This is a genomic window from Sphingobium sp. FG58 (genome assembly GCF_057809055.1).
This window is the reverse complement of record NZ_JBMDJF010000009.1, coordinates 57,672-154,031: the sequence shown is the minus strand read 5'-3', so window position 1 is coordinate 154,031 and position 96,360 is coordinate 57,672. Positions and strand designations below refer to the sequence as shown.

The window sequence follows — 96,360 nt, the reverse complement described above, 5'->3', positions numbered from 1 at the left end:
TTTTAGACGCCGATCACCCCGCTAACGGGGTCCTTTTTGCACGCCGATCCACAGCTGCCGCTCGATCGCATCCGGGTGCCATTTGCCCATCTCGTTGAGCAGGGTACTCGCCATGGCCCGAAACCCGTGAGATGTCATCTCATCGCTACCATAGCCCAAGCGTCGCAAGGCGACATTGGGTGTATTCTCACACATTGGCCGCACCGAAGTATGGAATGCTGGAAAAAGAAATTCTCCGCTGTTCTTCAGGGTTCGAAGCTTTTGAAGCAGGTCCATTACCTGGCGCGACAACGGGACGACATGGGCTTGGCCCATCTTCATTTTTGCGGCTGGGATACGCCATACAGCAGCGCCGAAATCAATTTCCGCACTCTGCCTTCCGCAACTCTCCGGGGCGCAGAAAGACATGGGGGGCGAGCTGCAACGCGATCCTGGTCTCGATACGGCCGCTGTAGCTATCAATTGCACGCAACAGTTCCCCGACCTTTATCGGATCAAGCACTGCGGCATGATGCTTAACCTTGGGCGCTATCAACGCTCCTCGCAATATATCAGCGGGGTTATGCTGGGCGCGGAGCGTGGAACCGCATAACGAAATATGCGCCCCGAAAAAGCCCTCAGACGGTGTGCGGTCTCGTGATGCCCTTTTCGCTCGAGCCGCTTCAACGCGGCAAGCAATTCGTGAGCTGTAACAGCTGCTACCGGGCGTCGACCAACATAGGGTTCTAAAAGATCGCGAAACCAGCGTGCCTTCTTGAGTATCGCCGGGGATTTTCCCTCCAGTTCCATCTTCCTGATGTATTCGTCAGCTACCACTGTAAAGGTAGTCGCGGCAGCAATTTCGGCTTGCAGCTTCGCCTGGGCTTTAACGGCAACCGGATCGATGCCGCCCAACAGTAACTCGCGCGCTTATTCCAACTTCTCCCGCGCCTCCTTGAGGCCGACGGCAGGATAGTGGCCCAGCGTGATCTTCTTCTCCACGCCATGGCACCGAAACTTAACTCGCCATATCAGCGACCCAGACGGCTGTACGGCGAGATACAGCCCTTTACCGTCAGCTACCTCATAAGCCTTTTCCCGCGGTTTGAGCGCCTTGATCTGCACGACGGTGAGCATTGGGGGCCTCTATCCATAATGACCGTTGCCCCCCAGATTCGAGCCCCCAAATCATCCGGATGAGGACGAATTGGGGTGGACGACGCCGGAAACCCGATGCGTCATTATACCAGTATTTCCCGGGTTTTTCGAGGATTTTCAGCCCCCTAACCGGGGTGATCCTGGTGCCGCTTACAGGACTCGAACCTGTGACCCCCGCATTACGAATGCGATGCTCTACCAACTGAGCTAAAGCGGCGTTGCGGCGGGCAGATAACAGTGGTTGGGCCGAAGGACAAGCGGGCAATTGCATTGTCGGGCGGGTCTTTTTGCTGGCAGCGCGGCGGACGGGGCGTTGATCGCCACCATCTTTACGGCAAATTTACCATCCGGTGCCACTGTCGAGTCCCAAAGAGGTAGAATTTTGCCTGAAATAGGGACCGACCGGATGGACACTCTGCGGGGGCATGACGTCGCCAACGACCAGGACGACTTCGATTATGCCGAGGATGCGGCGATCGACGCACCGTTGACGGTGGTGTCGGACGAGCGACGGATGCAGGTGCGCGCCTATAATTATTGGGCGTCGCTGCTGGGTGACCGCGCACTGCCATCGATCGAGGATCTGTCGCCCGACCAGTTGGAGGATTTCGGCCCGCACAGCGTGTTGCTGGATTTTTCCACCGGCCTCGACAATCCGGCCATCGTCTATCTGGGCACCGCCTTGCGGCAGGAGTGCGAGATTGAAGGCAACATCAGCTACATCAACGATGTACCCGCACGGTCGCTGCTGTCGCGGCTGACCGACCATTATCTCCAGATCGTCGCCAATGCCGCACCGATCGGCTTTGAGGCAGAATTCGTCAACCAGCGCGACGCAGAGATATTGTATCGCGGCATATTGATGCCCTTTTCGTCCGATGACGAGACGATCGATTTCGTGTTCGGCGTGATCAACTGGAAGGAACTGGCGAGCCGCGACGAGCGGCAGGCGCTGGAAATGGAAGTCAGCGCGGCGCTCGCCAACGCCATGCCGGGGCGCAGCGATGCGCCGGTATGGGCCGATGGTCCGGCGGGCGGCGAGACAGTCGATCCCGCGCCCCAGCCCCTGCCCACGCCCGTCGCTTCGTTCGACGAGGAACCGCTGGACCTGTCCGGCATGGAAAGCCCGACCGAGGACGCCCCGCTGGCCGACTGGCTGGCGCTGGCGCGCGATGGCGCGGATCAGGTCCGCACCAGCGAGGCGCGCAGTCATGCCGCGCTCTATCGCGCGATTGGCCTGGCCTATGATTTCGCGCTGGTGGCGCAGGCCCGGCCAGACGACTATGCCGAACTGCTGGCCGATTGCGGCATCAAGGTGCAGGCGCGCAGCCCGATGACCGCGATCATCAAGCTGGTTTTCGGCGCGGCCTATGACAAGACCCGGATCACCGAATATGCGACCGCGCTCGACCATGGCTGGGCATTGGGCCTGGGCGTGGGCATGTTGGCGGACCATCTGTCCAACTATGCCGGTGGACTCAAGGCGCTGGTGCGCGACGAGCGGGCGTTGCGCCGGGCTGAAGCCCCGCCGCGCCCGGACAAGCGCGAGAGCGCGCGCAGCGCTATGAAGGCCGCCGCCGCGATCGATCCGCAGGCACTGGCCACCGATGCGGACGGGCTGGCGATCGTCGTCGCCCGGCGCGAGGCGGACGGGACTGTGGTGCTGGTCGCAGCCCTGCCCGAAGGGTCGGAACTGGCGCAAAGGGTGATCCTGGCCGCTGCACGCTAGGGCCAATCGACATTCAGCCCTGACGGCCTGCAAATGGCGGTTTTCCGAGCTTCCGGTGCTCACCTACTTTTAGTAGGCTGCGCTCCAGGTCACGGAAAACCACCATTTTCGGCACGTCATCATCTGAATGTCGATCGGCCCTAGGTCAGCGCGGCGCTTGACGCGCTGAAATTTCCGCCCGCGGCGCACCACTGTGCCGCTGCCCCGTTCGATTTTGCAGCGCACCAAATATCCGCTTGCGTCGAAACGCGAATCGACGGATAGTCTGTGTCGGCGCGATGACGTGCCTTATGGGTGTTCCTTCCGACGGGGGAACGGGACGCCTCTCATGAAACAGCAAAGCCGCTGTCCAGCTTTTCGCACATGCGAAGGTCTGGCCTGCGGCTTTTTTTCGTTTTGGCGTCGGGCGTTGCGATCAACCCGCCTGCCCCGCCGAACCGCTTTCACCATCATCATATTTTTTCGAAGGGGGCTTCGCCATGGATAACAAGACCGACAAGAACAGCACGCCAAACCGGCGGCAGGTGATTCGCAGCGCAGGCACCGCCGCGCTGTTCACCGCCGTGCATCAGGCCTTTCCAAGCGGCGCTTTTGCCGCTGGCGCCGGGCCAGAGGTGAAGGGGGCCAAGCTCGGCTTCATCGCACTGACCGACTGCGCGCCGCTGATCGTCGCCAAGGAACTGGGCCTATTCGCCAAGCATGGGATGCCCGACGTGGTCGTCGCCAAACAGGCCAGCTGGGGCGCGACCCGCGACAATCTGGTGCTGGGATCGAGCAGTGGCGGCATCGATGGCGCGCATATCCTGAGCCCCATGCCCTATTTCATGTCGCTGGGGATCAATTCCAAGCAGACCGCGATGAGCATCCTGGCGCGGCTGAACGTCAATGGTCAGGGCATTTCGGTGTCGAAGGAGTATCTGGCGGCAAAGGCGGGGCTGAACGCCGCGTCGATGAAGGGCGTGATCGAGCAGCGCAAGGGCGCAGGCAAGAAGATCACCATGGCCATGACCTTTCCGGGTGGCACCCATGACCTGTGGCTGCGCTACTGGCTGGCGGCGGGCGGGATCAACCCCGATGTCGACGTCGACCTGATCACCGTGCCGCCGCCGCAGATGGTCGCGAACATGAAGGCCGACACGATGGACGCATTCTGCGTCGGCGAACCGTGGAACGACCAGCTGGTCGCGCAGCAGCTGGGCTATACCGCGGTATCGACCGGGCAGATGTGGATGAACCATCCCGAAAAATGCTTTGCGATGCGGTCCGACTGGATCGCGCAAAATCCGCGTGCAGCCGTGGCGATCACCGCCGCCGTGCTGGAGGCGCAGCGCTGGGCCGACAATCCGGCCAATATTTCGCGGCTGGCGATGATGGTGTCGGGCCGCGATTATCTGAAATGCCCGGTCAGCGACATTGCCGACCGTTTGCAGGGCAATTTCACCATGGGCGACGGGCGCAAATATCCCAATGCGCCGTTCAAGATGAAATTCTTTAGCGGCTATGCCTCCTTCCCCTACAAGAGCCACGACCTGTGGTTCCTCACGGAAAACCAGCGCTGGGGCAAGCTGCCCGCCAACCTCAACACCAGCGCGATCATCGCCAAGGTCAACCGGGCGGACATCTGGCGCAAGGCCGCGGGCGTGCTGGGCGGCAAGGGTCCGGCCAGCGACAGCCGGGGCGTCGAGAAATTCTTCGACGGCAAGACGTTCGATCCCGCCAATCCCAAAGCCTATCTGGCCAGCCTGAAAATCAAGAAGATCTAGGTGCAGGCGCAAAACCGGAGTGTCATCATGTCCTCTCTTTCCACTCTCAAGGTCGTTCCGTTGAGGCGGGACGACCCACAGGCCGCCGCCGTGGTGGCGACGCCTGCACCGGTCGAGGCGGTTGTCGCGCCGGTCGTGCCACAAGCCGCCCCGATCGCAGGACTGGCGCAGCTCTGGCTGGACCACGGGCGCAGTGTCGCTGCGTCTGTCCTGCCGACGATGTTGATGATCATCACGCTGCTGTTCGTGTGGCAGCTGAGTTGCAGCGCGCCCGACGCCAGCTTCCCCAGCCCGATGAAGGTGTGGGAAGAGAGCCATGAGGTGATCGTCCACCCGTTCAAGGGCGTATCGCTGGACTTCACCGGCCTGCATATCGACGATCAGGGCGATGTCGGTATTGCCGCGCATATCCTGACCAGCCTGTCGCGGGTCATGATCGGCTATGGCATGGCGGCGGTCGCGGGCATCGCGCTGGGCGTGCTGATCGGGCAAAGCCCCTTCGCCTATCGCGCGCTCGATCCGCTGTTTCAGGTATTGCGCACCGTGCCGCCGCTGGCCTGGCTGCCGATCAGCCTGGCGATCTTCCAGAATGCCGGGCCATCGGCGCTGTTCCTGATCTTCATCACCGCGATCTGGCCGATCATCCTGAACACCGCGTCGGGCATTCAGCAAATCCCGCTGGCCTATCGCAACGTTGCCAAGGTGCTGGGGCTGAACCCGGTGGAATATTTCCTGCGCATCATGCTGCCCGCCACCGTGCCGCCGATGTTCACCGGGCTTCGCATCGGCATCGGCATGAGCTGGCTGGCGATCGTGGCGGCCGAAATGGTGCAGGGCGGCACCGGCGTCGGCTTCTTCATCTGGGACAGCTATAACAGCTCGCTCCTGACCGACACGATCGTCGCCTTGCTGTGGATCGGCATGGTCGGCTTCACACTCGACCGCATCGTCGCCGCCATTGGCCGCGTCGTCGCCCGATCGAACTGAAAGGACCGGTTCCATGAAACAGAGAAGCTATCTGGCGATCGAGGATGTCACGGTCGAATTTCCGACCAAACAGGGTCCGTTTTGCGCGCTCCAGTCGATCGACCTGTCGGTCGAACGCGGCGAATTCGTGGCGCTGATCGGCCATTCGGGCTGCGGCAAGTCCACCCTGCTCAATGTCGTGGCGGGACTGGTCAAGCCCAGCCGGGGCGTCTTGTTCCTGGACGGCGACGTCATCAGCGGCCCCGGCCCTGACCGCGCCGTGGTGTTTCAGGACCATTCGCTGCTCCCCTGGTTGACGGTCGAGGAGAATGTCCGGCTCGCTGTCGACAAGACCGCCGGGGACAAGAGCAAGGCGGAGCGGCGCGACTGGGTGCTGCACAATCTGGAACTGGTGCAGATGGCCCATGCCGCGCGCAAGCGGCCGGGCGAATTGTCGGGCGGCATGAAGCAGCGCGTCGGCATTGCCCGCGCCATCGCGATGAAGCCGCGCATCTTGCTGATGGACGAACCCTTCGGCGCGCTCGACGCGCTGACGCGGGCGGCGTTGCAGGACGTGGTGATGGAGTTGCAGGCGACGCTCAACAACACCGTGCTGATGATCACCCATGATGTCGATGAAGCGGTGCTGCTGGCCGATCGCGTCGTCATGATGACCAACGGCCCGGCCGCGCGCATTGGCGAGGATCATGCGGTGGCCATGACCCGTCCGCGCGATCGTCTGAAAGCGCTCGACATGGCCGAATATGCCGCCGCCCGTCATGCGGTGGTGCATTTCCTGCACGAACGCTATCGCAACCCGACGGTCGGCCGCGCGGCCTGATCCATCCGGCATGAAAGGGCGCGGCGATAACCGGCCGCGCCCTTTTGGCCGGAATTGCCGCATATCCCCCCTTGCCACCACCGGCAAAGCGCGCCAATCAGCGGCGCAACGGGGATAAAGAGGATAGCGGGCCAATGAGCTATTATGACGTGTTGATCGTGGGCGCGGGCCATGCGGGGGCGCAAGCGGCGATTTCCCTGCGCCAGTCGGGCTTTGAAGGTTCGGTCGCGATGATCGGCGACGAGAAAGACCCGCCCTATGAGCGTCCGCCACTGTCCAAGGAATATTTCGCGGGCGACAAAAGTTTCGACCGCATCCTGATCCGCCCCGCCACCTTCTGGGGTGAGCGCAATGTCGATATGCTGCTTGGCCGTCGCGTGAAGAGCGTCGATGCGGTCGGCAAATTCGTAACCGCAGGGGACGAGGAAATCGGCTATGGCAAGCTGATCTGGTGTACCGGCGGCAACCCCCGGATGCTGACCTGCAATGGCGCAGACGCCGCCAATGTCCACGCCGTGCGCCGCCGCGAGGATGTCGATGCGATGATGGCGAAGATCGACAGCATCAACCATGTGACCATCATCGGCGGCGGCTATATCGGGCTGGAGGCGGCAGCCGTCCTCTCCAAATTCGGCAAAAAGGTCGTGTTGCTCGAAGCACTCGACCGGGTGCTGGCGCGGGTCGCGGGTGAGGAATTGTCGCGCTTCTACGAAGCAGAGCATCGCGCCCATGGCGTGGACCTGCGCACCGGGGCGCGGATGGATTGCATCGAAGTCACCGATGGCAAGGCGACTGCCGTGCTGATGCAGGATGGCGAGCGGATCGCCACCGACATGGTGATTGTGGGCATCGGCATCATCCCCGAAACCGGCCCGTTGATCGCCGCCGGGGCTGCGGGTGGCAATGGCGTGGACGTGGACGAATATTGCCGCACCAGCCTGCCCGACATCTATGCCGTGGGCGATTGCGCCGCGCATGCCAACCGTTTTGCCGGTGGCGCGCAGATGCGGGTGGAATCGGTGCAGAACGCCAATGACCAGGCCAAGACCGCCGTGGCGCATATCATGGGCAAGGAAGAGGCCTATGATGCGGTGCCATGGTTCTGGTCGAACCAATATGATCTGAAGCTCCAGACCGTCGGTCTTTCGACCGGCTATGATCAGGCGATCCTGCGCGGCGACCCGGCGGCGCGCAGCTTTTCGGTGGTCTATCTGAAGGGCGGCAAGGTCATCGCGCTCGATTGCGTCAATATGGTCAAGGACTATGTCCAGGGCCGCGCCCATGTGCTGGCGGGCGCCGCGCTGGATCAGGCGCAGCTGGCGGATGCCAGTGTGCCTTTGAAGGAAGTCGGGCTGGCTTAATCCTCCCCTGCAAGGGGAGGTGGCTGGCTGCAGGCCAGATGGAGGGGGATATGCCACAAGCGCAGCGCTGGTGGCATATCCCCCTCCACCATCGGCTACGCCGACGGTCCCCCTCCCCTTGCAGGGGAGGAATACCCCTACCCCCGAAAACTGGCCTTCATCGCCAGTTCCCACGGGCCACCGCGATAATGCCAGGCGGCCAGCCCTGCTATGACGAACGGGCGGGGCTGAAAATCCGCCCGCAAAGTTTCCGCCAGCGCCTTGGCCTCCGCGGGCTTCACCTTGTTCTGCACCGTGACATGCAGGCGTGGCCGGGCTTGATCCTGCGGCGTTAAAAGCCCGGTAAAGGCATCGGCCAGTTCATCGCGCATCGCTGCCAGTTCCGGGCTGTCGATCCGGTAGGCGACCCCCTGCCCCAGCAGCATGACGTCGCTCAACCGCGCTGCCGGCGCACGGCCCCGGCACAGCGCCTTGATCCGGTCCCCCACCTCTCCCAGCGCAGAGGGCGGCAGGTGGTGGAACAGGGTGATGTGCGCGGACAGCATATTACGCTCCGGCGGGAAATGCGCGCGGCGCAGTCCATCCGCCCAGGCAAAGTCCGCCGCGCCCATCAAGGCGCTGACGATAATCGGGGCGCTCACCCGGCAGGATGCGCCTTCAGCCATTCCAGCACGGGTTCTGGCATCGATTCGCCATAGGGATCTTCATCTTCGCCAATATCGTTGATCCCCGGTTCCTCGAACCAGCCGACAATCTTGCCGTCGTCCACGACCATCGCATAGCGCCAGCTGCGGTCGCCAAAGCCCAGGTGATTTTTCTTGATCAGCATCCCCATGCGACGGGTAAAATCGCCCGACCCGTCCGGCAGCAGCTTGACCTTCTGCAACCCCAGTTGCTTGCCCCACTGAAACATGACGAAGGCGTCGTTGACCGACACGCAATAGACATCGTCCACGCCCAACGCCTTGAAATCATCATAAGTGCGCTCATACGCCGGGCATTGTTCGGTCGAACAGGTCGGGGTGAAAGCGCCGGGCAGCGAAAACACCACCACCCGCTTGCCCGCGAACAGATCGCCCGTCTGCACATCCTGCCAGCGAAACGGGTTCGGCCCCTCTACGCTCTCGTCGCGCACGCGCGTTTTGAGGATCACATTTGGTACGGATCGTCCCAGCATGGCTCATATCCCTTGTTCGTCTCGCCGCTTCCGCGCGGCCTGCAACAGGTATATGATCGGTCAACGGCGGCCCTGCAACGGGACACGTCATAAAGGGAGGGGATTGGATCATGAATACACCACGATATTTCACCATCATCGCCATCATCCTGCTGCTGTGGAACCTGATGGGGCTGGCCGCCTTCGTCATGCAATATACAGCCGATCTGACGGAGTTGGCCAAGACCGATCCGACGACGGCGCAGGCCTTTGCCGCCATGCCGACATGGGTATGGATCGCCTATGCCATTGCTGTTGGCGCAGGGACGCTGGGGGCGATCGCGCTGCTGATGAAGAAGGCCGCCGCCGCCAGCCTGTTTCTGATGTCCCTCGTCGCGGTCATCGTGCAGTTCGGTTATACCTTCCTTGGCACCGATCTGCTGGCGGTGAAGGGACCGTCGGTGTTCGCTTTCCCCGCCTTCATCGCGGTGATGGCCATCGTCCAGCTGCTCTACGCCCGCAATCTGGTGGGTAAGGGCGTGCTGAGTTAATCCACACGCCAGCGCGTGGAGCCGGAGGGAAAGGAACTGGATCATGCCGACACCGCGTTCTTTTTGGACCGTTGGTCTCGCCGCGCTGGCGTGGAACCTGCTGGGCGACATGTCCTTTGCCGCGCAATATGCGATGGACATGGACGAACTGGCCAGAACCTCGCCCGATATGGCGCGGGTCTATGGCCAGATGCCCGGCTGGGTGTGGCTGGTGTTCGCGGTCGCCGTGGGTGCCGGGACGCTGGGGGCGGTGTTGCTGCTGTTGAAGAAAGCGCTGGCGGTGCCGGTCTATGCGCTGTCGCTGGCGGCGATCATCCTGCTGTTCGCACAGAATTTCCTGGCGACCGACATGCTGGCGGTGGAGGGATGGGACGCAGTGCTGGTGCCTGCGCTGATCTTTGTCGCTGGGGTTGCGCAACTGCTCTATGCGCAAGCGATGAAGGCCAGAGGGCTGCTAGCCTAAAAAACCGACGTCATCCCGGACTTGATCCGGGATCCAGAGCAGCCCGCACTGCCCTATGACGCTCTGGATCCTGACGTTCGTCAGGATGACGGCGGCTTTATAGCTCACCCCTTGATCGCCTGATCTCGAACCATTTGCGCACATTTTCATTATGCTGCTGGTAGGTGTCGGCGAAGATATGCCCGCCCTTGCCGTCCGCGACGAAATAGAGCGCCTTGGTCTGGGCCGGGTGCAACACGGCGGCGATCGACAGGCGGCCCGGATTAGCGATCGGCCCCTTGGGCAGACCGACCATCGCATAGGTGTTATAGTCGTTGACCGCCGCGATTTCCGATTTGCGGATGCGGCGGCCCAGCGGCTTGCCGCGCGTGATCGGGTAGATGATCGTGGGATCGGCCTGGAGCATCATGTTGGTGCGCAGCCGGTTGCTATAGACGCCCGCGACCATCTGCCGTTCGGATGGCAGCGCCGTTTCCTTTTCGACGATGCTGGCCAGGATGATCGCCTCTCGCGGGCTTTTGGCGACCGTGTTGGGCGCGCGTTCGGCCCATAGCTTGGCCAGTTCCTTGTCCATCGCCGCCTGCATCCGCGCCAGCACCGCCGCGCGGCGCTCGCCCTTGTCGAAGGCATAGCTGTCGGGCAGCACGCTGCCTTCCTCCGGCACCTTGATGTCGCCGGTCAGCTGATCGTTGGCCATCAGCCGCTCATGCACCAGGATCGACGGCATCCCTTCGGGAATGGTGATCAGGCGGGTAAGCGTCTTGCCGCCTTGCAGGATCGACAGAATATCGCTGTTGCTGGCACCGGCGGGAATGACGAACTCGCCCGCCTTGATCGACGTGCCGCCGCCAAATATCTTCGCCCGCGTCAGGAAAGCGTCGGCGGACAGCACCGCACCCGACCGCTTGAGCAGCACCGCGGCATCCGACAGCGTCGCCCCGTCCGGCACGACGATGCTGATATCCTGCTTCGCCGGGCCTTGCTCGGTCCAGCCTGCCACGAAGCGAAAAGCGATGAAGGCCGCAACGGCCAGGCCGACAGCCAAGATGATACAGCCGAATTTTTGCATGGGATTTGCGCCGGATCGTCTCGCCATCATCACAACTGCCCGACCAGAGAAATGCTATATGCAATCCTCCCCTTCAAGGGGAGGTGGATGGCCGAAGGCCAGACGGAGGGGTGTCCCGCTATCGTGAGGGCGACACCCCTCCGTCAGCACTTCGTGCTGCCACCTCCCCTTGCAGGGGAGGATTTTACTTCTTCAAAGCGCCTTCATGATCAGCGAGGCGTTGGTGCCGCCAAAGCCGAACGAGTTGTTCAGCACCGCGCGCACCTTGCGCTGCTTGGCGACATGGGGGACCAAGTCGACGCCCTTGCAGCTTTCGCTCGGCTCATCCAGGTTCAGCGTCGGCGGCACGATGCTGTCACGCATGGCCAGGATGCAGAAGATGCTTTCCACCGCGCCCGCGCCACCCAGCAAATGGCCGATCGCCGACTTGGTCGAACTCATCGACATGGCGCTGATCTGGTCGCCGAACAGGCGACGGACCGCGCCCAGCTCCAGCTCGTCGCCCAGCGGGGTCGATGTGCCATGGGCGTTCACATAGTCGATATCTTCAAGGCTGAGGCCCGATTTCTTGAGCGCCATCGCCATCGAGCGGAACGCGCCGGAGCCTTCGGGATGCGGGGCGGTGACGTGATAGGCGTCGCCCGACAGGCCGTAACCCAGAACTTCGGCATAGATTTTCGCGCCGCGCGCCTTGGCCCGCTCATATTCTTCCAGCACGACCACACCTGCGCCCTCGCCCATGACGAAACCGTCGCGGTTGACGTCATAGGGGCGGCTGGCGCGGGTCGGATCGTCGTTGAAGCCGGTGCTGAGCGCGCGCGCCTGCGAGAAGCCGGCAATGCCGATCGGGCAGATCGCGCTTTCCGCGCCGCCTGCCAGCATGACGTCGGCATCGTCCATCGCGATCATCCGCGCCGCGTCGCCGATCGAATGGGCGCCGGTCGAGCAGGCGGTGACGACGGCATGGTTAGGACCCATCAGGCCATATTTGATGCTGACCTGACCGGAAATCAGGTTGATCAGGCGGCCATGGACGAAGTGCGGGCTGACCCGGCTTGGTCCCTTGGTCGCCAGCACCAGCGATTCGCTTTCGATGCCCGGCAGGCCGCCAATACCCGACCCGATCGAGCAACCGGCGCGCAGCCGTTCTTCCTCGCTCATGTTGAGCAGGCCCGCATCCTTGAGCGCTTCGCTCGCCGCCGCGATTCCGAACACGATGAACAGGTCGACCTGGCGCTGGACCTTGTGATCCACCTCCAGATTGGCGTCGAAGCCATACTCATGATCCTTGGGCTTCACTTCGCACGCGATGCGGCACTTATAGTCGGTGGGGTCGAACCGGGTGATCGTCGCCGCGCCGGATTTGGACGCAATGATGTTCTTCCAGGTGGTTTCGACATCTCCGCCCAGCGGGGTCACCATGCCAAGACCGGTTACGACGACACGACGCATATGCTAGCTCCGAAATTCCTTGTTGGCGCCTGGCCGTTCCCTTAGCCGCTTGTGCGACAGTTGTGAACGGCGCGCCAGATACGAAAAGGCTCCCCACACCCCGGAATCACCGGACAGGAGGAGCCGTTTCTCTCAACGCATTACCGGCCCGCCGCCCATGGGGCAGGCCGCAATACGCCTTACTGCTTGCTGTCGATATAGTCGATCGCATCCTTGACGGTGCCGATCTTCTCAGCCGCATCGTCAGGGATTTCGACGCCGAATTCTTCCTCGAACGCCATCACCAGCTCAACGATGTCGAGGCTGTCAGCGCCCAGATCGTCGATGAAGCTGGCATCCTCGGTCACCTTTTCGGCTTCAACGCCCAGATGCTCGACGACGATTTTCTTTACGCGATCCGCGGTCTCACTCATGAGTGGTCCTTCTTGACTGGTATCGTTGGTGGGTCTGAATAACTGTTAAGGCAGCCCTAGTGCCAAGCGCCGATACAGGCAAGAGGCAAGGCCGCCAAGCCCCCACATTCGCGCCAGGCAATGATTCCGCAACAAAATAGCGCCAATCGGGGCATGGCAACGCTTCATTTACCAAAATTTCAGCGGCTTGTGCGAGGGATTAGGGCATGATCATGCCGCCAGCCACCGACCGCTTCATTACCCGTGCGCGCGTCCGGCTGACCGCGATGCTGGTTCTGGCGGCGACGATCATCGGCCTTTGCACGCTATTTGCCACCGCCCATGGTACGGTGGATTCGCTGGGGCGACCGCTCGGCACCGATTTTTCCAACGTCTGGACCGCAGGACACATGGCCGATCAGGGCCGTGCGCCCGAAGCATGGGACTGGCCGACCCAGCACGCGGTGCAAAAACAGGTCCATCATAATGACGCCATCCCTTTCTACGGCTGGCATTATCCCCCGCCCTTCCTGATCATCGCCACGCTGCTGGCGCAGTTTCCCTATGTCGTGGCGCTGCTGATCTGGCAGGGGCTGAGCCTGACTTTATGCCTGACGCTGGTGTGGCGCATCCTGCCCGATGATAGCGACGCGATGCTGGTGGCGCTGGGCGCGCCAGTAGTGCTGGTGTGCCTGGGCCATGGCCAGAACGCCTTTCTGACCGCCAGCCTGCTGGGCGCGGGGATGCTGCTGCTGGACCGGCGGCCATGGGTCGCGGGGATGCTGCTAGGCGCTCTGGTCTATAAGCCGCAATTTGCCGTGCTGATCCCGGTGCTGATCCTGGCGCGGGGCAATATGCGCGCTTTCCTGTCGGCGGGGCTGACCGTGACGGCGCTGTGCCTGCTGACGCTCGTGATCTGGGGCTGGCCGGTGTGGCAGGCCTTCATCGAGTCCCTGCCGCTGACCCGCCATATCATCATAGAGGCGGGCGCGACGGGGTGGGAAAAGATTCAAAGCCCCTTCGCCGCCATCCGCCAATGGGGTGGCTCGATTCCCGCCGCCTATGCAGTACAGGCGATCGTTTCTGCCCTCGCCATCGCAGCGGCAGCGCTGGTGGCACGGCGCGGGTCGATGGCGGTGCGCGGCGCGGCGGCCCTGAGCGCGGCTCTGCTCTGCACGCCCTATGTGCTGGACTATGATTTCGTCCTGCTGGGCGTCGCCATCGCTTTCATCGCCGCAGACATGGCGGCACGCGGCACGCTGCGCTGGGAGCGGACATGGCTGGCCTATGCGTGGATCGCACCGCTGTTTGGCCGGGCCGTATCGGAATGGACGCTGATCCCGGTCGACCTGATCGCCGCCATCGCCGTGCTGGCGCTGGCGACCCGGCGCGCCATCCTGCTGGACGGCGCGTTCGCTGGCGTCAAATCATGGCCATTCCGCCGTTCACGTGAAGAGTTTGTCCATTAACGTAGCCCGCCTCACGGCTAGCCAGATAGACGACCGCCGCGCCGATATCATCGCCATCGCCCAGATCGCCTGCCGGGATTTTCTGGAGGATCGCGCCCTTTTGCGCGTCATTGAGCGCGTCGGTCATCGCTGAGCGGATGAAGCCGGGCGCGACGCAATTGACGGTGATGCCACGGCTGGCGAGTTCCTGGCCCAGCGACTTGGACATGCCGATAATGCCCGCCTTCGACGCGCAATAGTTGGACTGGCCCGGATTACCGGTGACGCCGACCACCGACGTGATCGAGATGATGCGGCCAAAGCGCGCCTTCATCATCGGCTTGGCCGCCGCGCGGCACAGGCGGAACGCCGCCTCCAGATTGATCGCGATCACGCTCGACCATTCCTCATCCTTCATCCGCAGGATGAGGTTATCGCGGGTGACACCGGCATTGTTGACCAGGATGTCGATCTTCCCCAGCGCTTCCACCGCCTGCGGCACCAGCGCATCGACCGATGCCGGATCGCTCAGGTTACAGACGATCGTCTTATGATCCCCGCCCAGTTCCGCCGCAAACGCCTTGAGCTTATCCTCATTGCTGCCCGAAAGCGCGAGCCTCGCCCCCTGCGCCGCCAGCGCCTTGGCAATGGAAGAGCCAATCCCCCCCGAAGCGCCAGTCACCAGCGCGTTCATGCCTGTCAGATCAAACATCCCATTACTCCCTTAAATCTGTTCGCGCAGAGGACGCAGAGTCCAAGTGGTTGTTTACAAGGCGGCGTATGCCTTCCTTCATTGTCTCTCCGCCAAAATTCAGGATCAATCCTACCGATTGCCGCGTCAGGCGCAGATAGGTCAGCAATTGTTTGGCATGAACTTTCTGAAGCTGATCAACCGACTTTATTTCTATGACCAGACGGTCATCGATCATGACATCTACGCGAAATGCAGCCTCAAATGTTAGACCGTCAAGCTCAATATTGATCGGCTTTTGCCGATCAACCTTATACCCCATATGTGCCAGCTTGCCTGCAAGCACCGTCTCATAAACACTTTCCAGCAAACCTGGCCCCAGATCCCGATGGATAGCCATGGCGACCCCAATGACATCCCGCGTGATATCATCGATCGGCTTCATCGTTCCTCCGCGTCCTCTGCGCCTCTGCGCGAAAAATTTACACTGCCTCCAGTGCAGCTTCGATATCGACCAAATCCCCTCCGCGTCTCCGCGTGAACAAAAATCGAGCCGCACCATATTGCACCGCTACGCCGTTCAGTCTCCCTTGAATGTCGGCGGGCGGCGGTCGAAGAAGGCGTTGATGGCCTCGTCATGGTCCGCCGTCGCATGGGCCAGCGCCTGCATTGCGCCTGCCATTTCCAATATCTGTGAAAGCTCCGCCGTCTGCGCCGCGCGTAGCAGTCGCTTGGTCATGCGGGTCGCGTGGGGCGGGTTGGCGGCTATGGCTTCGGCCTGCTTACGCGCCGCCGCCATCAGTTCGTCATCCGCCACCACATCGCTCACCAGACCGATGCGCAGCGCCTCGGCGGCATCGATCGTCTCGCCGGTCAGCGACAATTGCGCGGCCTTGGAAAAGCCGACAATGCGCGGCAGCAGCCATGCCCCGCCATCGCCCGATACCAGCCCCAGTTTCACAAAACTTTCGGCAAAGCGCGCCGACTGGCCCGCAATCCGCACATCGCACATGCAGGTCAGGTCCATCCCCGCGCCGATCGCCGGGCCATTGACCGCCGCGATCACCGGCAGTTCGATCGCCTGGAACAGGAGCGGCAGGCGCTGGATGCCCGCGCGGTAATTGCGCCGCGTCTGCGCGGGCAGTCCGGCGCGCAGCCCGCCAGCGTCCGGGCGCATCGCGTTCAGGTCACCGCCCGACGAAAAGGCGCTGCCCGCGCCGGTCAGGATCGCGACATGGATCGAGATATCGCGCTCGGCCGCCTCGAACACATCGCACAGCGCATCGACCATCGCCGGGTCCGAAATCGGGTTGCGCCGGTCGGGCTGGTTCAGCGTGACCGTCAGCACCGGCCCGTCGCGCTGGGTGAGAACCGCGCTCATAGCGATCCCAGCGCCGCCTCGATATCGTCCATCGTCACGACGCTGCGCACCGTCGCGTCGGGCGCGATCCGCTTGACCATCGGCCCCAGCACCTTGCCGCCCAGCTCGACGAAATCGGTCACGCCCGCCTCCCACATGGCGGCAACGGATTCGCGCCAGCGCACCCGGCCCGTCACCTGCTCGACCAGCCGCGCACGAATGTCGTTCGGGTCGGCGATCGGCGCGGCCAGCACATTGGCATAGACCGGCAGCAGGGGGGCATTGATCACCGCATCGGCCAGCGCCAGCGCCATGGCGTCAGCAGCGGGCTGCATCAGCGGACAGTGGAAGGGCGCGGACACCGGCAGCAACACGCCACGCTTGATGCCATGATCCTTGACCATCGCCACGGCCCGCTCGATCGCGCCGCGATGGCCGGAAATGACGACCTGGCTTGGGTCATTGTCATTGGCGACGGTGCAGACCTCACCCTCCGCCGCCGCATCGGCCAGCGCCTGCGCCTTCTCTATATCCGCGCCCAGCAGCGCCGCCATCGCGCCCTCGCCCACCGGCACCGCAGCCTGCATCGCCTGCCCGCGCAGCTTGAGCAGCCGCGCCGTCGTGCCAAGGTCGAACGCTTCGGCGGCGCACAATGCGCTATATTCGCCCAGGCTATGGCCCGCGACATAATCGCCCTTGTCGCTCAGCGAAAAACCGCCTTCGCGCTGCATCACCCGCAGCGTCGCAATGGCATTGGCCATGATCGCGGGCTGGGCATTTTCGGTCAGGGTCAGGTCGCTCTCCGGCCCTTCGATCATGATGCGGAACAAATTTTGTTTCAGCGCGTCATCGACTTCCTGAAACAGCTCACGCGCGGCGGGACTGGCATCGGCCAGCGCCTTGCCCATGCCCACCGACTGGCTGCCCTGCCCCGGAAATAGAAAAGCCCGCATTCGTCATCCCCTGACCCAAGCGCTACAAAAAGCGCGTAATTTCAATGGTGTTACACTTTGAGACATAAATGGCATTGAGGCATACACATGTCTGCGGCAGGCAGGCATCCGACACCCTGCCCCCTTTGCCGGGGGACTGAATGACGGCCCCTTTAACGATGACGGAGTGCAAGGAAAAGGTGCGATATCGCATTGTCTGGATGACGGGATCGGCGCTTGCCCTCTCCGCCTGCGCAGCGGGGCCGGACTATCGCGCGCCGCAACCTGCCGCGCTCGGCATCCCCGCCGCCTATGATCAGGGCAGCGGCGCACCCGTCAGCGACGCGGAACTTGCCCAATGGTGGACGCGCCTTAACGATCCCGCTCTGTCCGCGCTGATCGACACCGCCGTGACCGCCAATCTTGACATTGTCCAGGCGCAGGCGCGATTGCGGCAGGCGCGGGAATCGCTGGCGCAGGCCAATGCGTCCTTCCTGCCCCAACTCAGCGGATCGGGCAGCGGCGGCAAAAATTACCGCAGCCAGGCGGGCGGCACCCGTGTCGACAATAATGGCAATGTCATCAGCACGGGCGCGAGCAACTGGTCGAGCAGCTATTCGGCAAACGCGAACGCCAGTTGGCAGATCGACCTGTTCGGCGAATTGTCGCGCAGCGCCGAAGCGGCACGCGCGGACCTTGCCGCGTCGGGCTATGATCTGGCGACAGTGCGGATGACGATCATCTCCGAACTCGTCACCAACTATGTCCAGGCGCGGCTGGCGCAGGAACAACTGCGTGTCGCCCGCGACAGTCGGCAGGTGCAGCAGGATAATTATGACATTGCCCGTTGGCGGTTGCAGGCGGGCCTCGTCTCCTCGCTCGACGAGCAGCAGGCGCGCGCGCAACTGGCCCAGACCAGCGCATCGATCCCGCAGATCGAGGCCAGCCTGCGTGGCAGCCTCAACCGCATCGCCGTGCTGACCGGGCAGGCGCCGGGCGCGGCGACCCGTGCGCTCGAAACCCCCTCCCCCATTCCCACCGCTGCGATCGACATCGCCACCGGCATCCCCGCCGACACGCTGCGCCAGCGGCCCGACGTGCGCCGCGCCGAACGCAACCTCGCCGCCGCCACCGCGCGGATCGGCGTGGCGCAGGCCCAGCTTTATCCCTCGCTTGGCATCAGCGGCAATATCGGCACCACGTCCAACGCCTTCAAAGACCTGTTCAGCCTGATCACTGGCGGCGTGTTCGCCAATGTCGCGCAGACCATCTTCGACGGTGGCCGCCTCGCCTCGCAAGTTCGCGCGCAAAAGGCCGCAACCGATGGCGCATTTGCGGCCTATAAGCAAAGCGTGCTGGGCGCGCTGGAAGATGTCGAGAACGCCATGGCATCGCTCACCAGCGCCCGCCTGCGCAAGGCGGAGTTCGCGACGGCCTATGATGCGTCGAACAATGCCGCGATCCTGGCGCGCAGCCAGTATCAGGCGGGCCTGACCGACTTCCAGACGCTGTCCAGCAGCGAATCCACCCTTTTGAACGCGCGCAACAGCCTGGCTGGCGCGCGGTCGGACGAAATCCTTGCCCTCGCCCAGCTCTACAATGCGCTGGGCGGCGGCTGGCAGAGCATGGAAAGTCGCCCCGAATGAGCAATGACACCACCACCGATCCGGCGCTGGACGCATTTCTGGGGGCAAAGCCTGCCAAGCCATGGCGCAAATGGGCGGTGCGCGGCGCGATCGGCGTCGGGCTGCTGCTGCTCGTCCTGCTCGTCAGCCGTTGTTTCGCGGACGAGGATCAGCCCAATTATGCGACCCGCGAGGTCCGCAAGGGCGACCTGACGGTCAGCGTATCGGCCACCGGTAATTTGAAGCCCGTCAATCAGGTCGATGTCGGGTCCGAACAGTCGGGCAAGATCACCGCCGTCTATGTCGATGTGAACGACCGCGTGGTGAAGGGCCAGCGGCTGGCCGAACTCGACACAAGGCGGCTGGTCGACACGGTGAACCAGAACCGCGCGCAGGTCTCCGCCTCGCAGGCGCAGGTCGCACAGGCACAGGCGCAGGTTGCGCTCGCCAAGGCGACGCTCGACCGGCAGCTTAACGTGTTCCAACTGTCTGGCGGCAAGGTGCCTGCCAAGACCGAGATCGATTCGGCCCGCGCCAATTATGAAGGCGCGGTTGCCACGCTGCGGTCGGCGCAGGCGCAGGTAGACGTGTCCCGCGCGCAGCTGTCATCGGCCCAGACCAACCTGACGATCGCGCAGATCGTGTCGCCCGTGAACGGCGTCGTCCTGTCGCGCGATATCGAGCCGGGCCAGACCGTCGCGGCATCGCTCAACGCCCCGGTCCTCTTCACCCTGGCCGAAGATCTGACCCAGATGGAGGTCGAGGTCTCGGTGGACGAGGCCGATGTCGGACAGGTCAAGGAAGGCCAGAGCGCCACCTTCGCCGTCGACGCCTTCCCCGGCCGCAGCTTCCCGGCCAGGGTCACGCGGGTCAATGTCGGCTCTAACAGCGCCAGCACATCCTCTTCTTCCACGACCAGCACCACCAGCAGCTCGTCCGGCACCGTGGTCGCCTATACCGCCGTGCTGACCGTCAATAATGGTGATGAAACCCTGCGCCCCGGCATGACCGCGACGGCGGACATCGTGACCCAGGAATTGCGCGACGTGCTGCTCGTCCCCAACGCCGCGCTGCGTTTCAAGCCCAGCGCGGGTGCGGCCCAAGGTGGCGGCATCACCAGCACGCTGATGCCCCGCCGCCGTGGCAATCGCGCCGCCCGCGAAGTCAGCTTTGGCGCGGGCAGCAGCCAGACCGTCTATGTCGTGGGGGAAGACGGCAAGCCCAAGGCGATCCAGGTCGTCGTCGGCGCCAGCGACGGATCGCGCACGGTCATCACCGGCGGCGACCTGAAGCCGGGAATGCGGGTCATCACCGGGCAATTGGCGGCGGGCCAGGAGCCGCCAGCCGAGGATCAGACCCGCAATGGCGCAGACCAGCGCGCCCCGCGCAAGAACAGCGCGCCGCGCAACCCGGCGACCGACGGCACGCCCGCAACCGTGGGGAAGCTTGGCAATTCGGGTGACGCCCCGCCCCAAACTGCTCCTGTGACGGCCAAGCCCTGACCGCCATGAGTGCCGACCCCATCATAACCCTGCGCGGCGTCACCAAAGTCTATGGCAGCGGCGCGACTGAATTTCAGGCCTTGAAGGGCATTGACCTCGACATTGCGCAGGGCGATTTCGTCGCGGTGATGGGGCCGTCCGGCTCCGGCAAATCGACCACGATGAACATTCTTGGCTGCCTCGACGTGCCGTCGGCAGGCGAGTTCCTCTTCAAGGGGCATCATGTCGAAACGCTGGACCGCGACCAGCGCGCGCTGCTGCGCCGTCGTTATCTGGGCTTCGTGTTCCAAGGCTTCAATCTGCTGTCGCGCACCAGCGCGCTGGAGAATGTCGAGCTGCCCCTGCTCTATCGCGGCGAGGACAAGCAGACCCGTTATGACATGGGCATGGCAGCGCTCGACAAGGTGGGCCTTAAACAATGGTGGGACCATACCCCCGCCGAACTGTCCGGCGGCCAGCAACAGCGCGTCGCCATCGCCCGCGCCATCGTCACCAGCCCGGACGTGCTGCTGGCCGACGAACCGACCGGCAACCTCGATTCGGAACGCTCGATCGAGATCATGGAATTGCTGACCGACCTCAACAGGAATAGCGGCATCACCGTGCTGATGGTGACCCACGAACCCGACATGGCGGCGTTCGCGCGGACGATCGTGCATTTTCGCGACGGGCTGGTCGAGCGGATCGAAAAGGGGCTGGCGGGGTGAAGGATATGCAAGCGCAAACCTTCTCCCCTTGGGGGAGAAGGATACGGAGCCTTGGTGAGCGAAGCGAACTTAGGCCCAGTTGGAAGAGGGGAACGCGCCCCATCGACGGCGCGCGTCCCCCGCTCCAAGCTATGCTAGCCAGCAAGCTGGCAAGCGCCGCTATCCTCTCCCCCAAGGGGCGAGGAGACTTAAGATGCTAGGCACCACCATCATCCTCGCCTTCCGGGCGATCAACCGGCACAAGCTGCGCAGTTTCCTGACGACGCTGGGTATCATCATCGGCGTCGCGGCTGTCGTCACCATGGTCACGCTGGGCAATGGTGCCACCGCAGCGGTGCGCGAACAGATCAGCTCGCTGGGGGCCAATGTGCTGCAATTGCGCCCCGGTCAGGGCTTTGGCCGTGGCGGCGGGGGGCCGCGTCCGCCCGATTTCAAACCGGCGGACCTGACCGCGATCGAAAACCAGCTGACCGGCGTGCGCGCCGTCGCGCCCATGGCCCAGTCTACCGGCACCGCCATTTACGAAGGCAATAACTGGTCAACCACCGTCTATGGCACCACCGCCGCCTATTTCGAGGTGCAAAGCTGGAAGGTGACCAGCGGCCGGCTGTTCATGCCCGAAGAGGAAGAGGCCGGTCGCCCGGTCTGCATCATCGGCAATACGGTGCGCACAAACCTGTTTCAGGGCGGCGACCCGATCGGCCAGCGGATGCGGATCAAGGGCGTATCCTGTCAGGTGATCGGCGCGCTGGCGACGCGCGGCCAGGGCGGCTTTGGCGATCAGGACGATGTCGTCGTCATGCCGATCAAATTCGTCCAGCGCCGCTTCACCGGCAATCGCGATATCAGCCAGATCATGATTGCGGTGGACGACGCCTATGACACGTCGACCGTGCAGCAAAGCCTGGAAGAGCTGATGCGCGAACGCCGGCAGATCAAAGCCGGGGGCGAAGATAATTTCAACGTGTTCGATACCAAGCAGATCAGCGACACGCTGACCGGCACCACCACCATCCTGACCCAGATCGTCGGTGCGGTCGCGGCCATATCCCTGCTGGTTGGCGGCATCGGCATCATGAATATCATGCTGGTGTCGGTGACAGAACGCACGCGCGAGATCGGCATACGCCTCGCCATCGGCGCGGTCGCGGGCGAAGTGTTGATGCAATTTCTGGTCGAGGCGATCGTGCTGTCCTGCCTGGGCGGGGTGATCGGCCTGCTGATCGCCCTCGTCGCCTCCTGGGCCATAGCCCCGCTGATGCAGGTGCCTTTCATCTTCGACCTGAAGGTCAATCTGATCGCCTTCGTCTTTTCCGCCGTCATCGGTGTCGTGTTCGGCTATTTCCCCGCCCGCCGCGCCGCCGCGCTCAACCCCATCGACGCGCTGCGCCACGAATAATATGAAGGCGTGATGATTGTAATTCATCTCCCCTCTCCCCCGACCCCTTCCTTGCGGGGAGGGGTCGGGGGAGAGGGGAGCGAGGCATTGCACATGACTTTTCGTTATCCCTCCAACGTCATGCTGAACTCGTTTCAGCATCCATCATGCCCCAAAAGCCGCGGTTTGAGACGAGAAATGGATCCTGAGCCGCTAGGCCAGCGCAGCTAAATAAATTCAGGATGACGATCAGGGAGGGGACAGTTTCATATGCGATGGCCCTGCCTGCAAGGGGAGGATGATCTTTACCCGGCAACCCGCTTTCCTGAACAGCCATTCATCTTAAATCTCAATCTGTTACAATTTCTGACACTCTTTGTCCTTTCCCGACACATGGCTGCGACAAGCACCGCCTATCTCTGTTCTCGACGCCGCAGAGGGCGCCCGAAACACGGCAAAGGAGCAAGACATGTTCAAGAAAATCCTCATGGCGCTGGCCACCACGACCCTGGTCGCCAGCCCGATCATCAGCAGCCAGGCGCAGGCACAAGGCTATGGCCAACAGCACCGTCAGGAACAGACCCGCACGGTCGTCAAGCAGAAGCCAAACGGCCGCACTGTGGTCAAGCAAAAGACCGTCGTTCGCAAGGATGTGCGCAACAACCGCTATGCCGCGTCGAACCACCGCTGGGCCAAGGGCCAGCGTTTCGACCGTCGCCAGGCGACCAACTATCGGGTCATCAACAATTATCGCGGCTATCGCCTGAACGCCCCGCCGCGCGGCTATCAGTGGGTCCAGTCGGGTAATGACGCGGTGCTAATCGCCATCACCAGCGGCATCATCGGCGCAGTCATCGGCGGCGCGATCCGTTAAAACCATCCCATCTGCATGATGCCCCAGGGAACTCTCCTCCCCTGGGGCATTTTTGCGTGTCCGTGCGTCTGATACAGGTTAAATACCCGATATTAAGGGATTGTCCTGCAAAAGTCCCAAGCCGGGGGGCGCATCGGGAACGACCATGTCACTGCATCAGATCATGTATATCAGCTCCGTCACCGGGACGGTCACGCCACAGGAGTGCGCCGCGATCGCGCGCGCGTCCGCGATCAGCAATCGCCGCGACGACGTCACTGGCCTGCTGCTGTTCAACTCCCGCCGCTTCCTCCAGGTGCTGGAAGGGCCAAGGGAGGCGGTCGAGCGCATCTTTGCCCGCATCCATGGCGACAGCCGCCATCGCGCCGTGGTCAAACTGCGCGAGGGTGCGATCGACCGCCGCGAATTCGGCCAATGGGCAATGGCCTATGACGATCCGCTCCGCCCGTCCGACAATCTGAAGGATGTGGTCGCTGCCTTGCTGGCCAGCGCCGGTCCGTCGACCCGCGCCCATTTCATGGGATCGGCGGAGTTGCACCGCCCCGCGGCCTGATCCGCGCTACACCAGCCCGGTCAGATAATAGACCGCGATCACGATGAACACCGTCACCGTCTTGATCAAAGTCAGCGCGAAAATATCTTTATAGGCCTGCCGATGGGTCAGGCCGGTCACCGCCAACAGGGTGATGACCGCGCCATTATGCGGCAGGCTGTCCATGCCGCCCGACGCCATCGATGCGACCCGGTGCAGCACCTCGCGCGATATGCCCGCCGCGTCGCCCGCCGCGATGAACTGGTCCGCCATCGCCGCCAGCGCGATCGACAGGCCGCCGGACGCCGACCCGGTGATCCCGGCCAGCGATGTGACGGTAATCGCTTCATTGACCAGCGGATCGGGTATCGCGCGCAGCGCTTCCTTGACGATCAGGAAGCCGGGCAACGCCGCGATCACTGCGCCAAAACCATATTCGACCGCCGTGTTCATGCCCGCCAGCAACGCGCCGCCAACCGCCGCCTTCGATCCTTCGGCAAAGCGTTTCGCCACGGTCCGGTATGCGAACGCCAATATCGTCGCGATGCCCAGCAGCAGCGCGCCCTCAACCGCCCACAGCGCCGACACCTGCGCCACCTTGACCTCGACCGGCTCGGCCATGCCGACCAGCGACAGAGTGACGACATCGCCGCTCACCCAGCGCGGGATCGCCATCGTCAGCAGCAGATTGCCCACGCCCACCACCAGCAAGGGCAACAGCGCGACCAGCGGATGCACCTTTGCCGCATCATCCACAGGCTCCGGCTCGTTCACCAGCGCTTCCGGCGCGCCATAACCCTCTCCCGCCGCCATCATCGCGCGCCGCCGCCAGCCCAGATAGGCCAGCCCCATCGCCGCAATACAGGCGGAGCCGATCAGCCCCAGTACCGGCGCGGCCCAGGCGGTGGTGCCGAAAAAGCTGGTCGGTATGATATTCTGGATCTGCGGCGTGCCAGGCAGCGCGTCCATGGTGAAAGTGATCGCCCCCAGCCCGATCGTCGCTGGCACCAGCCGTTTGGGAATGTCGGCACGGCGGAACATCTCGGCGGCGAAGGGATAGACGGCGAACACCGCAACGAACACCGACACCCCGCCATAGGTCAGCAGCGCGGTGACCGCCATGATCGCCGGGATTGCCCGCCCTGCGCCCACAATGCCGATCACCGCCGTCACGATCGCGCGGGAAAAGCCGGAAATCTCGACCAGTTTGCCGAACAAAGCACCCAGCAGGAACACGGGGAAATAGAGTTTGAGGAAGCTGCCGACCTTTTCCATGAACAGCCCGGAAAAAGCGGCCGGAACAGCGGCAGGATCAGTCAGCAACACCGCCAGCATCGCCAGCAACGGCGCCATGATGATGACGCTCATGCCCCGATAGGCGGCGATCATCAGCAGGATCAGGGATAGTGCTGCAATGCCGACTGCCATTTTTCATTCTCTCCGCGCCCGCACACCCACCCCGTTCGTCCTGAGTAGCAGCTGAGCTTGTCGAAGTGGCGTATCGAAGGATAGGAGCCAAGCCAACCCTTCGATACGAGGCTTCGACTTTACCTTTGGTGAAGTTTATCCTGAGCGCCTGCCGCAGGCGGGCAGTCGAAGGGCTCAGCCTCTACTCAGGGCGAACGGATGGTGTTTGTTGCCCACCACCCTTGCCTTTCCCCCGCCTTTCCCCCATAGGCGCGCCTTCGCATCGGGCCAGAGGTGACTCGGCACGCCTGCGGAGCATGGTAGACGACAGCCGGAGGGGCGTTCCACATGGGGTGGGCGTCAGCAATCGGCCAACAGAGAAGGTATAATCATGGCTCTTTACGAGCATGTGTTCCTTGCGCGCCAGGATCTGGCACAGGCGCAGGTGGACGCCCTGGCGGAAAACGCCACCAAGATCGTGGAAGAAAACAACGGCAAGGTGACCAAGGTCGAGACCTGGGGCCTGCGTTCGCTCGCCTACAAGATCGCCAAGAACCGCAAGGCGCACTATGTGATGCTGAACATCGACGCCCCCGGCGGCGTGATCGCGGAACTGGAGCGCCAGACCCAGATCAACGAGGACATCATCCGCTACATGACCGTCAAGGTCGATGAGCTGGAAGCTGGCCAGTCGGTCATGATGCGCAAGCAGGACCGCCCCGACCGTGGCGATCGCGGCCCCCGTGGTGACCGCGGCGATCGTGGTCCGCGCGAAGATCGCGGCGACCGTGGTGATCGTGGCCCGCGCCGCGACGAAATCGCTGGCGAATAAGGAGACATAGATCATGGCACGCCCATTTTTCCGCCGCCGCAAGAGCTGCCCCTTCGCCGCCAAGGATGCGCCGAAGATCGATTATAAGGATGTCCGTCTGCTTCAGGGCTTCGTGTCCGAACGCGGCAAGATCGTCCCCAGCCGCATCACCGCCGTTTCTGCCAAGAAGCAGCGCGAACTGTCGCAGGCGATCAAGCGCGCCCGTCATCTGGGCCTGCTGCCCTACATCGTGAAGTAAGGGAGTAAGCCCCATGGAAATCATTCTGCTCGAACGTATCGAGAAGCTCGGCGCCATTGGCGACATCGTGACCGTCAAGGACGGCTACGCCCGTAACTTCCTGCTGCCGAACAAGAAGGCGCTGCGCTCCAACAACGCCAATAAAAAGGTGTTCGAGGCCAATCGCGCCAAGATCGAGGCCGACAACGCCGCTCGCCGTTCGGATGCCGAAGCGGCCGCCGACAGCGTCAATGGCACGCAGATCGTCCTGATCCGCCAGTCGTCCAACGCTGGTGCGCTCTATGGTTCGGTCGCGGTTCGCGACATCATCGAAGCGCTGCAGGCGCAGGGCGTCACCATCGTCACCAAGGCGATGGTCGTTCTGGAACGCCCGATCAAGACGCTCGGCGTGTTCGACGTCAAGGTCGCGCTGCACCCCGAAGTCGCCGTCACCATCAAGGTGAACGTGGCTCGCTCGCCTGAAGAGGCCGAACTGCAAAGCCAGGGCGTCGACGTCATGGCCGACCTGTTCGAAAAGGACGAAGCCGGCTTCACCGAAGACTATGATCCCAACGCAGAACCCGGCGATCTCGCCGCGTTCACCGAAGAAGCCCCGGCCGAAGAGGCCTGAGCTTTTCCGTCAGGACCAAACAGAAAAGCCGCCCCGCAACGGGCGGCTTTTTTGTTGGGGCATGTCCGTCGCAGACCGGATATTGGCGCTATGACCGAAGTCCATCCTCCCCTTGTAGGGGCGGGAAATTGCATATGACTTTTCGTTATCCCCCAACGTCATCCTGAATTTATTTCAGGATCCATCGTACCCCAAAAACCGTGGCTGGAGACGAGAAATGGATGCTGAAACAAGTTCAGCATGACGATGAAGGAGGGGCTGTCCATATACGATTCCCCTTGCCTTGCAGGGAGGACTTTTGATGCCGGATTTACAGCCGCCCTACTCCGCCTCTTCAATCTCCGCGCCCGGCCCGTTCTTCAGCACGGATTCGATCGCATTTTTCGCGCCCGCCTTGCTGCTATAGCCTTCGGTCCAGAAAATCGTTTCGCTATTATATTTGAACTTGGCGACAAACTCGCCGGCCTTGTTCTTCTCGATCACGAACTTGTGCGCCATCTCATGCCTCCAGACTCGTTACATCAGCGAAACCGGGTCGGAGAATAAGCAGCAGCAGCGATCCCCGCAACGCTTTCCGGCAGCGCCTCGCCCCGCACCAGAGCAGCCGCCAGCAGCGCGGCGGCGGGGGCGGTCTGGATGCCGAAACCGCCCTGCCCGGCAAACCAGAAGAAGCCCGGTGCGTCAGGATCGAACCCGTACACCGGCGCACGATCCGGCGCGAAGCTGCGCAAACCGGCCCACTTATGCTCGACCCTCGCGATCGGCCAGTCGACCGCTTCCTCGAACCGCGCAATCGCTTCCGCCACCGCCAATTCTTCGGGCGCAGCGTCGCACGGGGGGGATGGCGCCTCGTCATGCGGGGTCAGCCAGATGCGGCCCTGCCCCTCCGGCTTGAAATAGAATTGCCCGGCCAGGTCCATGATCAACGGCAGGTCGGCCGACGGCATGGACGGCACGCGCAATTGCACAACCGTGCGCCGCAGCGGCGTCATGCCGATCGGTGCAACGCCACAGGCGCGCGCGACATCGTCCGCCCATGCCCCCGCAGCATTGACCAGCACAGCGCACGCGATGCCCCCGACCGGCGTCTCGACCCGCCAGCCGCCGCCCTCTGCCCGCGCGGCGCTCAACTGTGTCGCCAGCCGCACCTCGCCGCCGCGCCGCCGGAATTGGCGCAGATAGGCCTGATGCAGTGCCGCCACGTCGATGTCCTGACAGCTCGCCTCCATGACGCCAATGGTCCAGTCCGGCCGCAACCCCGGCACCAGTGCGGCGGGATCGACCGGCTCCAGCACCACCTTGCCCGCAAATTCCGCCATCAGCGCATCGCGATGCCCCTCATCCCCCGCCCGGCCGATATGCAGCGTGCCGCGCGGCGACAGGAAACTGCCGTCATGAAAATCGGGGTCCGGCGCGCTCAGCAACGGCCCTGAAGCGGTGGTCAAAGGCTGCACCACAGCGCCGCCATAGCTTTCCTCCCAGAAAGCCACGGAGCGTCCGGTGGCGTGATAGCCAGCGCGATCCTCCATTTCCAGCAACACGACCCGCGCATCGGCCGCCAGCTCCGCGCCCAGGCTGGCCCCAGCAATGCCGCCCCCGACGATAACAATATCAGCGTGGCTCACGCCGCCACCTCATCCAGAAAAGTGTCGATCCGGGCGAGCGCATCCAGCCGGACAGGATCCAGTTCGCGCAATATCTCATGCGCAGCCTCCTGCCCGTAAATATGCAATCGTGCGCCCGGAATCCGCGCGGCGACACGGCGGATTGCGGGGGTGGACACCAGCTGGTCCGCGCCGGTCGCCAATATCAGCAACGGCACGGCGATGCGCGCCAGTGCATCATCCTGCGCCAAGGCCCGCGTCGATTCCAGCGCCTGACTGACCCAGGTCCAGCTTGGCGGTCCCAGCGCGATGTCCCGGCTATGATCACGCCACCATAGTTCGTCGGCATAGCGATCCGGGTCGTGAGTCAGCCGCTTCTGCCGCATCCGCCGCTGCCGTTCCGACCCTTCCTTCTGCGTCCAGGCCTGCCGTTCGCCCCGGCCCAGACACAGCATCGCGCGCGCCAGCACCACCGCAAACCAGCGCGGCAGGGGCGCGCTATGCACGTCCAGCATCGGCGCGACCGTCACGGCGGCGTCCGGCGACGGCATCCCTTCGGCCAGCGCGCGCAGCAGCAAATGCCCGCCCATGCTGTGCGCCACCATCACATAGGGTCCGCTCCCTTCCGCGCGCCAGTCCGCCGCCAGCGCGTTAAGGTCCGCAATCCAGTCGGCAAAATCCCCGATATGCCCGGTCATCGGATCATCGGTCAGCCGCCCCGACCCGCCCTGCCCGCGCCAGTCGAACGTCGTGACCGCCCATCCGCGCTCGGCCCAATGATGGATCACCTCCAGATATTTTTCGATCATGTCGCCGCGCCCGCCCAGCACCAGCATCCGGCCGCGCGTCCCGTCGCCCAGTTGATAGCGCCGAATTTGCGAGCCGTCGGGTGCCGTCCAATAGTCCAGCCGCCCACCCATCGGCCAGGCGCGGCGGTCGAACAGCGGTGCGTTGAAAAGCGGCGAATCCATGCGGGTCATGGTTACGGTTTGGTAAGCCATGGCAACGCTTTTCTGCGCCTTTCCGGGCCTGTTTGAAAAAGTTTGAAAGTCATGGCTTCTTTGCCTCCCATTTGAGCATCGCCGCCTTGCCCAGCTTTTTCTGCGATCGGCCCTTGGCATAATGCTCGATCATCCGGAGCGACTGGCCGCTGATAGCAGCCGTTTCGGCAATACTGCACTCCGATTCGAGAAGCATGATGACCGCGTTCTTGCGCAGGCCATGCGGCACAACGTCGATGCCAAGTTCAGAGCAGACGGCTTGGATGGCCAGCCTGATACGATTGTTCTTTCCTTCGCCAGGCGCGCCGGGGATGATGGTTGAGAGGCTGCGTGGATGCCGCGCCAACTCCTTCGCCAGATCCGCATGGATCGGAATCGTCAACACCTTGCCGGTCTTGCGCTGGGTCACGACGATCGATCCGTCCTGAATGTCACGCCACTTCATGGCTGCCACATCGCCGATTCGCTGTGCCGTGAAATAGAGCAGGTGGACAGACAGGCGGACCAGTTCATCCTTGGAGGCCAGCGCCGCCTGTAGCGCCTCATCTGGCCAAGGCTCATGCTCCCCGGTATCCATCGGAGCGATGTCGGCAAACGGATCATTGGTGACATGCCCCCGGCGTCTCGCCCATGCATAAGCCGCTCCGCCCGCGCGCTGCACCATATTGGCAGCGCCGGGACGATCAGCCATCTTATCGAGCAGCAGGACGATATCCTTGCGCTCGACCAGTTGCGCCGGTGCGGTGCCGAGCTGATCCGAAAGAACGCCTTGATACAGGCGATAGAGGCGCTGCGTCGATGTCGCCGTTTTGGCGAACTTGTCGCTCGCCTGATACAGGTCGATCATCTTGGCCAGCGTCAATTGCTGGGTCAGGTTCGCGCGCCGGGACCTGTGGCCAAGCATGGCGGCATAGGTGGCATGGAACGAACGGTCAGTCGGGGCGGGCAGTCTGCTCCACACCTTTTTGCCAGCGTCATCGGTCTGGCCGGTATCGAAATAATAGTAGAAGCGGCCCTTCGCCTTGGTCCGCTTCACATATTTGATGATCTTATCCATTGCCATACAGCTTCGTGTCCTTGCGCCAGTCATCGCTGGCAGCCTCACCGGTCAGGCGCTCCAGATGCGCATCGATCTGCGCACGACTCCAGCGCGGGCCATTGCCAAGCACGACAGGCGGCGGCAAGCGGCCAGCGTTGATTTCACGCTCCAGATCGGCGGCGGACAGTTCGAGGTAGGCGCATACGGACGCCCTCTTGAGCATCCGGGGCCATTGTGGAACGTGAACCCCCATCACCACCCCTCCCCAACAGCAGCGCCGATCATGGCGCGGTAAATCTGGCCCCCATCACCGCCGAACGCTTCGCATTGTTGCCCCGCCTCGATCATTTCCGGCGTCGCGGTTTTGAGGGCGGATAGGACGGCGCGGGCCAAATCTGCGGACACAGATCGGATATGCTTCCAACCGCCGCCGTCAGCCCAAAGCTCTATTTTCTCCAAGCCGCCAAGCTCCAAGGCATTCTCAATCTCTGCCGCAATCTCTTCAAGCTTCGTCATCCCTGCGGCTCCTTGTGCTGGAGGGCGGCGGTAGTGACGTATCCAGCCTTGCGAAGTTGCTCACGTTCCGGCTTTCCGTCATATGATCCGCGCATCTCACCGCCATGGAAATACCGGAACCATTCCTTGATAGCGGCGTCAGCAACCCCCAAAGCCTCCCGAAGCCGCGCGATCTCGTCGGCTGCTTGGGTGTTTGCTCGGAGAAGGCGATAAACATCTGGAAGATTCGGAAGGGCGTGATTGCTCTCGATCCCGAACTTCTCAGCCTGCTTGATAGCGCAGGGGCCGCAACGAGCCGTATCGCCGTATTCCCAACATGCGCCGGGCGTCGGGCAAATCCCTTCTACATCATCGCGCCAGAGTAGGCGTTGCGGGTCGGACAAGGTGCGACGTTCGCGATCAGCCAAATCACACCCACGATCATCCTCCATCGTTGAGGCGATGGCGCGGAGGGCGGCGGCGGTTAGGGCTAGGGCTGGTGTAGCAGCGTCAGAAAAAAGACCGGGGCCGTCATGAAGGTAGCAAGCAGCCACAGCACTTCCATCCCCTTTATCCGAAAAACCGCACGACGCGCCTTTTGGAACCAACGTCATCGCGGCGTCTAGGGATGCGGTGTAGGCGGGCGCATCCCGAAGGCTGACACCACTAAAGCCGACCACCTCATAGTTTCCCGGCCTCGCACCGTGCGAGATCATCACCTTTCGGGCGCGCGTAACGTCGCGAGCATCATCTAAGTGATCCCATCCGCCGTAAAACAGGGCGATTGCAATCTCAGCATCAATCTCCCGATCTGGCCCCTCCAGCTTTTCGCAGCGATCAGCCAGCCCCAAAATCTCACCCTTGTTCATGGTCGTTGTCCCTTCGATCACACGGCACCACGCGCGCTAAGTCCGAACGGCAATCCTCACACCCGCACTCATCGCCCTGCGCCTGCACGGGCTTGCGCGGGCGGAGCGGGATGATGATGGCGGTCATGGGATCGGCTTCCATGCTTCGGGTTGTGCGCTAGGCAGGCCGTTGGCATTGCTCGACCAGCAAGCCCCATCGCTCCAGCATTTTGGGTAATCTTGCCCCACCGCCTGCCATTGGTCGCACGGCACTTCATCCTCGCTGAGCGAGGCGCGCCTGCGCAGGATGGCCCGGAAAGCCTTTGTCCGACCCTCGACGCGGACAAATACCTCCTGATCGTAAGTCGCAGTCTCGATCGGCTGCCATTCACTCCCAGACATGCCCACCTCCCTTGCCAAAAGCCCGCACAGTGGTAGCCGTGCCGACCCGTTGACGAACGCGCCGGTCAGGCAGGACGATAGGCTGAGCCTTGTCGCTGCGGACGTGCAGCGCGTTCCAGCAGGCGCGGTCGCGGGTCATGATGCTGTCTCGACCAAGAGCGGGGCCGGTCTGTCGCTGATCTCAACCCCATAGACTGCCATGCCAATCAATTCGAGCATGTCAGGTGGAGCAAGAAGCGCGCCCACAACGCGACTGCCGATCGCAGACGTGTCCCCTCCCAGCTTGTGGAGCATGTCGAAAAGCCTGACGGTATCAACCTCAAACGTCACGGTTCTGGTTGTCATCGAATTTCCGGCCCCGTTTATTAGACTGACAGGCCGTCCCTGTGGAATTTCTCCCCGACCTATCCGCCTTGCAGCGCCGCCCGGTCGGGGGTGTGGCGGGGGTTAGGCTGGTGGCTTGTCAACTTGGGCATGGAACGCCGCGAAATACGCGCGCTCTGCTCGGCTCTCCGTTATTGCAGCCAATATGTCCTCTTCCGCAAAGGCCGCGATCACCTCTTTCAGAGATGTAGTGAGCGTGTGCGTGGGTAGATTTTCGCTGAAATATGGCTTGCCGCCAGCGACGCGATAATCGTTCAGATAGACGCACCGCTTGCCGACAATAGAAACCTCCACCAGCTTCTCACCAACAGGGCTTGCAGGCTTGCTGGAAAACAGAAGGTTCGGGTCTGCCTTGACGGCAGCCTTGGTCGGCACACTCACGACACGCCCTCCCCAACCTTCGCCCGCTTCTCCGCCCGATACTCCCGGTCGGCCTTCTTGCGGTCGCGCCACTTTTGGGCGTCGGGGCGGAGGGTGGCGAGTTCGGCGGCAACGCGCTGATGGCCTTTGCGCGATTCCTCGTAGGCCATTTCGGCGGTGCGAACATCGGCACGCAGGCCAGCGACCTCTCTGCCCAACCGGCGATTTTCGCTGGTCATGCTTTCGGCCATCGCTGTCTTGTTTGCCTTCGCGACCTCGATCTGTCGCCGCAATTCAGCCACCACCGCCTCATGCGCCCGCACCGTCATCAGTCCTAAAAACGACATGGCAATTCCTCCTTATGCTGCTGTGATAGGTTGCGGATCAAAACGGGACTTCATCGTCTAGATCGTTGTCGAAATTGGATTGTGAGGTGGCCGTGTTGGTCCGCGCGCCAGACTGACCGCCGCCCCATGTGTCATCCGACTGGCGGGATTGGTTGCTGGAGCGCTGGCTGTCGCTTGGTGGGCCGTCCAGCATCGTCAGCACAGCGCCAGGCCCGCTCAGCACAACCTCGGTCGAGTAGCGGTCATTGCCGCTCTGGTCCTGCCATTTACGGGTGCGGAGTTGGCCTTCGAGATAGACCTTGCTGCCCTTGCGCAGGAACCGTTCGGCGACGCCGGCCAAGCCTTCCGACTGGATCGAAACGCTGTGCCATTCGGTGCGCTCCTTCTTCTCGCCGGTCGTGCGATCCTTCCAGCTTTCGGACGTGGCGACGCGCAGGTTGCAGATTTTGCCGCCGTTCTGGAAGGATTTGACCTCCGGGTCCGCGCCGAGATTGCCGACCAGAATGCATTTGTTGACTGACCCGCTCATGCCTTGCCGCCCAGCTCAGTCTTGCGAACCCCGGCGTGAACATGCAGTTCATCGCCATCCTCTTCGCTCAGTTCCTTGCAAAGCTCGTCCAGCTTGGCGTTGACGTCGATGACGGTTTCGCAGGCGTCGATGATCGTCATCGCCTGTTCCAGCGTCAGGATTTCGCCCATGTCGCTGTCGGCGCGGCCTTCAAGGACTTCGCCGGTGGTCTGGTCGTGATCGCTGCCCTGAATTTGATGCTCCAGCGCGTCCAGTCGAGAAACCGGCTGCGCGGTAACAGCCTGCACCGCTTCCCCGTCATAGCGGACGCTTAGCGTCTCATCGCGGGCGAACACTTCTTCAAGGTCGGTGGACATGGGCAGCCACTTGGACAGGCGGCGGAACACGGTTTTCCGCGCCATTTCGCCCCACCACTGGACCCATGGGCCATACTGATTATCCTTGGACTTGCTGACCGCACGGACCTTCTCAATGTCCTCCAGGCTCATCACTTCGATGTAGCGCGACCCATCGGCCAGAACCGCGACCGCATAAGCGCCGATCGCCTTCCCGCGCGGCTTGTCGAGCGGCGGCGGGACATGCTTGATTTCATCGTCAAAGCCGTAGTTGATCGAGAACTCATCATGTTCGTGAACGACGCGGGCGCTGACCTTGGACACATCACCGGACTGGCGAACCTTCTTGAGCAGCCCTGCCATCATAGGCATGGCCTGAACCTTCGCGTCCCATCCGCCGCTCTTGTTCTTCGTCTTGAAGATCACCAGCGCGGCCTCTCGACCATCGGGCAGCAAGCCATCCTGCGCCAAACGGACGATCGCGCCGAAAAGGCTCTTGCGGTCGGCGTCGGCCAGCTCAGGCGTGTTCTGGATCGCCGTCATGGCGACGCGGCTGAACTTCTCGACCGTGACATGGGCGGGCAGCGCTGCCCGAAACTCAGGGGCCAGCGTCATGATGTTCTGCCGGATCACTTCGACCGGGCTGGCGCGGCGTTCAGCCAATTGGGTAGCCATTATGCTTTCTCCGTGATGTTGAATCGCCGGTAGGATTTCCGGCCTTTGATGATGTCGCCAATCATGTCGGCGGTGATTTCGCGATCGGGTGTCGCCTTCACGGTCGGGCATTTGACTGTCATGCCGTCCAGAAGCGCCGTTCCAGCGTCTCCCAGCTTCTCCATGATCTCGGCCTGTGCTGCGTCCGCCTGCGCCTTGCCCTGCTTCTCCAGAGCCTTGCCGGTCAGCCATCGTGCTGCCGCGTCCTGCGCCAGATTGTTGGTGCGAAGGTCGATCACGTCATCCGTGGCGTTCGGGTAAAGCGCGTTGATCGTGCCGCCATCCCGGCTGTAATCCGGCCTTGGCGGCTTCCCGGCCACGATGGACTGCCAGAAGGCCGCGACCCGGCTTTCCACATCGGCAAAGATCACGGGCCGGAACTGATATTCGAACCGGCGCAATTCGTTGCCGCCAACCAGAACGATCACGTCGCCCCATTCGCAGCCTGCCAGCCCGGCATAGGTCATCACCTGCAAAAGGTAATTCGTCGGCGGTTCGTCGCCCCATCCCTTCGCGACCAGCCAGTCAGCCGTCTTGACCTCAAGGATGCCACGCCCGCGACGGGGGCACATGGCGATCTGGTCTGGATGCCCGCCAAGGCCTTTGCCATTGTCCAGCCGCTTGGGCGTCTCCAGCTTCTGATAGCCGTAGCGTTCACAGGCCGCGTCGATGATGACCGGCTCCAGGCGGACTCCCCATTCAATTCTCTCGTTGCCGCCAAATTCAGGCGACGCGACATTGCCAGCCTTGCGGTGCCACAGCTCAAACTCTGTCAGCCAAGGATGGCAGCCGAACAGCGCAGCCACTTCCGACGCGCCCACCACGGACGAACGGAAAGCGTCATCGCCATCCCCCGCCACGATCTGAGAAACCGCGTTCACAGCATCGCCCTCCAGATAATATCCGTGTCGATCCCGGCGCGGGAAAGTGCGGCCATCATGTTGGTCTTGGCAGCAACAGCCTCCGCCTCAAGACGCAGGCGCTCGTCGTTCCCGAACGAATGGTTGCGGACTGCGACTTCCGCCTCACATGCCAGGCGCATGGCCTTCACGGCTGCGTAGGACGGGCTTTCGATTGCGGTAGCCATCTTAACCTCCAACACTCGGACACAGCATCATCACTGCGTAAAAAATCACGGTCCCGGCGACGGCAAAGAGCGCCATCTGAAACGGGGTATGGGGGATGCACTCGCGCGGTTCGTCCGGGGTGCGGGGTGGGAGGATTATGCGGGTCATTTGAAGCGCCCCCGCCAGATGAAGGTGCAAATACCTGCCAACAGGAACAGGTTAAGCGCCGACCGAGCCGGTGAGAAATCGCTACCGCTATTCAAAACGACCTCGCCGCAAAGCGCCCAAATGATCGTCATGACGCACAGCGAAATCGCACCAAAGTTATAGATGAAGCGTTCCATCACTTCGCTTCCCCCGTCGCGGCGGCGATGGCTTTGCGATACTCGCTCAACCTCACCACCGCCTTGACTGACGGATATCCTTTGAACGACCAGCGCTTGGCGCGCGGCATCCATTTCGCATCCGAGCCTGTCAGCAAAAGTTGCGGATCATCGCCTTCACCTATGACTTCGACCGCATAGACCATCTGCGTTTTTGACCATCCGCCAGCCTTTCGAGCAGCGATGTCGAGCGCGTTTCCAAACGGCCCAGGAGTATGCCCCGCCATCACGCCACCACCCGCATAATCGACCGCCGATAAGCCACGCGGACCTCAGCAGCGTCGCGCGCCAGATCCACAGCTTCACAGGCGCTCGCCACGTTCGGCCCAAAACCGTTGTGACCCCATTTGCCGCAGTAGTGCTTGGCGATCGAAGGGGATGCCAGCACGGCGTCCAGATCGTTGATTGCCGCGCGCCGGATGCAGCTAAGCCGGTCAAACAGACCGTCATGTCGGCTCTGCGACAGCTTCGGCCCGCGCACCCGCAGATGACGCAGCGCCGCGTCGATGCGGGCGATGTGGCCGTTCAGCAGGTCTTGCGCGCGGATGCTGGCGCTCGCGAAATTGTGGTGCGCGGCGGTCATTGGCCGGTTGCCTTGGCGATGGCTGCCTCAAGAGCAGCCTGGCATTCCCGCGCCTCCTTCAAGACCGGAATTCCGACAAAGAAATTCAGCGCCTTTTCGGCAGCCTCAAGCAAATCAGGGCTGGCCACGATCAGGTGGGCGTTGGCAATCTGCTCAGCTACGTTCTCGTCGCCCAGATCATTTACGCACGCAATGTCCCAAACACCCTTCACCCCAAATCGAGTGCATGGCCAAGCTGGCCGGCCAATGATCCTCAGAGAGTCGCCGGGATCTGATTCAATGCTCTCCACCGACCACGGTCCCGGCGTATGCTTCAATTCGGTGGCCATGCTCACCTCCTCACAAAAACTAATCTCAGCGTCGCCCTGCCCGCGTGGAGCAGGGCAAGGGGAGGTTAGGCGGTGGTGGATTTTGCGGCTTCGGCTTCGGCCATGTGTTTCATGTCGGCCAGCGCATCGCCATTTTGCGCATAGAAGCTAGGGAACCGATCAAGCGTTGGGTCGCTGGCAAGATAGATCAATGTCGCAGCGGCGGCGGTTCCAATGCGGTCCTCAAGAGCCTTGCCCTCGTCACCCGCCAGCACAACCACCCAGCCCGCGCGGCAGTGCGTGGTCCCGCAATATCCGTTTTGGTGCCACGAACCCATGTCTAGCGCACCCTCGCCGGATGCTGCCTCGTAAACCTTTTGGTGGATGTTTTCGATTTTAGGGGCACCGCTCAGGTCGGCACCGCTCAGGACGGCATCGCGCAGGTCGGCACCGCGCAGGACGGCACCGCTCAGGTCGACACCGCTCAGGTCGGCACCGCGCAGGTCGGCACCGCTCAGGTCGGCACCGCTCAGGTCGGCATCGCGCAGGTCGGCACCGCTCAGGTCGGCACCGCTCAGGTCGGCATCGCGCAGGACGGCACCGCGCAGGTCGGCACCGCTCAGGACGGCATCGCTCTTATGCGCCCAACGAACTGCCAGCCCGATCTTTACGCCAATCGTCGCGTCAGGTGCGCAGGTAATTTCAGCCGTGAACTGGACTTTGTTCGTCCAGCGGTTGCGCACCTCAAACTGTTCCGCGTTCTCGTTCGCCATGCTCTCATCCTCCATTGCCGGGTTTGGCTGGTGTTTGTGAGAGATGTATATATACGCATGCGGATAAGTGCAAGCATCATTTTATGCGTTAGCGTATTTTTATGCGATCGGCCATTTGCCGCCGTGAGGCAGTTACCCACAGCTATTTTGAGCGCCCGCCTTGATTGTTGTTCTAGTTATGTTCCTAATCAGCAAACCGATTCGGGGGTGCTTTGATGCGACTGGTCTACCAAGCAATGTGTTTTGAGAACCCGGTCGGCCCGTGGCGTTCAGAGATGAAGAAGGCGCGGAACGACCTCATCGCGCGCGATCTCGGCACACGCGATGAACACGGGAGGTTCTTCATCATCGTGCCGGGATCAATCCGCAGCGCGATCGTCTATAATCAGGCTAGGGCGGCTTGATCCGGTCGCATGGCAATCCAGATGACGCGGCCTAAAATCTCATAGTCCCGATCAGCAACCGGGATGGGCTGGTGTTCCGGGTTGGTTGAGCATGGCACAAGACGCGCAGGCTTTTCCAGGTATTGCTTGAACGTGACTTCGCCATCCCCGTTTCGGACCACATAAAGCCAGCGTTCGTATAGGTCGCGCTCAGTGGGGTCGATGATGATGGTGGCCCCCTCCCGCGCAATCTTGTTCATGGAATCACCCACGACCTTTAAGGCATAAGCTTCCGTAGGAACGCTTGGGTCAGGCGATGGCATATAGTTGCGCGTGGTGCGGACGGCCTCACGCCAACTGCCTGCCGGGACATCGCCAAGGATCGGGATGTTGGTCGCAGGGACGGGATGCACTGCTGAAACGTCACTGCCCGCCAAAAAGCCCATGACAGTTTCGCCAACCATGTCGGCGAGTTGGGCGAGCGCTGGAGGATCGGGCATCGCACCGCTTTCCCATCTCGACACCGACGCCTGCTTGACGCCGAACCTTTTGGCAAAGTCGCCCTGCGTTTCACCGAGCGATTGCCTGATCTGGCGAATCCGAACTGAGAGGGGCTTTTCCATGTCGCCCGCGTAATACGCGAGCGCATGTTTTCCTAACTCGCGAGCGGATAAATCACTTGTGCTATTTATCCGCATGCGTATATATACGGGACATGGAACAGCACACCCCCCTCTCGCAGCGTCGGAAGGCTCTTGGCCTGTCTCAGGCGCAGCTTGCCGATATGCTTGGCCTCACTCAAGCGACGATCTCGCGCAATGAGAAAGCCGCCATCCCTGACCGCCGCTTTGTGCTGGCGCTGGAGGCTATCGAAGGTCGCGCAGCCGCTCTCCCCGCCCGCGCCCGCGAAACCGGAAGTGCGGCGGTATGAGCAAGTCCGCGCCATCCTCCCCCGACCAATTGGCGGCCCGCGACCGCACGATGCTGGCGATCATGACCAATCATGTCGGCAAGGTTTTGCCAAGCGCGCGCAATATGGCTGCCATGATGGGATGCACCAAGGCGCAGTCCGATCACGCGATGCGCCGGTTGCGCAAGTCTGGTGCGGTCGAATTGTCCGGCAATGGTCCAAGCCGCGTCTATCACATTGTCGGCATCGGCAGCACGTTGCCCGAATATCCGGGCAAGGAAGTAGCGGCCTATGTCGAGCGCGCGCCAGAGCTTGAGCCGGTGCGGGTGTTCAATTTCGCCTGCCCTCGGTGCGGCGTTCGGAATTGCCTGCGTCATAGCCCCGCCCCACTGATCACGCGCGCTGCTGCCGCGATGGTGCTGGTATGACCCTCCCCCAAATCGCCCTCCTCATCCTCGCTCTGCAACTCCCGTTCGGCTGTCTGGTCGGGCGGTGGATGGAGGGGCGGTAGGTGCGCTACATCGACGTATGCAGCGACATTTCCGCACCCACAGCCGCATGGAAGCCGCTCGGATGGCAGGCGCTTTGCTATGCCGAAATCGATGTCGCGCCCCGTGCTGTGCTGGCCCACCATTATCCCGATGTCCCGCTGGTCGGAGACTTCACCCAGATCCAAGGGACCGAATATGGACCAGTTGACCTTCTTGTCGGAGGCACCCCCTGCCAATCGTTCAGCATCGCCGGCCTTAGAGGCGGACTGGATGATGAGCGTGGCAACCTGGCGCTCGAATATCTCCGCCTTGCTGATCGCGCACGGCCCCGATGGCTGGTATGGGAGAACGTCCCCGGCGTCCTGTCGTCTGGCGGAGGACGGGACTTTGGAGCCATCCTCGGAGGGCTGGCAGAACTCGGGTATGGGTTCGCCTACCGCATTCTCGACGCTCAGCACTTCGGAGTTCCGCAGCGGCGCCGTCGCGTCTTCGTTGTCGGATATCTTGGAGACTGGCGACGTGCCGCTGCGGTTCTTTTTGAGCGCCACGGCCTGTCGGGGCATCCTGCGCCGCGCAGAGAAAAGGGGCAAAACGCTCCCACCATCCCTAGCCGCAGCACTGGAGGCGGTGGCCTTGGCACCGACTTCGACTGTGATGGAGGGCTGATCCAGCACATCGCGGACGTTGCTGGCACTCTTCCCGCTGGCGGAAACCGCACTGGCGGCGATCGCCAGCCAGGCATGGGGCAGGAAACTGCCGACACGATGCTGATAAGCGCAACGGTGTCGTCCAAGTGGGCCAAGGGGTCCGGCGGGCCGTCCGGCGGGCCGTCCGGCGATGAATGCCAAAACCTGCTCGCGGTTCCGACCGCCTACGCGATCCAAGAGCGCGCCGTCTCCGAAAACCTCGACGCTGGACCGCAGGGGAAGGGCTTTCAGGCCGATGTCGGATATACGCTGGAGGCGCGCAATAAGGTTCAGGCTGTCGCTTTCGATCTGCGGAATGGCACTGCCGACGAAACCGCGATGTCTGTTCAGGCGGGTGGCATGGGTGACGATCGCGGCCTTTGCCCGAACGCTATCCCCCACACGCTTGCGCGCTCCGCCGTCCGCCGCCTGACCCCGCGCGAGTGCGAACGCCTCCAGGGCTTCCCCGACGACTTCACGCTGGTTCCATATCGCAACCGCATGATGGCCGATGGTCCGCGCTACAAGATGCTCGGAAATTCCATGGCTGTCCCGGTGATGCGCTGGATCGGCGAGCGAATGGCCCGCGTCGATGCGCTCCAGCTTGCGGCAGAGGCAGCCTGAATGAGCGACATGGCAACACTCCAGCGGCTTGGGCAGGAATTTGAGCGGCCTCGCGCTGCGGTTGGCGGGTTTCCTTACGCCGGCCATCGCACTGTCGCTGAGATCGACGCCGCCAGCCTCACCCCCAACACCCCCATCCGCCCCGGCTCTGGCAGCGCTTCTCGCGGGGTTGGGGTGGGTGAGGATGTTTCTCTCGATCATGGAAAGCATATCTAGCCATGCCGCATCGTGAAATCTCATCTCGCAGTTGCGAAATCGCGCAGGCTGTCGAAGCTGGCCAGATGGCGATGTTTCGCCTGGCCGACCGTGACCATGGGCTGAGCCTGAAAATCATCGGGCTGGACAGCGGTATCCCACATGGGACGTTGCGTTCCTACGCTGCTGGCACCGCTATGCCGGTCTCTGCTCTGCTTAAGCTGGCCGCAGTCATCCCGGCGCACCTCATCAATCTAATGCTGGACCCCGGTGGCAAGGTGCTGGCCGACGCTGAGCCGGACGAAACTGATCTTGATGACGCGGTGATCGCGGCGCTGGAAATGACGCTCAAATGGGCGAAGGCGCGGCATCCCAATAGCCCGTCTGGCGTGGCTATCGACCACACGGAACGGCCTGCGATCGAGTTGGCTGCGGCGGCTGTTACTGGCGCTGCTGGGAAGGTGGCATCATGACACCCGCCCCCACCACGCAATCAGCGCTGGACGAGGCCGGGCGGAAGGCGAGGCGGGCAAAGCGGCTCTCTCCCAAGCAGCAGGAATTGGCCGACGCTTTTGACGACGCACTGGCGGAGACTGGCAGCGTCCGTGAAGCCGCCACGATCTGCGGCATGGCGCTGCCCGCTGCCGAGGTGCGGTTTACCCGGATGCGCAAGAAAATGGGGTGGCAGGCACAATGACCGCCAACAATTACAAGCACTGGACCTCCGACCGCGACGACCAGTTGATGGAAGGTATCGCCAGCGGACTGTCCATCGAGAACAGCGGCAAGCGTCTGGGCCTGACCAAGGGTTCCGCGATCGGGCGCTTCAACCGGCTTAAGCAGCAGATGGGGTGGCAGGCGCGATGAGTGATGTTCTCACCCTGCGCCCATACCAGACGGCATTACTCGACGGCGCGCGGCAGGCGTTCCGCGAACGCAAGCGGGCGGTCTTGCTCCAGCTCCCCACGGGCGGCGGCAAGACTATATCCGGATCACAGATGATCGCCGGGTCGAGCGCCAAGGGCAATATCTGCTGGTGGCTTGCGCATCGTCGCGAACTGATTGGCCAGACGTCAAAGACCTTTTCCGCGATGGGCATACAGCATGGCGTCATCGCAGGCGGCAATTCAACCGATCCTCATAAGCGGGTGCAGATTGGCAGCATCCAAACTGTCGCGCGTCGGCTTGAGGATCTTACCCCGCCCGATCTGATCATCTTTGACGAGTGCCATCATCTTGGCGCGGCTCAATGGCAGAAGATTTTTGACGCCTTCCCCAATGCCAAAATCATTGGCCTGACCGCCACACCATGGCGTCTGGATGGCAAGGGTTTGGGCGCATGGTTTCAGGACATGATCAACGGGCCTTCGGTCGCCGAATTGATCGAAGAGGGCAGCCTTTCGCGCTACCGGCTATTCGCCCCTACCCAGGTCGACACCAGCGCGATCAAAATGCAGGCTGGCGATTACAAGCGTGACGATCTCGCGGCGACGATGGACAAGCCCTCCATCACCGGCGACGCGGTGCAGCACTATTCCAAACTGTGCCGGGGAAAGCGCGCGGTCGCCTTCGCGGTCAATGTCGAGCACAGTCAACATATCGCAGCGCAGTTTAATGCCAACGGAATCCGCGCCGAGCATGTCGACGGCACGATGGATATTGGGAGCCGCGACGGGGCGATCCAGCGCTTCATCGCCGGCGAAACTCTGGTCCTGACAAATTGCGAATTGTTCGGAGAGGGCTTCGACGTTCCGGCGATCGAGGCCGTCATTCTGCTGCGCCCGACAAAAAGCCTTTCACTGCACCTGCAACAGGTCGGCCGCGCCCTTCGCCCTTCGCCCGGCAAGACGGAGGCAATCATCCTGGATCATGCAGGCAACAGCCTCATTCATGGCCTGCCCGATGACGATCGGGAATGGACGCTGGCCGATCGCGAGAAGCGCAGGAAGGGTGAAAGCGCCAGCGTTGCGATCAAGACCTGCATGGAGTGCTTCCATGTCTACCGCCCTGCGCCTGCCTGCCCTGCGTGCGGTCACACGGCGGAGGCGAAGGGGCGTGAGATCGAGCATGTCGACGGCGTGCTGGAAGAGGTCGACCCCGCAGTCCTGCGTGCTGCCCGCAAGCAAGAGGAACGGCGAGCGCAATCGCTGGACGACCTGATCCAGCTGGGCAAACAGCGCGGGTATAAGAACCCGACCGTCTGGGCCAGCAAATTCCATGCGGCCCGCCAGTCGGCGCGCGCCAGGTATCAGCCGGCCTATGGGAGGCAATACGGATGACGTGGTCGCCGCAGCAGGACCGCGCTATCGCGGATGTCAAAGCATGGATGGCTGACCCTAAGGGCAAACAGGTGTTTCGGCTGTTCGGCTATGCCGGAACCGGAAAGACCACGCTCGCAAAAGAGATGGCGGCGTCAGTCAAAGGCACTGTGTTGTTCGCCACCTTCACCGGCAAAGCGTCACTGGTTCTGCGGTCCAAGGGCTGCGAAGGCGCGTCCACGATTCACTCGCTGATCTACAAGGTCGAGGTCAACGAACGCACCGGCGAAGCGTCGTTCAACATCAACCGCGATAGCGACCTCGCCGACGCGAAGCTGCTGATCATAGACGAAGTGTCGATGGTTGGCGCTGAATTGGCGCGCGACCTTCTCAGCTTCGGCAAGCGCATCCTTGTGCTTGGCGACCCTGCTCAGCTTCCACCGGTGAAGGATGAAGGCTTTTTCATCAATGCCGCGCCCGACGTGATGCTTACTGAGGTTCACCGGCAGGCACGCGATAATCCGATCATTCAGATGAGTATGCAAATTCGCGAAGGCGGGCGATTGGAGCCGGGAGAATATGGTTCAAGCCGTGTTATCCGTTGCGCCAGTTTTGGGCAAGATGGGCTGCGACAAGCAGTTCTAGATTCCGATCAGTTAATCTGCGGCCTCAATCGCACACGCACCGCCTATAATCGCCGCATTCGGGCTTTGAAGGGCTTGGCTGGCGAGGCTGAACATTGGCACCCTTCAGTTGGTGATCGCCTCATCTGCCTGAAGAACAAGCGCGACCGCAGCCTGTTCAATGGGTCGATGTGGGATGCTAAGATCGTGGGCGACAAGTTCCGCTGTTTCAGCATTGAGGTCGCGTCGCTGGACGAAGACCGCGATCCGCTGACAGTCGATGTGCCTGAGGAGTTCTTCAACGGTTCCGAACACAAACTCGATTGGCGCGAGCGCAAGCAGTATGACGAGTTCACATTCGGGTGGGCGATAACATGCCACAAATCGCAGGGTAGCCAGTGGCAAGACGTGATCATCTTCGACGAAAGTGGCGCGTTCCGCGATAGCCGTGCCAACTGGCTATACACCGCCGTGACGCGCGCCGCCGAGAAAGTGACGGTGATCGTATGAACGCCGCCCACACCGATCTTGTCCGCAATATCCTTTTGGAACTCAGCCCGTTGGGTCTGTGCTGGTCAAACGATACGGTTGGCCTTGCCTATGACCGCAACGGTCGACCGTTCAAGGCTGGTCTCACCGGCTCAAGCGATATTCTCGCCTGCATCAAAGGCCGGTTCGTCGGGATCGAATGCAAGACCGGAAAGGGTAGCCTGTCGACACCACAGCGCCGATTCCGTGATGCTGTCGCCAAGGCTGGCGGCATATTCATCGAAGCGCGCTCCGTCGACCAAGTTTTCGATACCCTCAAGTCGGAGGGCTTGGTGTGAGACAGCGCGACGTCATCAACCTGGACGATCCTGGGCAGCCGTTCCGCGATTTTACCGCGGCCTTTTCGCGCGAGATAGTCGGCTCCTATGTCGACCTTGGCAACCTGAAGGAAGCCGCTGATTTCCAGCGCGACATGATCGACACGCTCGAAGTCATGGCCCCCGATGGCATCGCGAAGGACTGGCGCAAGGCTGTCCGCAGTCAGAAGCGCAACCCGGCTGGCGCGACCCAGTGGAAAGCCCGCGCGCTCAATCTGGACGCCAATGATCCGCATATGGCGATCGCGATGGCCTGCTTTGCCCCGATGAAGCGTGACGATGGATGGGCGCTGGCTGTCCCCTTGCCGCTCCCCTGCCCGATGGGGCCAAAATTTGCCGAGCCTGAGGAAATTATCTTGATCAACACAACCACAGGCGCGGCGACCACCTACAGCAGCGATGGCAACATTCTCATTCCGTCTGCATCCTATGGCCGATTCGCTGTTATGGCGGACGCAAAGGCATGGGCGCGCGAGATCGCAACCCATATCGTGGAATGGTTCTATCGCTGCGATCTTGCCAGGCGTGAGGCGAATATCGGACCGGCGTGGGGTGGCTACCCTCCGTCCGCGTTGGCGATCGGTGATATTGGCAAGATCCGCTGGCCGGACGTCGACGCAATCACCGCACGCAATGGCGTCGACGCAGCCGCACTGAAAAAGGCGATTTTCCGTCAGGCCCGGATTACCCGCGTCGAAAGCCCGATGCAGATTGCGAGGGCGGCATGATGAGCAATGTCATCGATCTGAACGCCTGGAGGCATAATCTCCAGATGGGCGACCGCGGCCCAAAGAAAAACATGACGAACCTGATGGTTCATCTGCGCAACTTGCCGGGCCTTGGCAAAGCGATCCGCCTCAACATGATGACTGGCGTGGTCGAATGGCGCGGGCAGCCGGTCAGCGATACCGACTATGTCGACATTCAGATGATCGTGGAGCAGGCGAATTATCAGCCCGCCAAGCAAGACATCCCGATCGCGGTCCAACGCCTCGCGGAGGACAATGGATACCATCCGGTTCGCGACTATCTAGATGGCTTGAAATGGGACCGGACACCCCGCCTTGACCGGTTCCTGCATATCCTTTTCGGCACCCCCGACACAGATTACGAGCGCACAGTCGGCGTTAAGTGGATGATCGGCGCTGTTGCCCGCGTCTATGAGCCGGGCTGTAAAATGGACAATATGCTTGTCCTTGAAGGCCCGCAGAATTTGGGCAAGTCGACCGCCCTCGCCGCGCTTTTTGGTCGACCATATTTTACTGAGATGGTCAACGAACTGCGCGACCACAAGCGGTTCATGGAGCAGATCACCGGCAAGTGGGTGGTGGAATTTGCCGAATTGTCCGCAATCCGCCGCGCGGACGTCGAGTTGGTCAAAGCGGTCATCTCCATGCAGGTCGACCGCGCCCGCCTGTCCTATGGTCGAAACCCGGTTGAAGTGCCTCGCCAGTGCGTTCTGGCGGCATCTGTGAACCCAAAGCATGACAGCGGCTATCTGACCGATCCCACCGGCAACCGGCGCTTCTGGCCTGTCCGCTGCACAAAGATCGATATGCCGCGGCTTGTAAGAAAGCGGGACCAGCTTTGGGCCGAGGCAGTCGAACGCTACCGTAATGGCGAGCAATGGTGGCTCGATGATGCCCAGGTGCAGCAGGCCGGGGATGAGCAGGCGGATCGTCTGGCAATCGACCCGTGGGCTGACTTCCTCCACGAGAAGCTTATCCCCAGCTATCGCTATACCAGCGTGGGCATTCTCACCGATCTTCTCAAGGTTCCGATCGATCGCGTCGACGGCTTCATGAAGACCAGATTGGCTGATGTTCTGGTTTCATTAGGCTGGAAAAATCAGCCACGGAAAAGGCGGGATGAAGCCGGAAAACGGGTGAGCGTCCGCGAATGGTTTTGGCCAGAATGATGCGTGTGGCCACCCACCCCCTGACTACATCACTTCGTCGCATGAAAATGCGCGTTTTTGGCAGACTACACGACGAACCGAGTGCGACTACACGCCAAAACTACACCCCTGTAGGTCAAAAAATGACAATGAAATCAGTAACTTCTATTAAAGACTACGGTGACTACACCACTTTTTATAAAAGAGGGAGTGGTTGTAAATATAGCCTATATGGAAATCAATGTGGTCAGGTGTGGTCACCTGTAGTCAGGCAGCCGTCATGAGCTCCCTCACCGACTACATCGTGTTCCTGCTCAAGACTCGGCCGTTGCGCGTCGACGCATCCCGTGAGGCTGTCCGTCTGAGCATCCGACCTGATTGGGCAAAGCACTATTTCGAGGTTTTGAGACATGACTGACGCTCAGCTTGGGGTGCGGGATTTTTGGGAGGTGGGGTGAGATGCCAGTAGCGGGCGACACGGTAGGCTACCGACCAAAGCCCAACGACTTCCGGGATAGTTACATCCGCATGGGCTTCGGCGATGAACTGCGGGAGCATTACCGGACCAACTACCGCGCGCTGCGTCGCTGGGTCGATGAAGAAGGATATCAGGAATTGCACGATGCCAGGCGGGATTATCTCAAGGCCACGAAATGGCCGAACGGTGCGCCGGGCAATCGCAAGCGGCGGTATGTGATGGGGCAGACTTTGGTGAGCAAGCGGAAGGTAGAGATATGACCCCGAAACAGCAGCGCTTTGTCGAGGAATATCTGATCGACCTGAACGCGACTCAGGCGGCGATACGGGCGGGGTATAGCGCGGATACGGCCCATTCGATCGGGCATGAGAACCTTAGCAAACCTGAAATTGCCGATGCGATAGTTGATGCCAAGGCCAAACGGTCGCAGCAGACGGGCATAGACGCCGCGTGGCTGCTGAAACGCCTTGCCGATGAGGTTGTGGCCGACCTGAACGATTTATACGCTGAGGATGGCCGTGTGAGGCCCGTGAAGGAATGGCCCTTGATTTGGCGGCAGGGTTTGGTCGCTGGCATCGACGTCGAGACGCTCGGCGAAGGCGCTGGCCATGTGACGAAGATCAAGATCAGCGACAGGATCAAGCGCCTCGAACTGATCGGCAAGCATATCGATGTGCAGGCCTTCAAGGAAAAGATCGAGCATAGCGGCGCGATGACGCTCAACGTGACGGAAGAGGATGCAGGGCTGTGACAGTCTATGTCGATGATGTTCGGCACCGGTTCGGGAACATGGTGATGTGCCACTTGTGGGCCGATACCGTCGAGGAACTGCTCGCCATGGTTGATACGATTGGCGTGCAGCGCAAGTGGATACAAGGACACCCGACACTTTCCTTCGGGAAGCACCGCAATGCGTCATGGGTTCACTTCGACATCGCGCTGAGCAAGAAGGCGCTGGCGATCGCGGCAGGGGCCATTCTAACCGACCGTTACGGACCAGTCGAGCATACCGCCCGACTTGACGCTGCGTCCGAAACCCCCGCGCGTGCTGAGCGTGGGCGTCGTATGCTGGACAATGTCGAAAAGTGCCGAGCGATGCGCGCCGCGTGAAGTGACCGCCCGCCTAACCCCACGCCAGCGCGAAGCCAACCGCCTCTTAGCCTCCCCGGCCCGCAATATCATGCTGCGCGGCGGGTCGCGTTCTGGCAAAACATTCCTGCTCTGCCGTGCCATCGTCCAGCGCGCGATCAACGCGCCAGCATCGCGACATGCGATCTTCCGCTTCCGGTTCAATCACGCAAAAACCAGCATATGGGCGGATACGCTGCCAAAGGTGCTGAAACTATGCTTCCCGACCCTGCGGTATCGACCTGACAAGACGGATTTCTACATTGAGCTGCCCAACGGGTCGCAAATCTGGATTGCTGGCCTGGACGACAAGGAGCGTGTCGAGAAGATCCTTGGTGCCGAATATGCGACCCTGTATTTCAACGAAAGCAGCCAAATCCCGTGGGGCAGCATCGAAACGGCGATGTCCCGTCTGGCGCAGAAATGCCCGCTCGATCCAGTGATAGCACAGGCGACAGGCCGCGAATATCTATCGCTCAAAGCCTATTTCGACTGCAACCCGCCAAGCAAACTGCATTGGTCGTTCGTGTTGTTCCGCTCGAAGATGAAGCCCGGCACCAAGGAGGCGTTGAGCGATCCCGACAATTACGTTGAGATGAAGATCAACCCCGATGACAATCGGGACAATCTGCCGGAAGAGTATTTCGAGGTGCTGGACGGCATGTCGGCTGCCAAGCGCCTGCGGTTCAAGGAAGGCGAATGGGCTAGCGAGGTCAACGGCGCGCTCTGGGCGCTGGAGGATCGAAAGGGCGATGACGGGTCGGTCATCCCCGGCATAGATCGCTTCCGCGCCTCGCTGGCATGGGTCAAGGAAAAGCCGGTGGTGCGCTACAATGGCGCGGATATCGGGTTGCGTCGCATCGTGGTCGCGGTCGATCCATCCGGCACCAAGGGCGACGGCGGCGGCGATGACATCGGCATCGTGGTCGCGGCCTTGGGCGTTGATGGCCGGGCCTATGTGCTACAGGACGCGACGTGCCAGCTTTCGCCGGAAGGATGGGGCCGGCGCGCGGTGGACATGTATCACCGGTGGGAGGCTGATCGGATCGTCGGTGAAAAGAATTTCGGCGGCGATATGGTGCGCTTCACGGTATCAACGGCGGACAAAAAGGCGGCCTACAAGGACGTGAACGCGACGCGGGGCAAGGTGGTTCGGGCTGAGCCTATCTCCGCCCTGTATGAGCAGGGCAAGGTCAGTCATTGCGACAATTTCCCCGATCTGGAGGATCAGATGTGCAACATGACCGCTGGGGGGTATGTGGGCGAAAACTCGCCTGACCGGGCCGATGCGCTGGTATGGGCGCTTACCGAACTGATGTTGGGCAAGCCGACCCACTCCACCGCCGCCCTCCTGGCCTGAGGGTTATAAACCACCACCCATCCCCGCCCTACCCTCGCACCCATGGCGTGGATCACCGACAGTCTCAGAGGCGCGATCGATCTTGCATCGCGCCTGAACCCGTTCAACCGCGGCGAATCCGCCTCTGGTCTGGGCGGCATCTTCACGCACCAGCTTGCGATTGCGGCCTACATGTCGTCGGGCATGATGCGGAAGGTCATCGCCATTCCGGCAGAGGATCGGGTGAGCGAATGGCGCGACTGGCAGGCAGATGCGGACCATATCGCAGCGATCGAGGCGGAGGAGGAGCGCCTGAACCTCGTCGCCAAGGTGCAGGAAGCGGAAACCCTGCGCGGCATAGGCGGCGGCGCGATCATCATCATCACCGCCGGCGACCATGCCAGCCCGTTAACGCCAGCGATGGTCGCAAAAGGCGGCATCGTCGCGCTCAATGTCGTGTCGCGCTGGCAGATCACCGGCAAGGACTGGATCACCGACCTCGCATCGCCGCGTTATGGCGAGCCGCAGATGTGGGATATGAGCGGCGGCGAGGGGCAGCAAAAGGCCATCCATCCAAGCCGGGTCATCTGCTTTCGCGGCCCACGCCTTCCCGCTGGCCACGCCGTATCGCCACAGGAAGCGTTTTGGGGCGATTCACGGCTGCTGCGGGTCTATAACGAGGTTGCGCGGTCGGATGAGACGCAGGCTTGGTTTGCCTCACTGGTGCGCAAGGCCAAGCTGCTGCGCATTGGCATCCCTGACTTGATCGACCTTGACCCGGAACAGCTCAACGCCCGTGTCGCCCTGATCGCGACTGGCGAGAACAGCCTGAACGCGACCGTCTATCGATCCTCCGCCAGCGCCGATGTGCAGGGCGAGAAGATCGACGACTATCAGATCAACTGGACCGGCATCCCGGCGATGATGGACGCCTTTGACCAGCGCGTTGCGGCCGTAGCGGATATCCCGTTCACGCGCCTGATGGGCCGATCTCCAGCGGGCATGAACGCGACCGGTGCCTATGACGATCTCAATTGGGTCAAGGCCGTCACCAAATCGCAGAAGCTGGAAACCCGGCCATGCCTTGCGCAGCTTGATCCGTTCCTGTTGCGATCGGCGGGCGTCGATGCGACCAAGGTAACATGGGCGTTCGCGCCGCTGTCCGTGCCGACCGAGAAGGAGCAGGCGGACACGTTCAAGGTGATGATGGAGGCGGTGGAGAAGGTCCAGAACACCGGCGCTATCCCTGAACAGGCTTTCGCCGAATCGTTCCAGAACTTGCTTGTCGAGCGCGAGGTTATGCCTGGCCTTGAGCAGGCTTTGGCGAAAATCCCGGAAGCGGAGAGATTCGGCCTGTCGCCGGATAACGATGGAGGCGATGATGATCCATCTGCGATTCAAGCTGTGGGGGGAGGTGATCCTGAACGTCTAGCCGGCGGCGGCGGGGCTTTGGAGCGTCCCGCCCGCCGTGCTGCGAATGACGCATGGATGATGGAGGATTGGGCAGCCAAGCCGCTCTATGTCCGTCGCGACGTCATCAACCGCGCCGATATTGTGAAATGGGCCGAATCGCAGGGCTTTACCGACATCGCGCCGGACCTGCATGTCACGATCACCTATAGCCGGACTCCGGTTGACTGGATGGCCATGGGCGAATCCTGGCGCGGTAAGCTGGAGATTGAGGAGGGAGGGCCACGTCTGGTCGAAGCGCTTGGCCCCGATGGAAAATACAAGGCGCTGCTGTTCACCGCCTATGAGCTGATCAGCCGCAATCAGGAAATGCGCGACAAGGGCGCTTCGTTCGACTGGCCGGAATATCAGCCTCACATATCCATTCAGGTGGGTGGCGATGTCGATCTGGCCAAGGTTGAGCCCTACACCGGCAAGATAGTGTTGGGACCGGAGATTTTCGAAGAGATCAGGCCGTGACCCGCTCTGTTTCGGAGCAGGCATATATCGACCGGACCGAGCGCGAGCGACGTGAGAAGTTTGCTCGCCTCCACTCGAACGGGTGCCCTCCCGGCTTTGAGGCCGAATGGGAATCGAGCGCGAAGTTTAGGATGAAAATACTCGATAGGCAGCGCTAATGCGCTACGACCTGGCCACCCTAGCCCGCCGCCAACGCAACATCCGGCGATCCTCAATAGTCCTGCGCGATATAGTCCCGCCGTCAACGCTCGCGACTGACCTATTCCGCGCCTGCTATCTCCCCGTCATCACCGCATGGACCGACGCGCTACCCCGCATCGAAGTCGCATATGCCCGCAGCCTATCCGAGATCACCCAGGACAGCCCGGCGGACGTGCGCGCGGAAATCGACGGCGCGGCTTCTGCGATTGACCGGCTTGTGCTGTTGCTTTCGCCGGGTTTGCGGGATTGGGTGCTGCGTGTCGAGCAATGGCAGCGTGGCAAGTGGCGTGGCGCGGTTTTGAGCGCAACTGGCGTTGACTTGCAAACGATGCTTGGCGCGGGTGACATGCGTGCGCCGATCGAGACGGCGATCGAGTGGAATGCCGCGCTAATCAAGGACGTGTCGGCGCAGGCTCAACAGCGGATCAGCAATGCCGTATTCGATGGCTTGCGCAACCGGACGCCAGCGCGTGAGGTGGCGAAGTCGATCCGCGAGGCGGCGGATATGGGGCGCGCGCGGGCTGTGCGGATTGCGAGCGATCAGCTCACCAAAATCACGTCATCGCTGGCCGAAGAACGGCGGCGTGAAGCGGGCATCGATGAATATAAATGGGTTTGGAGCAGGAAGAAGCATGGCCGAGCGGAGCATATTGCTCGCGATGGGAAGGAGTTCAGTGACGCGAACCCACCACCTGAGCAACCCGGCCAACTTCCCTATTGCGGGTGTCGCTCTCGTGCTATTATCCGCTTCGATTGATCTTTCAGATATGCTATACAAAACGGGCCGGAAACGCTGCGTCAACAGCGCCCGACCCTGACCACGAACGCAAGGAATCTGCGCCATGGCTAGAAAGCCAATAATTGATATTTTAGGCGGCGTCATCCATTTTGGGCGTCTTACATTCATCGGTGAAGCAGAGCCGCACAAGTGGCGTCATCGCGAGTATAGACGCGCCTTATGCAGATGCGATTGCGGCACCCTCCGATCCGTCCAACCCCCAAAACTTGTGTCTGGCCAGACGTTCAGTTGCGGATGCATGGCCGCTGAGAAGGCATCGAAGCGGCTTAAAACCCATGGCATGACCGGAACGCCGGAATATGTCTCTTGGCAGTCGATGAAAAACCGGTGCTATCGCGAGCAGGACATATCCTATCCAAATTATGGCGGGCGCGGCATAAGTGTCTGTGACCGATGGATAGGCAGCTTCGAAGCATTCTATGCTGACATGGGGCCACGGCCTGATGGCATGACGCTGGACCGGATTGAAGTAGATCGCAATTACGAGCCTGCAAATTGTCGCTGGGCTACGCCTCTTGAGCAGGCTGATAATACCCGAGTGGCCCGCAAGCTGCTGATCGGTCGCGAGCGCATCAACCTTTCGGAGGCGTCGCGCCGGTCTGGACTAACAAGGTCAGCGCTCAGCGGGCGGATGGCGCGAGGCATGCAGGCCGACGTTGCCATGCGGCTCCCACGCGACAAGACTCAGGGCGCCCGTTCAAAGAACAACAATCGCCATGTGGTCTACGGGGGGAAGCAGATGCTTCTTTGCGAAGTGTCTGACGCAACTAACATTGAGGGCAGCCATATCAGGTATCACCTTAAGCAAGGCCGCACGGTGGAAGAAGGCCCACCCACGCAACTTCTGAGGGTTATAAACCCACCCCCTCGCCCCGCCTATCGTGCGGGCCATGCTGTTCGCAGACCAACTCACACTTGATGCACCGCGCCGCGTAAATGGCGGCTTCCTTGCCGTTCGTGCCAAGGCCGCGCGCACCGGCGTCTACCAGTATGCTGGCGCGGAAGTTGACCCGCAGAATAAGCACGGGCTGCGCGATACCGCGATTGTCCATGTTCTGCGCGACCAAAGCACCGTCTTTGACCCGAAGGCTGTCCATAGCTTCATCGGCAAGCCGATCACCGACGATCATCCTGCAAGCGCCGTAACCGCCGACAACTGGCGCGACCACGCGCGCGGGACGGTCATGGGCGCAAAGTGGGAGGAGGGTGGTTATCTCGCCTTCGATCTGCTGCTGACCGACGCCGAGGCGATCCGCAAGGTGGATGCTGGCAAGCGCGAATTGTCCAACGGCTATAGCGCCGAACTCGAATTCGGCGACTTCACCGCAGCCGATGGCACCAAGTGCCAGGCCCGCCAAACCTCCATCGTCGGCAACCATGTCGCCCTTGTCGATCGGGGCCGCGCTGGTTCCGAATGCGCGATCAAGGACGGGTTTGCCGTCTGCGATGCCCTCCCCTCCAACATCCTCGATTCCCTCACACAGGAGAAGCCCGTGCCTAAAATCATGACGGTTGACGGGTATTCCGTCGATGTGGCTAACGCCGAAATTGCTGAAAAGACCATCACCACCCTGATCGCCGCGCGTGACGCTGCGACCGGCAAAGTCACCGGACTGGAAGCGAAAGCGGTGGCCGACGCCGCCACGATCGTCGCCAAGGACGCGGAGATCACCAAGCTGACCGCCGACCTGGCAGCTGCCAAGCCGACACTCCAGCAGCTTCGCGACGCGGGCAAGCAGTTCGCCGTCATCGAAGGCAAGGCCAAGGCGATGGGCGTGACCGTCACCGACGCGATGGACGAAAACGCCATCATGAAGGCGGTTGTCGATAAGGCGATGGGCGAGAAGGCGAAGGATTACACCGCCGACCATATCGCCATCGCGTTCGAGGCGCTGACCAAGGATGCGAAGGTTGATCAGGTGGTGCATCCGCTCGGTTCGCCCGCTGTGACGCATGACTCAGCCTGCGCCGAAGCTGCTTTCGCCGACACCCAGCGCAAGGCCAGTGAAGCGCGCCGGAACGCCTGGAAAACCCCCGCCACCTCGGTCGCAGCGTAAGGAGCCGCCATCATGGCCATCACCATTCAGAGCACCTATTCCGAAAGCTACGTCAAGGGCTATGCGGGCATGATCGCCAATGGCGAAACGTCCCACCGGATCAGCCGCACCGTTGAGCCGTCTGGCGGCGCTGCATTCGGTGCGCCGCTTTATCGCGGGTCCGACGATCATGGCTGCACCACGACCGTTGGCACGCTGGCGACGTTCCTGGGCTGGGCGATCGCGGACGTCGGCATTGTCCCCGTGACCGTTTCCGGCGCGGTTGACACCTACCCGCAATATTCGACGGCGGGCATCCTCACCAGCGGCGCGATCTATGTCCCGGTCAAGGGAACGGTCGCCGATGGCGCTGCCATCACGGTTGGGACAGGTGGCGGTGCCGCAGACCTTATCGGCTCGACGGCAGCCGACGCCACTCACATCGCGACCGGATGGATCGCAGACGAAACCGTGACGGACGGCATCTGCCGCATCGTCAAGCGCTAAGGGGGATCGAGTAAATGACCCAGAATTTCACCGACGCCCAGAGCGCTATCGGCTTTGCCCGTCCCGCCCTGTATCGCACTTACTCCACCGTCATGGAGGAGAAATACCCCGCGTTCGATTACGCCACCTACATCCCCGTCAATGAAGATGGCGATATGTGGGATGTCGGCACCATCGTCACGTCCATGACCGGCCCGATCGGCAAGGCGGAATATCTGTCGGCCAAGGCGTTCGACATCCCGAATGTGAGCCATCAGCAGGCGCAGGGGACCAGCAACTTCTATCTGGCCGGTGCCGGGTTTGAAGTGACCTTGCAGGAAGTCAACCGCGCCGCGAAGATGGGCATTGACCTGCCGACCAAGGGCGCATCCGACGCGCGCAAGGTCATGGAGAAATTCGCCTATGACCGCGCCATGGCTGGCTCGACCGAGAAGAACTTCAAGGGGCTGACCAACTTCGCCACCGTCCCTACCGCATCGGCGCCAACCGGAACTTGGGCCACCGCAACACCTGACCAGATGGTGGGCGACGTGGACGCCGCGCTGGTCGATGTCTACACCAACACCAAGGAAACCGAACTGGCGGATACGGTCCTCCTGCCGACTTCGGCCTTTCTGGTCGCGAACCGCAAGCAGATCACCGGCACGGCCATGACCGTTCTGCAATATCTGATGGCGAACAACGCCTATACGGCGATCACCAAGCAGCCGCTCAACATCATGCCGAGCCGCGAATTGGAAACTGCCGGCGCATCGTCCACGCGGCGCATTGTCGCCTATGCCCGCAACCCCGGTGTGCTGGAATTCTTCCTGCCCGGTTCGCCGACCTTCATGCCCCCGCATCCGATTTCGTCGCTGGCCTATCGGGTCGATGGCATCATGAATGTCGGCCAGCTCGAAATCTACCACCCCAAGGCGGTCAGCTACCGGGATGGGATCTGAGCCATGAAGAAATTCACCAACTATGCGCCCGGCCTGCGCGGCATCAACACCGATGCAGGCACGGTCTGGATTGAGCCGGGCCAGACGATCGAACTTGATGCAAAGTCGGTCGTTGGCGACCTCCCCGACCTGGGCAAGCCGCCCGTGACCGAGGATGACGCCGCCGAACTCGACGCGCTCAAGGCCTCGGTGGCCGACCTCACCAAACAGGTCGAGAGCCTGACCGGTGAGCGCGACACCTTGGCTAAACAGGTCGAGAGCCTGACTGCGCCAAAGAAGTAACAGCCTCTCCGGGGGAGAACGGGCCGCCTCGCTTCATAGTGCGGCGGCCCTTTTTGTAAGGACAAAACATGGCCGACAAATGGACAACGCAGCGATCGGATCTGGCGATAACCCTTGGCTCCTCCGCGATCGAACACACGCCCGCCGACGCCGACTTGCCGATCAACGTCAAGGCGGTCCTGTTCGCGGGCGATGGCACGATCAGCTATAAGAACGCGACGGGCAGCGCGATCACGGGCTTCCCTGTCATTAGCGGCCAGTTGCTCCCCTTCGTCCCGGCTCGCATCACCGCGATGACCGGGCCGACCAAGTGCTTCCTTATCCAGTGAGCTACACCCGCCTCCCCCTGGCCGACTTCAAGGCAAAATATGTCGCCTTCACCACGTTGACCGAGCCGCCCTATGCCGCATGGGCAACGGACGCGGAGGCGGACATCACAGACCGCTATGGCAGCTATCAGCAGCGCGCGACCGAGTTGATGACGGCGCACTATCTGGCGCTCCAGACGATCGGCATGGGGGCGGTTGCTGGCGTGATCGCGACCGGGGCGACCAGCTTCAAGAGCGCCACGTTCAGCGCCACCATTTCCGACAGCGTGGTTGCGGCGCGCGCCAAGGGCGATCTCGCGTCAACGCCATACGGCCAGCAACTCGCGGCGATCGAGCGGCGCTTGTTTGGCGGGCCGTATTTGGTTGGGTGCGTCGCCTAATGGATATGGCATCCGCCTTCGCTGACATCGGCCTGGCCTTCTCCGCTGTGTTTGGTGGGCCGTTCCATGACGCGCAGATCATCCGGCAGGGCGTGATCGACTATGACGATGGTGGAAGCATCATCCCCGGTTCAGGCTCGCCCACGCTGCGCCCATGCAAGGCCCAGGTTGACGCCGCGACGGAAGCTATGCGTGCGCAGGAAGGGTTCGCCGAGAAGGATCGGCGTATCGTAGTCCTCGCCGCCACGCTGGAGGGCAATGTCAAGACATCCGACAAGATCGAGATACTGAATGGGCCGGCTGAATTTGTCGGCGTCTGGTCGATCGAGTTTGTTGGGATGGATACGGCGGCGGCCGGATGGGAACTTAGGGGGCGGAAAGCGTAATGGCGCGGTCTCGCATGATCGGGGGCAAGGCCCATGTGGCCCGCCTGCGTAAGCTCGCGGGGCCAGATATGACGCGCTATGTCGGTAAAGCATTGTTCGCGGCGGGTGAGATGATCCAGGTGGAGGCTCAGATTGGGATCACCACCGGCGCGGTATCAGGCAAAGGGCATGTGCCATCAGCGCCGGGCCAATACCCAAACCAAGACACCGGCGTTCTCGGCAACAATATCGAGACGATTCAAAAGGAGCGGCTGTTGGTCGAGGTCAGCAGCAATGCGCCTTATAGCGCCGCGCTGGAATTTGGCACGTCACGCATGTCTGCCCGGCCCTTCATGTCCACCGCCCGCGACGCCAAGCGCAGAGAAGCGGAGGATCTGGTAAAACAGGCCGTCTCTGCCGCTGTTCGCCGCTCCAGATCGAAGGACTGACCATGGCAGGCGATCTTTTGCGCGAGACGGAGCGCGCGACCATCATCACCCTGAAAGCCAATACCGCCCTGCTGGCAATCGTGGCGAAGGCGTCGATCGAGCCGGTTGACGAATCACCTGCATGGCCGTTCACCCGCCTCGACGGAACGCAGGCTATCCCGCGCGGACGGGGCTGCACCAAGCGATCGGACGTGACGTTCATGGTCCATTCGTTCGCCAAGCCGCGGCTTGGAGTGAACGGACAGATGATCGAAACCGCCCGCGACCATTGCGGCCGCATCAACAACGCCGTGATCGAGGCGCTGCACAATCATCGCTACACCGTCGCCGGGGTCACCTATAAGCTTGCCGTGCGGTCATCGCGGCTGATGCAGGACGGTGCCGAGCGCGATGCCTATCACGGGATCGCAAATGTGATAGCGCAAGCCCAGCGTGGCTGATATGCCAGCGGGATGGAAATCCCTCTAGCCGAGCGCATGTTGAGCGCATTCCTTGCCCAGATGATTCGGGCCGAGGCCATCGACCCCGACGATATCGCGGAAGCTGCTGAGCGTTTGGATAAATCTGGCGACGATGAGGCCGCCCACGCCATGCGCTGCATCATCGTGGAAGCATCGGCCCCGGACGAGTCCGACTGGCAGGCCGAGCAGCGCCGCAATCGGTTCCGCGTGGTCGATGGCCCTGAGGGTTATAAACCAGACGAGTGACGCGCCCTAGTCTCCGGCAAACGATGCTGGAGATATTGCCGTGAGCTTTCCAACCGAAGCCGATTTTGCGCTGATCAAGATTCAGACTGCCACCGGTCCAGACGTGTTCACGCAGCTTTGCGGGATCGAAAGCGTGTCGATCAATCGCAGCGCCAACATGACCGAGCGCTATCGCCGGGACTGCGCGAAGCCGGGTCGTCCAGGGCAGCGCAAATTGCGCGCAACCGGCAATAGCTGGCAGATTTCTGGAAGCGGCGTGCAGAATATCGACATGGAAGCGACCTATGCCGGGGCGCTTGGTGTCCTCAAAAATTACACGGTCGAACTCTACCGCGATGACGACACTGACGCTGGCGAACTGCTTGGCACCTACGAAGGCACGGCGATGCTCACCACGCAAAACCAAACCTCCGACCAGAACGCGGAAGGCTCGACGCTCGAAATCACGCTGGAAGGCCAGGACGTTCTTGAATGGACCGTCGCGCCCTAATGTCCGACACGGCGGTTGAACTCGACTTCGCGGGCGGCAGGTATCGTTTTTGGCTGCCCCTGCCGCAGGTCATCGCGGTCGAGCGCGGCCCGTCCGCCCACAAGCATGAAGGCTACCCCCGCTCGATTTTTGCCATGTATGACGCGATCAGTGGCGGCTTGGGGATATCCGACGATGGGCCTGTCTATTTAGGGGGTGCCAGCGCATTGGTAGGGGATCTCCGCCACATCATCCTGCAAGGCCTGATCGGCGGCAATTCCGGCTTGGTCGATGGTGAACAGGTCGATATCGGCCCACAGGTCGCCGCGCAGCTGGTCAATGACAATGTGTTTCCCGCGCGCCCGCTAATCGAGGCGATGCACCTTGCCTGGGCGATCCTCAACGCCGCAATCAATGGCATCAACCTAAAAAAAAAGCCGGTAACTCCCGCCGCGCGAAAGCCCCGGAAGCGCTCTCCAAAGGCAAGCTGATCTCGAATTGCGGCGGCATGGGGCTGGATTGGGAGCGGCTATCCCTGTCGGGTTATTTCGAGGCCATGGAGGCGCATAACGAAGCAGCCGGGGGCGATGGCAAGTCCAAGGGCGTGCAGGACGTGGAGCGGTTGCGGCGGTTTATGGACGCGCATCGGGGTTAGTCGATCCTACTCATCGCAGCGCCAAGCGATTCCGCGCCGCCATGGTTGAGCCAATATCCCGCCATGAAGATCGCCAGAATGATAAGAACCATGCGCGCTATCGAGCGCCGCCCCGATTCTTTGCGCCCTTTCTCCATTTCTGCGCCGTCAAAGATGGTCTGGCATCGCGGGCATTTGGTAGCGCGCGTGTCGATCAATTCCCGGCAGGCATAGCAGGTTTTCATGTAACCTCCCTGAGGGTTATAATCCGCCCTCGCGGTCCCCCGTAGCATGACCCCATGCCTGAAATCGACCCCGTAATCCTCCAGCTTCGCGCGGACGTGGCGAGTTACAATGCGACGATGCAGCAGACGGCGCGGCGGGTCGATGCCAGTCTGAAACTGCAAGAGGGGTCGATTGTCCGGCTGGAAAACCGGATGACCACCGGATTCGAGCGGGTCGGCGGGGCTGCGACACGCGCGCAGATGTTGGTCGGATCGTCAATGAACGCGATCAAGGGTGCGTTGGCGGGTGTATCCGCCGTGGCTCTGGCGCGGTCGTTCCTGAGTATATCCGACGAAGCTAAAAAGCTGGATGCCACCCTCAAGCTGGCGACCAGCGGTTTCGGATCATTTGGCCAGGCGCAACAGGATGTACGCCGGATTGCCGACGATACGCGGTCAGGGCTTTCTGAAACCGCCTCGCTTTATGCTAATTTCGTGCGTGGCGCGAAGGAGTTGGGCGGGTCTCAGGCGGAGGCGGCACGCGCGACGGAAACCTTCTCGAAAACACTAAAGATCAGCGGGGCCGATGCAAACCAGGCCGCCTCGGCGACACTCCAGTTCGGACAGGCGTTGGCGTCCGGCGCGTTGCGGGGCGACGAACTGAACAGCATCCTTGAAGCGTCGCCACGCCTTGCGCGACTGCTGGCCGAAGCCATGGGGCAGCCGATCGGACAGATTAAGAAGCTGGGCGAGGAAGGCAAGCTCACGTCCGACAAGCTGCTGGCGGCGCTGACGAATCAGAAATTTACGGCCGGGATCGATTCGGAGTTTCGTGAACTGCCGGTCACCTTCGACGACGCCATGACGAAGGTCTACAATGCGGCTGTCGTCACCTTTGGCGCATTCGATCGCGGGGGCGAGTTTTCGACTGCGTTGGCAAATTTCGTCAGCGATGGGTCTGATGGCTTTGCTGACCTTGAGACCCGCGCCGAGCAATTCGGCATTGAGGTTCGGTCCACCTTGGCGGGGCTTGGGGATGTCTTTGACCCGCTGCTGGAGGCGGGTGCTTCGGCGTTCGACGCGCTAGGCCTTAAAGCGTTCGACCTCCAAGGATTCATTCGCCAGACCCTCCGCGAATTTGATGGAATAGCCAATTATTTGGCCGATACACCCGGTGGGCGTTTGGTCGGCGCTAAGGGCAGCAACGCCCTTGGCCGTTACGACGCTGGAAAGAAGGCGGACCAGAGCCGCAGGCAAGGGGAGGCAGCAGAGCGCCGTTTCCGCAGCATGACCGGCGGCTACGATGTGATGGGCAATCCCTTGCCTGGCACGCCCAGCGCGGGCCGTGGCCCTGCGCCAAAGCCGGTTGCCTCATCGGGCGGCAAGAAGAAAACCGCCGCTGCGCCAAAGTCTAAGCTGAATCCGGAAGCTTTCGCGCGCGAGGAGGCCTCGCTCAACGATCAAATCCTGCGTCTCAAAGCGGTGGAACTGACCAACGCCGATGAAAAGGCAAAGGTCGAACTGTCGCGCATCGAGGCCGCCAAATCTGCAGCGGTCAAAGAAGTGGCCTCCGACGAACGCTATACTGCCGAGCAGCGCGCCAAGGTCATCGCCTTGACCGAAACTGTCGCGGCGCTGGAAGCGGCCAAGGTCATCCACGAACGTGATGTGCAGGCAACAAGGGATGCGCTGGACGTCAAACTCTCAGGCCTGCGCAATGACGAGGATCTGTTGCGCGCCCAAGCCGACCTCACCACCAACCGCCGTGACCGCCGCGACATCGAGCTGCGCCTGCTCGATCTCGCCTATGAGCAGGAGCGCGCGGAACTGGAAGCAATCAAGGCCAGCGAAACCGCCACGGACGCGCAGAAGAAGATCGCGCAGGCCCGCCTTGATGTTTTGGGGCAATTGCAAACGGCAGGCAAAGAGACCGTCGAGCGCGACAACGAATCACCCCTCGCCCGCTATTCCCGCGAACTGAACGACACCGACATCCGCGACAAGGTCGAGGAATATGCGGTCGATGAGCTGCGGCATGTGCAGGACGGCATACGCGATGCATTGACCAAAAAGCTTGGCATTAAAGACCCGTTCTTGGCTGGCCTGCTCGACCTGTTCATTCAACAGGTCATCATGAAGCCGATCGCCAATGCGTTCGCGGGTGCGTCGGGCGGCGGCGGTGGCGGCTTCTTTGGCTCCCTGCTTTCCGGCCTCACTGGATTCATCGGCGGAGGGGGCGGCGGTGGTGGTGGCTTCAACATGCCAGGCATCATCACCGGCTTTGGCAGCGGCACGTTCGATATGAGCGGTAAAAAGATTCCCGGCTTTGCCAAAGGCACGAAATCGGCCCCCGGTGGCTTGGCTTGGGTCGGGGAGGATGGGCCTGAACTCGTCGATCTGCCGAGAGGTTCGCGGGTAATCCCGAACAACGAGCTGGCCGCCCGCTCAATGGTAGGCGCGACCGCGACGCCAGCGGTCAGGCAAACCATCGTGCAGCAGTCGTTCACCCTGGACAATCGCCATGGGATTACGACGCCCGAATTGCTGGAGGATGTGAACAGGATCGCGCGTCAAGAAGCCGCGCGCGCTGGCAGTGCATCCTATCAGCAGGCGATGAAGGACGCGCCCAAGGCAGTCAGCCGCGCTCAACGGTTCAGGACGAAATAAATGGCGGCTCACCGGGTTTCCGTCCTGTTCCATCTTGCCTGTGACCCGCCAGTATTTATCTGGAGCGGGTTCGGCGACCTGCCAACCACGCCGGATGATCTATATCCTTCTGGCGCGTCGTGGCGCGGCGCTGGCGAGCTAGTGTCCGTGCCTGCGCTCAAGCAGCTTATCAATGGCGAGGCGGATCGCATCGAAGTCCGGTTTTCGGGCGTATCCCCCGCGCTGGTTAACTTGGCTCATGAAGATAGGGCTAGCGTCAAAGGGGCAGCGGCTCGCATTGGCCTGCTCGAATTTGACGATGCCTGGCAGCAGGACGGCCCGATCAAGTGGCACTGGACCGGCGCTGGCGGTGTCATCATCACAGAATCGACGGATAATGATGGCGATCGCCAATGGTCCGTCTCACTGTCCATGGCAAGCGGCGACACCATGTTGTCGAACCCAAAGGTCGCCTATTTTACGGCGGCCGATCAGGCAAAGATAAGCCCGACTGATCGCTTTTGCGATTTCGTTGCGGGGATCAGCGCGGGCACTACGCGCAGGTTCGGCCCCACATGAGCGATCTTGGTGATTATCTACTCGCCGGTTCGCGAACGCCCTGGAAAGACGGCGAACATGACTGCACCGCATGGCCCGCCCGATGGGTCGGCATTCCATTGCCTCGCGACTATTCGACGCACGGACGTCCGCTTTCTGAGGCATGGGGCGCATGGATCGCTGACCGTCTCGAACTGGTGATGGAGCCGAAGGCGGGGGACATCGGCGTGGTGCATGTCATCACGCCAGAAGGCGAAGGGGAAATCGGCGGAATTTACACTGGCGAGAAATGGGCGTTGTTGACAGCCAAAGGCCTAGCATTTGTCCGCCTGCCCGCTGACAATGTAATCGCGGTGTGGCGGCGTGGGTAAGTTTGTCGGAGCGATCGTGGGTGTCGCCATGATCGGCGTCGGCATCTTGACCGGCAACCCAGCGTTAATCGCATCGGGCGCGGGCATGGTTGCGACCACGGCGGTAACGCTGCTTTTCGGCCCGTCGATGCCAAAGCCGGACGCCGCCCAGACGCAGAAGAAAGAGCCGCGCCCGGTTCGGACAAGAGGCGTCGGCACCCGTCGCGTTTACGCAAAGGCGATGTTTTGGGACACCAACGCCAACGGCGCGACTGTCGATGTGCTGGCGTTCCTATGGGGCCGCTCCCACGCCATGCGTCAAGCATATCTGAATGACGACAAGGTGACCATCACCGGTGGTGTAGTACAGCAGCTTGCCGATGGAGCATACGACACTGGTAAGGTGCTGGCTGGGTTCAACCTGGGCCTCCCAACAGAAGCCGCTTTCCCCGCCGTCATGTCTGCGCTCCCCGGCATCTGGACGTCCGATCACAGGGGTGACGGGATCACTTCGGGCTACCTGATCAAGCAGCCCGTGAAGGCCAAAAAGTATCTTGAAACCTACCCTCAGGCGGACAACACCATCCTGTCCGCCGTTTTCGACATGGCCTATCTATTTGATCCTCGCGATCCGACTATGGACGCATATGATCCAGATACTTGGGTGAAGGCCGAACCCCTTCTGGACAATCCCGTCCTTGCCCTGCTCTGGTATCTGATCACCGATCGCGGCGTGGATTACGATACTCAAATCCTGCCGGTGTTGTCATACTGGATAGACGCGGCAGACCATTGTGATGAGCCTGTGGCGCTGAAAGGCGGCGGAACCGAGCGTCGATATCGCATCGCCTTGCTGTACGATCTTACGTCCGAGCCTGCGCAGGTGATCGGGGAAATTCTCAAGACGTTTGATGGCTGGTATTCTGAGGACGAACTCGGCCGGTACATTGTCTATTCGGGGCGCTACTACACGCCGACCGTGACCGTCGGACCCGGCCAGATTGTCAATGCACGGCACCAGGGATTTGTGGAGGATGAGGATTTCATCAACCAGATCACCATCACTTATTTGTCAGCCGAGCATGATTATAACGAACCAGATGCGACGCCGTGGACCGACGAGGACGATATAGCGGCGCGCGGTAAGACCAATAGTACAGGCTTGTCTCCGCAATCCCCCAGCCATTCGCAAAACCGGCGTCTGGCAAAGCGGTTCATGGCGCGCCAAAATGCCCCGGATCGCGGGACAATCACGACCAATTACGATGGAATGAGCGTGATCGGCCAGCGCTATATCATGCTCAACCATGTCGAGGTCGGCACCACCTTCTACAGCGGACCTGCTGAGATCGTTACTTCTCCCGAAAAGGACATGCAGCAGCTTGGCGTAACTTTTGATTGGGTCGCGGTCTCCCCCAACATTGACGAATGGAACCCGGCGACTGAGGAGGGTGAGCCTGCGCCAGTCGAGGGACGCATAGCCCCCGCCCCTCTCGACACGCCCACGATCTCCACCGCCGCCGCAGAACTCGGTGACGGCGGCTCAACGGCCCGCGTTCGCATTACTGTGGACGGCTTCGACCGGGAGGACATCACCTGGTATGCGCGCTGGAGGATCACGTCCGACACGACATGGAACGAGCAGGAATATAGCGATATCGACCCCGGCCCGTCCGCGGTCCTTTTGACCAGCCTTGTGCCGCTCGACGTCGCGATTGATGTAGAGGTCGCCTATGGCGTAGGCGATGGCCGCGTGTCGCCCTGGTCGGCGCTCGAATCGGTCAGCACTTCCACGGCTGGCCTTGCCCCATCCCCGCCGACCAGTGTGTCTGGCACGGGTGGGACGCTGGAGGCAGATATCTCGTGGACCAACCCGCCCAGCACGAACCTTGCCTATAGCCGGGTCTATCGCAACAGCGCGAACAGCTATTCCGGCTCCACGCTGGTCAGCGGCGATCTAGGCTCTGCACCGGGTGCGGCACAGTCCTTCCATGACGAACCTGCGGCCGGGGCTTGGTATTATTTCGTGCGAGGCTTCAACGCTGCCGGGACCGGATCGACGCCTGTCGGGACGGGCTTGGTAACGGTGGTTTGACGCACTGAGGGTTATAAACCGAAGCGTCCTGCGTCCTTAGGCTGCGGGTCATGAAAGTATTCCCGACCTGCTTGTTCGCGCCCAACGGCACCGAGGCCGACATTGAGCGGCGCACGATCAGCGGCGGGGTAGCCCTGAATGGCGATGAGACAATCATTGCGACCGATGGCGGCGGGCGCGTGTTTCTCGAAATGTCCGACTTTTACTTGGACGATGTGCCTGTAGCACTCGCCTGGTCGGCTATTTCTGCGTGGATGGATGGCGGGGTTCGTCCGGTCATCGTCCCGTTCTGCGACGCGCGCCACCAGCCAATCTATGATCTGGACGGCGTGCCGCATAGCGACGGCACCACTTTCAGCGATGAAACCGAGTATGACACAGCATCCTGCAATGCTGAATTGTCAGAGAACGCAGCCTTGCGTGCGACGACCATCCATGTCGCACTTTCAAGCATGGGCCGCGCGCTTTTGGGCGGCGAATGGTTGAGCATCGATCATCCAGCCATGCGATGGCGGGCATACAGGATCGCTGAAATTATATCGCAGGATGATGAATCGGCCATCCTGTCGATTCGCCCGCCGCTGCGCGAGGCGGCGCTGTCCGGCACCCCCATAGATTTTGATGATCCGCGCTGCGTCATGCGGTTGTCGGGCGACATGCGCGCACCCCGTTCGATGGGATATGCGGAGGGGTCCGCGCTCCGATTTGTTGAAGATTTCACGGGGAGTTACAGCTGATGGGCGCTGTTCAGGACGCAATCAATCTAGCCTTCCGCGATTTCGTCACGGACGGCGTCCCCGCGTCGGGCGCACATGAGCCGCGCAAGGTGGAAATCCGATTGATCGGCTCCGTGATCGAGCAACTCCTCTCAGTTTCCGGCATTGCTGACACGATCTACCCAACGACCGCCGCAGGCATTGCCGCGACGGTGGATGAAGAGCTTTTCCTTGTCGCAGGCTCAGGCGATGAATTTGCCACGCTGTATCTCAATGATGGCGGCACTGCGGTCGATCAGGGGCTTAGCTTGCCAAGCAGCGCTGCGATCGACGCAATCCAGCAATTGGCAACCGAATCCGAACAAGGCCAAATGTCCGCCACCGACAAGGCCAAGCTGAACAGCCTGGACGCGGCTGAGATCAACGATGCGATGGAATATACCGCCCCGTTGTCGGACCTCGCTGGCGATGAATATGCAGAAGCCATCCTGCCGCCCGAAAGCAATATGATCCGCGCCTATGGCGACAGTGCGGGCCGACTGGTCGCGGGCGTTCGTCTCGACGGCACGTTCAAATCGCTGACGCAGCAACCCGTCGCTCCGTTGGCCGACATCGTGATCCCCGGCGACAGTTTCGTTCAAGGGGTCGGCAGTCAATTTCAGTGGTTCCAGTGGCTCAACACCTTCCTGACCGCTGCTGGCGCGCCGCGAACGATCCGTCCGCAGGGTGCCGGATCGCAGGATGCCTCGCAAATCGCAGCACGCATGGGCGCGCGAACCTTTTTCGTCACCGTGACCGGCAATCAGGTTCCGGCCAGCGGCTCGGTCGCGATCACCAACATGACGCCCGCAGCCCTGACCAGCACGTCGCCGCAATCGATCTACGGCCAGATACAGGGCGTGTATGGCATGTTCGTCCGCGATGGCGGCGGCACCCTCAGTTTTATCCGCGAGACGCCGGGGTCTGTCGTCGCCTGCCCGCCCAACTCGGTCGCGCAGATGGACAACAGCTTCTGGCGCAAGGCGACACTCATCACCGCCGTGGGCCGCAACACTACCAATTTCGACCTCTCGACCATCCGGCAAGAAGTGGACGCGATCCACGCCATGCAGTCGTCGCAGATGCGCAATGCCTTGGTGCTGGGCTTCACGAACGGCAGTCAGGTCGCACCTAACCCCGCCTATCCAACTGGCAATGTCAGCACCGGCTACCCTGACGAAAGCGAGGGCAGCGCGCGCTACATCGCCATGCGCGAGGCGATTGACGATCTCGCCTTTACCTATGGCGACCGCTTCATCGACCTGCACCGCTATCTGGTCGATCATGGCAAGCGCGACGCCACCATTCTGGCCGCGCAAGGATATTTCACGCCCTTCGGCCTGAACTGGACGACTCACGCGGCAAGCTATGCGACGCAGGACGCGGCGGACATCGCCGATGACATCGTGCCTTCGTCGCTGCGGATCGATGGCCTGCACCTCCACACCTTCGGACACGCGGTCACGGCCTTCATCATCTTTCGCCGCCTTCGCGCATTGGGGATTTGACGCATGGGAACCCTCTATAAATCTGATGCGTCGCTGATTGGTGACGCGGCTTCGATCGCAGCCTCCAGCTTCGTGGACGAAATGCTGTCGCCCGGCAGCCTTGTCCTGCTGGACATGGCGCACAGCACGCTTCCGAGTGCGGAGGTGACGCGCGTCCCGGTCCAGGGCGAGGCACTGACCTTCACGAACATCGCGGCGGCTCAGGCAGCCGTCCTTACCGGCGCAGACCCTTCGACGCTACATTGTCCGATCGTATCCAACTTTTTCGCCGCAGACATGGCCTTTGAGCGGACAACCAAGGGCGGCCTGCACGGTGCCTGTTCGCGGTCAGGGATGAGCGCGGGTCGCAATGTCGCTATCAAGATGGCGGACCCGATCAAGACCTATATTCTCGCCAACCCGACGCACCGATATTTCGTGGCGCTGGAGGGTTTGGTTACGCGCAAGGCGCTGTATTCGAGCAGCAATACTCTGCCGTTCAACGCCATCGCCAATGCCAGCGGATCGACTGTCAACTTCCTGCAATTCATGACGGCGGGCGATAATAGCGGGACCGAGCTTGGCGTGAACAACGGCGCGGAGCTTGGCCAGAGCAATTATCAGGAAACGGGCGGCGGCGTCATCCTGCCCGGCCCGAACACTGAGGCGCAGACGTTCTATCGGGATAGCGGCTCGTTCCGCTGGCAGAATAGTGTGCCTGTCGGGATCGCCAATCTGGAGGCTTTGCTGGCCGTCTGGGGTGCCTATGGGGCATGGGCGACCGTTGCCGTCAACAAGGCTGCATCGTGGGTGCTGTACCGGGCCTATGTTGAGGATTTGACCGTATCTGGTCGATCCTATGAAGATGCCAGCGACTTGGCCCTGTCCATCTGGAAACGGAACACGAGCGTCGGAGGTCGCTGGCATGGCGACACCTACACCGCCGCTGCGACGCTGAAAGCGTGACATGAGCGATGAGCCAACCACCGCGCAATGGCTGCTGGGAAGTGGCGGTCTAGTCGCGATCGGCGCTGGCCTGAAATGGCTGCTGGAATGGTGGAGCAAGCGCGACGAGCGGCGTCAGGAACGCGAGGCGCGGCGGAACGGGGAAGAGTCGAAAAAGGTGCAGGAACTCAACGTCAGGATGGACCTGCTCGAAGATAAGATTGGTCGCCTCACCATCGCTGTCAATATCCTGATCGCCAAGGAATTTCGGCAGGAACCAAGCAGTCCTGAGTTGCAGCAGGTTCGGGCGATCCTGGGCGACGCCTTCCCGCTCCATCTGCATGTGCCTTCTGACATGTCGGCAAAGCTAGGGGAAATTTGATGGACATAGTACACCTGCAGAAAGCGCTTGGCGTGGTAGCGGACGGGGTGGCGGGGCAAAACACGTTCCGCGCCCTCTTCTCGCGCTTCGGTGCCGACGCGACGAAAGCCCGCGCGCTCGCCATTGCGGCCAATGTCCATTTTCCGGCGTTCGGGATCATGGATAGCCCGCTGCGTCTGGCGCATTTCATGGCGCAGCTTGTCCATGAAAGCGGATCATTCCGCTACATGGAGGAGATTGCCAGCGGCGCTGCCTATGAGGGGCGCAAGGACTTGGGCAATGTGGTTGCGGGCGATGGTGTTCGTTACAAGGGTCGTGGCCCGATCCAGCTAACCGGGCGGGCGAATTATGCGCGTTTCGGCAAGATGGCGGGCATCGATTTCGAGGAATACCCCGCGATCGTCGCCAACCCGTCCATCGGCCTGCATGTCGCTCTGCTGTTCTGGCGAGACAAAAACCTGAACGCGCTGGCCGACAATGACGATATTGTTGGCATCACCAAGCGGATCAATGGCGGATCGAATGGCCTGGCTGATCGCAAGGCGCATTACGCCAAGGCCAAGGCGATGCTGTCATGACCGCCCGCATCCCGCACCTACGCCTTGTCGTCCTGTTCTGCGGCGTCGCGATCGTCGCCTATGCTGGTTTTTCCGTCTGGGTCGTCGCGATCTCCAAGGACGCGGCCATGATCGGCGATGTCATCGGCACATGGAAGTCCTTCGCGGTGGCAGCGTTTTCGTTCTGGGTCGGCTCCTCCAGCGGCGGGAAAGCCGCGCCGGAATCGCCCATGCCCGTCAAGGTCGATCAGCCGGCCAATGACCCTATCCCGGTGGAGCAGAAGCTGTGAACTTAGCCGCACCAGCACCCTTTGCGCGGCCTGCCTCCCTGCGCGTGACGGTCATACCAGCTCGGCGGCGCGGGCTTTGCCTTTGGCTTGAACAGTCGAGCGGCTCGTGGGCGGCGACGAATTGGCATGGGGAACAATAACATGAACTGCGAAGCCTGTGAAATAGTTATACTGAGCCGCGAAACCGCCATTAAGATCATGGCGATCGGCGTCATGCTGAAAGATGGGGACATCGCAATAAGCGGAGACGATGCTGCTCTAGCTGAAGCGGAGTTGCGCGACGTTAGCGAGGATATCGCGCTTCAAATTTCAGGCTACCCGCTATGATCCTCTCCCGCCTCCAGCAGGCCGCGATCATCGGGGCGGGCGTGCTGATCGCCATCCTGACGATCTTCGCCACCATCCAGACATTCCGCCTGTCCGCCACACAGGGCGCGCTACAGGCAGAAAAGTCCGGTCGCCGCGCAGACGCCACCAACTATGCCCGCGCGCAGGCTGAGGCCACCGCAGTCGCCCTGTCCGCCAAGATGAAGAAGGAAGCCGAATATGCCGCCCATGCTGAACAAGCCGACGCGCGCGCTGATGATCTTGGCCAGCGCTATCATGCTGCCGTCCTGCGCTACCAAGCCGCTCAACGTTCGGGCCGCGCAACCGATTTGCCCGGCACCACCGAAAGCGCCCAAAGCGCTGACGGACCCGGTGGAAGTGCCGTCATTCCTCTCGGCAATATCCTGATTCCTGAGGCGGATGCCTTTGTGTGTGCCGCTAACACGGGGCGATTGCAGGCGGCGCGGGATTGGGCTTTGGCACTGGAGACCGCGCAATGATCGGCCTTGGATTAAGCCTTAGCCTCGGCGCGCGCAGCGGTGGCGGTGGTGCGCCTGCGCCGGTCAAGTCCTGGCAGATCGTTGGTCAGTATAACGACATCGCGCAGTCACAGCAGGGGACGAACGCCAGTTCGGTTCGCGCTCTCACCGTGTCCAAGGCCAAGCTGGCCGCAACTGATGTCACCGCCCTGCGCGTGTTTGGGCAGGGTTACTATGTCGGAGGCACAGGCGGCGGTGAGATAGCCATCGGCAATGACGTCCCATCGCGCATTGCAATCCTGAACGGGGCGATTTTGCTGGGCATATCCCCCGCGCCCGTTTCCGTGGTGAACGGTGCCGCCTTGACGCAGTTGGCCGAATTTACCGGTCTGTCGCTGGACGCCGGGACAACGCTTGATCTCCAGAAAGAGCGCGTCCTTACCGCTGGCCAGTTCTCGACACAGACGACGCCCTATGCATCCGGGACGCTGCCTACCGGCGTGGGGCGTAAGGCGGACGATGGGACGGCTCCAAGCGTCCTTGGAACGTCTGGGCCATCCGGGATCGTGGCTGGCTCTTTGGAGGGTGACATATTGGTCGCCTATGGCGTGCATCCGGTCCACACCTATACGGTCATCGGTCACAGCATCGCCTACAACAATACCGACGCGGCGCTTGGTGACGGTGGCCTTATCGGCGCAGGCGGTCGAACGGTGGAGGGCGGCGGCATGTTCCGGCGCGGCTTCCGTGCTGCGGCTGTCGCAACCGGGGTCGAGACGCCCTTGCGCATGATGGCCAAACCATCGAGCCAAATGGCGACATTTATAGCCGATGGCGTGAGGCGTTCGGAAAGTCTGGACCTGACCAGCACAACCGTCCTGTTTCTGGAAACCAACGATCTCGATAGCAGTGCTGGCAACAAGACTGCTGCACAGGTGGCTGGATATTATGCGACCAAGGCGGCTGAAATTCGTGCCGCTTGGGCGTTGGAAAACCCTGGCCTTCCGTGTTTTGTTTTTGCCTGCACACCACTCCCGCGCAATGCGGATGGCGGCACCCCGACGACGACGCAGCAGCGTATTGCCGACTTTGATGCACTGGTCCGCGCTGGCATTGCCGGGATCGACGGCTATTGGGATTTGAACAGCCTGTTTTCCGTGCCGGGCACGCCATGGAAGATCGCAGACACGGCCATGTTCAACGCTGATCTTCTGCACCTATCCCCAGCGGGCCACATCGTGGGAGGTGCCTACATATCGAACATGATCCAGCAGCCGACGCCCTGGATACCGACATGACCCCCGCCGCCATCAACCGCGCCCTGGCATCCCTAAAACCCGGCGACACCTACACCCTCCCCGATGGTGACATAATCGGCAACATCACCCTCCCGCGCGGGCTGTCCGGCTCCAAGGGCAAATTCATCACGATCCGCGGTGGCAAGGACACCCGCATCATCGCGACGGACAACAGTAAGGCCGCGATCGGGGGCGGCGGCGTCAAATGGCTGCGGATTGAGGGTTTTACGACTGTAGGCGGCCTGAACGGCGTTCAGATCAGCCAAAACGGCAACGAATACGACCCGGCAAAGATGATCGAGCAGATATATTTCGTGCGGCTAACAGCCATCGACCCGATAGATGACGGCATTAAGGCCAACGGCGGCAGTAACATTCACGCCCACAGCTGCACGGTGCGCGGCGGCCGCGATCATGGCATAGACTTCCTGGGAATCGATAACGGCAGCATCCGGCTATGCGATATATCCGGCAATCCGATTGCCCTCACCACCAAGGGCGGCTGCCGTCGCATCGCTATCCTGCGCAACACGATCCGAGATTGCCGCGATGGGCTGCACATAGGCGAACGCACCGGCGCGCAATGGCAGGCACCATGGACCCGATACAGCGCTGAGAGCGTCGACGTGCGGGGCAATGACATATCGGTCACCGGCAACCCTGTCGTGGCGTCTCAGGCGCTTGGGGTCGACCCGGCGCGGGTCATGCGGGACAATGTGCTGTCCACCACCAAGCGGGCGCGGGGGCAGATGGCTCCGCTGGTGGAGGTTAATGGGTGACGCGGCCTCGATTAGGCTTTGGCAGTCGCGCCAATGGAGGCTAGATATTCCATGCCAAGCGAATCCCAATCGAAAGTATCCTGAAATGCTCCACAGACGTGATCGCGGCTTGTGAATGGCTGACCTGGCGGCGGCGTGTAACTTGCCCACGATATTCCAAGGCTTTTGAGCACCTGTTCGCCGGAGACAGGCGGAGCGGAAAGACATTCTCCCACATCACCTTGGTCGCTATTCCAATGATCGCAACCGGCGCAGCATCGGCCATTACGCCAAAAGAACTCATCGCAGCGCTTTTGATACCAGCGCTCGAACTCATTGCGGCTGCGTTCCTTCATTACCTCGATGGACGCCTGTCTACGCCGCTCTATCTCGGCCAAAGGAAGATCGCTAAACATTCACCCCTCCCCCGCGCCAAAGTCGCCGCGCTCGATTGCGTCGGCAAGACCAGATTTCAACTCGATCATGCTTTCCCATTCCGCCGTCTGCGCTATGGTTAGCAGGCGGCGGCGGTGCATACGGGACAAATCCTGGCGGGTCTTTCCGGCGTCGTCGCGCAACCACGCCACAATAGCCGCCCTCTCGCCCACGATCTCCGCAATAGCCCTGACAGTCTCCCCCGTCACGCGGCCACCGCATATCGGGTCGGCGGCTAGGAGGGCGGTGATTTGGTCGGCGATGGTCATGGGGTGATCCACGCGACTGGAGAAAACGCCGCCCATGCCGCCGGAACCATAAACCACACCAGCTTGCAGGTGACATGGATCGCCTGATCCTGATTGAAGGTCAGCTTCCCGCGACACTTGGCATCGTCGGTAATCCAGTGGATCAGCGCCTCGGCAAAGAACAACCACCAAATCCCGGTGATGAAGGCCACGAACGCGCCGTGAATGACGACGTGCGCGCCAAGGGCCTGCTGCCATGGGACGCCAGGAATTGGTGCCGTGCGGTTTTTGGCTTTGCTCAGAAAGTCGCCTTGGAGCGGGTAGTCTGCCAACGCGTGACCGGCGAGAAGCGCGATGAGTATCAAATGTGGGTCGTTAATCATTTTCCATCCCCCTTCGCCAGCGTCTCAATCTCGCTCATGATTTCTCTCCTGGCGCAGGCGCGAGTACCGGGTGACTGCGCCGCTTCCGCTGCGCACAATTCCATGATCGCATTGCGTCGAGCGCCGCCTTCGCCGCGATGCACGATTCGTCGACGCCAAACCGCGCTTGCCCGCTAGGGTAACGGCATTTTGCGCGGATATGGCCTGCGACGAAATGGACCATTTCCGGGGCCTCGCTCATGATGTTTGGCCTTTCAGGTTGCGGAGATGCTTCACGAAATCGAGTAGCGCGTCTTTTTCGTCGTCGTCCAAAAGTCCCGGCAGGACGCCGCTCGCTATATGCTTCGACAGGCGTTCATTCTCGGCTTTGAGTTGTGCCATGTCCTTAGCGCACCGCTCGATCGTGGCGGCTTCGATCTCGGCGCGGTCATGTCTCAGGCGTTCGATGGTGTCGATCAGGCGGCCCAGCGAGTTATAATTGATATGGGCCATGTCGTGCCCCCTGCTTGACCGCACATCCTGCCTAAGACGCTCCAGCCCTTCCGCGTCATCAATATAATCAGGGTAGTATTTCAGGCGCTCGAACGGTTTTGCCCGCTGCGACACGATAGCATCCTGCGTCGGTTGGTCAGTCATGGGGTGGGTTCCAATCTAGGATTGCGCTGCTGTAAGGCAACATAAGCGGGTGTTTGGGGTGGCCGCATTTAGCCACCGGTCCGATGGAAAGCGGGTCAAGTCCTGAGCCGCGCGCAAGATTGGCAACATCAATCCACCGGCTGCGGACCATCCTCGGCTGCTTTGTGACCGGCCCCCATGCGAACACCGCCTGGTCACACTCTGCAAAAATGTTGATTAGGTGATCGTCATTTTCAGGGCCGACAGGATCGCAGGCCTTTGCTAGCTCCCGAACGTCTGTAGCGCGGTAGGCAAACAGATTGCCGACAATGATATGGCCCCATTGGTTGCGTTCACCGAACCCGCGCAGCTTGCGAATTGTCGCGTCGTCTTGCGTGGCGTCCGCCGTCGATGGGTTGACCATGATGACCGCCGTAACCATCGCATGGGGCGACACGTAACGGTCCAGGCGGTAGCGGTAGGTGCCGCAATCTGAGATGATAGCCTCCCCCGTCATGCGGATGGTCCTTTGAGGGCGGCGAGGGCGCGTTCAGCTTCCAAGGCCCGATCCATCTGGCTCTCGGCAGTCTTGTAGGCATCCCGCGCCTCGTCCTGCCATGTGACGCGCCACATAGGCACATTGCAGTTAGGGCAACTATCCGGCTCCTCATTTGCGAAGGCACCCGCAGGCGTCAGTGTCGTCTTCATCAGTCGGAAGTCACACTTTGCGCACCGCAGGACGCCGGGACAGTAGATCAGCCCTTGCATCCGCTTGAACTCGCTGGCCAACGCTTGCGCGTCGTCGGCGTCCATGAGGCATCCGGCAGCGCCTTCGTCGTATTGAGCGATGAAGTTGCCGATCATTACATCCGCCTCCCGCAAAGCCTCCCCGCCCGCCACAGGATCGACGGGCGCGGGGTGCGGTGGGTGGGCGTAGAGGGGTGTTTCGATGCAAAAGGCCGTCGCGTTTTCCCAATCCCTATCCTTCGCCGGGGCCTTCCGCTTTGCTGCAAATTCCCACGTAAGCCAAGTATGGCAGTCGCGCGGGTTGAAAGCGATCATTACGATAGCTTCGTCGGGCAACCATTCCGGCTTTAGTCCGCCAATGTTAGGTATGGGACCAAGCCAAGTAACCTCCCCAGCCGCAGGATCAAGCCCGCCGCCATTCCCGATGGTGTCATGCGGGAAAACCTCGTCGCCCACTTCGGCGGTCGGGTCGAAGCCTAGTTCGTCGCTGGCTGGGGTGGCGAGGGCTTCGATCACATGCGTCCGCCATGCCGCCTTGCAAGCATCGCGATCAACGCCCCAGAGGTTCTCGCCGCAACTGCAACAAAGGACATGATTGCCGCATGGCTGCATCCATTCCCCGGTGGGATAATGCGCGGCCAACGCCTCCCGCAGCGCCTCAGTGTCTTTGGTCATGTCAGTGGTCCTTTGGGGGTGGCGGCATCCAGAACGCGGTCAATTGCCTCTAAGCGGCGGTGTCGGCTGTCGTCGTTCATTGGATATCGCAGATCGTTCTTATACTGGTGGGCCAGCACAAGAAGCGCAGGCGCGTTCACAAGGAGCGACAGAAAATCATCGTTCCACACGCTCGCGATCAAGTCGCTGTCGGGGGCATCATTGCGGTCGCCAGTGCGAAGAGTGATAAAGCCCTTCTCGTCGGTATCAGCGCGGAAATTTGAGACATACTCAGTCGTCATCGTCGCAATCCTCATTCAGATCATGGGCGACCGCGCCGGTTCCGCCGCAGCGAGGGCAGTCGATGGTTTCAAAGCCGATGCCAGCGGGGCCGCTTTCCATCTCACCGGTTTCAATGCGCCCCTCGCCTCGGCAGAGCGGGCAATCTATGTCGATGATCATGGGCAGCACCGTAGCGATCCGCCGCACATGTTTTCGTGAGCATCGGGATCATAGTCAGCGATCTCGCCACGCCATTCAGTCCACGCCCCACACGATCGGCACTCAAATTCGATGACGCCGTTTTCTTCGCGCAGGCCGTCCGGAAGTTCGTCGCTGATCCAGATGCCGATGGAGTTATCCTCACTCATAGCGCCGTCACCTTGGTTATGAGCTTGCGCGCCGCCGCTGCTTCAATGGAATTGTGCATTCCGGTGCTGCGGACGAGCGCCTCAAGATCGCGCAGGGCTTCGAGCAAATCGGGCACAGTTTGCTCGACAGGTTGGCGCTTAGCGATCTCGCGCCAAATAAAGCCCTGCTGCTCATCGTCGGCGCGGATGAAATACTTCACCGGATTCTGCACGAAGTCAGTTTGCTGCCCATGGGTCAATTCAGGAAGCTGGTAGGCATCGATGTTGTGCAGGCTACGAAGCATATTGGTGAACTGCCGCTGGCCCAATGGTGCCGATGCAGGTAGATGAATATCAGTCATGGCGAACCTCCATTCGCTGTGCAGGGCCGGGAGCTGTTGACGCAGCTTTCCGGCCCGTTTGGTTTTGCGCGCCAACCCTAAGATATTGATTCAAATAGGGCTGGTTTTGTCCGTCGATTTGGCCGGAGCCACGCGAAACCGCCTTTCTTAGTAAAGGTTTGGTAAGCCATCGGGTCTAGGGTCAAATCCCATGATGGGCGAATATTTCAGGGTGGCGCTGCTATGCGCCCTTGGCGCGCTGCTGATCGCGGCGGCGATCACCGATTTGCGTGCGCGGATCATCTCCAACCGGCTCAATCTGGCGGTCGCGGCCCTCGCCCCGCTCTGGTGGCTGGCCAATGGCTATGCGCTGTGGCCCGACATGGCGGTGCAACTGCTGGTCGGCGCAGCAATCTTCACCCTGTTTGCTGCGCTGTTTGCGCTGGGCATGATGGGCGGCGGCGACGTCAAGCTGCTGACCGCGCTCGCGCTGTGGTTTCCATGGCAGGCTGTGTTGTCGCTGGTCGTGCTGATGGCGCTGCTGGGCGGCGTGGTCACGCTGGTCACGGTCATCCACCACCGCATGACCCGGCGGCTGGGGCAGCCGGAAATCCCCTATGGCGTGGCGATTTCACTCGCGGCGCTGTGGCTGCTGCCGTGGCCAACGATATCTTAACCAATTTACGTGATGAGTGAAGCACTGGGGGCAGTGCACCCACTACAGGGAGGCGAATTTCGTCATGGATGCCAAGAAAATCGTGCTGCTGGTTGGAGCGCTTATCATAGCGGTCACTACAGCCTTGCTTGCGCGCAGCATGTTAAGCTCATCCAGCGCACCGCAGGTCAATGCCGCGTCGATGCCGACGGAAGCCGACCAGCCCCATGTGCTGGTCGCGACCAAGGCTCTGCCGGTCGGCACCATCCTGGACGCGGAAAGCTTCCGCTTCCAGCCCTGGCCCAAGGATCTGATCGAACAGGCCTATTATCTTAAGGGTCAGGCTGACCCGATCAAATTGGCAGGCAGCGTCGTACGCACCGCCATCTCGGCCGGACAGCCGCTGACCCAGGGTGGCCTGGTCAAGCCCGGCGATCGCGGCTTCCTGGCGGCGGCGCTCGGCGCTGGTATGCGGGCGGTCACCGTCCCTGTCTCGGCGCAAAGCTCGGTCGCAGGCTTCGTCTTTCCGGGCGACCGCATCGACCTGGTCCTGACGCAAAGCGTGGCGGGCGGCGGCGATGGCGAGGCGCTCAAAGTCTCCGAAACCATCCTGCGCAACCTGCGCGTCCTTGCCACCGACCAGCGCATGGATGCGATGGGCGCGGACGGCAAGCCCGAAGTGCGCACTTATTCCAACGTCACCATCGAAGTGACGCCCAAGATCGCGGAAAAGATCGCGGTTGCCCAGACCATCGGCTCGCTGTCGATGTCGCTGCGGTCGATCGCAGATACCGCGTCCGATCTTGACGCCGCCATTGCCGGTGCTGACGTCGATCTGCCCGATGGCGCCAGCCCGAACGCGGAAAAGGCGATCATCGCCAAGATCGCGTCGCGCCCGGTCGATCGCGGCTCCACCTATTCAACCGGTGCGGACGTGTCGCGCTACCAGCGCAGCTCGGTCCCGGCCAAGGCCGAAAACCAGGGCGGCCAGATGGCTGGCACTGGTGCCCAGATAACTGCGCCGGTTGCCGTCAGAGGCCCGGTCATCCGCGTGGCCCGCGGCACCAGCGTGACCGAAGTTCCGGTCGGGGGGAAGTAAGATGAAGTCGATATTCCACTTGTCCGGGCGCAAGGTCGCCGGACCCGCGATCGCACTCGGCTTGGCCGTTGCCATGGCCGCAGTCCCCGGAACGGCACTCAATGCCGCTCCGTCCAGCGCGCAGGATAATGCGATATTGATGTCGGTCGGCGGCAGCCGCGTGGTCAATCTGTCGGACAGGATGTCCGACGTGGTGATCGGCAACCCCGAAGTGGTCGACGTCCATGTCCGCTCGCAGAACCAGCTCTACCTGATCGCCAAGAAGGCGGGCGAAACCACCGTGTTCGCTACCGCGCCCAATGGCAAAGTGCTGTTTTCCGGCACGGTGCGCGTCGGCAACAACCTGACCAGCATCGACGACATGCTCCGCCTGGCGATGCCCGGCGCGAACATTGCGGTCAACAAGATGAATGGCATGGTCCTGCTGACCGGCACTATCCAGGCACCCGAAGATGCCGCCGAAGCCGAACGGCTGACGCAGGCCTTCGTCGGCAAGGAAACCACCGTGGTCAGCCGCCTGCGCATGGCGACGCCCTTGCAGGTGATGCTCCAGGTCAAGATTTCCGAAGTCAGCAAGGATGTCGGCCACAAGATTGGTACAAATTTCAGCAGTCGGGATCCTGGTGGCCAGAACAATATCGCCGGCGGTATCGGCGGCGGCACGCGCAATTTCGTTGATTTCAACGATCAAGGCGGCGGAACTTTCAATTTCCCGATCGACGGCAGCTACAGCCTGAGCGGTGTAGCCCGTCTGTTCGGCCTGGACATTGCCGGCGCACTGGACCTGGCCGAATCGAGCGGCCTTGCCACCACGCTGGCACAGCCCAACCTGACCGCCCTGTCGGGCGAAACCGCCAGCTTCCTGGCAGGCGGCGAATATCCCTACACGATCAGCAATGGCACGCAGGGCAACAGCATCGAATTCAAGCAATATGGCGTGCAGCTGGCCTTCACGCCGACCGTGCTGGCCGATGGCCGCATTTCGCTGCGGGTCCGCCCGACCGTGTCCAGTCTTGATTTCACGCTGAACGCCAACGTCCCTGCGCTCAAGAGCCGCACTGCCGAAACCACGGTGGAGCTGGGTTCGGGTCAGGCCTTCATGATTGCGGGCCTGCTCAACAATGAAACCAGCAACGGCATCAACAAGGTGCCGGGAATCGGCAACCTGCCGATCCTGGGCAGCCTGTTCAAGTCGCGCCAGTTCCAGCGCAGCGAAAGCGAGCTGGTCATCGTCGTCACCCCCTATCTGGTGAAGCCGATGAACGCATCGGACGTGCGCCTGCCGACCGACGGTTTCCGCAACGCCAATGTCGGCCAGGGGCTCCTGCTTCAGCAGGGCAATGACGGGATCAGCGGCAAGCGCGGCGAAATGCCGCATCGCGCCCCCGGATCACCCACGCCGGTCACCCCCGGCCCGCAGGCGTCCGCCGCTGTGCCGGTCGCCACGCCAGGCGCCAAGTCGGGCAAGCCCGGCAAAGCCGCCCCCGGCTTCAGCTTCTGACGGAAGGACGAAAGACATGACCTATCTGTCCGCCAAGACCCTCACGGCACTCGCCATATTGGCGCTGCCACTCGCTGGCTGCGTAACCGACAGCCCCAACCGCAGCGTCGAATCGGTGCATCAGCCAGTCGTCAGCTACGCCGCCTACACGTTCGACGTGCAGGCCAGCGGCGACTCGCTGTCCGCCTATGAGGCAGGCCGCCTCAACGACTGGTTCGCTTCCATTGGCCTTGGCTATGGTGATCAGGTCGCAATCGTCACCGACGCGGGCTATTACAGCCCCGGCTTGCGCGACGGCATCGCCGATGTCGTCGCCCGCCACGGCCTGCTGGTCGCAGAGGACAGTTCGGCTGCCGCTGGCGACGCGCCGCAGGGCAGCGTCCGCCTGATCGTGCGCCGCGCCACCGCCAGCGTGCCGGGCTGCCCCGACTGGAGCAGCAAGCAGGAAGCCGACATGAACCTGGGCACATCGTCCAATTTCGGCTGCGGCACCAACAGCAATCTGGCCGCGATGGTCGCCAATCCTGAAGATCTCGTCCGGGGTCAGGGTACTGACAGCAATCTGCGCACGGCCACGTCGAACCGCGCCATTTCCACCTATCGGGACAAGCCGCCGACCGGCGCTGGCGAACTCAAGCAAATGACAGCAGGAGGCCAGTGATATGAACGCACCCTGGAAACCGGGCCATAACGGCCCGCGGGATCCCTTTCACGCCTTCGTCTGCGACGATCATAGCTATGATCTGGTCCGGTCGGTCTGTTCCGAACTGGGCTGGGCACCGGAAAAGGTGAACAAGGGCGGGATGCGCAATGCGGTCCAGAGCCTGTCGATCACCGCGTCCCCGCAAATCCTGTTCGTCGACATGTCCGAAAGCGGTGATCCGCTCAACGACATTAACAGCCTGGCCGAAGTGTGCGAGCCCGGCACGGTCGTCATCGCGGCGGGCCAGGTCAATGACGTGCGCCTCTATCGCGATCTGGTTGCCAGCGGCATTCAGGATTATCTGCTCAAGCCATTTGGTGCGGACCAGTTGCGCGACGCTCTTGCCAATGCGCAGGCCGTGTTCATGGCCCCGCGCGACGCCGCGCCCGAACGTCCGCACATGACCGTCGCGGTCATCGGCACGCGCGGCGGCGTGGGCGCGTCCAGCATCGCCACTTCGCTGGCATGGATGCTCTCGGAAAAGAAGAAGCGCCCGACCGCCTTGCTCGACCTCGACGTGCATTTCGGCACCAATGCGCTGGCGATGGATCTGGAACCGGGTCGTGGCCTGACCGACGCGATCGACAATCCCAGCCGGATCGATGGCCTGTTCATCGAACGCGCCATGGTGCGGGCGAGCGACACGCTGGCGATCCTGTCGGCCGAAGCGCCGATCAGCCAGCCGATGCTGACCGATGGCGGCGCCTTCTACCAGCTGCTGGAAGAATTCCGGCAGGTGTTTGAATGCAGCGTCGTCGATCTGCCGCGCAACATGCTGATCCAGCATCCGCATCTGATGACCGACGCTCATGTGACTTTGGTCGTGACCGAACTGACGCTGGCGGCCGCGCGCGACACCATCCGCATCCTGTCCTGGCTCAAGAGCAATGCGCCGCAATCGCGCGTGCTGGTGGTCGCCAACCGCGTCCATCCCGGCTCGCCCGAAATCAGCCGCAAGGATTTCGAGACGTCGATCGAACGTAAGGTCGATGTCCTCATCCCGTTCGACCTGCGCATCGGCGCACAGGCTGCAAAGCTCGGCAAAACGCTGGCGGAAACTGCCAAGGGCAGCAAGGTTGGTGCAGCCTGCACCGCCCTGCTCGATCAGGTGATGGGCGCGAGCGAAGCGGACAACGCTCAGGCTGGCACCGCGGCATCGCGCAAAAAAGGCGACTCCCTGCTCGGCAAGATCGGCGATTTCCGCAACATGATGCCGTCGCGTCGCAAGGCCAAGATAGCCGCACTGGAAGATTGACCGCGCACGCCGCCTGACCGGGCGGTGGCGTTGACTGGGGAACGGGCGAACAGATGGACGGCAATTTCATCCTGATAACGGTGCTGGTGGCGACTCTGCTGGGTCTGGTCGTCATAGCCTTTGCCGGTCCTTCGCCGGAAAAGGCGCGCAAGCGCCGGGTTGCGATGATCCGTGGCCGTCACAGCGAATCGGCCGAAGCCCTGCTCGAAGCGCGGATGCGCAAGGTGATTTCCAACCGCGCGACCGGTGTCGAAGCCAAGATGCTGGTGTCGCTCATCCCCAACCCGGAAAATCTGACCAAGCGGATCAGGATGACCGGCAAGAAATGGACGCTCAGCCAATATATGACCGCCAGCGCGGGCATATTCCTGGTGCTGTCGGCATTGCTGATGGTGCGCGGCTTCCCCTTCCTGATGGCCATCATGGTGGGTCTGGCCGCCGGTCTGATTCTGCCGCACTGGTGGGTCAGCCGCCTGATCAAGCAACGGATCAACCGCTTCAACGCCAAATTCCCCGACGCGCTCGAACTGCTGACGCGCGGCCTGCGCTCCGGCCTGCCCATCGCCGAAACGCTGGGCATCGTGTCGAGTGAAATTCCAGGACCAGTGGGTGAGGAATTCAAGCTGATCACCGAACGGATCAAGATCGGCAGGACGATGGAGCAGGCGCTTCAGGAAACTGCCGATCGCCTCGGCACGCCCGAATTCCAGTTCTTCGTCATTACCCTGGCGATCCAGCGGGAAACCGGCGGCAACCTGGCCGAAACTCTGTCGAACCTGGCCACCGTGCTGCGCCAGCGTGCGCAGATGAAGCTCAAGATCCGCGCCATGTCGTCGGAATCAAAGGCATCCGCCTACATCATCGGCTGCCTGCCCTTCCTCGTGTTCTTCATGATCTGCTACATCAACTTCAACTATATGAGTCCCTTCTTCACGCCCGATCCGGCGGGCATTTTCGGGCTTTCGCTGATGCAGGTGATCGGCATCGGGGGTATGTGCTGGATGGGCATCGGCGCCTTCATCATGGCCCAGATGGTCAATTTTGAAATCTGATCGGGGATAAGAGACATGGACGCCCCTACCCCTGCCGGCACGCTTTTCGGCATGACCGCCACCGATTTCGGCACGCTGCTCGCGGCCCTCGCGACGCTCGCCATGCTGTTCGCCCTCTATGCGATCATGACCGTGCGCGATCCGATGGCCAAGCGGGTCAAGGCGCTCAACGACCGGCGCGAACAGTTGAAGGCGGGCATCACCGCCTCCACCGCCAAGCGCCGTGCCAAGCTGGTCCAGCGCAACCAGACGACCGATCATATGCGGTCTTTCCTGTCGAGCCTGAAAGTCCTGCAGGACGATCAGCTCAAGGACGCACAGATCCGCCTGGCGCAGGCCGGTATCCGGTCCAAGGATATGGCGGTTGCCGTCATCTTTGGCCGTATGATCATGCCGATCGTCATTGGCGGTGCTGCCGCCTTGCTGCTCTATGGTGTTGGCATTCAGCCCGAATGGGGTCCGGTCAAACGCTTCTTCGCCTTCGCGGTCGCGCTGCTGCTCTCCTATAAGGCGCCCGACATCTATATCGACAATAAGGTGCAGAAGCGCTCCGCCGAGATCCGCAAGGGGCTGCCCGACGCGCTCGACCTGCTCGTCATCTGCGCCGAAGCGGGCCTGACCGTAGACGCTGCCTTCAACCGGGTCGCGCGCGAACTCGGCAAGGCCTATCCCGAACTGGGCGACGAATTTCAGCTGACGGCGATTGAACTCAGCTTCCTCACCGAACGGCGCATGGCGTTTGAAAATCTCGCCACCCGCGTCAAGCTGGACGCGGTCAAGGGCGTGGTGACCACCATGATCCAGACCGAAAAATACGGCACCCCGCTTGCGTCGGCGCTGCGCGTGCTGTCGGCCGAGTTCCGCCATGAACGCATGATGCGCGCCGAAGAAAAGGCCGCCCGCCTGCCCGCAATCATGACCGTGCCGCTGATTCTCTTCATCCTGCCGACACTGTTCGTCGTCATCCTGGGTCCGGCGGCCTGCTCGATCAGCACGGCCTTCTGAAAATTTCAGCGCATCACGGCCCACCGCCGTAGCGTTCTGACCCAATACGCCCGCTTCCGCCCAAAAAGGCGGTGGCGGGCGTTGTCATTTGCGGCTTATCCTTCCGCAAAAGACACGGAGAAACGGATCGCATGAAAGCTGCAAGCCTTACCCTCGCCGCCCTGACCGCAACCATCGCCCTGCCCGCTCATGCCGCACAACCGGTCACCGGTCGCTGGGCCACGGTCGATGCCAAGGCGATCGTTCAGATCGCCCCCTGCGGCAAAAGCCTGTGTGGTAAAATCGAAAAGATACTCAAACCCACGCCGGGCCGCCCCCATACCGACATTGAAAATGCCGACCCGGCGCTGCGTTCCCGCCCGTTGCTGGGCCTGCCCCTGCTGACTGGCTTTTCTGACGCGGGTAACCTCTGGAAGGGGACGATCTACGACCCGGAAAGCGGCAAGAGCTACACGTCCAAAATCAGCCGCAACCCCAACGGCACCCTGAAAGTGCAAGGCTGCATCGCCTTCTTCTGCAAGACCCAGACATGGACGGCGGTGCGGTAGGATCGTTACATCAGCCGCATCCCGGTCGCACCAACTGAACCGGAACCGGCAACCAATTGCCCCGGCGACATTCACGCCATCCCGCGAAGCTGCTACGCAGCGGCAAAATGTAAAGCGGGGAGAGGTCGATGTTCAGTTTTTCTTACGATCCTGACGAGAATCTATTACGTCTGGTCCAGCAGGGCTATTGGTCGCTGGCCGATTTTCGCGCCTTTGAATCGGAATTTCTCAAATTGCATACGGCTATCCGCAAGGTGAACGACAATTACCGCGTTTTTGCCGATTGCCGCGATTTTCCTGTTCAATCCTCCGAAATCAGCGAAGTATTCGGCCAATCCTTCGTAACGATGATGCAAGAAAATAGGGGGCGCTACGCCATTGTCGTTGGTTCGATATTGAACAAGCTGCAAGCCAAGCGCGCATTGCCCCCACAGCCCCATGTTGAGACCTTTAGCGATCCCGACGAAGCCATGGCCTGGCTGTTCGAGGATGGCAGCCTGCCCGCCTGAATTCCGTTTGCTCACCCCAGGATGAAATCGACCCCGGCCTTGGCATGGATCGACGTGCAGTCGTAAATCGGCAGCACATTGGCCTTCACGTCGACGATCAGTTCCAGTTCGGTGCAGGCCAGCACCACCGCCTGCACATCCTGCTTGGCGATGTCGGTCATTTCCGACTTCATGAAGCGTTCGGATTCGCGGCTGATCTTGCCCACGGTCAGTTCGTCATAAACGATGCGGTCGATCCGGTCGGCCAGTTCCATGTCGGCTGGCAGCAGTGACACGCCATGCGCCACCAGCCGCTGGCGATAGAATTTCTCGGTCATCACATTGCGCGTGCCGATCAATGCGGCTTTCTCGACGCCGTCGGCCTGCATCTTCTTGCCGACCCGCTCGGCGATATGGAGAATTGGCACGTCCACCGCGCCCTGTACCCGGTCATAGACGCGGTGCATCGAATTGGCGCAGATCAGCAGCGCCCCTGCGCCTGCCGTCTCCAGCCGCCGCGCCGCCTCGATCAAAACGCCTGCTGCGTTGTCCCACTCCTCATCGGTGGTGCAGGCCGCAACAGTCGCAAAATCCAGGCTCTCGATCAGCAGCGGCGCGCTATGCTGCCCGCCACGCGCGCGATGCACCGCTTGGTTGATGATCTCATAATAGCGGGCAGTAGACGTCCAGCTGAGACCGCCGATCAGACCAAGTTTGTGCATGATATCCCCAGGAACCAAAAAAACCGTTCGGGCTGAGCCTGTCGAAGCCCCGCCCTTCCCTCTTTAAGGAAGAACGGCCCTTCGACAAGCTCAGGGCGAACGGAATTTGAGTAAGGCACCCCTTCTTTTAGTGCGCCAGCCCCTTGACGATTTCCTCGACCATCTTCTTGGCGTCGGCCAACAGCATCATGGTGTTGTCCATATAGAACACCTCATTGTCGACACCGGCATAGCCGGCCCCGCCCATGGAGCGCTTCACGAACAGCACCGACTTGGCGTTGGCCACGTCCAGAATCGGCATCCCGTAAATGGGCGACGATTTGTCGGTCTTGGCCGCCGGGTTGGTCACGTCGTTCGCGCCGATGACGAAAGCGACGTCCGCCTGACTGAACTCGCTGTTGATATCCTCCAGCTCGAACACCTCGTCATAGGACACGTTCGCTTCGGCCAGCAGCACGTTCATATGGCCCGGCATACGACCCGCCACGGGGTGGATCGCATATTTGACCTTCACCCCTTCCTTCTTGAGCAGGTCGCCCATCTCGCGCAGCGCGTGCTGCGCCTGGCTCACCGCCATACCGTAACCCGGCACGATGATGACGCTGTCGGCCTGCTTCATCAGGAAGGCGGCGTCCTCGGCCGATCCGCGCTTGTAGGCGCGGTCGATCACCGGCCCGCCAGCCCCAGCCGGTCCCGCATCGGCACCAAAGCCGCCCGCGATCACGCTGATGAAGCTGCGGTTCATCGCCTTGCACATGATGTAGGACAGGATCGCACCCGACGACCCCACCAGCGCGCCGGTGATGATCATCGCGCTGTTGCCCAGCGTAAAGCCCATCGCGGCGGCGGCCCACCCCGAATAGCTGTTGAGCATCGACACCACGACCGGCATGTCCGCCCCGCCGATCGGGATGATCAGCAGGAAACCGATGATGAAGCTCAGCGCCGTCACGGTCCAGAATACCCACGGGCTTTGGTCGGTCACGAAATAGCCGATCAGCCCCAGGATCGCGGCCAGCGTACCCAGATTGATCAGGTGACGCCCCGGCAGCATGATCGGCTTGCCCGACATATTGCCGTTGAGTTTCAGGAAGGCGATGATCGAGCCGGAGAAGGTGATCGCGCCGATCGCCACGCCCAGCCCCATTTCGATGCGGCTGGCATTGTGGATCTCGCCGGTCGCGGCATCCAATATGCCGAACGCGCCGGGGTTGAGATAGGCTGCCGCGCCCACCAGCACCGCTGCCATGCCAACGAGTGAGTGGAACGCCGCCACCAACTGCGGCATGTCCGTCATCGCGATCCGCCGCGCGATGATGAAGCCGATGCCGCCGCCGATGACGATAGCGCCGATGATTTCGGGCAGGCTCACCACATCATGGGTGTAGAGCGTGGTTCCCACGGCGATCGCCATGCCGATCATGCCCATGCGGTTGCCACGACGGCTGGTCGCCGGGCTGGAAAGCCCGCGCAGCGCCAGGATGAACAGGACGCCCGCGGCCAGATAGGCCAGGCTCACGCCCCATGGGATCTGTGCGATCTCATGCATCACTTGCGCTCCTTCTTCTTGTACATCGCCAGCATCCGCTCAGTGACCGCAAAGCCGCCGAAGATGTTGACCGATGCAAAGACGACCGCCAGCAAGCCCAGATATTTGGCCGCAGCGCTCCCCGCTTCCGCCGACGCAACCAGCGCGCCCACGATGATGACCGACGAAATGGCGTTGGTAACCGCCATCAACGGCGTGTGGAGCGCCGGCGTAACCGACCACACCACATAATAGCCGACAAAACATGCCAGCACGAAAACCGACAGGATGGAAATAAAGTCCATCGTCTTGACTCCCCGTTCGTCCCGATTTGGCTGCGGGACGTTGGCCTGGACGCGCGCCGCGCGAACAGGCGATTCCCCTAACCGAGCAGCCGCTCGTTCACGACCTTGCCGCCCTGTGTCAGGCGGATGGCGTTGCCGATTTCCTCGTCCAGCACCGGCGCACCCTTTTCCTTGTCCCAGAAGGCGGACAGGAAATTGAACAGGTTGCGCGAGAACAGGGCCGATGTGTCGGTGGCGAGCCGCGATGGCACGTTGCGATGGCCGACAATCTTGACGCCGTGGCGCACGACCACTTCGCCCGCCACTGCGCCCTCCACATTGCCGCCCTGTTCGACCGCCAGATCGACGATCACGCTACCCGGCTTCATCGACGCGATCTGCGCGTCGGTGATCAGGAGCGGCGCGGGCCGTCCCGGAATCAGCGCGGTGGTGATGACGATGTCCTGCTTGGCGATGTGCGACGATATGAGTTCAGCCTGTGCTGCCTTATATTCGTCCGACATTTCGGTGGCATAACCGCCAGAACCCTCACCCTCGATGCCCGCGACCTTCTCGACGAAGATTGCCTTGGCACCCAGCGATTCGATCTGCTCCTTGGTGGCCGCCCGCACGTCGGTCGCGCTGACCTGTGCGCCCAGACGGCGCGCGGTGGCGATCGCCTGGAGCCCCGCCACGCCCACACCCATGATGAAGGCGCGCGCGGCCGAAACCGTGCCCGCCGCCGTCATCATCATCGGGAAGGCCTTGCCATATTCGCCAGCGGCATCCAGAACCGCCTTATAGCCCGACAGGTTCGATTGGGACGAGAGGATATCCATCGATTGCGCGCGGGTGATGCGCGGCATGAACTCCATCGCCAGCGCTTCATAGCCCGCCGCCGCATAGGCATCGACGCGCGCGCGTTCCCCGAACGGATTGAGGCCCGCCACGATCCACGCGCCTGGATTGGCCCCCGCTATGCTGGCGACGTCCGGCCCCTGCACGCCCAGGACGATGTCCGCGCCAGCAACCGTCGCAGCGCGATCGGCCACACTGGCCCCGGCAGCGGCATAATCAGCATCAGCGACCGACGCCGTAAGCCCGGCCCCCGCCTCGACCGACACCTGCGCGCCCAGGCCGATAAATTTCTTCACCGTCTCCGGCGTAGCGGCAACACGGGCTTCACCCGCGGCCTGCTCCTTCAAAACTGCAATCTTCATTATTATGGCATCCCCTCCTGTTTGCGCGTCCCGGTTTAGCCGGAGATCAGCAGCACCACGAGGGCGGCCACCGCGATCGACGCGATCGTTCCCCACTTCATCACGCCAATGAAACCGGCATAGGTTTCGGTCGCACTCTTGATATTTCCGTCTGACGCCATGTCCGGTCCCCTTCTGTGGCGGTTGCGGCGAACCTCTTATCCTGTCGCGCCCCCCCCCTCAACCCGTAGCGCCACAAGAAAATCTTTCGCGGTTAAGCCCGCCTTTACCCCCCGTCCTTACCATAGGTCGCCTGTTGTTATTGAGGGGTATAAATGGCGCGCGACGGCATACCGATGCTGATGCTGATCGACGACGAACCGGCGCAAAGGCGGCTGGTTTCGGCGCTGGCGGCGCGCGCCGGGTGGCGGACGATCTTTGCGGGCGACGGCGAAACCGCCATTGCGACGCTTGGCACACAGGACGGGATGCAGCTTGATGCGATCATCCTGGACCAGTGGAGTCCCGATTACGAGCCCGCTGGCCTGATCCGCGAGATTCGCGAACGTCGCCCTGCACTGCCCATCCTGATTCTCACCGCTCATAATAATGTCGCGGTTGCCGTAGAGGCGATGCGCGCTGGCGCGACCGATTATCTGTCCAAGCCGATTGCGCCCGAACGGCTGCTCGCCGCGCTCAATGCGACGATCAGCGAGGGTGCCGCCCATGGCGAACTGCGCCCGCTCACCGAAAAAATCACTGCGCCCTTGTCCTTCGAGGATGTGGTCGGCTCCGCCCCGCAATTCCGCGCCGCCCTCGCCATAGCGGCCAAGGCCGCCCGCGCCCGCGTGCCGGTGCTGATTGAGGGCGAAAGCGGGGTCGGCAAGGATGTGATCGCCCGCGCCATCCACGCCGCCTCCCCTCGCCACAAACAGGCGATGGTCACGGTCAATTGCGGCGCGATCCCAGCCAATCTGGTCGAATCCGAACTGTTCGGCCATGAACGCGGCGCCTTCACCGGCGCGTTCGACCGCCATGTCGGCAAATTCGCCAGCGCCGACACCGGCACCATCTTCCTCGATGAAGTCAGCGAAATGCCGCTCGATGCGCAGGTCAAATTGCTCCGCGTGTTGCAGGATGGCGAAATGCAGCCGATCGGCGCGCGCCGCCCGATCCATGTCGACGTCCGCGTCATCGCCGCCACCAACAAGCGCCTGATCGAGGAAATAGAGGCCGGCCGCTTCCGCGAGGATCTGTATTACCGCCTCAACGTCGTCCAGCTGACCATCCCGCCCTTGCGCGAACGGATGGGGGATATTCCCGCGCTCTGCCGCCACCTTCTCGCCCGCATTGCGACCCAACCCGGCCTGCGTGGCCTGGGCCTCACCGACGATGCGCTGGCGCTGCTGATGCAGCATGGCTGGCCGGGCAATGTCCGCCAGCTGCAAAACGCCCTCTTCCGCGCCGCCGTGCTGTGCGATGGCGACGCGCTGACGCCGCAGGATTTCCCGCAGATCGCAGCGCAGATCCGCGCGGGCGACCCGATCGACCGCCTGACCATCCGCCCGCGCGCCGCCAGCCAGCCGCACCGCGACGGCGCGGGCATCACTCTATTCGAAGGCGACGGCCACGTCCGCCAGCTGGCCGAGATTGAAGCCGACGTCATCCGCCTCGCCATCGGCCATTATCGCGGTCGCATGACCGAAGTCGCCCGCCGCCTGGGCATCGGCCGATCCACCCTCTACCGCAAACTCGCCGAACTGGGCATCGACAGCGCGGCCTGAAACGGCCCCCCGTCGCTCGACCGTTGTATTCTCATGCTGCCTATGCTTTGGATCGGCGCATGAAAAACGTCGCCCTCATCGCCTGCCTACCCGTCCTGCTCCTTGCCGCCTGCGGTCGCACCGAACCGGTGGCCGACATGCCAAGTCAGGAAGAACTGGCCGCCGCTGCCAATGCAGCTGCTGCCAGCGCGCTGGCCACGCAACAGGCGGCCGAGGATGCCGAGCCGCGCAACTACGTCAATCTGGAACGCGGTTTTTCGGTCAGCTTTCCCGAAGGCTGGATGAAAAATGCGCAAGGCAGCACCCCCGACGGCGCCATCTATGAAGATAAGGGCGCAGGCGCGGACGTGCGCGTATTCTGGCAAAAGAATGACAATGACGAAACCCTTCAGCAGATCGTCGAAGCAGTCAGCAGCGGGGCCGAAGGGGTCGATGGCGATTATATCGGCGACAATGAATATCGCGGCACTGCCAATGATGGAGAAGGCAATAATGTCGCGGTCCGCCTGCTCAAACAGCCCGACGGATCGATCGTGACCGCCACCTTCGTCTATCCCGAAATGCTGAGCGAGCAATATCAGCCGATCGTCGACAAGACCCTCGCCAGCCTGCGCGTTTTTGCGCCCAAGGGCGAAACGGCGGCGGCTCCGGCGGAAGCGGGCAACGGCGCTGCGGCCAAGCCGGTCTCGCCTTAAAACCAAAATCGATCCCTCCCTGTCAGGCGAGGGAATTGCATATGACTTGTCGTCATCCCTTCAACGTCATCCTGAACTTGTTTCAGGATCCATCGTGCCCCAAAAGCCGCCGCTCGTGACGAGAAATGGATGCTGAGCCGAAGGCCAGCGCAGCTAAACAAGTTCAGCATGACGAAGTAGAATGATGTGCGTTTCATATGCGATAGCCCTGCCTCCAAAGGCAGGATGCGCAAGGAGACCTCCAGTTTTGATTGGATTGGCGCTATTATTGCTCATTCCAGGCTAAACCGCGCTCAACCCCGCATCGGCCAGCCCGCGCCACAGATGCAGCGCCTGCACGCTTTCGCGCACATCATGCACCCGCACCATCTGCGCGCCCTGCTCCGCCGCGCGGAAGGCGAGCGCGATCGATCCGCCCAGCCGGTCCGACGCGGGCGCTTCGTTCGACAGCGCACCAATCAGCCGTTTGCGGCTGCCCGCAAACAGCACAGCCACGCCCAGCCCCTGGAAGGTCGCCAGGCGGTTCACCAGCGCCAGATTGTCGGCCAGACCCTTGCCGAAACCCAGCCCCGGATCGACCATGATCTTCTCACGCGCGATACCGGCGGCAAGGCAAGCCGCGACCCGCACCTCCAAATGGTCGAACACATCGGCGACCACATCGCCATAGCCGCCCGGATTGTCATGCGGGTCATCGCCCGCCGATGGCGCATGCATCAGGATGACGGGGCAGCCCGCCGCCGCGACCACTTCCATGGCGCGCGGATCATGCTGGAGGGCGCTCACATCATTGACGACATTTGCCCCCGCGCGCAGCGCCGCCTCCATGACCGCCGCCTTGCGCGTGTCGATCGACACCGGCACGCCCGCCGCCGCCAGCCGCTCGATCACCGGCACGACACGGGCAATCTCGTCGCCCTCCCATAATTTCTCCGCGCGCGGCCGGGTGGACTCACCCCCCACATCGACCAGCGCCGCCCCCGCCGCCGCCATCGCGAAACCCGCGTCCGCCGCCGCCTGCGGATCGCCGACATGCTTGCCGCCATCGGAGAAGCTGTCGGGCGTGATGTTCAATATCGCCATGACCTGCGGCCCGTCGAACCGGATCGTCCGCTCCCCCAGCACCAACGGCGCGCGCTGCGCCGAGATGTTGGCGGCCAACGATCGCGCCCGCTGCGCCAGCGGTTCAGGCAGGCCCGCCACCGCCGCATCAAATTCCGCCACCGGAACCGTCACCCGCGCCACCCGGACGCGCCCGCGCAGCGCGGTCAGTTCATAGCCCTGAAACCACAACAACCCATTCCCCATCCGCGCTGCCGCACCATCGGGAAGGCCGAAGGGCGACGGCACGAACCAGACAGGGCGGAGATACAGCCGGGCGTCGGCGGGGATGGTGGGGAGTGCGACCATAAAATCTCCGTTCGGGCTGAGCTTGTCGAAGCCCTGTTCTTCTTGGAAGAAAAGTACGCCCCTTCGACAGGCTCAGGGCGAACGGATGTAGCGTTTTAAGGCTCGTTCGCCAGCAAATAGGTCTGCCGCAACGTGTCGATCGGCTGCAACTTGCCGTCAATCTCGACATGCCAGAAGGTCCAGCCATTGCAGCTCGGCGCGCCCTGCAAGGTCGCTCCCATCTTGTGGATCGACCCGGTGTCCGCCCCCACCGCCAGCGATCCGTCCGCCCGCACCTCCGCGCTCCAGCGGCGCTTGACGTCGCTCAGCTTCGTACCGGGCGCGATATAGCCGGTCTCGACCAGCGTGCCGAACGCCACCTTGGGCTGTTGCCGCGCGGTCTGCATGATGGTGAGCGAGGATTCATCGAGCGGCAGCGCCGCCTCGATCCGCTCCAGAGCCACCTCGATATAGGCGTCCTCACGCTCGATGCCGATCCATTTGCGCCCCAGCCGCTTGGCCACAGCGCCCGTGGTGCCGGTGCCGAAAAAGGGATCAAGCACCACGTCGCCCGGCTTGGTGCAGGACAGCATCACCCGGTAGAGCAGCGATTCCGGCTTTTGCGTCGGATGCGCCTTGGTCCCGTTGCGCTTCAACCGCTCCTGCCCGCCGCAGATCGGCAGCACCCAGTCGGACCGCATCTGCAACTCATCGTTCAGCGTTTTCATCGCCTTGTAATTGAACGTATATTTGGCGTCCTCACCTTGGCTGGCCCAGATCAAAGTCTCATGCGCATTGGTAAAGCGCGTGCCCTTGAAATTGGGCATCGGGTTGGCCTTGCGCCAGATGATGTCGTTGAGGATCCAGAACCCCTCATCCTGCAACGCGGTGCCGACGCGGAAGATGTTGTGATAGCTGCCGATCACCCAGATCGTGCCGTTGGGCTTCAATATGCGACGCGCCTGCGCCAGCCACGCTTTGGTGAAGCGGTCATAGGCACCCAGCGTGTCGAACTTGTCCCAGTCATTATCGACCGCATCCACCCGCCCGCCTTCGGGCCGGAACAGGTCGCCGCCCAGTTGCAGATTATAGGGCGGATCGGCAAAGATCATGTCGATGCAGCCATCGGGCAGCTTGGCCATTTCGGCGATGCAGTCGCCGCGCAGCAGGCGATCTGCCTCGATCGTGACTGGCGCGAGAGCAACCGCCTTCTTCCGCCGCGGCGCGACCCGTTCCATGACACCCATAATGCAACCCCCGTTCGATCTGAGGCCCAGCGATGAGTCCTTGGCAGACTCCCGTCAAGATCAGCAGCCTAGCGTTAACCTTTCTTAAAATGGTTAACATGGGGCGGAACGAAGGGGGTAGCCACTATATGTTGAGTCGCGTCGCCCAAGCGGGACTCAATATCGGCCAGTGTGACGCAAAAGACTCAGCCCATCGCCCGCCAGACTTTTTTTGGTTAACGGGACAAGGACGGGGAAAAGCGGCCGCTGGCTTGACCATATCATAACCATATGGTTATGCCGCCATGATGACCAACAGCCCCAATGCCCCCGCCACGATCGACGCCCAGTTCAAGGCGCTGTCGGACGGCACCCGCCGCGCCCTGCTCGAATATCTGGTGCGCGAGGGCGAACAGAGCGTCCACGCGCTGACCACCATTTCCGGCGTATCGCAACCCATGGTGTCGCGCCACATGGCCAAGCTCAAGCGCGCCGCGCTCGTGACCGCCCGCCGCACCGGCCGCGAAACCTGGTATAGCGCCCGCGCGAAGGGGCTGGCCCCGGTGGTGCAGTGGATGGCCATCTATGGCGCGCTCTGGTCGCAACGCTTCACCGCGCTGGAGGGGATCGGCGAATGATGCGACAGCGTCATGATGGCGCGGAACGCAGGTCGGTGAGGCGCGTTTGCCCGTGATGGAACATCGCTCGCTCATCGAACGCCTCGCCCGACACCTCGCCACCACCCCTGACGACTGGCCCGCCCGTGTCGAGGATGCCGCCAGCATCCTGGCGATCCTGAAGCAACCCGACAGCGCCATGCTGGCCGCCGGCGACGCAGCCGCGTGGGAAGCGATGATAGACGCCGCGCTGCGCGAACGCTGGACGGTGACGTCCCCCGCCGCCGCCGATCAGCCATCCGCCGGGGCCGACGAGGAAGGCGAAATCCGCCTGTCCCCCGACGCCGTGGGCAACAACCACGCCGACTGGGTCCATCTGCAAGCGCCACAGGAGACATCGCCATGAAGGGGCTTCTCAAACTCGCCATCGTCACCGGCCTCGGCGCGTTCGCGATCAAGGGATGGCGCGACTGGATGGGCACCGCCCAACCCCTTGACGATCGCGGCCCGGTCGGCTCGTCCGGCATCGTCCGCGACGCCGGACCGCAGGAGGGGGTGGCGGCAAAGGATTGGGACATGGTCGACGAACAATCCGACGAATCCTTCCCCGCCAGCGACCCGCCGGGTAATTATTGAGCGGGGGCTAAATCCTCCTCTTTTGAGGATCGCTGCAAAATTCATCATCCACAGATTCTTACGTCATCCCCGCGAAGGCGGGGATCCATCTCCTGACGTAAAATCAGGACGATAAGGTGGGAGATGGATTCCCGCCTGCGCGGGAATGACGATATACTCTGGGAACATATCCGCACTGCACAACGATCCCCTACTAGGCGATGATAACTCGTACACACCCTTCCTTGCCCCCGCCCCGCCCGCCCCCTATTGAGGCGGCAAGACGGGCGGCCGATGGCCCACCTTAAACTGGGGAATCTCATTCTATGCCTTCGGGTTTGATCGCGCTGCTCGATGATGTGGCGGGTATTGTTAAATTGACCGCGACCTCGCTGGACGATGTCGCCGCCGCCGCTGGCAAGGCCGGGACGAAGGCAGCGGGCGTGGTCATCGACGATGCCGCCGTCACCCCGCGCTATGTCATGGGCCTGACCCCCGACCGCGAACTGCCGATCATCTGGAAGATCGCCAAGGGATCGCTCCGCAACAAGCTGCTGTTCCTGCTGCCCGCCGCGCTGCTGATCAGCGCGCTGGCCCCCTGGCTGCTGCCCCCGCTCCTCATGCTGGGCGGCGCGTTCCTCTGTTACGAAGCGGCGGAAAAGCTGCTGGAGGCGATCCAGGGCGGCCATGATGTCGCG

At 61.9% G+C, this 96,360-nt stretch carries 129 protein-coding genes, 1 tRNA gene and 1 pseudogene (1 of these 131 cut by a window edge); 80 read left to right on the top strand and 51 right to left on the bottom strand.

Features of this window, described 5'->3' with window-relative positions; all coding sequences use genetic code 11:
- Nucleotides 1-21: 21 nt before the first annotated feature.
- The 4 genes from ACODR8_RS13215 to ACODR8_RS13200 all read right to left on the bottom strand — a co-directional run bounded on the left by ACODR8_RS13215 (nt 22) and on the right by ACODR8_RS13200 (nt 1,354).
- Nucleotides 22-408 (bottom strand): tyrosine-type recombinase/integrase, encoded by a 387-nt coding sequence (locus ACODR8_RS13215; protein WP_489007670.1) that lies wholly within the window; start codon nt 406-408, stop codon nt 22-24.
- A 123-nt stretch (nt 409-531) separates the two neighbouring features.
- The gene (locus ACODR8_RS13210) at nt 532-894 is read right to left on the bottom strand and encodes a phage integrase central domain-containing protein (protein ID WP_489007669.1); all 363 of its coding nucleotides are present in this window, start codon (nt 892-894) and stop codon (nt 532-534) included.
- A gap of 15 nt (nt 895-909) precedes the next feature.
- Nucleotides 910-1,116 carry an Arm DNA-binding domain-containing protein gene (locus ACODR8_RS13205; protein ID WP_489007668.1) on the bottom strand — a complete coding sequence of 69 codons (207 nt, stop codon included), beginning with the start codon at nt 1,114-1,116 and terminating at the stop codon, nt 910-912.
- A gap of 162 nt (nt 1,117-1,278) precedes the next feature.
- A tRNA-Thr gene (locus tag ACODR8_RS13200) sits at nt 1,279-1,354 on the bottom strand.
- A 189-nt stretch (nt 1,355-1,543) separates the two neighbouring features.
- Here ACODR8_RS13200 and ACODR8_RS13195 point away from each other — a divergent pair.
- The 5 genes from ACODR8_RS13195 (at nt 1,544) to ACODR8_RS13175 (ending at nt 7,797) form a co-directional block, all read left to right on the top strand.
- Nucleotides 1,544-2,866 (top strand): PAS domain-containing protein, encoded by a 1,323-nt coding sequence (locus ACODR8_RS13195; protein WP_489007667.1) that lies wholly within the window; start codon nt 1,544-1,546, stop codon nt 2,864-2,866.
- A gap of 479 nt (nt 2,867-3,345) precedes the next feature.
- On the top strand, nt 3,346-4,629 hold the full coding sequence (locus ACODR8_RS13190; RefSeq protein WP_489007666.1) for a CmpA/NrtA family ABC transporter substrate-binding protein: 1,284 nt from the start codon (nt 3,346-3,348) through the stop codon (nt 4,627-4,629).
- Nucleotides 4,630-4,656: 27 nt separating this feature from the next.
- The gene (gene ntrB, locus ACODR8_RS13185; RefSeq protein WP_489007665.1) at nt 4,657-5,616 is read left to right on the top strand and encodes a nitrate ABC transporter permease; all 960 of its coding nucleotides are present in this window, start codon (nt 4,657-4,659) and stop codon (nt 5,614-5,616) included.
- Between the two features lie 13 nt (nt 5,617-5,629).
- Entirely contained in the window at nt 5,630-6,436 is an 807-nt protein-coding gene (locus tag ACODR8_RS13180) for an ABC transporter ATP-binding protein (protein ID WP_489007664.1), read from the top strand.
- A gap of 134 nt (nt 6,437-6,570) precedes the next feature.
- Nucleotides 6,571-7,797 carry an NAD(P)/FAD-dependent oxidoreductase gene (locus ACODR8_RS13175; protein ID WP_489007663.1) on the top strand — a complete coding sequence of 409 codons (1,227 nt, stop codon included), beginning with the start codon at nt 6,571-6,573 and terminating at the stop codon, nt 7,795-7,797.
- Between the two features lie 137 nt (nt 7,798-7,934).
- On the opposite strand, the gene ACODR8_RS13170 is transcribed toward ACODR8_RS13175, so the two are convergent.
- Together ACODR8_RS13170 and ACODR8_RS13165 are read right to left on the bottom strand one after the other, a co-directional pair.
- Nucleotides 7,935-8,438, bottom strand: a complete 504-nt coding sequence (locus ACODR8_RS13170; RefSeq protein ID WP_489007662.1) for a 2'-5' RNA ligase family protein — start codon at nt 8,436-8,438, stop codon at nt 7,935-7,937.
- On the bottom strand, nt 8,435-8,974 hold the full coding sequence (locus tag ACODR8_RS13165) for a peroxiredoxin (protein WP_489007661.1): 540 nt from the start codon (nt 8,972-8,974) through the stop codon (nt 8,435-8,437). The genes ACODR8_RS13170 and ACODR8_RS13165 overlap by 4 nt, the downstream gene beginning before the upstream one ends.
- 110 nt (nt 8,975-9,084) lie before the next feature.
- On the opposite strand from ACODR8_RS13165, the gene ACODR8_RS13160 reads away from it, so the two are divergent.
- On the top strand, nt 9,085-9,504 hold the full coding sequence (locus ACODR8_RS13160; protein ID WP_489007660.1) for a sugar transporter: 420 nt from the start codon (nt 9,085-9,087) through the stop codon (nt 9,502-9,504).
- A gap of 43 nt (nt 9,505-9,547) precedes the next feature.
- The gene (locus tag ACODR8_RS13155) at nt 9,548-9,967 is read left to right on the top strand and encodes a sugar transporter (protein ID WP_489007659.1); all 420 of its coding nucleotides are present in this window, start codon (nt 9,548-9,550) and stop codon (nt 9,965-9,967) included.
- A gap of 97 nt (nt 9,968-10,064) precedes the next feature.
- Here ACODR8_RS13155 and mltG read toward each other — a convergent pair whose 3' ends face one another.
- The 3 genes from mltG to ACODR8_RS13140 all read right to left on the bottom strand — a co-directional run bounded on the left by mltG (nt 10,065) and on the right by ACODR8_RS13140 (nt 12,901).
- Nucleotides 10,065-11,036, bottom strand: coding sequence for an endolytic transglycosylase MltG (mltG, locus tag ACODR8_RS13150; RefSeq protein ID WP_489007658.1), 972 nt, complete (start codon nt 11,034-11,036; stop codon nt 10,065-10,067).
- 192 nt (nt 11,037-11,228) lie between these two features.
- Nucleotides 11,229-12,488 carry a beta-ketoacyl-ACP synthase II gene (gene fabF, locus ACODR8_RS13145; protein WP_489007657.1) on the bottom strand — a complete coding sequence of 420 codons (1,260 nt, stop codon included), beginning with the start codon at nt 12,486-12,488 and terminating at the stop codon, nt 11,229-11,231.
- Between the two features lie 179 nt (nt 12,489-12,667).
- A complete protein-coding gene (locus tag ACODR8_RS13140; RefSeq protein ID WP_006950224.1) occupies nt 12,668-12,901 on the bottom strand; it encodes an acyl carrier protein in 234 nt (77 codons plus the stop codon).
- A gap of 206 nt (nt 12,902-13,107) precedes the next feature.
- Between ACODR8_RS13140 and ACODR8_RS13135 the strand changes: the two genes are divergently transcribed.
- Entirely contained in the window at nt 13,108-14,349 is a 1,242-nt protein-coding gene (locus tag ACODR8_RS13135) for a glycosyltransferase family 87 protein (RefSeq protein ID WP_489007656.1), read from the top strand.
- On the opposite strand, the gene fabG is transcribed toward ACODR8_RS13135, so the two are convergent.
- The 4 genes from fabG to fabD all read right to left on the bottom strand — a co-directional run bounded on the left by fabG (nt 14,303) and on the right by fabD (nt 17,332).
- A complete protein-coding gene (gene fabG / locus ACODR8_RS13130) occupies nt 14,303-15,040 on the bottom strand; it encodes a 3-oxoacyl-[acyl-carrier-protein] reductase (RefSeq protein WP_489007655.1) in 738 nt (245 codons plus the stop codon). The two genes, ACODR8_RS13135 and fabG, sit on opposite strands and share 47 nt — an antisense overlap.
- A gap of 4 nt (nt 15,041-15,044) precedes the next feature.
- Entirely contained in the window at nt 15,045-15,464 is a 420-nt protein-coding gene (locus ACODR8_RS13125; protein WP_489007654.1) for a GxxExxY protein, read from the bottom strand.
- A 135-nt stretch (nt 15,465-15,599) separates the two neighbouring features.
- Entirely contained in the window at nt 15,600-16,400 is an 801-nt protein-coding gene (locus ACODR8_RS13120) for a crotonase/enoyl-CoA hydratase family protein (protein WP_489007653.1), read from the bottom strand.
- Nucleotides 16,397-17,332 carry an ACP S-malonyltransferase gene (gene fabD / locus ACODR8_RS13115; RefSeq protein WP_489007652.1) on the bottom strand — a complete coding sequence of 312 codons (936 nt, stop codon included), beginning with the start codon at nt 17,330-17,332 and terminating at the stop codon, nt 16,397-16,399. Before fabD ends, ACODR8_RS13120 begins: the two co-directional genes overlap by 4 nt.
- 158 nt (nt 17,333-17,490) lie before the next feature.
- On the opposite strand from fabD, the gene ACODR8_RS13110 reads away from it, so the two are divergent.
- The 6 genes from ACODR8_RS13110 to ACODR8_RS13085 all read left to right on the top strand — a co-directional run bounded on the left by ACODR8_RS13110 (nt 17,491) and on the right by ACODR8_RS13085 (nt 23,950).
- A complete protein-coding gene (locus ACODR8_RS13110; protein ID WP_489007675.1) occupies nt 17,491-18,957 on the top strand; it encodes an efflux transporter outer membrane subunit in 1,467 nt (488 codons plus the stop codon).
- Entirely contained in the window at nt 18,954-20,438 is a 1,485-nt protein-coding gene (locus tag ACODR8_RS13105) for an efflux RND transporter periplasmic adaptor subunit (protein ID WP_489007651.1), read from the top strand. Before ACODR8_RS13110 ends, ACODR8_RS13105 begins: the two co-directional genes overlap by 4 nt.
- Nucleotides 20,439-20,443: 5 nt before the next feature.
- Nucleotides 20,444-21,145, top strand: a complete 702-nt coding sequence (locus ACODR8_RS13100) for an ABC transporter ATP-binding protein (RefSeq protein ID WP_489007650.1) — start codon at nt 20,444-20,446, stop codon at nt 21,143-21,145.
- Between the two features lie 193 nt (nt 21,146-21,338).
- On the top strand, nt 21,339-22,544 hold the full coding sequence (locus ACODR8_RS13095; RefSeq protein ID WP_489007649.1) for an ABC transporter permease: 1,206 nt from the start codon (nt 21,339-21,341) through the stop codon (nt 22,542-22,544).
- A 448-nt stretch (nt 22,545-22,992) separates the two neighbouring features.
- On the top strand, nt 22,993-23,397 hold the full coding sequence (locus ACODR8_RS13090; RefSeq protein ID WP_489007648.1) for an RcnB family protein: 405 nt from the start codon (nt 22,993-22,995) through the stop codon (nt 23,395-23,397).
- Nucleotides 23,398-23,542: 145 nt separating this feature from the next.
- Nucleotides 23,543-23,950 (top strand): BLUF domain-containing protein, encoded by a 408-nt coding sequence (locus tag ACODR8_RS13085; protein WP_489007647.1) that lies wholly within the window; start codon nt 23,543-23,545, stop codon nt 23,948-23,950.
- A 6-nt stretch (nt 23,951-23,956) separates the two neighbouring features.
- Here ACODR8_RS13085 and ACODR8_RS13080 read toward each other — a convergent pair whose 3' ends face one another.
- A complete protein-coding gene (locus ACODR8_RS13080) occupies nt 23,957-25,357 on the bottom strand; it encodes a GntP family permease (protein ID WP_489007646.1) in 1,401 nt (466 codons plus the stop codon).
- A gap of 370 nt (nt 25,358-25,727) precedes the next feature.
- Between ACODR8_RS13080 and rpsF the strand changes: the two genes are divergently transcribed.
- From rpsF to rplI, 3 genes are read left to right on the top strand one after another with little or no spacing between them, the layout of a single operon-like run.
- Entirely contained in the window at nt 25,728-26,168 is a 441-nt protein-coding gene (gene rpsF / locus ACODR8_RS13075; RefSeq protein WP_217672765.1) for a 30S ribosomal protein S6, read from the top strand.
- A gap of 13 nt (nt 26,169-26,181) precedes the next feature.
- Nucleotides 26,182-26,406, top strand: coding sequence for a 30S ribosomal protein S18 (rpsR, locus tag ACODR8_RS13070; protein ID WP_006950194.1), 225 nt, complete (start codon nt 26,182-26,184; stop codon nt 26,404-26,406).
- 13 nt (nt 26,407-26,419) lie between these two features.
- A complete protein-coding gene (rplI, locus tag ACODR8_RS13065; RefSeq protein ID WP_119744142.1) occupies nt 26,420-27,016 on the top strand; it encodes a 50S ribosomal protein L9 in 597 nt (198 codons plus the stop codon).
- 321 nt (nt 27,017-27,337) lie between these two features.
- Here the strand turns inward: rplI and ACODR8_RS13060 are convergent, their stop codons facing one another.
- The 8 genes from ACODR8_RS13060 to ACODR8_RS13025 all read right to left on the bottom strand — a co-directional run bounded on the left by ACODR8_RS13060 (nt 27,338) and on the right by ACODR8_RS13025 (nt 32,405).
- Nucleotides 27,338-27,514 (bottom strand): YegP family protein, encoded by a 177-nt coding sequence (locus ACODR8_RS13060; RefSeq protein WP_119744143.1) that lies wholly within the window; start codon nt 27,512-27,514, stop codon nt 27,338-27,340.
- 23 nt (nt 27,515-27,537) lie between these two features.
- Entirely contained in the window at nt 27,538-28,641 is a 1,104-nt protein-coding gene (locus ACODR8_RS13055) for an NAD(P)/FAD-dependent oxidoreductase (protein ID WP_489007645.1), read from the bottom strand.
- Entirely contained in the window at nt 28,638-29,600 is a 963-nt protein-coding gene (locus ACODR8_RS13050) for an alpha/beta hydrolase (protein ID WP_489007644.1), read from the bottom strand. The genes ACODR8_RS13055 and ACODR8_RS13050 overlap by 4 nt, the downstream gene beginning before the upstream one ends.
- Nucleotides 29,601-29,670: 70 nt before the next feature.
- Complete coding sequence (locus tag ACODR8_RS13045; RefSeq protein ID WP_489007643.1) at nt 29,671-30,684, bottom strand: tyrosine-type recombinase/integrase; 1,014 nt, start codon at nt 30,682-30,684, stop codon at nt 29,671-29,673.
- Entirely contained in the window at nt 30,671-30,883 is a 213-nt protein-coding gene (locus tag ACODR8_RS13040) for a helix-turn-helix transcriptional regulator (protein WP_489007642.1), read from the bottom strand. Before ACODR8_RS13040 ends, ACODR8_RS13045 begins: the two co-directional genes overlap by 14 nt.
- Before the next feature lie 29 nt (nt 30,884-30,912).
- Nucleotides 30,913-31,176 carry a hypothetical protein gene (locus ACODR8_RS13035; RefSeq protein WP_489007641.1) on the bottom strand — a complete coding sequence of 88 codons (264 nt, stop codon included), beginning with the start codon at nt 31,174-31,176 and terminating at the stop codon, nt 30,913-30,915.
- A complete protein-coding gene (locus ACODR8_RS13030) occupies nt 31,173-32,024 on the bottom strand; it encodes a hypothetical protein (protein ID WP_489007640.1) in 852 nt (283 codons plus the stop codon). Before ACODR8_RS13030 ends, ACODR8_RS13035 begins: the two co-directional genes overlap by 4 nt.
- Before the next feature lie 123 nt (nt 32,025-32,147).
- Nucleotides 32,148-32,405: a hypothetical protein gene (locus ACODR8_RS13025; protein ID WP_489007639.1), complete on the bottom strand. Its 258-nt coding sequence runs from the start codon at nt 32,403-32,405 to the stop codon at nt 32,148-32,150.
- Here ACODR8_RS13025 and ACODR8_RS13020 point away from each other — a divergent pair.
- Nucleotides 32,404-32,598 (top strand): hypothetical protein, encoded by a 195-nt coding sequence (locus ACODR8_RS13020; RefSeq protein ID WP_489007638.1) that lies wholly within the window; start codon nt 32,404-32,406, stop codon nt 32,596-32,598. The two genes, ACODR8_RS13025 and ACODR8_RS13020, sit on opposite strands and share 2 nt — an antisense overlap.
- A 254-nt stretch (nt 32,599-32,852) precedes the next feature.
- Here ACODR8_RS13020 and ACODR8_RS13015 read toward each other — a convergent pair whose 3' ends face one another.
- The 11 genes from ACODR8_RS13015 to ACODR8_RS12965 form a co-directional block, all read right to left on the bottom strand.
- Entirely contained in the window at nt 32,853-33,170 is a 318-nt protein-coding gene (locus ACODR8_RS13015) for a hypothetical protein (protein WP_489007637.1), read from the bottom strand.
- Nucleotides 33,167-33,496, bottom strand: coding sequence for a hypothetical protein (locus ACODR8_RS13010; RefSeq protein WP_489007636.1), 330 nt, complete (start codon nt 33,494-33,496; stop codon nt 33,167-33,169). Before ACODR8_RS13010 ends, ACODR8_RS13015 begins: the two co-directional genes overlap by 4 nt.
- A 37-nt stretch (nt 33,497-33,533) precedes the next feature.
- Complete coding sequence (gene ssb / locus ACODR8_RS13005; protein WP_489007635.1) at nt 33,534-34,025, bottom strand: single-stranded DNA-binding protein; 492 nt, start codon at nt 34,023-34,025, stop codon at nt 33,534-33,536.
- Nucleotides 34,022-35,035: a recombinase RecT gene (locus tag ACODR8_RS13000; protein WP_489007634.1), complete on the bottom strand. Its 1,014-nt coding sequence runs from the start codon at nt 35,033-35,035 to the stop codon at nt 34,022-34,024. Before ACODR8_RS13000 ends, ssb begins: the two co-directional genes overlap by 4 nt.
- Nucleotides 35,035-35,955 carry a YqaJ viral recombinase family nuclease gene (locus ACODR8_RS12995; protein ID WP_489007633.1) on the bottom strand — a complete coding sequence of 307 codons (921 nt, stop codon included), beginning with the start codon at nt 35,953-35,955 and terminating at the stop codon, nt 35,035-35,037. Before ACODR8_RS12995 ends, ACODR8_RS13000 begins: the two co-directional genes overlap by 1 nt.
- Nucleotides 35,952-36,161 carry a hypothetical protein gene (locus ACODR8_RS12990; RefSeq protein WP_489007632.1) on the bottom strand — a complete coding sequence of 70 codons (210 nt, stop codon included), beginning with the start codon at nt 36,159-36,161 and terminating at the stop codon, nt 35,952-35,954. The genes ACODR8_RS12995 and ACODR8_RS12990 overlap by 4 nt, the downstream gene beginning before the upstream one ends.
- Nucleotides 36,162-36,305: 144 nt before the next feature.
- Nucleotides 36,306-36,485 (bottom strand): hypothetical protein, encoded by a 180-nt coding sequence (locus ACODR8_RS12985; RefSeq protein ID WP_489007631.1) that lies wholly within the window; start codon nt 36,483-36,485, stop codon nt 36,306-36,308.
- Complete coding sequence (locus ACODR8_RS12980) at nt 36,485-36,751, bottom strand: hypothetical protein (RefSeq protein WP_489007630.1); 267 nt, start codon at nt 36,749-36,751, stop codon at nt 36,485-36,487. Before ACODR8_RS12980 ends, ACODR8_RS12985 begins: the two co-directional genes overlap by 1 nt.
- The gene (locus tag ACODR8_RS12975) at nt 36,751-37,107 is read right to left on the bottom strand and encodes a hypothetical protein (protein WP_489007629.1); all 357 of its coding nucleotides are present in this window, start codon (nt 37,105-37,107) and stop codon (nt 36,751-36,753) included. The genes ACODR8_RS12980 and ACODR8_RS12975 overlap by 1 nt, the downstream gene beginning before the upstream one ends.
- Nucleotides 37,104-37,436, bottom strand: a complete 333-nt coding sequence (locus ACODR8_RS12970; RefSeq protein ID WP_489007628.1) for a hypothetical protein — start codon at nt 37,434-37,436, stop codon at nt 37,104-37,106. The genes ACODR8_RS12975 and ACODR8_RS12970 overlap by 4 nt, the downstream gene beginning before the upstream one ends.
- A gap of 65 nt (nt 37,437-37,501) precedes the next feature.
- Nucleotides 37,502-38,188, bottom strand: coding sequence for a pentapeptide repeat-containing protein (locus tag ACODR8_RS12965; protein ID WP_489007627.1), 687 nt, complete (start codon nt 38,186-38,188; stop codon nt 37,502-37,504).
- A gap of 215 nt (nt 38,189-38,403) precedes the next feature.
- Here ACODR8_RS12965 and ACODR8_RS12960 point away from each other — a divergent pair, with 215 nt between their 5' ends.
- The gene (locus tag ACODR8_RS12960; RefSeq protein WP_489007626.1) at nt 38,404-38,592 is read left to right on the top strand and encodes a hypothetical protein; all 189 of its coding nucleotides are present in this window, start codon (nt 38,404-38,406) and stop codon (nt 38,590-38,592) included.
- Here ACODR8_RS12960 and ACODR8_RS12955 read toward each other — a convergent pair.
- Nucleotides 38,574-39,194 carry a LexA family protein gene (locus tag ACODR8_RS12955; protein ID WP_489007625.1) on the bottom strand — a complete coding sequence of 207 codons (621 nt, stop codon included), beginning with the start codon at nt 39,192-39,194 and terminating at the stop codon, nt 38,574-38,576. The two genes, ACODR8_RS12960 and ACODR8_RS12955, sit on opposite strands and share 19 nt — an antisense overlap.
- 92 nt (nt 39,195-39,286) lie before the next feature.
- Here ACODR8_RS12955 and ACODR8_RS12950 point away from each other — a divergent pair, with 92 nt between their 5' ends.
- The 46 genes from ACODR8_RS12950 to ACODR8_RS12725 all read left to right on the top strand — a co-directional run bounded on the left by ACODR8_RS12950 (nt 39,287) and on the right by ACODR8_RS12725 (nt 73,266).
- Nucleotides 39,287-39,502, top strand: coding sequence for a helix-turn-helix transcriptional regulator (locus tag ACODR8_RS12950; protein WP_489007624.1), 216 nt, complete (start codon nt 39,287-39,289; stop codon nt 39,500-39,502).
- Nucleotides 39,499-39,909 (top strand): hypothetical protein, encoded by a 411-nt coding sequence (locus ACODR8_RS12945; RefSeq protein ID WP_489007623.1) that lies wholly within the window; start codon nt 39,499-39,501, stop codon nt 39,907-39,909. The genes ACODR8_RS12950 and ACODR8_RS12945 overlap by 4 nt, the downstream gene beginning before the upstream one ends.
- A gap of 83 nt (nt 39,910-39,992) precedes the next feature.
- Entirely contained in the window at nt 39,993-41,282 is a 1,290-nt protein-coding gene (locus ACODR8_RS12940; protein WP_489007622.1) for a DNA cytosine methyltransferase, read from the top strand.
- Entirely contained in the window at nt 41,283-41,498 is a 216-nt protein-coding gene (locus ACODR8_RS12935; RefSeq protein WP_489007621.1) for a hypothetical protein, read from the top strand.
- A gap of 65 nt (nt 41,499-41,563) precedes the next feature.
- Complete coding sequence (locus tag ACODR8_RS12930; protein WP_489007620.1) at nt 41,564-41,950, top strand: hypothetical protein; 387 nt, start codon at nt 41,564-41,566, stop codon at nt 41,948-41,950.
- A complete protein-coding gene (locus ACODR8_RS12925; protein WP_489007619.1) occupies nt 41,947-42,174 on the top strand; it encodes a hypothetical protein in 228 nt (75 codons plus the stop codon). Before ACODR8_RS12930 ends, ACODR8_RS12925 begins: the two co-directional genes overlap by 4 nt.
- Nucleotides 42,171-42,344 carry a hypothetical protein gene (locus ACODR8_RS12920; RefSeq protein ID WP_489007618.1) on the top strand — a complete coding sequence of 58 codons (174 nt, stop codon included), beginning with the start codon at nt 42,171-42,173 and terminating at the stop codon, nt 42,342-42,344. The genes ACODR8_RS12925 and ACODR8_RS12920 overlap by 4 nt, the downstream gene beginning before the upstream one ends.
- On the top strand, nt 42,341-43,756 hold the full coding sequence (locus tag ACODR8_RS12915) for a DEAD/DEAH box helicase (RefSeq protein WP_489007617.1): 1,416 nt from the start codon (nt 42,341-42,343) through the stop codon (nt 43,754-43,756). Before ACODR8_RS12920 ends, ACODR8_RS12915 begins: the two co-directional genes overlap by 4 nt.
- Nucleotides 43,753-44,868 (top strand): ATP-dependent DNA helicase, encoded by a 1,116-nt coding sequence (locus ACODR8_RS12910; RefSeq protein WP_489007616.1) that lies wholly within the window; start codon nt 43,753-43,755, stop codon nt 44,866-44,868. The genes ACODR8_RS12915 and ACODR8_RS12910 overlap by 4 nt, the downstream gene beginning before the upstream one ends.
- Nucleotides 44,865-45,185 (top strand): VRR-NUC domain-containing protein, encoded by a 321-nt coding sequence (locus ACODR8_RS12905; protein WP_489007615.1) that lies wholly within the window; start codon nt 44,865-44,867, stop codon nt 45,183-45,185. Before ACODR8_RS12910 ends, ACODR8_RS12905 begins: the two co-directional genes overlap by 4 nt.
- Nucleotides 45,182-45,952, top strand: a complete 771-nt coding sequence (locus ACODR8_RS12900) for a hypothetical protein (protein ID WP_489007614.1) — start codon at nt 45,182-45,184, stop codon at nt 45,950-45,952. Before ACODR8_RS12905 ends, ACODR8_RS12900 begins: the two co-directional genes overlap by 4 nt.
- Nucleotides 45,949-47,142 (top strand): virulence-associated E family protein, encoded by a 1,194-nt coding sequence (locus ACODR8_RS12895; protein ID WP_489007613.1) that lies wholly within the window; start codon nt 45,949-45,951, stop codon nt 47,140-47,142. The genes ACODR8_RS12900 and ACODR8_RS12895 overlap by 4 nt, the downstream gene beginning before the upstream one ends.
- Nucleotides 47,143-47,580: 438 nt before the next feature.
- Entirely contained in the window at nt 47,581-47,859 is a 279-nt protein-coding gene (locus ACODR8_RS12890) for a hypothetical protein (RefSeq protein WP_489007612.1), read from the top strand.
- On the top strand, nt 47,856-48,350 hold the full coding sequence (locus tag ACODR8_RS12885; RefSeq protein ID WP_489007611.1) for a terminase small subunit: 495 nt from the start codon (nt 47,856-47,858) through the stop codon (nt 48,348-48,350). Before ACODR8_RS12890 ends, ACODR8_RS12885 begins: the two co-directional genes overlap by 4 nt.
- A complete protein-coding gene (locus tag ACODR8_RS12880; protein WP_489007610.1) occupies nt 48,347-48,709 on the top strand; it encodes a DUF4031 domain-containing protein in 363 nt (120 codons plus the stop codon). The genes ACODR8_RS12885 and ACODR8_RS12880 overlap by 4 nt, the downstream gene beginning before the upstream one ends.
- 1 nt (nt 48,710) lies before the next feature.
- Nucleotides 48,711-50,087, top strand: coding sequence for a phage terminase large subunit (locus ACODR8_RS12875; protein ID WP_489007609.1), 1,377 nt, complete (start codon nt 48,711-48,713; stop codon nt 50,085-50,087).
- A 42-nt stretch (nt 50,088-50,129) separates the two neighbouring features.
- Entirely contained in the window at nt 50,130-51,995 is a 1,866-nt protein-coding gene (locus ACODR8_RS12870; RefSeq protein WP_489007608.1) for a phage portal protein, read from the top strand.
- Between the two features lie 157 nt (nt 51,996-52,152).
- Nucleotides 52,153-52,953 carry a phage minor head protein gene (locus ACODR8_RS12865; protein ID WP_489007607.1) on the top strand — a complete coding sequence of 267 codons (801 nt, stop codon included), beginning with the start codon at nt 52,153-52,155 and terminating at the stop codon, nt 52,951-52,953.
- Between the two features lie 280 nt (nt 52,954-53,233).
- Nucleotides 53,234-53,914 (top strand): hypothetical protein, encoded by a 681-nt coding sequence (locus ACODR8_RS12860; RefSeq protein WP_489007606.1) that lies wholly within the window; start codon nt 53,234-53,236, stop codon nt 53,912-53,914.
- On the top strand, nt 53,886-55,052 hold the full coding sequence (locus ACODR8_RS12855; RefSeq protein WP_489007605.1) for a DUF2213 domain-containing protein: 1,167 nt from the start codon (nt 53,886-53,888) through the stop codon (nt 55,050-55,052). Before ACODR8_RS12860 ends, ACODR8_RS12855 begins: the two co-directional genes overlap by 29 nt.
- 12 nt (nt 55,053-55,064) lie before the next feature.
- Nucleotides 55,065-55,538 carry a structural cement protein Gp24 gene (locus tag ACODR8_RS12850; RefSeq protein ID WP_489007604.1) on the top strand — a complete coding sequence of 158 codons (474 nt, stop codon included), beginning with the start codon at nt 55,065-55,067 and terminating at the stop codon, nt 55,536-55,538.
- A 14-nt stretch (nt 55,539-55,552) separates the two neighbouring features.
- Nucleotides 55,553-56,479, top strand: coding sequence for a DUF2184 domain-containing protein (locus ACODR8_RS12845; RefSeq protein WP_489007603.1), 927 nt, complete (start codon nt 55,553-55,555; stop codon nt 56,477-56,479).
- Between the two features lie 3 nt (nt 56,480-56,482).
- Nucleotides 56,483-56,761, top strand: a complete 279-nt coding sequence (locus ACODR8_RS12840) for a hypothetical protein (RefSeq protein WP_489007602.1) — start codon at nt 56,483-56,485, stop codon at nt 56,759-56,761.
- Between the two features lie 68 nt (nt 56,762-56,829).
- The gene (locus ACODR8_RS12835; RefSeq protein ID WP_489007601.1) at nt 56,830-57,090 is read left to right on the top strand and encodes a hypothetical protein; all 261 of its coding nucleotides are present in this window, start codon (nt 56,830-56,832) and stop codon (nt 57,088-57,090) included.
- The gene (locus tag ACODR8_RS12830) at nt 57,087-57,470 is read left to right on the top strand and encodes a DUF4054 domain-containing protein (protein ID WP_489007600.1); all 384 of its coding nucleotides are present in this window, start codon (nt 57,087-57,089) and stop codon (nt 57,468-57,470) included. The genes ACODR8_RS12835 and ACODR8_RS12830 overlap by 4 nt, the downstream gene beginning before the upstream one ends.
- Complete coding sequence (locus ACODR8_RS12825; protein ID WP_489007599.1) at nt 57,470-57,856, top strand: hypothetical protein; 387 nt, start codon at nt 57,470-57,472, stop codon at nt 57,854-57,856. The genes ACODR8_RS12830 and ACODR8_RS12825 overlap by 1 nt, the downstream gene beginning before the upstream one ends.
- Before the next feature lie 14 nt (nt 57,857-57,870).
- The gene (locus tag ACODR8_RS12820; protein WP_489007598.1) at nt 57,871-58,284 is read left to right on the top strand and encodes an HK97-gp10 family putative phage morphogenesis protein; all 414 of its coding nucleotides are present in this window, start codon (nt 57,871-57,873) and stop codon (nt 58,282-58,284) included.
- A gap of 2 nt (nt 58,285-58,286) precedes the next feature.
- The gene (locus ACODR8_RS12815) at nt 58,287-58,724 is read left to right on the top strand and encodes a hypothetical protein (RefSeq protein ID WP_489007597.1); all 438 of its coding nucleotides are present in this window, start codon (nt 58,287-58,289) and stop codon (nt 58,722-58,724) included.
- Nucleotides 58,725-58,760: 36 nt separating this feature from the next.
- Nucleotides 58,761-58,991, top strand: coding sequence for a hypothetical protein (locus ACODR8_RS12810; RefSeq protein WP_489007596.1), 231 nt, complete (start codon nt 58,761-58,763; stop codon nt 58,989-58,991).
- A 40-nt stretch (nt 58,992-59,031) separates the two neighbouring features.
- Nucleotides 59,032-59,481: a phage tail tube protein gene (locus ACODR8_RS12805; protein ID WP_489007595.1), complete on the top strand. Its 450-nt coding sequence runs from the start codon at nt 59,032-59,034 to the stop codon at nt 59,479-59,481.
- Entirely contained in the window at nt 59,463-59,951 is a 489-nt protein-coding gene (locus ACODR8_RS12800; protein ID WP_489007594.1) for a hypothetical protein, read from the top strand. The genes ACODR8_RS12805 and ACODR8_RS12800 overlap by 19 nt, the downstream gene beginning before the upstream one ends.
- Nucleotides 59,952-59,968: 17 nt before the next feature.
- The gene (locus ACODR8_RS12795; RefSeq protein ID WP_489007593.1) at nt 59,969-60,115 is read left to right on the top strand and encodes a hypothetical protein; all 147 of its coding nucleotides are present in this window, start codon (nt 59,969-59,971) and stop codon (nt 60,113-60,115) included.
- Nucleotides 60,116-60,456: 341 nt separating this feature from the next.
- Nucleotides 60,457-62,985, top strand: coding sequence for a tape measure protein (locus ACODR8_RS12790; protein WP_489007592.1), 2,529 nt, complete (start codon nt 60,457-60,459; stop codon nt 62,983-62,985).
- Nucleotides 62,986-63,543, top strand: coding sequence for a hypothetical protein (locus ACODR8_RS12785; RefSeq protein WP_489007591.1), 558 nt, complete (start codon nt 62,986-62,988; stop codon nt 63,541-63,543). It begins immediately after the preceding gene.
- Nucleotides 63,540-63,893 carry a hypothetical protein gene (locus ACODR8_RS12780; protein WP_489007590.1) on the top strand — a complete coding sequence of 118 codons (354 nt, stop codon included), beginning with the start codon at nt 63,540-63,542 and terminating at the stop codon, nt 63,891-63,893. Before ACODR8_RS12785 ends, ACODR8_RS12780 begins: the two co-directional genes overlap by 4 nt.
- Entirely contained in the window at nt 63,886-65,967 is a 2,082-nt protein-coding gene (locus ACODR8_RS12775; RefSeq protein ID WP_489007589.1) for a phage tail protein, read from the top strand. Before ACODR8_RS12780 ends, ACODR8_RS12775 begins: the two co-directional genes overlap by 8 nt.
- A 179-nt stretch (nt 65,968-66,146) precedes the next feature.
- Entirely contained in the window at nt 66,147-66,704 is a 558-nt protein-coding gene (locus ACODR8_RS12770; protein ID WP_489007588.1) for a hypothetical protein, read from the top strand.
- Nucleotides 66,704-68,230: a hypothetical protein gene (locus ACODR8_RS12765; RefSeq protein ID WP_489007587.1), complete on the top strand. Its 1,527-nt coding sequence runs from the start codon at nt 66,704-66,706 to the stop codon at nt 68,228-68,230. Before ACODR8_RS12770 ends, ACODR8_RS12765 begins: the two co-directional genes overlap by 1 nt.
- A gap of 3 nt (nt 68,231-68,233) precedes the next feature.
- The gene (locus ACODR8_RS12760; RefSeq protein WP_489007586.1) at nt 68,234-69,175 is read left to right on the top strand and encodes a hypothetical protein; all 942 of its coding nucleotides are present in this window, start codon (nt 68,234-68,236) and stop codon (nt 69,173-69,175) included.
- A 1-nt stretch (nt 69,176) separates the two neighbouring features.
- Entirely contained in the window at nt 69,177-69,536 is a 360-nt protein-coding gene (locus ACODR8_RS12755; protein ID WP_489007585.1) for a hypothetical protein, read from the top strand.
- Complete coding sequence (locus tag ACODR8_RS12750; protein WP_489007584.1) at nt 69,536-70,114, top strand: glycoside hydrolase family 19 protein; 579 nt, start codon at nt 69,536-69,538, stop codon at nt 70,112-70,114. Before ACODR8_RS12755 ends, ACODR8_RS12750 begins: the two co-directional genes overlap by 1 nt.
- Entirely contained in the window at nt 70,111-70,383 is a 273-nt protein-coding gene (locus ACODR8_RS12745) for a hypothetical protein (RefSeq protein WP_489007583.1), read from the top strand. The genes ACODR8_RS12750 and ACODR8_RS12745 overlap by 4 nt, the downstream gene beginning before the upstream one ends.
- A 141-nt stretch (nt 70,384-70,524) precedes the next feature.
- A complete protein-coding gene (locus ACODR8_RS12740; RefSeq protein WP_489007582.1) occupies nt 70,525-70,710 on the top strand; it encodes a hypothetical protein in 186 nt (61 codons plus the stop codon).
- Nucleotides 70,707-71,210, top strand: a complete 504-nt coding sequence (locus ACODR8_RS12735; protein ID WP_489007581.1) for a hypothetical protein — start codon at nt 70,707-70,709, stop codon at nt 71,208-71,210. Before ACODR8_RS12740 ends, ACODR8_RS12735 begins: the two co-directional genes overlap by 4 nt.
- Nucleotides 71,207-72,487 carry an SGNH/GDSL hydrolase family protein gene (locus ACODR8_RS12730; protein WP_489007580.1) on the top strand — a complete coding sequence of 427 codons (1,281 nt, stop codon included), beginning with the start codon at nt 71,207-71,209 and terminating at the stop codon, nt 72,485-72,487. Before ACODR8_RS12735 ends, ACODR8_RS12730 begins: the two co-directional genes overlap by 4 nt.
- Nucleotides 72,484-73,266 carry a right-handed parallel beta-helix repeat-containing protein gene (locus ACODR8_RS12725; protein WP_489007579.1) on the top strand — a complete coding sequence of 261 codons (783 nt, stop codon included), beginning with the start codon at nt 72,484-72,486 and terminating at the stop codon, nt 73,264-73,266. The genes ACODR8_RS12730 and ACODR8_RS12725 overlap by 4 nt, the downstream gene beginning before the upstream one ends.
- A gap of 11 nt (nt 73,267-73,277) precedes the next feature.
- Here ACODR8_RS12725 and ACODR8_RS12720 read toward each other — a convergent pair whose 3' ends face one another.
- From ACODR8_RS12720 to ACODR8_RS12675, 10 genes are all read right to left on the bottom strand, one after another.
- Nucleotides 73,278-73,661 carry a hypothetical protein gene (locus tag ACODR8_RS12720; protein WP_489007578.1) on the bottom strand — a complete coding sequence of 128 codons (384 nt, stop codon included), beginning with the start codon at nt 73,659-73,661 and terminating at the stop codon, nt 73,278-73,280.
- Complete coding sequence (locus tag ACODR8_RS12715; protein WP_489007577.1) at nt 73,662-73,949, bottom strand: hypothetical protein; 288 nt, start codon at nt 73,947-73,949, stop codon at nt 73,662-73,664.
- Nucleotides 73,946-74,311, bottom strand: a complete 366-nt coding sequence (locus ACODR8_RS12710; protein WP_489007576.1) for a DUF3307 domain-containing protein — start codon at nt 74,309-74,311, stop codon at nt 73,946-73,948. Before ACODR8_RS12710 ends, ACODR8_RS12715 begins: the two co-directional genes overlap by 4 nt.
- 237 nt (nt 74,312-74,548) lie before the next feature.
- Complete coding sequence (locus ACODR8_RS12705; RefSeq protein ID WP_489007575.1) at nt 74,549-74,947, bottom strand: hypothetical protein; 399 nt, start codon at nt 74,945-74,947, stop codon at nt 74,549-74,551.
- Entirely contained in the window at nt 74,940-75,443 is a 504-nt protein-coding gene (locus ACODR8_RS12700; RefSeq protein ID WP_489007574.1) for a DUF1643 domain-containing protein, read from the bottom strand. The genes ACODR8_RS12705 and ACODR8_RS12700 overlap by 8 nt, the downstream gene beginning before the upstream one ends.
- A complete protein-coding gene (locus tag ACODR8_RS12695; protein WP_489007573.1) occupies nt 75,440-76,348 on the bottom strand; it encodes a hypothetical protein in 909 nt (302 codons plus the stop codon). Before ACODR8_RS12695 ends, ACODR8_RS12700 begins: the two co-directional genes overlap by 4 nt.
- On the bottom strand, nt 76,345-76,629 hold the full coding sequence (locus tag ACODR8_RS12690) for a hypothetical protein (protein WP_489007572.1): 285 nt from the start codon (nt 76,627-76,629) through the stop codon (nt 76,345-76,347). Before ACODR8_RS12690 ends, ACODR8_RS12695 begins: the two co-directional genes overlap by 4 nt.
- The gene (locus tag ACODR8_RS12685; protein ID WP_489007571.1) at nt 76,619-76,789 is read right to left on the bottom strand and encodes a hypothetical protein; all 171 of its coding nucleotides are present in this window, start codon (nt 76,787-76,789) and stop codon (nt 76,619-76,621) included. The genes ACODR8_RS12690 and ACODR8_RS12685 overlap by 11 nt, the downstream gene beginning before the upstream one ends.
- A complete protein-coding gene (locus ACODR8_RS12680; RefSeq protein ID WP_489007570.1) occupies nt 76,786-76,977 on the bottom strand; it encodes a hypothetical protein in 192 nt (63 codons plus the stop codon). Before ACODR8_RS12680 ends, ACODR8_RS12685 begins: the two co-directional genes overlap by 4 nt.
- Complete coding sequence (locus ACODR8_RS12675) at nt 76,974-77,318, bottom strand: hypothetical protein (RefSeq protein ID WP_489007569.1); 345 nt, start codon at nt 77,316-77,318, stop codon at nt 76,974-76,976. Before ACODR8_RS12675 ends, ACODR8_RS12680 begins: the two co-directional genes overlap by 4 nt.
- Before the next feature lie 190 nt (nt 77,319-77,508).
- On the opposite strand from ACODR8_RS12675, the pseudogene ACODR8_RS12670 reads away from it, so the two are divergent.
- The 9 genes and pseudogenes from ACODR8_RS12670 (at nt 77,509) to ACODR8_RS12630 (ending at nt 85,624) form a co-directional block, all read left to right on the top strand.
- A pseudogene (locus tag ACODR8_RS12670) lies at nt 77,509-77,986 on the top strand (A24 family peptidase).
- 51 nt (nt 77,987-78,037) lie between these two features.
- On the top strand, nt 78,038-79,051 hold the full coding sequence (cpaB, locus tag ACODR8_RS12665) for a Flp pilus assembly protein CpaB (RefSeq protein ID WP_489007568.1): 1,014 nt from the start codon (nt 78,038-78,040) through the stop codon (nt 79,049-79,051).
- A 1-nt stretch (nt 79,052) separates the two neighbouring features.
- On the top strand, nt 79,053-80,552 hold the full coding sequence (locus tag ACODR8_RS12660) for a type II and III secretion system protein family protein (protein WP_489007567.1): 1,500 nt from the start codon (nt 79,053-79,055) through the stop codon (nt 80,550-80,552).
- A 16-nt stretch (nt 80,553-80,568) separates the two neighbouring features.
- On the top strand, nt 80,569-81,213 hold the full coding sequence (locus tag ACODR8_RS12655) for a CpaD family pilus assembly protein (protein ID WP_489007566.1): 645 nt from the start codon (nt 80,569-80,571) through the stop codon (nt 81,211-81,213).
- A 1-nt stretch (nt 81,214) separates the two neighbouring features.
- Nucleotides 81,215-82,510, top strand: a complete 1,296-nt coding sequence (locus tag ACODR8_RS12650; protein ID WP_489007565.1) for a pilus assembly protein CpaE — start codon at nt 81,215-81,217, stop codon at nt 82,508-82,510.
- Nucleotides 82,511-82,563: 53 nt separating this feature from the next.
- Nucleotides 82,564-83,562, top strand: a complete 999-nt coding sequence (locus ACODR8_RS12645; protein ID WP_489007564.1) for a type II secretion system F family protein — start codon at nt 82,564-82,566, stop codon at nt 83,560-83,562.
- A 15-nt stretch (nt 83,563-83,577) separates the two neighbouring features.
- On the top strand, nt 83,578-84,567 hold the full coding sequence (locus tag ACODR8_RS12640; protein ID WP_489007563.1) for a type II secretion system F family protein: 990 nt from the start codon (nt 83,578-83,580) through the stop codon (nt 84,565-84,567).
- Nucleotides 84,568-84,698: 131 nt separating this feature from the next.
- Nucleotides 84,699-85,115 carry a DUF2147 domain-containing protein gene (locus ACODR8_RS12635; protein ID WP_489007562.1) on the top strand — a complete coding sequence of 139 codons (417 nt, stop codon included), beginning with the start codon at nt 84,699-84,701 and terminating at the stop codon, nt 85,113-85,115.
- Nucleotides 85,116-85,243: 128 nt separating this feature from the next.
- Nucleotides 85,244-85,624: a hypothetical protein gene (locus ACODR8_RS12630; protein WP_489007561.1), complete on the top strand. Its 381-nt coding sequence runs from the start codon at nt 85,244-85,246 to the stop codon at nt 85,622-85,624.
- Between the two features lie 11 nt (nt 85,625-85,635).
- Here the strand turns inward: ACODR8_RS12630 and ACODR8_RS12625 are convergent, their stop codons facing one another.
- From ACODR8_RS12625 to ACODR8_RS12605, 5 genes are all read right to left on the bottom strand, one after another.
- A complete protein-coding gene (locus ACODR8_RS12625; protein ID WP_489007560.1) occupies nt 85,636-86,325 on the bottom strand; it encodes an aspartate/glutamate racemase family protein in 690 nt (229 codons plus the stop codon).
- 127 nt (nt 86,326-86,452) lie between these two features.
- On the bottom strand, nt 86,453-87,874 hold the full coding sequence (locus ACODR8_RS12620) for an NAD(P)(+) transhydrogenase (Re/Si-specific) subunit beta (protein ID WP_294130932.1): 1,422 nt from the start codon (nt 87,872-87,874) through the stop codon (nt 86,453-86,455).
- Nucleotides 87,874-88,158, bottom strand: a complete 285-nt coding sequence (locus tag ACODR8_RS12615; RefSeq protein WP_006950157.1) for a proton-translocating transhydrogenase family protein — start codon at nt 88,156-88,158, stop codon at nt 87,874-87,876. Before ACODR8_RS12615 ends, ACODR8_RS12620 begins: the two co-directional genes overlap by 1 nt.
- Nucleotides 88,159-88,235: 77 nt before the next feature.
- Nucleotides 88,236-89,357 (bottom strand): NAD(P) transhydrogenase subunit alpha, encoded by a 1,122-nt coding sequence (locus tag ACODR8_RS12610; protein WP_489007559.1) that lies wholly within the window; start codon nt 89,355-89,357, stop codon nt 88,236-88,238.
- A gap of 35 nt (nt 89,358-89,392) precedes the next feature.
- Nucleotides 89,393-89,518: an aa3-type cytochrome c oxidase subunit IV gene (locus ACODR8_RS12605; RefSeq protein WP_119744163.1), complete on the bottom strand. Its 126-nt coding sequence runs from the start codon at nt 89,516-89,518 to the stop codon at nt 89,393-89,395.
- A gap of 153 nt (nt 89,519-89,671) precedes the next feature.
- Between ACODR8_RS12605 and ACODR8_RS12600 the strand changes: the two genes are divergently transcribed.
- The gene (locus tag ACODR8_RS12600) at nt 89,672-91,120 is read left to right on the top strand and encodes a sigma-54-dependent transcriptional regulator (protein ID WP_489007558.1); all 1,449 of its coding nucleotides are present in this window, start codon (nt 89,672-89,674) and stop codon (nt 91,118-91,120) included.
- A 59-nt stretch (nt 91,121-91,179) separates the two neighbouring features.
- Entirely contained in the window at nt 91,180-91,815 is a 636-nt protein-coding gene (locus tag ACODR8_RS12595) for a hypothetical protein (RefSeq protein WP_489007557.1), read from the top strand.
- Nucleotides 91,816-92,097: 282 nt separating this feature from the next.
- On the opposite strand, the gene folP is transcribed toward ACODR8_RS12595, so the two are convergent.
- Together folP and ACODR8_RS12585 are read right to left on the bottom strand one after the other, a co-directional pair.
- Complete coding sequence (folP, locus tag ACODR8_RS12590; RefSeq protein WP_489007556.1) at nt 92,098-93,225, bottom strand: dihydropteroate synthase; 1,128 nt, start codon at nt 93,223-93,225, stop codon at nt 92,098-92,100.
- Nucleotides 93,226-93,320: 95 nt separating this feature from the next.
- Entirely contained in the window at nt 93,321-94,451 is a 1,131-nt protein-coding gene (locus tag ACODR8_RS12585; protein ID WP_489007555.1) for a site-specific DNA-methyltransferase, read from the bottom strand.
- A gap of 284 nt (nt 94,452-94,735) precedes the next feature.
- Between ACODR8_RS12585 and ACODR8_RS12580 the strand changes: the two genes are divergently transcribed.
- The 4 genes from ACODR8_RS12580 to ACODR8_RS12565 all read left to right on the top strand — a co-directional run.
- Nucleotides 94,736-95,068, top strand: coding sequence for an ArsR/SmtB family transcription factor (locus ACODR8_RS12580; RefSeq protein WP_489007554.1), 333 nt, complete (start codon nt 94,736-94,738; stop codon nt 95,066-95,068).
- 55 nt (nt 95,069-95,123) lie between these two features.
- Nucleotides 95,124-95,453, top strand: a complete 330-nt coding sequence (locus ACODR8_RS12575; RefSeq protein ID WP_489007674.1) for a hypothetical protein — start codon at nt 95,124-95,126, stop codon at nt 95,451-95,453.
- Nucleotides 95,450-95,683, top strand: a complete 234-nt coding sequence (locus ACODR8_RS12570; RefSeq protein ID WP_489007553.1) for a hypothetical protein — start codon at nt 95,450-95,452, stop codon at nt 95,681-95,683. The genes ACODR8_RS12575 and ACODR8_RS12570 overlap by 4 nt, the downstream gene beginning before the upstream one ends.
- Before the next feature lie 305 nt (nt 95,684-95,988).
- A protein-coding gene (locus ACODR8_RS12565; protein WP_489007552.1) for a DUF808 domain-containing protein crosses the window boundary here: on the top strand, nt 95,989-96,360 show its start. 558 nt of this gene lie beyond the right edge of the window; only the first 372 of its 930 coding nucleotides appear in the window; the start codon lies at nt 95,989-95,991; its stop codon lies off the right edge, out of view.

Excerpts from the sequence above, each read along its gene's own strand:
- ACODR8_RS12990 (WP_489007632.1), bottom strand. The coding sequence starts at position 36,161 with ATGGCTACCGCAATCGAAAGCCCGTCCTACGCAGCCGTGAAGGCCATG.
- ACODR8_RS12660 (WP_489007567.1), top strand. The coding sequence starts at position 79,053 with ATGAAGTCGATATTCCACTTGTCCGGGCGCAAGGTCGCCGGACCCGCG.
- folP (WP_489007556.1), bottom strand. The coding sequence starts at position 93,225 with ATGGTCGCACTCCCCACCATCCCCGCCGACGCCCGGCTGTATCTCCGC.
- ACODR8_RS12800 (WP_489007594.1), top strand. The coding sequence starts at position 59,463 with ATGGACCGTCGCGCCCTAATGTCCGACACGGCGGTTGAACTCGACTTC.
- ACODR8_RS12865 (WP_489007607.1), top strand. The coding sequence starts at position 52,153 with ATGCGCTACGACCTGGCCACCCTAGCCCGCCGCCAACGCAACATCCGG.
- fabD (WP_489007652.1), bottom strand. The coding sequence starts at position 17,332 with ATGCGGGCTTTTCTATTTCCGGGGCAGGGCAGCCAGTCGGTGGGCATG.
- ACODR8_RS13205 (WP_489007668.1), bottom strand. The coding sequence starts at position 1,116 with ATGCTCACCGTCGTGCAGATCAAGGCGCTCAAACCGCGGGAAAAGGCT.
- ACODR8_RS12725 (WP_489007579.1), top strand. The coding sequence starts at position 72,484 with ATGACCCCCGCCGCCATCAACCGCGCCCTGGCATCCCTAAAACCCGGC.
- ACODR8_RS12840 (WP_489007602.1), top strand. The coding sequence starts at position 56,483 with ATGAAGAAATTCACCAACTATGCGCCCGGCCTGCGCGGCATCAACACC.
- ACODR8_RS12915 (WP_489007617.1), top strand. The coding sequence starts at position 42,341 with ATGAGTGATGTTCTCACCCTGCGCCCATACCAGACGGCATTACTCGAC.
- ACODR8_RS12605 (WP_119744163.1), bottom strand. The coding sequence starts at position 89,518 with ATGGCGTCAGACGGAAATATCAAGAGTGCGACCGAAACCTATGCCGGT.
- ACODR8_RS12755 (WP_489007585.1), top strand. The coding sequence starts at position 69,177 with ATGAGCGATGAGCCAACCACCGCGCAATGGCTGCTGGGAAGTGGCGGT.
- ACODR8_RS12810 (WP_489007596.1), top strand. The coding sequence starts at position 58,761 with ATGTTGAGCGCATTCCTTGCCCAGATGATTCGGGCCGAGGCCATCGAC.
- ACODR8_RS12715 (WP_489007577.1), bottom strand. The coding sequence starts at position 73,949 with ATGACCATCGCCGACCAAATCACCGCCCTCCTAGCCGCCGACCCGATA.
- ACODR8_RS13195 (WP_489007667.1), top strand. The coding sequence starts at position 1,544 with ATGGACACTCTGCGGGGGCATGACGTCGCCAACGACCAGGACGACTTC.
- ACODR8_RS13040 (WP_489007642.1), bottom strand. The coding sequence starts at position 30,883 with ATGCTCAAGAGGGCGTCCGTATGCGCCTACCTCGAACTGTCCGCCGCC.
- ACODR8_RS12910 (WP_489007616.1), top strand. The coding sequence starts at position 43,753 with ATGACGTGGTCGCCGCAGCAGGACCGCGCTATCGCGGATGTCAAAGCA.
- ACODR8_RS12905 (WP_489007615.1), top strand. The coding sequence starts at position 44,865 with ATGAACGCCGCCCACACCGATCTTGTCCGCAATATCCTTTTGGAACTC.
- ACODR8_RS12930 (WP_489007620.1), top strand. The coding sequence starts at position 41,564 with ATGGCGATGTTTCGCCTGGCCGACCGTGACCATGGGCTGAGCCTGAAA.
- ACODR8_RS13050 (WP_489007644.1), bottom strand. The coding sequence starts at position 29,600 with ATGACCCGCATGGATTCGCCGCTTTTCAACGCACCGCTGTTCGACCGC.
- ACODR8_RS12615 (WP_006950157.1), bottom strand. The coding sequence starts at position 88,158 with ATGGACTTTATTTCCATCCTGTCGGTTTTCGTGCTGGCATGTTTTGTC.
- ACODR8_RS12850 (WP_489007604.1), top strand. The coding sequence starts at position 55,065 with ATGGCCATCACCATTCAGAGCACCTATTCCGAAAGCTACGTCAAGGGC.
- ACODR8_RS12780 (WP_489007590.1), top strand. The coding sequence starts at position 63,540 with ATGAGCGATCTTGGTGATTATCTACTCGCCGGTTCGCGAACGCCCTGG.
- ACODR8_RS12745 (WP_489007583.1), top strand. The coding sequence starts at position 70,111 with ATGACCGCCCGCATCCCGCACCTACGCCTTGTCGTCCTGTTCTGCGGC.
- ACODR8_RS12710 (WP_489007576.1), bottom strand. The coding sequence starts at position 74,311 with ATGATTAACGACCCACATTTGATACTCATCGCGCTTCTCGCCGGTCAC.
- ACODR8_RS12760 (WP_489007586.1), top strand. The coding sequence starts at position 68,234 with ATGGGAACCCTCTATAAATCTGATGCGTCGCTGATTGGTGACGCGGCT.
- ACODR8_RS12595 (WP_489007557.1), top strand. The coding sequence starts at position 91,180 with ATGAAAAACGTCGCCCTCATCGCCTGCCTACCCGTCCTGCTCCTTGCC.
- ACODR8_RS12600 (WP_489007558.1), top strand. The coding sequence starts at position 89,672 with ATGGCGCGCGACGGCATACCGATGCTGATGCTGATCGACGACGAACCG.
- ACODR8_RS12980 (WP_489007630.1), bottom strand. The coding sequence starts at position 36,751 with ATGGCGGGGCATACTCCTGGGCCGTTTGGAAACGCGCTCGACATCGCT.
- ACODR8_RS12705 (WP_489007575.1), bottom strand. The coding sequence starts at position 74,947 with ATGACTGACCAACCGACGCAGGATGCTATCGTGTCGCAGCGGGCAAAA.
- ACODR8_RS12835 (WP_489007601.1), top strand. The coding sequence starts at position 56,830 with ATGGCCGACAAATGGACAACGCAGCGATCGGATCTGGCGATAACCCTT.
- ACODR8_RS13135 (WP_489007656.1), top strand. The coding sequence starts at position 13,108 with ATGATCATGCCGCCAGCCACCGACCGCTTCATTACCCGTGCGCGCGTC.
- cpaB (WP_489007568.1), top strand. The coding sequence starts at position 78,038 with ATGGATGCCAAGAAAATCGTGCTGCTGGTTGGAGCGCTTATCATAGCG.
- ACODR8_RS12870 (WP_489007608.1), top strand. The coding sequence starts at position 50,130 with ATGGCGTGGATCACCGACAGTCTCAGAGGCGCGATCGATCTTGCATCG.
- ACODR8_RS12970 (WP_489007628.1), bottom strand. The coding sequence starts at position 37,436 with ATGGCCACCGAATTGAAGCATACGCCGGGACCGTGGTCGGTGGAGAGC.
- ACODR8_RS13140 (WP_006950224.1), bottom strand. The coding sequence starts at position 12,901 with ATGAGTGAGACCGCGGATCGCGTAAAGAAAATCGTCGTCGAGCATCTG.
- ACODR8_RS12985 (WP_489007631.1), bottom strand. The coding sequence starts at position 36,485 with ATGGAACGCTTCATCTATAACTTTGGTGCGATTTCGCTGTGCGTCATG.
- ACODR8_RS12765 (WP_489007587.1), top strand. The coding sequence starts at position 66,704 with ATGGGCGCTGTTCAGGACGCAATCAATCTAGCCTTCCGCGATTTCGTC.
- ACODR8_RS12730 (WP_489007580.1), top strand. The coding sequence starts at position 71,207 with ATGATCGGCCTTGGATTAAGCCTTAGCCTCGGCGCGCGCAGCGGTGGC.
- ACODR8_RS12630 (WP_489007561.1), top strand. The coding sequence starts at position 85,244 with ATGTTCAGTTTTTCTTACGATCCTGACGAGAATCTATTACGTCTGGTC.
- ACODR8_RS13160 (WP_489007660.1), top strand. The coding sequence starts at position 9,085 with ATGAATACACCACGATATTTCACCATCATCGCCATCATCCTGCTGCTG.
- ACODR8_RS12935 (WP_489007621.1), top strand. The coding sequence starts at position 41,283 with ATGAGCGACATGGCAACACTCCAGCGGCTTGGGCAGGAATTTGAGCGG.
- ACODR8_RS12895 (WP_489007613.1), top strand. The coding sequence starts at position 45,949 with ATGATGAGCAATGTCATCGATCTGAACGCCTGGAGGCATAATCTCCAG.
- ACODR8_RS12885 (WP_489007611.1), top strand. The coding sequence starts at position 47,856 with ATGACCCCGAAACAGCAGCGCTTTGTCGAGGAATATCTGATCGACCTG.
- ssb (WP_489007635.1), bottom strand. The coding sequence starts at position 34,025 with ATGAGCGGGTCAGTCAACAAATGCATTCTGGTCGGCAATCTCGGCGCG.
- ACODR8_RS12655 (WP_489007566.1), top strand. The coding sequence starts at position 80,569 with ATGACCTATCTGTCCGCCAAGACCCTCACGGCACTCGCCATATTGGCG.
- ACODR8_RS13155 (WP_489007659.1), top strand. The coding sequence starts at position 9,548 with ATGCCGACACCGCGTTCTTTTTGGACCGTTGGTCTCGCCGCGCTGGCG.
- ACODR8_RS12695 (WP_489007573.1), bottom strand. The coding sequence starts at position 76,348 with ATGACCAAAGACACTGAGGCGCTGCGGGAGGCGTTGGCCGCGCATTAT.
- ACODR8_RS12640 (WP_489007563.1), top strand. The coding sequence starts at position 83,578 with ATGGACGCCCCTACCCCTGCCGGCACGCTTTTCGGCATGACCGCCACC.
- ACODR8_RS13035 (WP_489007641.1), bottom strand. The coding sequence starts at position 31,176 with ATGACGAAGCTTGAAGAGATTGCGGCAGAGATTGAGAATGCCTTGGAG.
- ACODR8_RS13100 (WP_489007650.1), top strand. The coding sequence starts at position 20,444 with ATGAGTGCCGACCCCATCATAACCCTGCGCGGCGTCACCAAAGTCTAT.
- ACODR8_RS12570 (WP_489007553.1), top strand. The coding sequence starts at position 95,450 with ATGAAGGGGCTTCTCAAACTCGCCATCGTCACCGGCCTCGGCGCGTTC.
- ACODR8_RS12945 (WP_489007623.1), top strand. The coding sequence starts at position 39,499 with ATGAGCAAGTCCGCGCCATCCTCCCCCGACCAATTGGCGGCCCGCGAC.
- ACODR8_RS12920 (WP_489007618.1), top strand. The coding sequence starts at position 42,171 with ATGACCGCCAACAATTACAAGCACTGGACCTCCGACCGCGACGACCAG.
- rpsF (WP_217672765.1), top strand. The coding sequence starts at position 25,728 with ATGGCTCTTTACGAGCATGTGTTCCTTGCGCGCCAGGATCTGGCACAG.
- ACODR8_RS12650 (WP_489007565.1), top strand. The coding sequence starts at position 81,215 with ATGAACGCACCCTGGAAACCGGGCCATAACGGCCCGCGGGATCCCTTT.
- ACODR8_RS12950 (WP_489007624.1), top strand. The coding sequence starts at position 39,287 with ATGGAACAGCACACCCCCCTCTCGCAGCGTCGGAAGGCTCTTGGCCTG.
- ACODR8_RS12960 (WP_489007626.1), top strand. The coding sequence starts at position 38,404 with ATGCGACTGGTCTACCAAGCAATGTGTTTTGAGAACCCGGTCGGCCCG.
- ACODR8_RS13180 (WP_489007664.1), top strand. The coding sequence starts at position 5,630 with ATGAAACAGAGAAGCTATCTGGCGATCGAGGATGTCACGGTCGAATTT.
- mltG (WP_489007658.1), bottom strand. The coding sequence starts at position 11,036 with ATGCAAAAATTCGGCTGTATCATCTTGGCTGTCGGCCTGGCCGTTGCG.
- ACODR8_RS13190 (WP_489007666.1), top strand. The coding sequence starts at position 3,346 with ATGGATAACAAGACCGACAAGAACAGCACGCCAAACCGGCGGCAGGTG.
- ACODR8_RS12855 (WP_489007605.1), top strand. The coding sequence starts at position 53,886 with ATGCTGTTCGCAGACCAACTCACACTTGATGCACCGCGCCGCGTAAAT.
- ACODR8_RS13125 (WP_489007654.1), bottom strand. The coding sequence starts at position 15,464 with ATGAAGCCGATCGATGATATCACGCGGGATGTCATTGGGGTCGCCATG.
- ACODR8_RS13080 (WP_489007646.1), bottom strand. The coding sequence starts at position 25,357 with ATGGCAGTCGGCATTGCAGCACTATCCCTGATCCTGCTGATGATCGCC.
- ACODR8_RS13090 (WP_489007648.1), top strand. The coding sequence starts at position 22,993 with ATGTTCAAGAAAATCCTCATGGCGCTGGCCACCACGACCCTGGTCGCC.
- ACODR8_RS13060 (WP_119744143.1), bottom strand. The coding sequence starts at position 27,514 with ATGGCGCACAAGTTCGTGATCGAGAAGAACAAGGCCGGCGAGTTTGTC.
- ACODR8_RS13215 (WP_489007670.1), bottom strand. The coding sequence starts at position 408 with ATGTCTTTCTGCGCCCCGGAGAGTTGCGGAAGGCAGAGTGCGGAAATT.
- ACODR8_RS12955 (WP_489007625.1), bottom strand. The coding sequence starts at position 39,194 with ATGGAAAAGCCCCTCTCAGTTCGGATTCGCCAGATCAGGCAATCGCTC.
- ACODR8_RS12645 (WP_489007564.1), top strand. The coding sequence starts at position 82,564 with ATGGACGGCAATTTCATCCTGATAACGGTGCTGGTGGCGACTCTGCTG.
- ACODR8_RS13085 (WP_489007647.1), top strand. The coding sequence starts at position 23,543 with ATGTCACTGCATCAGATCATGTATATCAGCTCCGTCACCGGGACGGTC.
- ACODR8_RS12825 (WP_489007599.1), top strand. The coding sequence starts at position 57,470 with ATGGATATGGCATCCGCCTTCGCTGACATCGGCCTGGCCTTCTCCGCT.
- fabG (WP_489007655.1), bottom strand. The coding sequence starts at position 15,040 with ATGTTTGATCTGACAGGCATGAACGCGCTGGTGACTGGCGCTTCGGGG.
- rplI (WP_119744142.1), top strand. The coding sequence starts at position 26,420 with ATGGAAATCATTCTGCTCGAACGTATCGAGAAGCTCGGCGCCATTGGC.
- ACODR8_RS12890 (WP_489007612.1), top strand. The coding sequence starts at position 47,581 with ATGCCAGTAGCGGGCGACACGGTAGGCTACCGACCAAAGCCCAACGAC.
- ACODR8_RS12625 (WP_489007560.1), bottom strand. The coding sequence starts at position 86,325 with ATGCACAAACTTGGTCTGATCGGCGGTCTCAGCTGGACGTCTACTGCC.
- ACODR8_RS12585 (WP_489007555.1), bottom strand. The coding sequence starts at position 94,451 with ATGGGTGTCATGGAACGGGTCGCGCCGCGGCGGAAGAAGGCGGTTGCT.
- ACODR8_RS12690 (WP_489007572.1), bottom strand. The coding sequence starts at position 76,629 with ATGACGACTGAGTATGTCTCAAATTTCCGCGCTGATACCGACGAGAAG.
- ACODR8_RS12965 (WP_489007627.1), bottom strand. The coding sequence starts at position 38,188 with ATGGCGAACGAGAACGCGGAACAGTTTGAGGTGCGCAACCGCTGGACG.
- ACODR8_RS12700 (WP_489007574.1), bottom strand. The coding sequence starts at position 75,443 with ATGACGGGGGAGGCTATCATCTCAGATTGCGGCACCTACCGCTACCGC.
- ACODR8_RS13165 (WP_489007661.1), bottom strand. The coding sequence starts at position 8,974 with ATGCTGGGACGATCCGTACCAAATGTGATCCTCAAAACGCGCGTGCGC.
- ACODR8_RS12975 (WP_489007629.1), bottom strand. The coding sequence starts at position 37,107 with ATGACCGCCGCGCACCACAATTTCGCGAGCGCCAGCATCCGCGCGCAA.
- ACODR8_RS13120 (WP_489007653.1), bottom strand. The coding sequence starts at position 16,400 with ATGAGCGCGGTTCTCACCCAGCGCGACGGGCCGGTGCTGACGGTCACG.
- ACODR8_RS13010 (WP_489007636.1), bottom strand. The coding sequence starts at position 33,496 with ATGTCGTTTTTAGGACTGATGACGGTGCGGGCGCATGAGGCGGTGGTG.
- ACODR8_RS12610 (WP_489007559.1), bottom strand. The coding sequence starts at position 89,357 with ATGAAGATTGCAGTTTTGAAGGAGCAGGCCGCGGGTGAAGCCCGTGTT.
- ntrB (WP_489007665.1), top strand. The coding sequence starts at position 4,657 with ATGTCCTCTCTTTCCACTCTCAAGGTCGTTCCGTTGAGGCGGGACGAC.
- ACODR8_RS12790 (WP_489007592.1), top strand. The coding sequence starts at position 60,457 with ATGCAGCAGACGGCGCGGCGGGTCGATGCCAGTCTGAAACTGCAAGAG.
- ACODR8_RS12925 (WP_489007619.1), top strand. The coding sequence starts at position 41,947 with ATGACACCCGCCCCCACCACGCAATCAGCGCTGGACGAGGCCGGGCGG.
- ACODR8_RS12860 (WP_489007606.1), top strand. The coding sequence starts at position 53,234 with ATGGCCGCTGAGAAGGCATCGAAGCGGCTTAAAACCCATGGCATGACC.
- ACODR8_RS12720 (WP_489007578.1), bottom strand. The coding sequence starts at position 73,661 with ATGTTTAGCGATCTTCCTTTGGCCGAGATAGAGCGGCGTAGACAGGCG.
- ACODR8_RS12735 (WP_489007581.1), top strand. The coding sequence starts at position 70,707 with ATGATCCTCTCCCGCCTCCAGCAGGCCGCGATCATCGGGGCGGGCGTG.
- ACODR8_RS13175 (WP_489007663.1), top strand. The coding sequence starts at position 6,571 with ATGAGCTATTATGACGTGTTGATCGTGGGCGCGGGCCATGCGGGGGCG.
- ACODR8_RS12675 (WP_489007569.1), bottom strand. The coding sequence starts at position 77,318 with ATGACTGATATTCATCTACCTGCATCGGCACCATTGGGCCAGCGGCAG.
- ACODR8_RS13110 (WP_489007675.1), top strand. The coding sequence starts at position 17,491 with ATGACGGAGTGCAAGGAAAAGGTGCGATATCGCATTGTCTGGATGACG.
- ACODR8_RS13030 (WP_489007640.1), bottom strand. The coding sequence starts at position 32,024 with ATGAACAAGGGTGAGATTTTGGGGCTGGCTGATCGCTGCGAAAAGCTG.
- ACODR8_RS12580 (WP_489007554.1), top strand. The coding sequence starts at position 94,736 with ATGATGACCAACAGCCCCAATGCCCCCGCCACGATCGACGCCCAGTTC.
- fabF (WP_489007657.1), bottom strand. The coding sequence starts at position 12,488 with ATGCGTCGTGTCGTCGTAACCGGTCTTGGCATGGTGACCCCGCTGGGC.
- ACODR8_RS12785 (WP_489007591.1), top strand. The coding sequence starts at position 62,986 with ATGGCGGCTCACCGGGTTTCCGTCCTGTTCCATCTTGCCTGTGACCCG.
- ACODR8_RS13105 (WP_489007651.1), top strand. The coding sequence starts at position 18,954 with ATGAGCAATGACACCACCACCGATCCGGCGCTGGACGCATTTCTGGGG.
- ACODR8_RS12815 (WP_489007597.1), top strand. The coding sequence starts at position 58,287 with ATGGCAGGCGATCTTTTGCGCGAGACGGAGCGCGCGACCATCATCACC.
- ACODR8_RS12620 (WP_294130932.1), bottom strand. The coding sequence starts at position 87,874 with ATGCATGAGATCGCACAGATCCCATGGGGCGTGAGCCTGGCCTATCTG.
- ACODR8_RS13095 (WP_489007649.1), top strand. The coding sequence starts at position 21,339 with ATGCTAGGCACCACCATCATCCTCGCCTTCCGGGCGATCAACCGGCAC.
- ACODR8_RS13020 (WP_489007638.1), top strand. The coding sequence starts at position 32,404 with ATGCCCACCTCCCTTGCCAAAAGCCCGCACAGTGGTAGCCGTGCCGAC.
- ACODR8_RS12845 (WP_489007603.1), top strand. The coding sequence starts at position 55,553 with ATGACCCAGAATTTCACCGACGCCCAGAGCGCTATCGGCTTTGCCCGT.
- ACODR8_RS12680 (WP_489007570.1), bottom strand. The coding sequence starts at position 76,977 with ATGAGTGAGGATAACTCCATCGGCATCTGGATCAGCGACGAACTTCCG.
- ACODR8_RS13025 (WP_489007639.1), bottom strand. The coding sequence starts at position 32,405 with ATGTCTGGGAGTGAATGGCAGCCGATCGAGACTGCGACTTACGATCAG.
- ACODR8_RS12750 (WP_489007584.1), top strand. The coding sequence starts at position 69,536 with ATGGACATAGTACACCTGCAGAAAGCGCTTGGCGTGGTAGCGGACGGG.
- rpsR (WP_006950194.1), top strand. The coding sequence starts at position 26,182 with ATGGCACGCCCATTTTTCCGCCGCCGCAAGAGCTGCCCCTTCGCCGCC.
- ACODR8_RS13045 (WP_489007643.1), bottom strand. The coding sequence starts at position 30,684 with ATGGCAATGGATAAGATCATCAAATATGTGAAGCGGACCAAGGCGAAG.
- ACODR8_RS12635 (WP_489007562.1), top strand. The coding sequence starts at position 84,699 with ATGAAAGCTGCAAGCCTTACCCTCGCCGCCCTGACCGCAACCATCGCC.
- ACODR8_RS12820 (WP_489007598.1), top strand. The coding sequence starts at position 57,871 with ATGATCGGGGGCAAGGCCCATGTGGCCCGCCTGCGTAAGCTCGCGGGG.
- ACODR8_RS12740 (WP_489007582.1), top strand. The coding sequence starts at position 70,525 with ATGAACTGCGAAGCCTGTGAAATAGTTATACTGAGCCGCGAAACCGCC.
- ACODR8_RS12685 (WP_489007571.1), bottom strand. The coding sequence starts at position 76,789 with ATGATCATCGACATAGATTGCCCGCTCTGCCGAGGCGAGGGGCGCATT.
- ACODR8_RS12795 (WP_489007593.1), top strand. The coding sequence starts at position 59,969 with ATGGGGCTGGATTGGGAGCGGCTATCCCTGTCGGGTTATTTCGAGGCC.
- ACODR8_RS13000 (WP_489007634.1), bottom strand. The coding sequence starts at position 35,035 with ATGGCTACCCAATTGGCTGAACGCCGCGCCAGCCCGGTCGAAGTGATC.
- ACODR8_RS12575 (WP_489007674.1), top strand. The coding sequence starts at position 95,124 with ATGGAACATCGCTCGCTCATCGAACGCCTCGCCCGACACCTCGCCACC.